108 protein-coding genes, 1 tRNA gene, 4 pseudogenes and 1 riboswitch (1 of these 114 running past the window's edge) are annotated in these 113225 nt (G+C 60.2%); of the genes and pseudogenes, 69 read left to right on the forward strand and 44 right to left on the reverse strand.

Annotation, left to right across the window (positions count from 1 at the left end):
• Positions 1 to 117: 117 nt before the first annotated feature.
• Positions 118 to 2097, reverse strand: coding sequence for a DNA topoisomerase IV subunit B (gene parE, locus LG371_RS07380; protein ID WP_067593713.1), 1980 nt, complete (start codon positions 2095 to 2097; stop codon positions 118 to 120).
• 260 nt (positions 2098 to 2357) lie between these two features.
• Positions 2358 to 3194 (reverse strand): 23S rRNA (adenine(2030)-N(6))-methyltransferase RlmJ, encoded by an 837-nt coding sequence (locus tag LG371_RS07385; RefSeq protein WP_067593716.1) that lies wholly within the window; start codon positions 3192 to 3194, stop codon positions 2358 to 2360.
• Between the two features lie 485 nt (positions 3195 to 3679).
• Between LG371_RS07385 and LG371_RS07390 the strand changes: the two genes are divergently transcribed.
• Both LG371_RS07390 and erpA read left to right on the forward strand, forming a co-directional pair.
• Positions 3680 to 5173, forward strand: coding sequence for a sel1 repeat family protein (locus LG371_RS07390; protein ID WP_225748168.1), 1494 nt, complete (start codon positions 3680 to 3682; stop codon positions 5171 to 5173).
• Between the two features lie 275 nt (positions 5174 to 5448).
• On the forward strand, positions 5449 to 5796 hold the full coding sequence (gene erpA / locus LG371_RS07395; protein ID WP_067593722.1) for an iron-sulfur cluster insertion protein ErpA: 348 nt from the start codon (positions 5449 to 5451) through the stop codon (positions 5794 to 5796).
• A gap of 196 nt (positions 5797 to 5992) precedes the next feature.
• On the opposite strand, the gene ribD is transcribed toward erpA, so the two are convergent.
• The 5 genes and pseudogenes from ribD to fabI all read right to left on the reverse strand — a co-directional run bounded on the left by ribD (position 5993) and on the right by fabI (position 11543).
• On the reverse strand, positions 5993 to 7087 hold the full coding sequence (gene ribD, locus LG371_RS07400) for a bifunctional diaminohydroxyphosphoribosylaminopyrimidine deaminase/5-amino-6-(5-phosphoribosylamino)uracil reductase RibD (RefSeq protein WP_225748169.1): 1095 nt from the start codon (positions 7085 to 7087) through the stop codon (positions 5993 to 5995).
• A gap of 114 nt (positions 7088 to 7201) precedes the next feature.
• Positions 7202 to 8231, reverse strand: a pseudogene (ruvB, locus tag LG371_RS07405) (Holliday junction branch migration DNA helicase RuvB).
• A gap of 192 nt (positions 8232 to 8423) precedes the next feature.
• Positions 8424 to 8816, reverse strand: a complete 393-nt coding sequence (locus tag LG371_RS07410; protein WP_225748170.1) for a GCN5 family acetyltransferase — start codon at positions 8814 to 8816, stop codon at positions 8424 to 8426.
• Between the two features lie 97 nt (positions 8817 to 8913).
• Positions 8914 to 10587 (reverse strand): YdgA family protein, encoded by a 1674-nt coding sequence (locus tag LG371_RS07415; protein WP_225748171.1) that lies wholly within the window; start codon positions 10585 to 10587, stop codon positions 8914 to 8916.
• A gap of 167 nt (positions 10588 to 10754) precedes the next feature.
• Positions 10755 to 11543: an enoyl-ACP reductase FabI gene (gene fabI / locus LG371_RS07420; protein ID WP_067593737.1), complete on the reverse strand. Its 789-nt coding sequence runs from the start codon at positions 11541 to 11543 to the stop codon at positions 10755 to 10757.
• 491 nt (positions 11544 to 12034) lie between these two features.
• Here fabI and tldD point away from each other — a divergent pair, with 491 nt between their 5' ends.
• The 3 genes from tldD to thiD all read left to right on the forward strand — a co-directional run bounded on the left by tldD (position 12035) and on the right by thiD (position 15662).
• Positions 12035 to 13498, forward strand: coding sequence for a metalloprotease TldD (gene tldD / locus LG371_RS07425; RefSeq protein WP_067594309.1), 1464 nt, complete (start codon positions 12035 to 12037; stop codon positions 13496 to 13498).
• A gap of 250 nt (positions 13499 to 13748) precedes the next feature.
• Positions 13749 to 13842: riboswitch (TPP riboswitch) on the forward strand.
• A gap of 180 nt (positions 13843 to 14022) precedes the next feature.
• Positions 14023 to 14823, forward strand: a complete 801-nt coding sequence (gene thiM, locus LG371_RS07430) for a hydroxyethylthiazole kinase (RefSeq protein WP_067593740.1) — start codon at positions 14023 to 14025, stop codon at positions 14821 to 14823.
• Positions 14824 to 14846: 23 nt separating this feature from the next.
• Positions 14847 to 15662, forward strand: a complete 816-nt coding sequence (thiD, locus tag LG371_RS07435; protein WP_370632672.1) for a bifunctional hydroxymethylpyrimidine kinase/phosphomethylpyrimidine kinase — start codon at positions 14847 to 14849, stop codon at positions 15660 to 15662.
• 109 nt (positions 15663 to 15771) lie between these two features.
• Here the strand turns inward: thiD and LG371_RS07440 are convergent, their stop codons facing one another.
• Positions 15772 to 16275: an SMI1/KNR4 family protein gene (locus LG371_RS07440; RefSeq protein WP_067593746.1), complete on the reverse strand. Its 504-nt coding sequence runs from the start codon at positions 16273 to 16275 to the stop codon at positions 15772 to 15774.
• 193 nt (positions 16276 to 16468) lie between these two features.
• On the opposite strand from LG371_RS07440, the gene LG371_RS07445 reads away from it, so the two are divergent.
• The 14 genes from LG371_RS07445 (at position 16469) to LG371_RS07510 (ending at position 30974) form a co-directional block, all read left to right on the forward strand.
• The gene (locus LG371_RS07445) at positions 16469 to 17425 is read left to right on the forward strand and encodes an RDD family protein (protein WP_225748172.1); all 957 of its coding nucleotides are present in this window, start codon (positions 16469 to 16471) and stop codon (positions 17423 to 17425) included.
• Positions 17422 to 18402 carry a stage II sporulation protein M gene (locus LG371_RS07450; RefSeq protein ID WP_067593749.1) on the forward strand — a complete coding sequence of 327 codons (981 nt, stop codon included), beginning with the start codon at positions 17422 to 17424 and terminating at the stop codon, positions 18400 to 18402. Before LG371_RS07445 ends, LG371_RS07450 begins: the two co-directional genes overlap by 4 nt.
• Positions 18399 to 19952 (forward strand): DUF4129 domain-containing protein, encoded by a 1554-nt coding sequence (locus LG371_RS07455; RefSeq protein ID WP_225748173.1) that lies wholly within the window; start codon positions 18399 to 18401, stop codon positions 19950 to 19952. The genes LG371_RS07450 and LG371_RS07455 overlap by 4 nt, the downstream gene beginning before the upstream one ends.
• On the forward strand, positions 19949 to 21304 hold the full coding sequence (locus LG371_RS07460) for a DUF4350 domain-containing protein (protein WP_225748174.1): 1356 nt from the start codon (positions 19949 to 19951) through the stop codon (positions 21302 to 21304). Before LG371_RS07455 ends, LG371_RS07460 begins: the two co-directional genes overlap by 4 nt.
• Positions 21305 to 21428: 124 nt before the next feature.
• A complete protein-coding gene (locus LG371_RS07465) occupies positions 21429 to 22433 on the forward strand; it encodes a MoxR family ATPase (RefSeq protein ID WP_067593758.1) in 1005 nt (334 codons plus the stop codon).
• A gap of 9 nt (positions 22434 to 22442) precedes the next feature.
• Positions 22443 to 23786 (forward strand): DUF58 domain-containing protein, encoded by a 1344-nt coding sequence (locus tag LG371_RS07470; protein WP_067593761.1) that lies wholly within the window; start codon positions 22443 to 22445, stop codon positions 23784 to 23786.
• Between the two features lie 454 nt (positions 23787 to 24240).
• A complete protein-coding gene (locus LG371_RS07475) occupies positions 24241 to 25326 on the forward strand; it encodes a 3-deoxy-7-phosphoheptulonate synthase (protein ID WP_305054842.1) in 1086 nt (361 codons plus the stop codon).
• A 183-nt stretch (positions 25327 to 25509) separates the two neighbouring features.
• On the forward strand, positions 25510 to 26064 hold the full coding sequence (locus tag LG371_RS07480) for an RDD family protein (protein WP_225748175.1): 555 nt from the start codon (positions 25510 to 25512) through the stop codon (positions 26062 to 26064).
• A 255-nt stretch (positions 26065 to 26319) separates the two neighbouring features.
• Positions 26320 to 27012, forward strand: a complete 693-nt coding sequence (locus LG371_RS07485; protein ID WP_225748176.1) for a GAF domain-containing protein — start codon at positions 26320 to 26322, stop codon at positions 27010 to 27012.
• Positions 27013 to 27150: 138 nt separating this feature from the next.
• Complete coding sequence (gene ribA, locus LG371_RS07490) at positions 27151 to 27741, forward strand: GTP cyclohydrolase II (RefSeq protein ID WP_225748177.1); 591 nt, start codon at positions 27151 to 27153, stop codon at positions 27739 to 27741.
• Between the two features lie 209 nt (positions 27742 to 27950).
• On the forward strand, positions 27951 to 28436 hold the full coding sequence (gene ispF, locus LG371_RS07495; protein ID WP_067593775.1) for a 2-C-methyl-D-erythritol 2,4-cyclodiphosphate synthase: 486 nt from the start codon (positions 27951 to 27953) through the stop codon (positions 28434 to 28436).
• A gap of 66 nt (positions 28437 to 28502) precedes the next feature.
• The gene (locus tag LG371_RS07500) at positions 28503 to 29135 is read left to right on the forward strand and encodes a hypothetical protein (protein ID WP_225748178.1); all 633 of its coding nucleotides are present in this window, start codon (positions 28503 to 28505) and stop codon (positions 29133 to 29135) included.
• A 117-nt stretch (positions 29136 to 29252) separates the two neighbouring features.
• Positions 29253 to 29921, forward strand: coding sequence for a ribose-5-phosphate isomerase RpiA (gene rpiA / locus LG371_RS07505; RefSeq protein ID WP_067593781.1), 669 nt, complete (start codon positions 29253 to 29255; stop codon positions 29919 to 29921).
• 333 nt (positions 29922 to 30254) lie between these two features.
• Positions 30255 to 30974 (forward strand): SDR family oxidoreductase, encoded by a 720-nt coding sequence (locus LG371_RS07510; protein ID WP_067593784.1) that lies wholly within the window; start codon positions 30255 to 30257, stop codon positions 30972 to 30974.
• Between the two features lie 55 nt (positions 30975 to 31029).
• On the opposite strand, the gene LG371_RS07515 is transcribed toward LG371_RS07510, so the two are convergent.
• From LG371_RS07515 to queA, 3 genes are all read right to left on the reverse strand, one after another.
• Positions 31030 to 31281 (reverse strand): hypothetical protein, encoded by a 252-nt coding sequence (locus LG371_RS07515; protein ID WP_225748179.1) that lies wholly within the window; start codon positions 31279 to 31281, stop codon positions 31030 to 31032.
• Between the two features lie 172 nt (positions 31282 to 31453).
• Positions 31454 to 32662 carry a tryptophan synthase subunit beta gene (gene trpB / locus LG371_RS07520; protein ID WP_067593787.1) on the reverse strand — a complete coding sequence of 403 codons (1209 nt, stop codon included), beginning with the start codon at positions 32660 to 32662 and terminating at the stop codon, positions 31454 to 31456.
• 157 nt (positions 32663 to 32819) lie between these two features.
• Complete coding sequence (gene queA / locus LG371_RS07525; protein ID WP_067593790.1) at positions 32820 to 33863, reverse strand: tRNA preQ1(34) S-adenosylmethionine ribosyltransferase-isomerase QueA; 1044 nt, start codon at positions 33861 to 33863, stop codon at positions 32820 to 32822.
• 341 nt (positions 33864 to 34204) lie between these two features.
• On the opposite strand from queA, the gene LG371_RS07535 reads away from it, so the two are divergent.
• From LG371_RS07535 to LG371_RS07575, 9 genes are all read left to right on the forward strand, one after another.
• Positions 34205 to 36352 carry an AsmA family protein gene (locus LG371_RS07535; RefSeq protein ID WP_067593793.1) on the forward strand — a complete coding sequence of 716 codons (2148 nt, stop codon included), beginning with the start codon at positions 34205 to 34207 and terminating at the stop codon, positions 36350 to 36352.
• A complete protein-coding gene (mnmC, locus tag LG371_RS07540; RefSeq protein WP_225748180.1) occupies positions 36349 to 37902 on the forward strand; it encodes an FAD-dependent 5-carboxymethylaminomethyl-2-thiouridine(34) oxidoreductase MnmC in 1554 nt (517 codons plus the stop codon). The genes LG371_RS07535 and mnmC overlap by 4 nt, the downstream gene beginning before the upstream one ends.
• 8 nt (positions 37903 to 37910) lie before the next feature.
• Positions 37911 to 39380, forward strand: a complete 1470-nt coding sequence (locus LG371_RS07545; RefSeq protein ID WP_225748181.1) for a phosphatidylserine/phosphatidylglycerophosphate/cardiolipin synthase family protein — start codon at positions 37911 to 37913, stop codon at positions 39378 to 39380.
• Positions 39381 to 39765: 385 nt separating this feature from the next.
• Complete coding sequence (locus LG371_RS07550; RefSeq protein WP_067593801.1) at positions 39766 to 40647, forward strand: metal ABC transporter substrate-binding protein; 882 nt, start codon at positions 39766 to 39768, stop codon at positions 40645 to 40647.
• Positions 40647 to 41594, forward strand: coding sequence for an ATP-binding cassette domain-containing protein (locus LG371_RS07555; RefSeq protein WP_067593804.1), 948 nt, complete (start codon positions 40647 to 40649; stop codon positions 41592 to 41594). The genes LG371_RS07550 and LG371_RS07555 overlap by 1 nt, the downstream gene beginning before the upstream one ends.
• Positions 41588 to 42463 (forward strand): metal ABC transporter permease, encoded by an 876-nt coding sequence (locus LG371_RS07560; protein ID WP_225748182.1) that lies wholly within the window; start codon positions 41588 to 41590, stop codon positions 42461 to 42463. The genes LG371_RS07555 and LG371_RS07560 overlap by 7 nt, the downstream gene beginning before the upstream one ends.
• Complete coding sequence (locus LG371_RS07565; RefSeq protein ID WP_067593810.1) at positions 42456 to 43310, forward strand: metal ABC transporter permease; 855 nt, start codon at positions 42456 to 42458, stop codon at positions 43308 to 43310. Before LG371_RS07560 ends, LG371_RS07565 begins: the two co-directional genes overlap by 8 nt.
• 66 nt (positions 43311 to 43376) lie before the next feature.
• The gene (locus LG371_RS07570; protein WP_067593813.1) at positions 43377 to 43820 is read left to right on the forward strand and encodes a hypothetical protein; all 444 of its coding nucleotides are present in this window, start codon (positions 43377 to 43379) and stop codon (positions 43818 to 43820) included.
• Positions 43821 to 43939: 119 nt separating this feature from the next.
• On the forward strand, positions 43940 to 44260 hold the full coding sequence (locus LG371_RS07575) for a hypothetical protein (protein WP_225748183.1): 321 nt from the start codon (positions 43940 to 43942) through the stop codon (positions 44258 to 44260).
• A 199-nt stretch (positions 44261 to 44459) separates the two neighbouring features.
• Here the strand turns inward: LG371_RS07575 and LG371_RS07580 are convergent, their stop codons facing one another.
• A complete protein-coding gene (locus LG371_RS07580; RefSeq protein ID WP_225748184.1) occupies positions 44460 to 45842 on the reverse strand; it encodes a nucleobase:cation symporter-2 family protein in 1383 nt (460 codons plus the stop codon).
• Positions 45843 to 46314: 472 nt separating this feature from the next.
• Here LG371_RS07580 and LG371_RS07585 point away from each other — a divergent pair, with 472 nt between their 5' ends.
• Entirely contained in the window at positions 46315 to 46659 is a 345-nt protein-coding gene (locus LG371_RS07585) for a hypothetical protein (protein ID WP_218916367.1), read from the forward strand.
• A 90-nt stretch (positions 46660 to 46749) separates the two neighbouring features.
• On the opposite strand, the gene LG371_RS07590 is transcribed toward LG371_RS07585, so the two are convergent.
• The gene (locus tag LG371_RS07590) at positions 46750 to 47784 is read right to left on the reverse strand and encodes a TIGR03571 family LLM class oxidoreductase (RefSeq protein ID WP_225748185.1); all 1035 of its coding nucleotides are present in this window, start codon (positions 47782 to 47784) and stop codon (positions 46750 to 46752) included.
• Positions 47785 to 47922: 138 nt separating this feature from the next.
• Complete coding sequence (locus LG371_RS07595; RefSeq protein WP_225748186.1) at positions 47923 to 48918, reverse strand: zinc-dependent alcohol dehydrogenase family protein; 996 nt, start codon at positions 48916 to 48918, stop codon at positions 47923 to 47925.
• Between the two features lie 127 nt (positions 48919 to 49045).
• Between LG371_RS07595 and LG371_RS07600 the strand changes: the two genes are divergently transcribed.
• Together LG371_RS07600 and LG371_RS07605 are read left to right on the forward strand one after the other, a co-directional pair.
• Positions 49046 to 49951: a LysR family transcriptional regulator gene (locus LG371_RS07600; protein WP_225748187.1), complete on the forward strand. Its 906-nt coding sequence runs from the start codon at positions 49046 to 49048 to the stop codon at positions 49949 to 49951.
• Between the two features lie 235 nt (positions 49952 to 50186).
• A complete protein-coding gene (locus tag LG371_RS07605) occupies positions 50187 to 50933 on the forward strand; it encodes a hypothetical protein (protein ID WP_225748188.1) in 747 nt (248 codons plus the stop codon).
• Positions 50934 to 51120: 187 nt separating this feature from the next.
• On the opposite strand, the gene LG371_RS07610 is transcribed toward LG371_RS07605, so the two are convergent.
• Positions 51121 to 51567 (reverse strand): RpiB/LacA/LacB family sugar-phosphate isomerase, encoded by a 447-nt coding sequence (locus LG371_RS07610; protein ID WP_067593825.1) that lies wholly within the window; start codon positions 51565 to 51567, stop codon positions 51121 to 51123.
• A gap of 256 nt (positions 51568 to 51823) precedes the next feature.
• Between LG371_RS07610 and LG371_RS07615 the strand changes: the two genes are divergently transcribed.
• Complete coding sequence (locus tag LG371_RS07615; RefSeq protein ID WP_067593828.1) at positions 51824 to 52504, forward strand: MOSC domain-containing protein; 681 nt, start codon at positions 51824 to 51826, stop codon at positions 52502 to 52504.
• Between the two features lie 148 nt (positions 52505 to 52652).
• Here LG371_RS07615 and LG371_RS07620 read toward each other — a convergent pair whose 3' ends face one another.
• Positions 52653 to 53027 carry a YkvA family protein gene (locus LG371_RS07620; RefSeq protein ID WP_067593831.1) on the reverse strand — a complete coding sequence of 125 codons (375 nt, stop codon included), beginning with the start codon at positions 53025 to 53027 and terminating at the stop codon, positions 52653 to 52655.
• Between the two features lie 66 nt (positions 53028 to 53093).
• Entirely contained in the window at positions 53094 to 53570 is a 477-nt protein-coding gene (locus LG371_RS07625) for a histidine phosphatase family protein (RefSeq protein WP_225748189.1), read from the reverse strand.
• A 136-nt stretch (positions 53571 to 53706) separates the two neighbouring features.
• Here LG371_RS07625 and LG371_RS07630 point away from each other — a divergent pair, with 136 nt between their 5' ends.
• On the forward strand, positions 53707 to 54996 hold the full coding sequence (locus LG371_RS07630; protein WP_225748190.1) for a PA14 domain-containing protein: 1290 nt from the start codon (positions 53707 to 53709) through the stop codon (positions 54994 to 54996).
• Between the two features lie 99 nt (positions 54997 to 55095).
• Here the strand turns inward: LG371_RS07630 and LG371_RS07635 are convergent, their stop codons facing one another.
• From LG371_RS07635 to LG371_RS07645, 3 genes are all read right to left on the reverse strand, one after another.
• A complete protein-coding gene (locus LG371_RS07635; protein ID WP_225748191.1) occupies positions 55096 to 55740 on the reverse strand; it encodes an NAD(P)H-hydrate epimerase in 645 nt (214 codons plus the stop codon).
• Positions 55741 to 55866: 126 nt separating this feature from the next.
• Positions 55867 to 56607 (reverse strand): tetratricopeptide repeat protein, encoded by a 741-nt coding sequence (locus LG371_RS07640; protein WP_225748192.1) that lies wholly within the window; start codon positions 56605 to 56607, stop codon positions 55867 to 55869.
• A gap of 102 nt (positions 56608 to 56709) precedes the next feature.
• The gene (locus tag LG371_RS07645) at positions 56710 to 59172 is read right to left on the reverse strand and encodes a heavy metal translocating P-type ATPase (protein WP_225748193.1); all 2463 of its coding nucleotides are present in this window, start codon (positions 59170 to 59172) and stop codon (positions 56710 to 56712) included.
• Positions 59173 to 59595: 423 nt separating this feature from the next.
• Here LG371_RS07645 and LG371_RS07650 point away from each other — a divergent pair, with 423 nt between their 5' ends.
• The 6 genes and pseudogenes from LG371_RS07650 to LG371_RS07675 all read left to right on the forward strand — a co-directional run bounded on the left by LG371_RS07650 (position 59596) and on the right by LG371_RS07675 (position 67767).
• Positions 59596 to 60354 carry a hypothetical protein gene (locus LG371_RS07650; RefSeq protein WP_225748194.1) on the forward strand — a complete coding sequence of 253 codons (759 nt, stop codon included), beginning with the start codon at positions 59596 to 59598 and terminating at the stop codon, positions 60352 to 60354.
• The gene (locus tag LG371_RS07655) at positions 60264 to 61019 is read left to right on the forward strand and encodes a TatD family hydrolase (RefSeq protein WP_067593852.1); all 756 of its coding nucleotides are present in this window, start codon (positions 60264 to 60266) and stop codon (positions 61017 to 61019) included. Before LG371_RS07650 ends, LG371_RS07655 begins: the two co-directional genes overlap by 91 nt.
• A gap of 294 nt (positions 61020 to 61313) precedes the next feature.
• Positions 61314 to 62651 carry an NADP-specific glutamate dehydrogenase gene (gdhA, locus tag LG371_RS07660; RefSeq protein WP_067593854.1) on the forward strand — a complete coding sequence of 446 codons (1338 nt, stop codon included), beginning with the start codon at positions 61314 to 61316 and terminating at the stop codon, positions 62649 to 62651.
• Between the two features lie 380 nt (positions 62652 to 63031).
• Positions 63032 to 65311, forward strand: coding sequence for a class 1a ribonucleoside-diphosphate reductase subunit alpha (nrdA, locus tag LG371_RS07665; RefSeq protein ID WP_225748195.1), 2280 nt, complete (start codon positions 63032 to 63034; stop codon positions 65309 to 65311).
• A gap of 115 nt (positions 65312 to 65426) precedes the next feature.
• The gene (gene nrdB / locus LG371_RS07670; protein WP_067593860.1) at positions 65427 to 66560 is read left to right on the forward strand and encodes a class Ia ribonucleoside-diphosphate reductase subunit beta; all 1134 of its coding nucleotides are present in this window, start codon (positions 65427 to 65429) and stop codon (positions 66558 to 66560) included.
• A gap of 351 nt (positions 66561 to 66911) precedes the next feature.
• Positions 66912 to 67767 (forward strand): annotated as a pseudogene (locus LG371_RS07675) (RnfABCDGE type electron transport complex subunit B).
• Positions 67768 to 67975: 208 nt separating this feature from the next.
• Here LG371_RS07675 and LG371_RS07680 read toward each other — a convergent pair.
• Both LG371_RS07680 and LG371_RS07685 read right to left on the reverse strand, forming a co-directional pair.
• A complete protein-coding gene (locus tag LG371_RS07680; protein WP_067593866.1) occupies positions 67976 to 68728 on the reverse strand; it encodes a DUF4336 domain-containing protein in 753 nt (250 codons plus the stop codon).
• Between the two features lie 237 nt (positions 68729 to 68965).
• A complete protein-coding gene (locus LG371_RS07685; protein WP_225748196.1) occupies positions 68966 to 69625 on the reverse strand; it encodes an NAD(P)H-dependent oxidoreductase in 660 nt (219 codons plus the stop codon).
• Between the two features lie 51 nt (positions 69626 to 69676).
• Between LG371_RS07685 and LG371_RS07690 the strand changes: the two are divergent.
• Positions 69677 to 69796: pseudogene (locus LG371_RS07690) on the forward strand (IS5/IS1182 family transposase); the annotation flags it as partial.
• Between the two features lie 54 nt (positions 69797 to 69850).
• Here the strand turns inward: LG371_RS07690 and LG371_RS07695 are convergent.
• From LG371_RS07695 to grxB, 5 genes are all read right to left on the reverse strand, one after another.
• A complete protein-coding gene (locus tag LG371_RS07695; protein ID WP_370632673.1) occupies positions 69851 to 70735 on the reverse strand; it encodes an alpha/beta fold hydrolase in 885 nt (294 codons plus the stop codon).
• A 104-nt stretch (positions 70736 to 70839) separates the two neighbouring features.
• Positions 70840 to 71175: a hypothetical protein gene (locus LG371_RS07700; RefSeq protein ID WP_067593872.1), complete on the reverse strand. Its 336-nt coding sequence runs from the start codon at positions 71173 to 71175 to the stop codon at positions 70840 to 70842.
• 106 nt (positions 71176 to 71281) lie between these two features.
• Positions 71282 to 71869, reverse strand: a complete 588-nt coding sequence (locus LG371_RS07705; protein WP_225748197.1) for an SUKH-4 family immunity protein — start codon at positions 71867 to 71869, stop codon at positions 71282 to 71284.
• 52 nt (positions 71870 to 71921) lie between these two features.
• Positions 71922 to 73247: a DUF445 domain-containing protein gene (locus LG371_RS07710; RefSeq protein ID WP_225748198.1), complete on the reverse strand. Its 1326-nt coding sequence runs from the start codon at positions 73245 to 73247 to the stop codon at positions 71922 to 71924.
• 3 nt (positions 73248 to 73250) lie between these two features.
• Complete coding sequence (gene grxB, locus LG371_RS07715; protein WP_067593893.1) at positions 73251 to 73904, reverse strand: glutaredoxin 2; 654 nt, start codon at positions 73902 to 73904, stop codon at positions 73251 to 73253.
• A 166-nt stretch (positions 73905 to 74070) separates the two neighbouring features.
• Here grxB and LG371_RS07720 point away from each other — a divergent pair, with 166 nt between their 5' ends.
• The 7 genes from LG371_RS07720 (at position 74071) to yfaE (ending at position 79418) form a co-directional block, all read left to right on the forward strand.
• Positions 74071 to 74799: a YebC/PmpR family DNA-binding transcriptional regulator gene (locus LG371_RS07720; protein ID WP_067593896.1), complete on the forward strand. Its 729-nt coding sequence runs from the start codon at positions 74071 to 74073 to the stop codon at positions 74797 to 74799.
• Between the two features lie 345 nt (positions 74800 to 75144).
• Positions 75145 to 76590, forward strand: a complete 1446-nt coding sequence (locus LG371_RS07725; RefSeq protein ID WP_067593898.1) for an NAD-dependent succinate-semialdehyde dehydrogenase — start codon at positions 75145 to 75147, stop codon at positions 76588 to 76590.
• A gap of 19 nt (positions 76591 to 76609) precedes the next feature.
• A complete protein-coding gene (locus tag LG371_RS07730; protein WP_156503562.1) occupies positions 76610 to 76801 on the forward strand; it encodes a hypothetical protein in 192 nt (63 codons plus the stop codon).
• A gap of 62 nt (positions 76802 to 76863) precedes the next feature.
• On the forward strand, positions 76864 to 78006 hold the full coding sequence (gene obgE, locus LG371_RS07735; RefSeq protein WP_067593901.1) for a GTPase ObgE: 1143 nt from the start codon (positions 76864 to 76866) through the stop codon (positions 78004 to 78006).
• Positions 78007 to 78042: 36 nt separating this feature from the next.
• The gene (locus LG371_RS07740; protein ID WP_067593904.1) at positions 78043 to 78372 is read left to right on the forward strand and encodes a hypothetical protein; all 330 of its coding nucleotides are present in this window, start codon (positions 78043 to 78045) and stop codon (positions 78370 to 78372) included.
• A gap of 28 nt (positions 78373 to 78400) precedes the next feature.
• Positions 78401 to 78880: a copper resistance protein NlpE gene (locus LG371_RS07745; RefSeq protein ID WP_067593909.1), complete on the forward strand. Its 480-nt coding sequence runs from the start codon at positions 78401 to 78403 to the stop codon at positions 78878 to 78880.
• A gap of 229 nt (positions 78881 to 79109) precedes the next feature.
• Positions 79110 to 79418, forward strand: coding sequence for a class I ribonucleotide reductase maintenance protein YfaE (gene yfaE, locus LG371_RS07750; protein WP_067593912.1), 309 nt, complete (start codon positions 79110 to 79112; stop codon positions 79416 to 79418).
• A gap of 110 nt (positions 79419 to 79528) precedes the next feature.
• Here yfaE and LG371_RS07755 read toward each other — a convergent pair whose 3' ends face one another.
• Both LG371_RS07755 and LG371_RS07760 read right to left on the reverse strand, forming a co-directional pair.
• A complete protein-coding gene (locus tag LG371_RS07755; RefSeq protein ID WP_225748199.1) occupies positions 79529 to 79939 on the reverse strand; it encodes a hypothetical protein in 411 nt (136 codons plus the stop codon).
• Positions 79932 to 81236, reverse strand: a complete 1305-nt coding sequence (locus LG371_RS07760) for a homoserine dehydrogenase (protein ID WP_225748200.1) — start codon at positions 81234 to 81236, stop codon at positions 79932 to 79934. The genes LG371_RS07755 and LG371_RS07760 overlap by 8 nt, the downstream gene beginning before the upstream one ends.
• A gap of 208 nt (positions 81237 to 81444) precedes the next feature.
• On the opposite strand from LG371_RS07760, the gene LG371_RS07765 reads away from it, so the two are divergent.
• Positions 81445 to 81807 carry an Mth938-like domain-containing protein gene (locus LG371_RS07765; protein WP_067593922.1) on the forward strand — a complete coding sequence of 121 codons (363 nt, stop codon included), beginning with the start codon at positions 81445 to 81447 and terminating at the stop codon, positions 81805 to 81807.
• 335 nt (positions 81808 to 82142) lie between these two features.
• Here the strand turns inward: LG371_RS07765 and radC are convergent, their stop codons facing one another.
• Together radC and LG371_RS07775 are read right to left on the reverse strand one after the other, a co-directional pair.
• Complete coding sequence (gene radC, locus LG371_RS07770) at positions 82143 to 82832, reverse strand: DNA repair protein RadC (protein WP_225748201.1); 690 nt, start codon at positions 82830 to 82832, stop codon at positions 82143 to 82145.
• A gap of 53 nt (positions 82833 to 82885) precedes the next feature.
• Positions 82886 to 83179: a hypothetical protein gene (locus LG371_RS07775; RefSeq protein ID WP_179945911.1), complete on the reverse strand. Its 294-nt coding sequence runs from the start codon at positions 83177 to 83179 to the stop codon at positions 82886 to 82888.
• Between LG371_RS07775 and hfq the strand changes: the two genes are divergently transcribed.
• From hfq to hemE, 4 genes are all read left to right on the forward strand, one after another.
• Positions 83120 to 83380 (forward strand): RNA chaperone Hfq, encoded by a 261-nt coding sequence (gene hfq, locus LG371_RS07780; RefSeq protein ID WP_064090710.1) that lies wholly within the window; start codon positions 83120 to 83122, stop codon positions 83378 to 83380. The two genes, LG371_RS07775 and hfq, sit on opposite strands and share 60 nt — an antisense overlap.
• A gap of 115 nt (positions 83381 to 83495) precedes the next feature.
• Positions 83496 to 84194 (forward strand): 5'-methylthioadenosine/adenosylhomocysteine nucleosidase, encoded by a 699-nt coding sequence (locus LG371_RS07785; RefSeq protein WP_067593928.1) that lies wholly within the window; start codon positions 83496 to 83498, stop codon positions 84192 to 84194.
• Between the two features lie 414 nt (positions 84195 to 84608).
• Positions 84609 to 86327, forward strand: coding sequence for an arginine--tRNA ligase (argS, locus tag LG371_RS07790; RefSeq protein WP_225748202.1), 1719 nt, complete (start codon positions 84609 to 84611; stop codon positions 86325 to 86327).
• A gap of 210 nt (positions 86328 to 86537) precedes the next feature.
• Positions 86538 to 87599, forward strand: coding sequence for a uroporphyrinogen decarboxylase (gene hemE / locus LG371_RS07795; protein ID WP_225748236.1), 1062 nt, complete (start codon positions 86538 to 86540; stop codon positions 87597 to 87599).
• Positions 87600 to 87833: 234 nt separating this feature from the next.
• Here hemE and LG371_RS07800 read toward each other — a convergent pair whose 3' ends face one another.
• The 7 genes from LG371_RS07800 to recD form a co-directional block, all read right to left on the reverse strand.
• The gene (locus LG371_RS07800) at positions 87834 to 88130 is read right to left on the reverse strand and encodes a YciI family protein (RefSeq protein WP_067593937.1); all 297 of its coding nucleotides are present in this window, start codon (positions 88128 to 88130) and stop codon (positions 87834 to 87836) included.
• Between the two features lie 86 nt (positions 88131 to 88216).
• The gene (locus tag LG371_RS07805) at positions 88217 to 88777 is read right to left on the reverse strand and encodes an NAD(P)H-dependent oxidoreductase (protein ID WP_067593940.1); all 561 of its coding nucleotides are present in this window, start codon (positions 88775 to 88777) and stop codon (positions 88217 to 88219) included.
• A gap of 184 nt (positions 88778 to 88961) precedes the next feature.
• Positions 88962 to 90011, reverse strand: coding sequence for an NAD(P)-dependent alcohol dehydrogenase (locus LG371_RS07810; RefSeq protein WP_225748203.1), 1050 nt, complete (start codon positions 90009 to 90011; stop codon positions 88962 to 88964).
• Between the two features lie 374 nt (positions 90012 to 90385).
• The gene (locus LG371_RS07815) at positions 90386 to 91087 is read right to left on the reverse strand and encodes a putative quinol monooxygenase (protein WP_067593946.1); all 702 of its coding nucleotides are present in this window, start codon (positions 91085 to 91087) and stop codon (positions 90386 to 90388) included.
• A 152-nt stretch (positions 91088 to 91239) separates the two neighbouring features.
• Positions 91240 to 92076: an aldo/keto reductase gene (locus tag LG371_RS07820; RefSeq protein WP_225748204.1), complete on the reverse strand. Its 837-nt coding sequence runs from the start codon at positions 92074 to 92076 to the stop codon at positions 91240 to 91242.
• Positions 92077 to 92079: 3 nt separating this feature from the next.
• Entirely contained in the window at positions 92080 to 92430 is a 351-nt protein-coding gene (locus LG371_RS07825) for a hypothetical protein (protein WP_225748205.1), read from the reverse strand.
• A gap of 11 nt (positions 92431 to 92441) precedes the next feature.
• Entirely contained in the window at positions 92442 to 94151 is a 1710-nt protein-coding gene (gene recD / locus LG371_RS07830; protein WP_225748206.1) for an exodeoxyribonuclease V subunit alpha, read from the reverse strand.
• Positions 94152 to 94349: 198 nt separating this feature from the next.
• Here recD and leuC point away from each other — a divergent pair, with 198 nt between their 5' ends.
• The 12 genes from leuC (at position 94350) to LG371_RS07890 (ending at position 103195) form a co-directional block, all read left to right on the forward strand.
• A complete protein-coding gene (gene leuC, locus LG371_RS07835; RefSeq protein WP_225748207.1) occupies positions 94350 to 95759 on the forward strand; it encodes a 3-isopropylmalate dehydratase large subunit in 1410 nt (469 codons plus the stop codon).
• Positions 95760 to 95848: 89 nt separating this feature from the next.
• A complete protein-coding gene (locus LG371_RS07840) occupies positions 95849 to 96253 on the forward strand; it encodes a hypothetical protein (protein WP_225748208.1) in 405 nt (134 codons plus the stop codon).
• 188 nt (positions 96254 to 96441) lie between these two features.
• A complete protein-coding gene (locus tag LG371_RS07845; protein WP_067593962.1) occupies positions 96442 to 96630 on the forward strand; it encodes a hypothetical protein in 189 nt (62 codons plus the stop codon).
• A 139-nt stretch (positions 96631 to 96769) separates the two neighbouring features.
• A complete protein-coding gene (gene leuD, locus LG371_RS07850) occupies positions 96770 to 97411 on the forward strand; it encodes a 3-isopropylmalate dehydratase small subunit (RefSeq protein WP_067593964.1) in 642 nt (213 codons plus the stop codon).
• Positions 97412 to 97548: 137 nt separating this feature from the next.
• The gene (locus LG371_RS07855; RefSeq protein ID WP_067593967.1) at positions 97549 to 97878 is read left to right on the forward strand and encodes a hypothetical protein; all 330 of its coding nucleotides are present in this window, start codon (positions 97549 to 97551) and stop codon (positions 97876 to 97878) included.
• 105 nt (positions 97879 to 97983) lie between these two features.
• Complete coding sequence (locus LG371_RS07860; protein ID WP_067593971.1) at positions 97984 to 98352, forward strand: TIGR02328 family protein; 369 nt, start codon at positions 97984 to 97986, stop codon at positions 98350 to 98352.
• A 3-nt stretch (positions 98353 to 98355) separates the two neighbouring features.
• Positions 98356 to 99327: a nitroreductase family protein gene (locus LG371_RS07865; protein WP_225748209.1), complete on the forward strand. Its 972-nt coding sequence runs from the start codon at positions 98356 to 98358 to the stop codon at positions 99325 to 99327.
• 23 nt (positions 99328 to 99350) lie between these two features.
• The gene (locus LG371_RS07870) at positions 99351 to 100016 is read left to right on the forward strand and encodes a DUF2625 domain-containing protein (protein ID WP_225748210.1); all 666 of its coding nucleotides are present in this window, start codon (positions 99351 to 99353) and stop codon (positions 100014 to 100016) included.
• Between the two features lie 157 nt (positions 100017 to 100173).
• A complete protein-coding gene (locus LG371_RS07875) occupies positions 100174 to 100644 on the forward strand; it encodes a YhcH/YjgK/YiaL family protein (RefSeq protein WP_067593978.1) in 471 nt (156 codons plus the stop codon).
• Between the two features lie 59 nt (positions 100645 to 100703).
• A complete protein-coding gene (locus LG371_RS07880; protein WP_225748211.1) occupies positions 100704 to 101549 on the forward strand; it encodes a DUF1444 domain-containing protein in 846 nt (281 codons plus the stop codon).
• A 67-nt stretch (positions 101550 to 101616) separates the two neighbouring features.
• Positions 101617 to 102687 (forward strand): 3-isopropylmalate dehydrogenase, encoded by a 1071-nt coding sequence (leuB, locus tag LG371_RS07885; protein WP_225748212.1) that lies wholly within the window; start codon positions 101617 to 101619, stop codon positions 102685 to 102687.
• Between the two features lie 166 nt (positions 102688 to 102853).
• Positions 102854 to 103195, forward strand: a complete 342-nt coding sequence (locus tag LG371_RS07890; protein ID WP_067593986.1) for a zinc ribbon domain-containing protein YjdM — start codon at positions 102854 to 102856, stop codon at positions 103193 to 103195.
• 278 nt (positions 103196 to 103473) lie between these two features.
• Here the strand turns inward: LG371_RS07890 and LG371_RS07895 are convergent, their stop codons facing one another.
• The 3 genes from LG371_RS07895 to LG371_RS07905 form a co-directional block, all read right to left on the reverse strand.
• The gene (locus LG371_RS07895) at positions 103474 to 104628 is read right to left on the reverse strand and encodes a PLP-dependent aspartate aminotransferase family protein (RefSeq protein ID WP_067593989.1); all 1155 of its coding nucleotides are present in this window, start codon (positions 104626 to 104628) and stop codon (positions 103474 to 103476) included.
• Positions 104629 to 104885: 257 nt separating this feature from the next.
• Positions 104886 to 104976 (reverse strand) — tRNA-Ser (locus tag LG371_RS07900).
• Positions 104977 to 105044: 68 nt separating this feature from the next.
• Positions 105045 to 105740 carry a class I SAM-dependent methyltransferase gene (locus tag LG371_RS07905; RefSeq protein ID WP_156503563.1) on the reverse strand — a complete coding sequence of 232 codons (696 nt, stop codon included), beginning with the start codon at positions 105738 to 105740 and terminating at the stop codon, positions 105045 to 105047.
• A gap of 462 nt (positions 105741 to 106202) precedes the next feature.
• On the opposite strand from LG371_RS07905, the pseudogene LG371_RS07910 reads away from it, so the two are divergent.
• The 3 genes and pseudogenes from LG371_RS07910 to nth form a co-directional block, all read left to right on the forward strand.
• A pseudogene (locus LG371_RS07910) lies at positions 106203 to 107768 on the forward strand (transglycosylase SLT domain-containing protein); the annotation flags it as partial.
• A 142-nt stretch (positions 107769 to 107910) separates the two neighbouring features.
• Complete coding sequence (locus LG371_RS07915) at positions 107911 to 108126, forward strand: LysM peptidoglycan-binding domain-containing protein (RefSeq protein ID WP_225748237.1); 216 nt, start codon at positions 107911 to 107913, stop codon at positions 108124 to 108126.
• A 96-nt stretch (positions 108127 to 108222) separates the two neighbouring features.
• The gene (gene nth, locus LG371_RS07920) at positions 108223 to 108858 is read left to right on the forward strand and encodes an endonuclease III (RefSeq protein ID WP_225748238.1); all 636 of its coding nucleotides are present in this window, start codon (positions 108223 to 108225) and stop codon (positions 108856 to 108858) included.
• A gap of 267 nt (positions 108859 to 109125) precedes the next feature.
• On the opposite strand, the gene LG371_RS07925 is transcribed toward nth, so the two are convergent.
• Positions 109126 to 110016, reverse strand: a complete 891-nt coding sequence (locus LG371_RS07925; protein WP_067594000.1) for a DUF535 family protein — start codon at positions 110014 to 110016, stop codon at positions 109126 to 109128.
• A gap of 64 nt (positions 110017 to 110080) precedes the next feature.
• Between LG371_RS07925 and LG371_RS12410 the strand changes: the two genes are divergently transcribed.
• Complete coding sequence (locus tag LG371_RS12410) at positions 110081 to 110371, forward strand: hypothetical protein (RefSeq protein ID WP_342667770.1); 291 nt, start codon at positions 110081 to 110083, stop codon at positions 110369 to 110371.
• Between the two features lie 29 nt (positions 110372 to 110400).
• Here the strand turns inward: LG371_RS12410 and uppS are convergent, their stop codons facing one another.
• Both uppS and adk read right to left on the reverse strand, forming a co-directional pair.
• Complete coding sequence (uppS, locus tag LG371_RS07935; protein ID WP_067594003.1) at positions 110401 to 111147, reverse strand: polyprenyl diphosphate synthase; 747 nt, start codon at positions 111145 to 111147, stop codon at positions 110401 to 110403.
• A gap of 144 nt (positions 111148 to 111291) precedes the next feature.
• Entirely contained in the window at positions 111292 to 111939 is a 648-nt protein-coding gene (gene adk / locus LG371_RS07940; RefSeq protein ID WP_225748213.1) for an adenylate kinase, read from the reverse strand.
• 243 nt (positions 111940 to 112182) lie between these two features.
• On the opposite strand from adk, the gene LG371_RS07945 reads away from it, so the two are divergent.
• On the forward strand, positions 112183 to 113225 hold the 5' portion of the coding sequence (locus tag LG371_RS07945; protein ID WP_067594008.1) for a M14-type cytosolic carboxypeptidase. The gene runs 106 nt beyond the window's last position; the window shows 1043 of its 1149 coding nt (coding positions 1–1043); it begins with the start codon at positions 112183 to 112185; its stop codon lies beyond the right edge, outside the window.

The raw sequence follows: 113225 nt of genomic DNA on the forward strand, positions 1-113225 counted from the left end.
GCGGAGGGAAACGGGGGCATGGGTGTGTTTGCGTGAGTTTTTTGTTTGGGCGAATTTCTGCGCGGCTAAACGGAGTATGGCATCGTTCTTGCCACTCCAAACTTTTGGCGAAGCGGGCTAAATATCCAGCTCGGCTTTGTCGCCCTCGGCTTCCATCCAGCTGCGGCGCTGGGCGGATTCGCCTTTGCCCATCAGTTTCACGAATACGTCGTAGGTAGGGCGGTCGCTGCCGTCGGGAATGTGTACGCGCAGCAGGCGGCGGGTGTCGGGGTGCATGGTGGTGTCTTTGAGCTGGTCGGGGTTCATTTCGCCCAAGCCTTTGAAGCGGCTGATGGAATAGTGGTTTTCGCGCAGGCCTTCCTTGCGCAGTTTTTCCAAAATGCCGTCGAGCTCGGCTTGGTCGAGGGCGTAGAATTTGCGGGCGGGCTTTTTCTTGCCCTGCGCGGCCACGTCCACGCGGAACAGGGGCGGCTGCGCCACATAAATGTGCCCGCGCCGCACCAGCTCGGGGAAGTGGCGGTAGAACAGGGTGAGCAGCAGCACTTGGATGTGCGAGCCGTCCACGTCGGCATCGGAGAGGATGGCGATTTTGCCGTAGCGCAGGCCGGAGAGGTTCGGCTCGTCTTCCGGGCCGTGGGGATCGACGCCGATGGCCACGGAAATATCGTGGATTTCGGTGTTGGCGAAGAGCTGGTCGCGGTGCACTTCGAAGCTGTTGAGCACTTTGCCGCGCAGGGGCAGGATGGCTTGGGTGTTGCGGTCGCGGGCGAGCTTGGCGGAGCCGCCGGCGGAATCGCCTTCCACCAGGAAAAGCTCGTTTTCGCGGATGTCTTCGCTTTCGCAGTCGGTGAGCTTGCCAGGCAGCACGGAAATGCCGCTGCCTTTTTTCTTTTCGATTTTCTTCACCGAGCGCATGCGCTCCTGCGCCTGCCGGATGGCGAGCTCGGCGATTTTTTTGCCGGCTTCGAGGTTTTGGTTGAGCCACAGCTCCACCGGGTCGCCGGCCATGGCGGCCACCAGTTTGAGCGCGTCGCGGTTGGTGAGCTTGTCTTTGGTTTGGCCTTGGAACTGCGGGTCGAGCATGCGCACGGATAGCACGAAAGATACGCGGTTGAACACGTCGTCGCTTTGGATTTTCACGCCGCGCGGCAGGAGGTTGTGGTGGGTGATGAAGTTGGATACGGCGTTGAACAGGGCCTGCTTGAGGCCAGCTTCGTGGGTACCGCCGGCGGGGGTGGGGATGAGGTTTACATAGCTTTCGGTGCTGATGCGGCCTTCTTCCAGCCAGGTGAGGGCGCAGGATACGCCTTCGCCGTGGGCAAAATCGCCGTGGTGGCTGCCGGAAACGTGGTTTTGCAGGGTGAGCAGGGGCAGGGTGGTTTCCTGTTCGGCGAGCAGGGTTTTCAGGTAGCCTTCGAGGCCGTCGGGGTAGTGCCAGGATTGGGTGGATTTTTCAGGTAGCCCAGCCTGCGCTCGGGTGAGGGAAACGCTCACGCCGGGCAGCAGCACGGCTTTGGCGCGCAGCAGGCGTTCGATTTCGGCGATGTCGTAGTGCGGGCTTTCGAAATATTTGGCGTCGGGCCAGATGCGCAGGGTGGTGCCGCTTTCTTTGGCGGGGCATTTGCCGGTTTCGGCCAGCGGCTCGACCACGTCGCCGCCGGCAAATACGATGCGGTACACTTTGCCTTCGCGCCGCACGGTCACTTCCAAACGGGTGGAGAGCGCGTTGGTCACGGACACGCCCACGCCGTGCAGACCGCCGGAGAAGGCGTAGGCGCCGTCGCCGCTGGTTTTGTCGAATTTGCCGCCGGCGTGCAGGCGGGTGAACACGAGCTCGACCACGGGGATGCCTTCTTCGGGGTGCAGGCCCACGGGGATGCCGCGCCCGTTGTCGGACACGGAAAGGGAGCCGTCGTCGTGGATTTCCACGCTGATGCGGCTGGCGAAGCCGCCCAGCGCTTCGTCGGCGGCGTTGTCGATGGCTTCTTGGCAGATGTGGGTGGGGCTGTCGGTGCGGGTGTACATGCCGGGGCGTTCTTTCACCGGCTCGAGCCCTTTGAGGACTTTGATGCTGCTTTCGGAATATGGCTTGGTCATGGTGTGTTTGCGAACTTGGAACTTGTTTATTTTAACATATCGGGGCGCGGCTGCTTGGGGGAAGGCTACCTGAAAAATGGGGCGGGGTTGTTGGCTGTGCGGAAACTGGCTTTGCTGGTTTTAACTTCGTTGAAGCTTCGCTTTCAGGTAGCCTCAGCCAGCCGCGGAGGCTACCTGAAAAATAGCCAGCCACTGTTTACTCAAGTAAAGACTACCTGAAAATGGGTACAGCAGAGTTTCTGCGAAACCAAAATATCTGCTTACCCGCCGTGCTGTTCCAGCACGAAATGCGCGCTGCTGTCTTGCGCCAAGAGTTCGGCTAGGGCGGGCAGGTTGGCGGCAAGCTGTTCGGCCAGCACGTAGGGCGGGTTGATGAGGAACATGCCGCTGCCGTGCATGCCGAAACCGTCGGCACGGGGGGCGTGGGCGTGCAGCTCGGCTTGCAGCCAATGTGCGGCGGGCAGTTTGCGCAATTCGGCGGGCAGGCTGCGGCTTTCTTCGCGCGAAAGGCAGGGATACCAGAGGGCGTAGCAGCCGGTGGCGAAGCGGCTGAGGGCGGCGCCTAGTGTTTGTACGGCTTGGCGGTATTCCTGCTTTTGTTCATAGGGCGGGTCGATGAGGATGACGGCTCGGCGCGGCGGGGGCGGCAGGAGGGAGATCAGGCTTTGGTAGCCGTCGGCTTGTTTGGCGATGATGCGGCGGTCGGCGGCGGTGTTTTGCCGGAGAAGGGGAAAGTCGGCGGGATGCAGCTCGAACAGGCGCAGTTTGTCGTTGGGGCGCAGCAAGCTTTGGGCGAGGAGGGGGGAGCCGCAGTAGAGCTGGGGCTGGGGCAGGAGGTTTTGCAGGTGTTGGCGGAATTGTTCGAGCTCGGCGGGCAGGGTTTGGGCGGCAAGCAGGCGGGCGATGCCTTGGCGGTATTCGCCGGTTTTTTGCGCTTGGTCTTCTTCTAAGTGGTAAAGGCCGGCGCCGCTGTGGGTGTCGATATACCAATAGGGCTTGTCTTTGCGGTTGAAATAGCTGAGGATGAGGAATAAAACGAAATGTTTGAACACGTCGGCATGGTTGCCGGCGTGGAAGGCGTGGCGGTAGCTGAGCATGGGGTGTTTGTAGCAGGGAAAAATTGTATTCTAACCGAGCCGCACGCAAATCGCAGACAAAAAAAGGTGTGGCACAAGCCACACCTAAACACACACACATCAAGAGGAAAATGAATCCAGTGTTACAAGAAACAGGTTACTTCGCTATTTCTCCGACCGGCTTGGAAACCCGTCGGAACTAAATCCTTTCAACTTGAGAGCGATTATAGGGAGATTGCCCGGGCGGGACATTGACCAAAATCAAATGAACGGTAATTGTGAGCATGCTAACGCGCAATTTTTGTGCGCAGGCTGCCTTTCAGGTAGGCCTAAATAGCCAACGCGGGCTGCCACAGATTAGGGCAGACATGCTAAAATGTCTGCATATTAACAACATGCTGCCGCCCGTTTGGCAGCAAAAACCGGCAAGCCGGCAAGGGAGGAGCGGCTGTTTTGCGCCAAAGGCCGAAGCAGGCGTTGTTTTAAAGAATTCACGGTTGGAACGAATGATTAAATTTGCACTCAAACGCAAATCGGGCAAATCAGCCAAGGCCGAGCCAGGCAGCCTGCCCGATGCCGAATCGTATTACCGTCGCGCCCAAGAGCTCGTGGAAGCGGAAGACACGCGGGAAAACGCCCTGGCCGACATGCGCCAGTCCGCCGAAATGGGATACCAGCAGGCGCAATACGAATTGGGCGAATGGTACCGCCAAGGCAAATATACCGCGCAAGATTACGCCACCGCACTCTACTGGCTGGAACGCGCAGCTGCCTCGGGCTACCTGAACGCCGCCTACAGCCTGGCCATGATGCAGGCCAACGGCGAAGGCATACAGCAAGACGTATTGGCCGCCAGCCAAGTGATGCAACATTTGGCCGCGCAGAAATTCCCACAGGCCATCGTGTGGCTGATGGAAAATGCCGCCGCCCACGGCCAGCACCAAAAAGCCTTCGCCTGGGCCTCCCGCGCCGCCGCATTGGGCGAACCGCAGGCGCAATACCACATGGCCTACGCCCTGCTGCACGGCCTGGGCACTAAAACCGACGTGCGCCAAGGCATCAGCTGGCTCAAGCACGCCGCCGAACACGACTACGGCGACGCCCAAGGGCAGCTCGCCCGCCTCTACGAAACCGGCCGCTTCGGCGGCATGGACAAAGCCAAAGCCCTGCATTGGTACGAACGCGTGGCCGCCAAAGGCGTGGTGGCCGCACAAAGCAAGGCCGGCCACATGCGCCTCAACGGCATCGGCTGCGCCGCCGACCCCAAACTCGCCGTGCAATGGATTATCCAAGCCGCCAACGCCAACGATTCCGAAGCGCTCAACCTCCTCGCCCGCCAGCTGCTCACCGGGCAGGGCATCCAACAAAACTTCGAAGCCGCCATCCGCTGCCTCGAGCAGGCCGTGCGCCTCGGCAACGCCGACGCCATGTATCAGATGGGCGACGTATACCGCTACGGCCTCGGCGTATCCAAAGACGACAAACTCGCCCGCCAATGGTACGAACAAGCCGTGCTTAACGGGCACGAAGAAGCCAAAGAAAAGCTGGCCGAGCCCGTGAAGCCCCAGCGCCGCGCCTCCGACCCCGTCTGCCACCTGCCCGACAAAGAAGAACAGCTGGCCGAAGAACACTACCGCCAAGCCTTCGCCTGCCATTTCGGCCTCGGAGTGAACCAAGATATCGGCCAAGCCTTCTCGCTGTATAAAGCCGCCGCCGAATACGGCCTGCCGCGCGCCCAAACCAATCTCGGCATGATGTTTTTCCAAGGCGAATTCGTGGGCAAAGATTTCGAGAAAGCCGCCGCCTGGTTTAAAAAAGCCGCCCTCCGCCACGACCCCGTGGCGCACTACAACCTCGCCTGCCTCTACTACCACGGCTGGGGCGTGCGCGCCAACGCCGGCGAAGCCATTTCCCACCTGAAAGCCGCCATCGCCCACGGCCATAAAAACGACGGCGAATGGCAGAAGCTCCTAGCGCAATGGCAAGAAGAGCTGGCCTAGGGCTACCTGAAAAAAGCTACCCGAAAAAGAAAGGCTACCTGAAAACGAAGCTTCCGAAGGAAGCGGAGTTTCTGCAAAGCTAAAACCGGATTACATTTTCAGGTAGCCTTCCCATGCAGTGATGGTTAAACGCCACGCCCGTTTGCCCGCCCACTTTAAATCCGCCGCCCCGCCCCTATCTGTCGCTTAAGATTTACCCGCGACCGACTTGCCCGCAAACCCCGCTTTACGCCACAATAAGCCCGTTTCGCATAACACAGAAAAAGGAATGAATCATGTCCGATATTGACGAAAACAACCCCATCATCTTCACCGAAAGCTGCTGCAGCAAAGTGGCCGAGCTGATTGCCGAAGAAGACAACCCCGATTTGAAACTGCGCGTGTTTGTGAACGGTGGCGGCTGCTCCGGCTTCCAATACGGCTTCACCTTCGACGACATCGTAAACGACGACGATTTCCAAATCGAAAAAAACGGCCTCACTTTTTTAGTAGACCCCATGAGCTACCAATACCTCGTCGGCGCCGAAATCGACTACACCGAAAGCCTGCAAGGCTCGCAGTTCGTTATCCGCAACCCCAACGCCGCCACCACCTGCGGCTGCGGCTCTTCCTTCTCGGTTTGAGTTTGGCAACACGCCCAAAGGCTATCTGAAAAATAAAGCAGCGCAGACGCTTTGCTGCGCAGCATTTCAGGTAGCCTCTTGCTTTAAATGTACCCACAAAAGAGTCATCAGCCATCCAGGCTACCTGAAAAATTTTCGCCATTACCGAAAACAAAATACCGGCCCAAGCAGCCGGTATTTTGTTTGCCCGCACGCTTCATCCGCGCCGCCGTTGCAGCACCCATTTGATGTCGTCGCCGAGCTGCTCCACGCTCACGGTTTGCCAGTCGGGCGCGCGGCTGAGGGCGGACGGATTTTCAGGTAGCCCGAACAGGGTGGGCGATTGCGCACCGCCGAGCAGTTTGGGCGCTTGGTAGCACACGATTTCGTCCACCCAATCCTGCGCTAGAAACGTACTGGCCAGGGTGGCGCCGGCTTCCAGCATCAGCTCGCCGATGCCGCGTGCGGCCAAGTCGAACAGCACGGCGGACAAATCAAGGCGGCCTTGGGCATCGGGGCTCAGGCGGCAGATTTCGGCTTCTCCGGCGGGAGCGGGGCGCTCGGACAGGGTGTAGATGAGCGTGGGGGCGCTGCCGTCGAGCAGGTGGCTGCCGGCACTCAGGCGCAGGCGGCTGTCGAGCAGCACGCGCAGTGGCGGGCGCAGGGTGGGGAAGCTGCGCACGGTGAGGCGCGGGTTATCGGCCAGGGCGGTGCCGATGCCGGTGAGCACGGCACAGCTTTCGGCGCGCTGGATTTGCACATCGTGCCGCGCCGCTTCGCCGGTAATCCATTGGCTTTGGCCGTTTGACAGCGCGGTTTTGCCGTCGAGGCTGGCGGCGGTTTTGAGCTTCACGAAGGGGCGGCCGCGTTCGATGCGCGAGAGGAAGCCGCGGTTGAGCTGCCGTGCTTCATGTTCCAGCAGGCCTGAGGCCACCTGAATGCCGGCGGCTTCGAGCATGGCCAGCCCTTTGCCGGCCACCAAGGGGTTCGGGTCTTGCATGGCGGCCACCACGCGGGCCACGCCGGCGCGAATAAGGGCTTCGGCGCAGGGCGGGGTGCGGCCGTGGTGGGCGCAGGGCTCGAGGGTAACGTAGGCGGTGGCGCCTTGCGCGGCGCTGCCGGCTTGGTGCAGGGCGTGCACTTCGGCATGCGGCTCGCCGGCCTTGAGGTGGAAGCCTTGCCCGACAATCTGGCTGCCGTGCGCAATGATGCAGCCCACGCGGGGGTTGGGCGTGGTGGAAAAACGGCCTTGCCAGGCGAGGGTGAGGGCTTGCTGCATCAGGGCGTGGTCGCTGGGGGAGAATTGGGGCATGGCGGGTATGGGATGGATGGGGTGGGATTTAGCCGGAGCAGATTTTTCAGGTAGCCTCTAAGTTGGGGGAAAGGCTACCTGAAAAAAGCTGGTAGGATTTCAGGTAGCCTGCTTTCAAGGCTGCAACGGCATGCCGAAGTGGCGGTAGCTGCGTTCGGTGGCGACGCGGCCGCGCGGGGTGCGTTGGAGGAAGCCTTGTTGGATGAGGTAGGGCTCGATGACGTCTTCGATGGTGTCGGTGCTCTCGCCGATGGCGGCGGCGATGTTGTCGAGCCCGACGGGGCCGCCGGCGAATTTGTGCAGCACGGCTTCGAGGAATTTGCGATCCATCATGTCGAGGCCTTCGTTGTCTACGTCGAGCATGCGCAGGGCGGCGTCGGCGAGCTGGGCGTCCACTTGGCCGTTGCTTTTCACTTCGGCGTAGTCGCGCACGCGGCGCAAGAGGCGGTTGGCGATGCGGGGGGTGCCGCGGCTGCGGCGGGCGATTTCGAGGGCGCCGGTGTCGTCGAGGCTCATTTGCAGCAGGCCGGCGGAGCGGGAAACGATGGTGGCGAGGTCGGCGGCGGTGTAGAACTCGAGGCGGAGACGATGCCAAAGCGGTCGCGCAGGGGGTGGTGAGCATGCCGGCGCGGGTGGTGGCGCCGACGAGGGTGAAGTGGGGGAGGTCGATGTTGACGCTGCGGGCGGCGGGGCCTTCGCCGATCATGATGTCGAGCTGGTAATCTTCGAGGGCGGGGTAGAGGATTTCTTCCACTACGGGGCTGAGGCGGTGGATTTCGTCGATGAAGAGGACGTCATGCGGCTCGAGGTTGGTGAGCAGGGCGGCGAGGTCGCCGGCGCGTTCGAGCACGGGGCCGCTGGTTTGCCTCAGGTTCACGCCGAGCTCTTTGGCGATGATGTGGGCGAGGGTGGTTTTGCCCAGGCCGGGCGGACCGAAGAGGAGGGTGTGGTCGAGGGCTTCGCCGCGCTGTTTGGCGGCGGCGATGAAGATGCCGAGCTGCTCTTTGGTTTTGGCTTGGCCGATGTAGTCGGCGAGAGTTTTGGGGCGCAGGGCGCGTTCGAGCTGCTCTTCTTGGTTGGAAATCTGGCGGGCGGTGATGAGGCGCTCGGGTTCGGCGGCGGTGAGGGTGTCGGTTTGGAGCATGGCGGATGGTGTCGGCTGGATTTGGGGTGGGATGTTTGCTTGGGCTGGGAGGCTACCTGAAAAATGTTTGGTGTGGTGTGGCGGAACTGGCGGGCTTAGAAAACCTTGGTTTAACGTTGTTGAAGCTCTGTTTTCTGTTTTAGCTTCGCAGAAACTCGCTACGCTCGTTTTAACTACGTTGAAGCTTCGCTTTCAGGTAGCCTGATTGGGTTTGGTTTTGTGTTGGGCGAGGAAGGCTTCTATCGAGCCGGGGCGGCGTTGGCTGTTTTCCAGCCATTCGGGCAGCCATTCGGTGAGGCGTTCGCCGCTTTTGCGGACAAAGGTGCCGGGGCTGGGTTCGTCAATATATTCTTGCTGGCGGACGAACACGAGCGGGGCTTCGCTGCCGGGCTGCTTTTGGGAAAAGGCGAGGGCGGCGAAGGCGTGGAAATAGTCGCTGCCTTGGTGTACGTCGGGTGCGCCGCGCTCGGGGTGGCACCATACGCGGTATTCGAGCACTTGGTCGTAGAAATAGCCGCCGCCGGAATGGGTGCGGGCAGGATAGGTGCCGACTTTTTCGGGATGGACGGCGCTCGGATAGGGCATGGTGTTGCTCGGTTGCTGGAAATAGAGTGGATTACAAAACCGCTACGGCATTGGCTCACCTTACCCCGATTTTTTTAATCCACTTATAGTTAGAAGGCTACCTGAAAAACGGCAGCCTTCTTGCTGGGTTTAGGGGCGGATGCGCCTTTGGGCGGGGCGGAGGCGGCAGCGGGGTGGCTCGCTTGGGCGGGCGCGGAGGCCGGGGCGGAAGCGGCGGGGGCGCTGCTGTCGGCGGGCAGGAGCTGTCGGGCAGCAGGTCTTGGTCGGCCTGTGATTCGATGCGTTTGCCGTTCATGCTGAGGGCTTGGTCGCGAATCACGATGTGGGTGCTGACGATTTGGTTGCCGTCGATTTTCAGGTAGCCTTGGCTGGCCATGCCGGTGAGGATGTTGTCGAGCCAGAGGCGCACGGCTTCTTGGATTTCTTTGTCGGCATTAGGCAGGGAGGGATCGACGCTGATGTAGTTTTTGGCCTGGGAGGCGGTGAGCTGCTCGATCAGTTTCTGCGGGATGGCGATGTGGAAGTCGGCATCTGTTTTGGCCATCATGCTGTTGATGTCGTTTAGGTCGGCGGCGGTGAGGCCGCTGAATTTGAGCTCGCCGCTGCTGCTGATCATGCCTTGCGGGGTGGTGAGGTCGAACTGCTTGAGGCGGATTACGGGGTCGTTGGTGAAGAGGCCGGCGGCTTCGCGGCGCAGGGTGGCGAGCAGGGCTTCGCGCATCTGGCCGTCGTCGAGGCGCTGGGTAACGAGCTGGTCGCGGCGGGTTTTGAGGGCGGCGAGGCTTTCGGCGTCGAGGTGTTCGGCGCTGGCGATAATGGCGAGCGGGCCGTAGCTGTCGCTGCCGTAGTTGAGCTTGGCGAAGCCGAACTTGCCTTCGGTGTTCACCCATTGGCCGTCTTCCGCCATGCTGGTTTCGATGTGCAAATCGGTGAGGCTGATTTTGGACGGGGGCACTTGGCCATAGGGGTTGATGAAGCTGCCGATTTGCAGGTCGGACACCATATTGAGCACGTCGTTGAGGCGGATGTCGTAGCTGATGTTGTCTTTCCATTCCAGCTGCACTTGGCCGAGAGTGAGCTTGCTGCTGCCTAGGGCGAGGTTGTGCTGGCCGTCGCGGGTTTCGGTGTGCAGCTTGAGGTTTTGGTAGGCGACGCTGCCTTTGTCGGCCAGGGTGATGGTGAGGCCGGGGTTTTCCAGGTCGGTTTGGTAGGAGGTGAAGTATTTGGCGTAGTCGGTTTCGCCTTTGAGGCCCTGCCAATCGATGGCGATGCCGGAAAGTTCTTGATATTTAAAGGCGGGCACTTGCCAAGACAGATGGCCGCTGCCGTCGAGATTGATCACGTTGCGTAGGCTGGCGGGGGGCTGGCTGCCGAAGAAGCGCTGCAGGATTTCGCGGCTTTCTGGCTCGAAGTTGAATTGGGTTTCCACCACGGCGCGCACGGGCATGATGCCGTTGGCAAACAGGTTGTGGTTCACACGGCTTTCCAGCGTGATGGGCTGGTTGAGGATGGTTTTGAGGTTGTCGGGCAGTTTGTCTTGCAGCTGCGCGAGGAAGGTGGGCTTGAAGCGCACCACGGTGGTTTCGGTTGAGGAAAACCAACCGCGCTCGTAGCGGCGGGATTCAACTTGCAGGAAGGAGGTGTCGGCCAGGATTTCGTGCTGCTTGGCAAGGCTTTCTTCGGCCTTGATGCCGAGGTAGTAGGGCGCGCCGAAGACCAGCGCGGCCAGCAGCAGGATGAGGCCGGAAACCAGCCGGAGGAGTTTTTTCATGCGGCAACCAAAAACGGGGTAATCAGAAAGGCGCAAGGATAACACCAAAATGCGGCACTGTCTTGCTGCTACCTAGGCAAGAGGCTACCTGAAAACAGATTTTTACTTTCGTTAAAACTGTTTTCAGGTAGCCTCTATCCTATCGGGGCAGGGCAGCCGCGGCGGAATTAAGATGCGGTGTCGTTCAGCGCGTTAATGCTGTAGCCGCCGTCCACATAGGTGATTTCGCCGGTGATGCCGGAGGCTAGGTCGGAGAGCAGGAAGGCGGCGGTGTTGCCCACTTCTTCGATGGTCACGTTGCGGCGCAGCGGGTTGTGCGAGGCCACGTGGCTGAGCAGGCGGCTGAAATCGGCAATGCCGGCGGCGGCCAGGGTTTTGATCGGGCCGGCAGACACGCCGTTGCAGCGGATGCCTTCGGGGCCGACGCAGGCGGCGGTGAAGCGGATGGCGGCTTCCAGGCTGGCTTTGGCCATGCCCATCACGTTGTAGTTGGGGATGGCGCGCACGGCGCCGAGGTAGGAGAGGGCAACGATGGCGCTGTGGCGGCCGCGCATCATCGGGCGGGCGGCTTTGGCCAGTGCGGGCAGGCTGTAGGCGGAAACATCGTGCGAAATTTCAAATGCTTCGCGGCTGATGCTGTCTAAGAAGTCGCCGCTGAGCGCTTCTTTGGGCGAAAAGGCGATGGCGTGCACCAGGCCGTCGAGACCGTCCCATTTTTTGCCCAAATCGGCAAACACCTGCTCAATTTCGGCGTCGCTCTGCACGTCGCAGCGGAACACCAAATCAGAGCCGAATTCGGCCGCCATTTTGCGCACGCGCTCTTCGAGTTTGTCCACCACATAGGTGAATGCCAGCTCGGCGCCCTGCTCGCGGCAGGCTTTGGCGATGCCGTAGGCAATCGAACGTTCGGAAATCATGCCGGTAATCAGGATTTTTTTACCTTGCAAAAAGCCCATTTTCTGAATCCTTGAAGTAGTATATAGTTGTGCCGGCTAGCGGCGGCGCAGTGCCGCAGGAATTTTCAGGTAGCCGTGTGGAAAAGCGGCGCATTATAGCGTAAATCGCGCAAATCAAATATAGCCGCATCGGCAAGACGGGTTGGGGCGCAGGCTCGGCAAACGCAAAAAAGCCGAAACCCGCTGTTTGGGGCAGCAGGCTTCGGCTTTCGGTTTTGAGTATTGGGATGTAGAGGAAACGGTTCGCTAGGCGCACTCCTGTGGGAATTTGAGAGAAGACGGATTGCCCAGCCGAGTTTGGCTGAAGCATGTTGGTATTATACATAAACGATAATTGTTATCAATATTTATCTGGAAAATATTTTTATCGAACCATATGGAGGCCATTTATTTTTTCAATATTTAGGGCGGTTGCAGGCTAGGCGCATCGGCATGGTGCGCTCCGTTATATAATGCCGCTTTTCTTTCCACACGCTTTCCTTGTCGCACACATGAACACCATCCAGCAAACCGTTTCCAGCCAACTCCTGCATGCCAACCAGCTCGGCAGTGCCGAACTGAGCCGCGCCCTGTCCGCCATTTCCGCGCACCATGTGGACTACGCCGACATCTATTGCCAGCGCACAGCCTATGAAAGCTGGCATTTGGAGGAGGGCATGGTGAAATCCGGCAGCTTCCATATCGACCAGGGCGTGGGCGTGCGCGCGGTGTCGGGCGAGAAAACCGCGTTTGCCTATGCCGACAGCCTCAATCCGGCGGTGTTGCGGCAGGCGGCGGAAGCAGTGCGCACCATCGGCGCGGCGGGGCAGGAGCGGCAGATTAAGCTGGACGGCTCCGGCAGTTTTTCAGGTAGCCGCACGCAACCCGCGCTGTATGCTGCCGACAACCCGATTCTCGGGCTCGATTCGGCGGCCAAAGTGGCGCTGCTCAACCGCGTGGAACAGCTCGCCAAGGCGGCCGACCCGCGCATTGTGCAGGTGATGGCCGGGCTTACCTGCGAATACGATTTGGTGTATCTGGCGCGGCTCGACGGCCGCACCGCCGCCGACATCCGCCCGCTGGTGCGCCTGAGCGTGAGCGTGGTGGCCAAGCAGGGCGAACGGCGCGAGATGGGCAGCTTCGGCGGCGGCGGCCGGCACGGGCTGGACTATTTCTCCGAAGAGCGGCTGCGCGAATATGTGAACGCTGCCGTGGCGCAGGCTTTGGTCAACCTGGAATCGCGCCCCGCGCCCGCCGGCAGCATGACCGTGGTGCTCGGTAGCGGCTGGCCGGGTGTGCTGCTGCACGAAGCGGTGGGGCACGGGCTGGAGGGCGATTTCAACCGCAAGGGCACCAGCGCCTTTGCCGGTCGGCTGGGCGAGCGCGTGGCCGCCGAGGGCGTGACCGTGGTGGACCAGGGCGACATCGCCCGGCGGCGCGGTTCGCTCAATCTGGACGACGAAGGCAACGAAACCCGCCAAACCGTGCTGATTGAAGACGGCATCCTCACCGGCTACCTGCAAGACGAAACCAACGCCCGCCTGATGGGCATGGCGGTTACCGGCAACGGCCGGCGCGAAAGCTACACCGCCGTGCCCATGCCGCGCATGACCAACACCTTCATGCAAAACGGCAGCCGCGAGCCGGAAGAAATCATCGCCTCCATCGACAAAGGCCTGTATGCCGTGAACTTCGGCGGCGGGCAGGTGGACATCACCAGCGGCAAATTCGTGTTCAGCGCTTCGGAAGCCTGGTGGGTGGAAGGCGGCAAACTGCAATATCCGGTGAAGGGCGCCACCATCATCGGCAGCGGCCCGGAAGTGCTCAAACACGTGAGCATGATCGGCAACGATATGGCGCTCGACAGCGGCATCGGCGTGTGCGGCAAAGAAGGGCAGAGCGTGCCCGTGGGCGTGGGGCAGCCCACGCTGCGCATCGATGCCGGGCTGACGGTGGGCGGCAGCGAGGCCGGTTGAATGCTTTGGCCGTGCATGGCTTAAAGGCTACCTGAAAAATAAAGGGCTACCTGAAAACGGCAATGGGGGTTTTCAGGTAGCCTTTGCCTTTGGCAACACAGCGTAGCAGCGGCCGTGGGACAGGGTTTATGTTTGATTCTTCGCAGAAACTCGCTACGCTCGTTTTAACTTCGTTGAAGCTTTGCTTTCAGGTAACCTTCCCCCCCCCCGCCGCAGTTTCAAAAAAGCCGGGCGCAGGCTATAATCCGCCCGCGATTAGTCGGGGTGCCGCCGGCGCGGCTGAGAAAATACCCGTTGTACCTGATACAGTTAATACTGGCGTAGGAAACTATCCGAGCAGCCTTAAGCTTGATGGAGGCTACCTGAAAACGATGTCTTGCGCAGCAAGGCTGAGTTTCTGCGAAGCTAAAGCGCAGCGTTCCCGCGCAGCCGAAGCCGGCACACTGTCTCGTACACACCCACACGCCCGACCCGCAGCGGGCGTTTTTCTTGCCCGCACCTGCCAAGCCGAAGGAGCAAACAACATGCAAATCAAATATCTGGATCAAGTTCGCGCCCGCAACCCGCTGGTGCACAACATCACCAACATCGTATCCGCCAACTTCTCCGCCAACGGCCTGCTCGCCATCGGCGCCTCGCCGATTATGGCCGACAGCGTGGACGAAATGGACGAACTCGCCGCCGCCAGCTCGGCTGTGGTGCTCAATATCGGCACGCTGAACGTGCACAAAGTGGAAGCCATGCTCGCCGCCGGCAAATCCGCCAACCGCGCCGGCGTGCCGGTGGTGCTCGATCCGGTGGGCGCAGGCTTCACGGCGCTGCGGCGCGACACCACGGCGCGGCTGCTGCGCGAAATCCGCTTCGCCGCCGTGCGCGGCAATGCCGGCGAAATGGCGCACATTGCCGGCGTGGCATGGCAGGCCAAAGGCGTGGACGCGGGCAGCGGCTCGGCCGATTTGCAAGAAATCGCCCAACGCATCGCGCAGCAACACGGCTGCATCGCCGCCATCAGCGGCGAAACCGACTACGTTTCCGACGGCAGCCGCACCGCCAAGCTGAATAACGGCACGCCGCTGTTTCCGAAAGTTACCGCTTCCGGCTGCCTGCTCAGCACCGTGGTGGGCGCCTTTGCCGCCGTGGCCGCGCCGGGCGATATGCTGCACGCCGTGGCCGAAGCCTGCACCGTATATGCCGTGGCCGGCGAGCTGGCGGCGCAAGGCTTGCAGGACACGCAGAGCGGCTCGTTTGCCGTGTCGCTCATCGACCATCTCGGTTCGATTAGCGCGCGGCAAGCTGCCGATCGGGCACGCGTGGAATGGATTTAACCAATTGAATGAGGAGGGTAATCATGGCAACAATCGCACAGGCGCTCACCATCGCCGGCTCCGACAGCGGCGGCGGCGCGGGCATTCAGGCCGATTTGAAAAGCTTCCAAATGCGCGGCGTGTTCGGCATGAGCGTGCTCACCGCCGTTACCGCGCAAAACACGCTGGGCGTGCAGGCCATCCACGGAGTGCCGCTGGATATTATCCGCGCGCAAATCGATTCCATCGCCGCCGACTTTCAGGTAGCCGCCTGCAAAATCGGCATGCTGGGCACAGCGGAAACCATTGAATGCGTGGCCGAAAAGCTGGCGGGCAAACCGTTTGGCCGGCTGGTGGTCGATCCCGTGATGGTGGCCAAGGGCGGCGCGCCGCTGTTGCAGCAAAACGCCGTCTCCGCGCTCAAACGCCATCTGCTGCCGCTCGCCGACGTGCTCACGCCCAACCTGCCCGAAGCCGAAGCGCTCACCAGCATCGCCATCCAAAGCGATGCCGATGCCGAACGCGCCGCCCGCCTGTTGCAGGAAGCCGGCGTGCACACCGTGGTGATCAAAGGCGGGCACAGCGGCGGCTCGCAAAGCGAAATCTGCCGCGACTGGGTGTTTATGCCCGACACGCAGTTCACGCTGGAAAGCCCGCGCTTCCCCACGCCGCACACCCACGGCACCGGCTGCACCTTCTCCGCCTGCCTCACCGCCGAGCTGGCCAAAGGCGCAAGCGTGGAGGCCGCCGTGCACACCGCCAAGCAGTGCATCACCGCCGCCATCTCCCACCCGCTCAACATCGGCCACGGCCACGGCCCGGTAAACCATTGGGCGTTTCGGGCAGAGCCGGAAATTTAATTTCTGCGGCACGTGATGCGCATCAGGCTACCCGAATTTTTCAGGTAGCCTGTTTTGATTGGAGGCTACCTGAAAAATCGGCATGACGTTCATCTTCCTAACTGAATGTCTAATAACCCAATTTCTTAGCTAACACTTCGGCAAGCGTATTGCCTGCCCAAATGATTTCATCAACGGTTTCGCCAAGGTTGCCCGAATCGTTCATCACCACGGGCGGCGGATGGCCGCTTGCGGCTTGGTGCGGCCGGAAATCGTAGCAATAGAATATGCCGCCGCCGTCAAACGCAATCGGCATCAGGTTGGGCGCGTAGTGCCAAAATTGGTAGGCAAAATAAAACGACACCACTTCTGCGGGCAAAAAATAGCCGAAATCCTGCCCGTTGCCCACTATCCCGCCGCTCACCGAATACTGCCAAAGCTGCGCCAGTTCTTTGGGAATAGAAAAATGGGGAGGCAGGCAAAATGCGGTGGCATCCAGCTGCGCGGCGTAGGCTTCCAAGCAGCGCAATGCGTCGGCACGCTCGGCTTCGGGCAAGGGCGCGCGGAATGCGGCCATATCGCCGGCAGCGGCGGGATGTTGTTTGTCGTAAAACTCAAAGGATTGATACCACATGGTTTTGTCCTTTCGGTGAGGGGCTGGGCAATCTGTGTTCCATCGCTGTGATTGAGTTTCGCAGAAATTCGGCTTCGGCGCAGCTAACTATTTTGGCTTGGCTGGCATCTGCTTTTCTGCGGAAGCCTCTTTTCAGCTAGCCTAACCATTTTCAGGTAGCCTCTGTGGCGGCACATTATTCGGCGCACACTCAATGCTGCAAACTTTTCAGGTAGCCTGCATGCAGACAGGCTACCTGAAAACCGGCTACCTGAAAAATCCCCGCCACACTCTCCGCCCCTCTTCCCGCCGAAAACTTGCCAAACGCCCGCCTTTCGGGCAAAGTTCGCCCATTTTGGCGGCGGCCGCACCGCCCCGTTTGCACACACCTTTCCCTATGTCCGAAACCTTCTCCTCACGGCTGGATACCCTGCTCAAAGTAGAAACGCCGGAAGCCATTGATATTTATCTGCGTCCGGCTTCGGTGTTCGCCCGCTCGCGCGCCTGGTTTGTCGATTTCATCATCCGCATGGTTTGGATAACGGTCTCCACCATGCTGCTCACTTTCGTTTTTCAAGATGCTTTGAGTTACTCCGGCAACGATTTTGGCAAAGGCCTGTTTTTCTTCCTGCTGTTTGTAAACGGCTTCTTCACCGTGTGGCTGTATTTCGTGGTATTTGAAGTGTGGTGGCACGGGCAAACGCCGGGCAAGAAAATCTTCGGCCTGCGCGTGGTCAACGACAACGGCACGCACATCACTTGGTCGGCCTCGCTCTTGCGCAACCTGTTGCGCGTGTTCGACGCCATGCCGATGTTTTACGGCGTGGGGCTGGTTACCGGCCTGTGCAACCCCTACGGCCGCCGCCTGGGCGATATTCTGGCTTCCACCGTGGTGGTATATGTCGACAAAACCCGCGGCCAGGCGCAGCGCATGGATTTGGGCGGCGTACAGGCCGTTATCCCGCCGGTGGCGCTCACCCGCGAAGAGCAGCAGGCGATTTTGAGCTTTGTGGAGCGCCGCCGCCACCTGAGCGCGGCTCGTACTGCCGAGCTGGCGCAGATGATGGCCGGCGCCATCTTCGGCCGGCAGGAAAACGAACGCGCCGCCGAGCAGCTGATTTTGGGCTTGGGCAAATACTACGCGGGCGAACAGAGGGGGGCAGCCGAATGAGGCAGTTGTTTTTCGAAGAGCAGCATCAGGCGTTTTGGCGCGCGTTCGAGCAGGATTTGCAAAAGCTGGAAGCGCGGCGCGGCAGCCTGCCCGCCAAGCAGATTACCCTGTTTGTGCAAGACTACCGCACCGTGTGCCACCACCTTGCAGTGGCCACCGACCGCTGCTATTCCGGCGGCCTCACCGACTATCTGCAATACCTGTGCGAGCGGGCGCACCAGCTTTTGTATGTGGGGCAGCAAGTGTCGCTGTGGGTGCGCTTCCGCGATTTTGTGCGGCACGGCTTCCCGCAGCTGGTGCGGTGCGAGAAAAAACTGGTGTGGCTGGCACACGCGCTGTTTTACCTGCCGTTTGCCGTGGCCTTCCTGCTCACGGCTTTCGTGCCGGAGAGCGTGGACAAAATCGCCGGCCTGGGTCAGGGCCCGGAATTGGCCGATTCCTACAAGGAAATGATGGAGCAATACGCCGCCGGCAGCAACCGCGAGGCTTGGCAAAACTTCACCATGGCCGGCTTCTATATTTTCAACAACATCACCATCGCATTTCAAAGTTTCGTCAGCGGCATCCTGTTCGGTTTGGGTACGGTGTATGTAACCGTGAGCAACGGCTGGATCATCGGCGGGGCGATGGGCTATATGGTGAAAGACCCGGCCGGGCCGGCCTTTTTCTCCTTCGTGGGCGCGCACGGCGCGTTCGAGCTCACCGGCATTGTACTGGCGGCGGCGGGCGGCCTGCGTTTGGGTTTGGCGCTGCTCAACCCGCAGGGCTTGTCGCGCCGCGATGCGCTGCGCATCCAGGGCAAACAGGCGGTGGGCTTGATGAACGGCGGCTTTCTGTTGCTGTTTATCGCTGCGTTTATTGAGGGCTTTTGGTCGCCGATTACCAGCATTCCGATGATGTTTAAATATATGGTTTCCGTGGTGATGTGGCTGTTGGTGTATGCCTATCTGCTGTATGCGGGAAGGAGGGCGGCATGAATATTTGGGAAACCCGCCTCAATTTCCGCCCGCGCAGCGGCTGGGAAGCGCTGGATTTGGGCGCGCGCCTGTTTCAGGAGCGGCCTTGGTTGTATATGGGCGTGTGGGCAAGCTTGTCGCTGCCGGTGTATGCCTTGGTGTTGCTGCTGTGCTGGCAGCGGCCGCAGTGGGCGGGGCTGCTGATTTGGTGGCTCAAGCCGCTGTTTGAGGCGCCGGTGTTGTGGCTGATGTCGCAGCAGGTGTTTGAGCCGCTGCCGCCATACCGGCAATGCGTGCGCGCGGCTTTGGGGCAGATGTGGCGGCCGCGCCTGATTGGCGATTTAACCTGGCGGCGCTTCAGCTTCCGCCGCAGTTTGGTGCTGCCGGTAACGCTGCTGGAGCGTTTGTCGGGCCAAAACCACCAGCGCCGCTGCAACGAGCTTTCGCGCCAGAGCGGCGGCGGGGCGGTGTGGCTCACCTTTTTCGGCATCCATCTGGAGATGATTCTGAGCCTCGGCCTGCTCAGCCTGTTGTTTTGGCTGTGGGTGGGCGATCCTGCGCAAAATATCGTGGGCAACCCCTTCAGCGGGATGCGTTCCACCCAGGCGCTGACGCAAATCGGCGCATTGATTGATGCCGGGGAAGGGCGCGTGTTTGAGTATCTCACAGACGTGCTGTATATGATTTTGCTGTGTTTCTGGGGGCCTTTGTATGTGGCTTGCGGCTTCATGCTGTATCTGAACGCGCGCACCCGCGCCGAGGGCTGGGACATCCGCTTGGCCGCCCGCAAAATCCAAGACCGCCTGCTGGGGCAGAGCAGCACGCTGTGGGCGCTGCTGCTGGCTGTGTTTATCGGCTTCGGTTTTTCAGGTAGCCTGCATGCCGAACCGCTGCCCAACCAAGGCCGTATCGAGCAGGTGCGCCAAGAGACCTTGGAAAAACCGCCGTTCCGGCAGCTGAAAACCGACACCGAATACTGCTGGCGCAGCTGCAACAAACAGCAGCAGAGCCGCCACCCCAACATACCGCTGCCCGATAACATCCCCACGCCGCCCCGCCCGTGGTTTAACGCGCTGATGTATGCCCTGATCGGCATCCTGCTCGGGCTGGTATTGTGGCTGCTATACCGCTGGTATCAGGCCAACGGCGGCTTCGGCCTGAACGAAGGCAAAGAAGTGCCGGAAACCCTGTTCGGCATGAAGATTACCCCCGAAAGCCTGCCGGGCGACGTGGCCGCCGCCGTGCTGGCCGAATACGAGCGCGACCCTCGCGCCGCCATGAGCCTGTTGTACCGCGGCAGCCTCTCGCAAATCAGCCGCCGCCACGGTCTGCCCCTGCGCAGCAGCGACACCGAAGGCCAAGTGCTCAAACGCGTGCGCCAGCGCCAGCCGCAGCTCCTGGATTATTGGCAGCCGCTCACCGATTCCTGGGTCGCCCTGGCCTATGCCCACCGCCTGCCCGAGCGCGAAACCGTACACCGCCTGTGCCGCGAATACCGCCGCGTGTTTGCCGAAAGCGGCGCGCCGGAATTTTCAGGTAGCCTTTCCCGGGCAGGGGAGGGCGCGGCATGAAAAACATGAAAGCCCTGCTCATCGGCCTGTTGGCGGTATTGCTCGTTGGCGGGCTGGTTGTGGCCGCCAACCTCGACAAACGGCAAACCCAAAGCTGGCAGACGCTCGACGCGCAGCAGCAAATCCGCGAAGGCCGGCTTTTCTCGCTCAAACAGCTGCTCGAGCGCGCTGGCACCGCCCGCGTGGAAAGCAAGCGCAGCCTGTACGGCCTCAACGGCATCAACGAATACGCCGACAAGCAGCTGATGATTGTGGCCGATCACCGCCTCGACAGCAGCGAAGACGCCGAACGGCTGCTCGGCTGGGTGGGGCGCGGCAACCACCTCGTGCTGCCCCTGCCCAGCTATGCCAGCGACAACCCGGCCGGCAGCAGCAGCGGCAGCGGCGGAGCAGACGACTTCCGCGCCACCATGCTGCGCCGCCTGCAAATCCACACCGCCAAAGCCACCGAAATCGACGACAAAAACCTGCCCAACTTGCCCAATCTGCCCGCCTGCGTGAAAACCGCCGAGCGCATCCGGCAAGCACAGCAGCAAATCGGCGAAGCCGAGCCGCTACAAGTGAGCGAACGCTGCAACGCCGCCCTCAGCAGCGTGAGGCTACCTGAAAAAGCCACGCTCAACATCCTCGGCAGCAGCTATTATCAAGACAATGCCGTGTGGGTGCCGCAGCCCAACGCCGCCGTGCTGTTTCAAGGCAAAAACGCCTACGGGGTGCAAATCATCCGCGTGGCCTACGGCGACGGCAGCGTGCTGCTCACCTTCGACGAAAGCTGGCTTACCAACCCCGGCCGCCCCGACTCCTGGGACAACAGCCTCGCCCTCTACGACCACGCCTACCTCGCCGCTTATCTGGCGCAGGGAAAAGAACGCGTTATCCTGGTGGACAAACTTTATCAAGCCGGCTACGGCAGCAGCACACCCATGCTGTGGAAAATGATCAAGGCCCAGCCCGTATTGTGGGCGCTGGCCTTCGCCGCCGCACTCGTGCTCTTGTGGCGCATCATCGTGCGCGTGGGCGTGGTGCAGCAGCTGCCGCCCGCCCCCGAACGCTACCTGAAACAGCACCTGTTCGCCCAAGGCCAGTTCCTCACCCGCCACCTGAGCCGCCGCGCCATCTTGAACGATATGCAGCGCCGCCTGCTCGAAGCCCTGCAACAGCGCCACCCCGCCTGGAAGCAGATGGGCAGCCGCAAGCAGCTCGAATTCCTCAGCGCCCAAACTAAGCTGCCGCCCTCCGTGGTCGAGCCCTGGCTCAAACCGCTGCCGGACAACATCAACTTGGTGCAGTGGCTGCAAATGCTCGCCTCGCATCAACGGATTATGCGCAAGATATACCGCTCGTGGTATTAGCCGGCGGCTGAAGGCTACCTGAAAAATATGCCCGCCAGGTTTTCAGGTAGCCTCAAGCCAGCCGCAGGCTACCTGAAACCCCACTCCGATTAATCAACAAACCCCCAACCCAAAGGATGATTCGATGACGGACATCAACTTCCCCCAGCCCGGCCAGCACACCGCCAACCCCGCCATGCAGCAGGGCGTGCGCGCCATCCAGGTGCTGCGCGCGCGGCTCAACGAAGTGCTCATCGGCCAGCAGCAGGTGGTGGACGAAGTGCTCACCGTATTCCTCGCCGGCGGCCATGTGCTGCTCGAAGGCGTGCCCGGCACAGGCAAAACCCTGCTCGTGCGCTCTCTGGCGCAAACCTTTGCCGGCGAGTTCCACCGCATCCAGTTCACGCCCGACTTGATGCCCTCCGACGTTACCGGCCACTACCGCTACGATGCGCACAACAGCCGCTTCGAGCTGCGTCAAGGCCCGGTGTTCACCCACCTCCTGCTCGCCGACGAAATCAACCGCGCCCCGGCCAAAACCCAATCCGCCCTGCTCGAAGTGATGCAGGAGCGCAGCGTAACGCTCGACGGCCACACCCACCACCTGCCCAGCCCCTTCATGGTATTGGCCACGCAAAACCCAATCGAGCAGGAAGGCACCTATCCGCTGCCCGAAGCCCAGCTCGACCGCTTTATGTTCAAGGTGATGATTGGCTATCCCGCCCCCGCCGACGAAGCGCGCATGGTGAGCGCCGTCATCAACAGCAACAACAACGACTTGCTCAGCAGCAGCCAGCCTGCCCATGTGTTTCAGCCGCAGCAGATCGAGCAGCTGAAGAAACTGGTGGCGCAGGTGGGCGTCGATCCGCAGATTATCGACTACACCGTGCGCCTGGTGGCCGCCACCCGCGATTGGCCGGCACTTTCCGTGGGCGCCGGGCCGCGTGCCGGCATCGCGCTCATCAGCTGCGCCCGCGCCTACGCGCTCCTGGCCGGCCGCGATTTCGTTACCCCCGACGACATCAAAGCCATCTGGCTGCCCGCCATGCGCCACCGCGTGCGCCTCTCCACCCAGATGGAGATGGAAGGCGTGCAGGTGGAGCAGGTGCTGAATGAACTGGCCGCTTCCGTGCCCGCGCCGCGCTTGTAAGGCCTGCCCATGAGACCGTCCAGACTGCTGGTGCTGCTGTTTGCCGCCCTGCTTGCCGTGTGCATAGCCGGCTGGCTGGCTGGCTACCTGAACGCAAACGTTGGCAACATCATCCAATATGTTGCCGGCGGCATCGCGCTGCTGCTTGCGCTTGCCGCGCTGGCGGACGCCCGCTGGCAGCGCCATCCGCCCGCGCCGAAATGGGAGCGCAACCTGCCGCACCAGTTTATCCAAGGCCGGCCGCACAGTGTGGAACTCACGCTCACCCCGCCCGCCCAAGGCCGCTGGCGGCAGGCGCAAACCCTGCTGGTGGCCGACCTCTTCCCACCCAACTGGCACACCAACACGCCGCACCTGCTCATCGACACGCAGCCCGGCCGCCTCTCCACCATCCGCTATCAAGTCACCCCCCGCCTGCGCGGCCGCGCCCGATTCGCCGGCATCGAATACTGGCTCGCCAGCCCGCTCGGCCTGTGGCAGCGGCGGCACCAGCAGGAGCTGGCCGACAAAGTGGACGTATTGCCCGATTTCAGCCGCATCCTCGGCGCCGATCTCATCGGCCTGCAACGCTGGCTTAACCTAGTGGGCGTGAAAAAACTGCCGCGCCTCGGCCTAGGGCAGGATTTCCACCAATTGCGCGACTACCAAGACGGCGACGACATCCGCAACATCGATTGGAAAGCCACCTCCCGCATGAGCCGCCCCATCGTGCGCACCTATCAAGACGAGCAAGACCAGCAGCTCATCTTCCTGCTCGACTGCGGCCGCAACATGCGCCTGCAAATGGAAGGCAAAAGCCACTTCGACCACGCCCTGCAAGCCATGCTGCTGCTTTCCTACACCGCACTCAAACACGGCGACGCCATCGGCATGCTCACCTTCGCCCATCCCGAAGCCCGCTTCGTGCCGCCGCACAAAGGCATGGAGCAGCTTGGCCGCCTCGTGCAGGGCGTGTTCGACATCGAGCCCTCGCAACAGGCCGCCGACTTTGAAAGCGCCGTCAACCTCTTGCTGCAAAAGCAGAAGCGCCGCGCCCTCGTCGTCGTGCTCTCCCACCTGAACCACGAAGACAGCCGCCACCTGCTGCAATACATCCAGCGCCTGCGCAAACACCACATGGTTCTGTTCGGCGGCCTGCGCCCCCTCGCCCCTGAAGAAGTGCGCCAACAGCCCGTGCGCAAAGAAGAAGACGCCCAAGCCTACCTCGGCGCCCTGCAATACGAAAGCCACGTGGCAGAAGCCATCCGCCACTTCGACGCCGCCCGCATCCACGCCATCAACGTGCTGCCCAACCAACTGAGCACCGAGCTCATCAACCGCTACCTCCAGCTCAAACGCCGCCAGGCCTGGTAGGGCAGGGCTGCCTGAAACCAGACAAGCGCAGCAAAGGCTACCTGAAAAATCGGCAAACTTTTCAGGTAGCCTTATGTAGCCTAAAAACATCAAACAGTATGTTTACTATTCATGTGCAGTGCTGTGCCGCCCCTGCTGGCGCAGCCGAACGGAGCGCGGTTTTTCGGGAAACAAGGGCTTGCATGTTCGAAGCGGCGAAGCCGCAAGTTGCGAGCTCGCCCGAAAAACCGTGCGGAGTGAGGGAAGTTTGCGCAGCAAACCTGTGCCCGCAGTCGCCTTTCTTTGCTTCCTTTCTTTGGCGAAGCAAAGAAAGGAAGTGCCCGCGCCGGCATGAGGCGCAAGAGTGAACAAAGCGCATCATAATGATGAAGTTGCCTGAAATTTGTTATTTGCCAGAAAATCCACCTCCTCTCCCGCGATAGAGGATTAGAAAGAGAGTCGGCAAACCAAAACTTTGCTTCCGCTCAAAGGCTACCTGAAAGCACAAGCCTCAACGCAGTTAAAACGAAGTTTCCGCAGGAAGCTGAGTTTCTGCGAAGCTAAAACCGCCAAGCGCCCAAACCCAAAATTTTCAGGTAGCCTCAAACAGAAAGAAGCCGCCGAGCTCGTGGAAAACACCCGCCGCCAAATCGCCGACCTCGTGCACGGCCGAGACAACTGCCTGCTCGTTATCATCGGCCCCTGTTCCATCCACGATCCCAAAGCCGCCCTCGAATACGCCCGCCGCCTGCTCCCCCTTCGCAAAAAATACGAACGCGAGCTGCTCATCGTGATGCGCGTTTATTTCGAAAAACCCCGCACCACAGTCGGCTGGAAAGGCCTCATCAACGACCCCCACCTCGACGGCACCTTCGACATCAATTTCGGCCTGCGCCAAGCCCGCCGCCTGCTGCTCGACCTCAACAACCTCGGCATGCCCGCCTCAACCGAATTCCTCGACATGATCACGCCGCAATATTATGCCGACCTCATCTCCTGGGGCGCCATCGGCGCGCGCACCACCGAAAGCCAAGTGCACCGCGAGCTCGCCAGCGGCCTCTCCAGCCCCGTCGGCTTCAAAAACGGTACCGACGGCAACCTCAAAATCGCCATCGATGCCATCGGCGCCGCCTCCCACCCGCACCACTTCCTCTCCGTTACCAAAGCCGGCCACTCCGCCATCGTCCACACCGCCGGCAACCCCGACTGCCACGTTATCCTGCGCGGCGGCAAAGAGCCCAACTACAGCAGCGAACACGTGAAAACCGCCGTCGCGCAGCTCGCCAAAGCCGGCGTTACGCCCAAACTGATGGTTGATTTCAGTCACGCCAACAGCCGCAAAGACTATACCCGCCAAATGGAAGTGGCCCGAGACGTGGCCGCCCAGCTCCAAAACGGCGAGCAAAACATCATGGGCATCATGGTGGAAAGCCACCTCGTGGAAGGCCGCCAAGACAAACCCGAAACCTACGGCCAAAGCATCACCGACGCCTGCATCGGCTGGGACACCACCGAAGAGCTGCTCGCCCTGATGGCCGAAGCCAACCGTGGTAGGGTGTGAACGAGGCTACCTGAAAAGCGAAGTTAAAAACGATAATATTTACAAATTCCCGCAAACTGTTAAAATCCACGCTCCCTCAACAACGTCTATTTAACAGCAGGGCAAAACAAAAATCAGGCAAACGATCCGGCTTTCCCGCCGCCGTTTGCCTCATTTTCATACACCGCCCGATGGAGAACACTCATGCAAGATTTCCGTGGAAACCCAAACGAAGACTTCCGCCAAGCCTACGCAGCCACCGCATTGGAACACGATGCCGATGAAATGGAAGTGGAGCTCGCTTCCCCTTGGCAACGGATAGGCGCCAGAATTGTGGATGTTTTACCCTTTGTCTGCATCCTTGTATTGGCTAGCATTTTGTTGCCGTTGCTGGCAGCGTCCGGGGTGGGCAAAGGGGGAGTGATAGCTTTGGCCGTCATTGCTATCGGGGCCTTCTTCGGCCTGTTGATTTACAACTTGGTCATCATGATGCGCGACGGCCAAAGCATCGGCAAAAAACTCGTGGGCATCCGAGTGATCACCGAAGACGGCGACAATCCCGGCTTCGTAAAATACGTGCTCGTACGCGAATTTGCCTACAATATGATTTTCACCATCATCGGCCTATTCAGCGAAAACTTGGGCAATCTATTAACACTCGTTGCCACCATCGTCTGCATCGTCATGCTCTTCATGGAAAGCCGCAACCGCCAAACCCTGCAAGACTTGCTGGCCAAAACCCTGGTCATCAAAAACTAAGCCGCGTCAGCCAAGCCAAAGGCTGAAAGGCTACCTGAAAACCCCGGCTTTATCGCGGACGGATTTTCAGGTAGTCTCAATCATATTTTCGATTCGCAGAAACTCAGCCTTGCTTCGCAAGACATCGGTCCACTTCGTTGAAGCTTGCGCTTTTAGGTAGCCTTTAGCCAAACCGCAGGGCAGGGCGGCCATAGCCCGCCGCGCAAGTTAAGTTCACCCGCTATAAATTGTCATTTCCCCGCCCCGGCAGTATCATTGCCCACTTTCCCCACCGCCATCCCGCCAAAGAAAACCATGAGCGCCGAACTGATTCAAGACTACCTGCAAACCCAAGGCCTGAAACTGCCGCTCGAAGCCGTGCAAATCGCTATGCTCACCGCCGGCAGCGTGATGGCCGGGGGCAGGGCGGAAATCGAGCCCGAAATCTTGTGGTATCGCGACACAGAAGCCGCCCTGGCCGACCATCTGCCGCGTACCGAAGCGCGCCACGCCCTACTGCGCCAAATCTTTATGGCGCTCGATTCCGCTTATAGCGCCAGCCCCTGCCGCAGTGCCGCCGTGTATCTGCTGCCCGCGCCCGGCAAACTCGTCCAGCTCACCGCCCAAGGCGAGCCGCTGGAAAAGCTGCTTCCCGCAGAGCAGGATTTGGAAGCCGTGCAGATTGCCCACCTGGCCGCCCGCAGCGCCCAAACCGGCTGGCTCAACCAGATCCACAACGTTGCCCAATGGCTGCAAAACGGCGATCTCGCCGGCAGCCGCCACCGCCCCGGCAGCCAGCTTGCCGTGCCCGTGTGCGCGCCAAACGGCCGCGTGCTCGGCGTGGTATATTTGGAGCACGGGCAAACCGATGCCTTCGACGAATCCGCCCAAAGCCGTTGGATCGGCCTCGCCCTTGCTTTGGCCGAACCGCTGGCCGCCCTGTTGCAAGAAGAGAGCGAAACCAGCTAAAGGCTACCTAAAAGCGCAAGCTTCAACGAAGTGAACCGATGTCTTGCAAAGCAAGGCTGCGTTTCTGCGAAGCCAAAGCGCAAGCTTCCACAAAATGAAAACCATCCCCACAAACCACCGCACACACCAAGCCAAACCATGACCCCGCTCAAATACATTGCCTCCTGCCGCCTGCCCACCGAATATGGCGTTTTCACCATGCACGGTTTCGAGCAGCCCAACGGCCAAGAACACACCGCCCTGAGTATGGGCGACATCGCCAACGGCGAGCCCGTGCTCTCCCGCATCCACTCCGAATGCCTCACTGGCGACGCCCTGTTTTCGCAAAAATGCGACTGCGGCCCCCAGCTGCAAGCCGCCATGCAGGCCGTGCAGCGCGAAGGCCGCGGGCTGATTGTTTATCTGCGCCAGGAAGGGCGCGGCATCGGCCTCATCAACAAAATCCGCGCCTACGCCCTGCAAGACCAAGGCCTCGACACCGTAGAAGCCAACCTCGCCCTCGGCCTGCCCATCGACGCCCGCGACTTCACCCTCGCCCAAGCCATCTACCAGCACCTCGGCGTAGAGTCCATCCGCCTGCTCACCAACAACCCTAATAAAATCAGCATCATGGAGCAAAGCGGCATCCATATCGTCGAACGCGTCCCCCTACAAGTCGGCCGCAACCGCGAAAACACAGGCTACCTGAAAACCAAAGCCGCCAAACTCGGCCACCTCATCGACAACTGATTTTCAGGCAGCCCATCCGCACGCAGGGCAGGGCGCATGCTCCGCCGCTTGGCCGCCATCATTTTTCAGGTAGCCTCCCGCCCGCGCCCAAAGGCTACCTGAAAAATAGCAGCCACTGAAAAATCATCCGCTTATTAAAGAGAGCAGGGCAGCACAAACGCCACGCTTCTCACAGCCCAACCCCATATCACCCACCCAAAGGCACCCAAATGACCCCATTCCGCATCGGCCAAGGCTACGACGTCCACCAGCTCGTCCCCGGCCGCCCCCTCATCCTCGGCGGCGTAACCATCCCCTTCGAAAAAGGCCTGCTCGGCCATTCCGACGCAGACGCCCTGCTGCACGCCGTCACCGACGCCCTGCTCGGCGCCGCCGCCCTCGGCGACATCGGCACCCATTTCCCCGACACCGCCGCCGAACACAAAGACGCAGACAGCCGCGCCCTCCTGCGCCAAGCCTATGCCGCCGTACAAGCCCAAGGCTGGCGCGCCGTAAACATCGACAGCACCATCATCGCCCAGCAGCCCAAACTGCGCCCCTATATCGACGCTATGCGCGCCAACCTCGCCACCGACCTCGGGCTACCTGAAAACCACATCAACATCAAAGCCAAAACCAACGAAAAACTCGGCTACCTCGGCCGCATGGAAGGCATCGAAGCCCAAGCCGTCGTATTGCTGGAAAAGGCTACCTGAAACCCAAACTGGTAGTCATTCCGTCCGGTTTTCAGGTAGCCGCATCACTCAAAGAAGCAAGTGATCATGAAATTTACCAACCTCCACCAAAATTTCATCCTCCTCTCCCCGCTCGCCATCAGGCAACATTTCGACAATCACGCCTTTTGGCCCGCCTTCATTGCCGAGCTCACCCCCTTCACCAGTAAAATCAAAGGCACACCCCGCATCGCCGCCAGCCAGTTCGACAATGGGCAAGAGCTCAAACTTGGCCGTTTATCATGGCGCGAAGAAAGCCTGCAAAAACTTGCCAACCACTACTACTGCAGCGCCAAGCCGGATACATTCTATTTCAGCTTCCTGCAAGCCTTTTTCCCCAGCCCCGTTACCTGCACAAAGCAAAACATGACACCTGGGATCAGCCTGATATGGCAACATAACTATGGCCGCCCTCACAGCGGCCTGCTGCTCAGCTTCCGTCAAGATTATTTCAACGAAATAGGCGTAACCGCCGTGCAAGTATCGCTTAGCCGCCTCAGCATACTGCTGCAAGCTGATTTACGCCTGCAAAAACAAACACAATATGCCTACCCAAGCGAGGCAGGCTTTCCTGGCGCATGGCAAGGCTGTATCATGGATTTACTTCCCGCCGATGCCGCAGAACTCACCGAAAGCGGCTGGAAGATCAACGAAGCCTTTGCCGATTGGGCAAAGTTTTGAATCACATCCATCCCAGTAAAAGGGCAGGGCGCCTGCTTACCTAAATCCCCGCCCCATAGTAGAATAAGGTTACCTGAAACCCAACAACCCGCCCGATTCCAGCCCAAGGAGAAACCCATGTCCGCCCAAGACCAACTCAAACGCATCGCCGCCGAAAAAGCCCTCGAATTCGTGCCCGAAAACGCCTACATCGGCATCGGCACCGGCAGCACCGTAAACTTCTTCATCGAAGCCCTGGCCGAGAGCGGCATCCGCATCAAAGGCGCCGTCTCCACCTCCAAAACCACCAGCAACCTATTGAAACAATACGGCATCCCGGAAGTTGCGCTCAACGAAGTAGACGAATTGCCCGTGTATATCGACGGCGCCGACGAAGTCAACCACAGCCTGCAAATGATCAAAGGCGGCGGCGGTGCGCTTTTGGCCGAAAAAATCGTTGCCAGCGCCGCCGACAAATTCGTCTGCATCGTAGATGAAAGCAAATACGTATCCCGCCTCGGCAAATTCCCCCTGCCCGTGGAAATCATCCCCGCCGCCCGCTCCCTCGTATCGCGCAAACTGCTCAAATTCGGCGGCACTCCCCAGCTGCGTATCGGTTTCACCACCGACAGCAACCACAAAATCGTCGATGTGCACGACATGCCCATCAACGAGCCGCTCAAACTCGAAGATGAAATCAACCGCATCCCCGGCGTGGTGGAAAACGGCCTCTTCGCCAGTCAGCCAGCCCACGTGCTGATCATCGGCCGCCCAAACGGCGCCGAAGTGATCAAAATCGGCGGCTGATTGCCCGGCATATCCCGCCAAACAGCAGGCTACCTGAAACCGGGGCAGGGCGGCGCACCACCCGTTGCCGCCCGCTTCCGAGCAAGAAAATAGGCATAGGGTAGGGCGCATGCCCATACCGCTATGCCGCTTCTATTCCGCAAAACCGTTTTTCAGGTAGCCTCAAGCAGCCAAAAGGCTGAAGGCTTGGCAAAATATCATTCATTCGGTTATAAAGGATTTCGCCAAGGCATCAGGCTACCTGAAAACGATGTTTCCGAAGGAAACAGAGTTTCTGCGAAGCTAAAACCCCAAGCCCGAACGCATCACCCAACGCATCAACAGAAAGCCCACATGAACAAACTGCAAGACCGAGTCATCCTCATCACCGGCGCCTCCCAAGGCATCGGCGCCGAAGCCGCCCGCGCCTGCGCCGAAGCCGGCGCCACCGTCGTATTGGTGGCCAGGCATCAGAAAAAACTAGAAAAAATCTACGATTCCATCGTTTCCGCCGGCTGCCCCGAGCCCTTTGCCGTCGTGTTCGACCTGCTCGCCGCCGAAGAAAAAGAATACGAACGCCTCGCCCAAGCCGTGGCCGAAGCCACCGGCGGCCGCCTCAACGGCATCATCCACAGCGCCGCCTATTTCTACGCCTTATCCCCGCTCGAATTCCAAACCGTGGCCGAATGGGTAAACCAATACCGCATCAACACCGTCGCCCCCATGGCGCTCACCCGCGCCTGCCTGCCCCTGCTGCAAGCCGCGCCCGACGCCTCCGTCGCCTTCATCGGCGAAAGCCACGGTGAAACCCCGCAAGCCTACTGGGGCGGCTTCGGCGCTTCCAAAGCCGCCTTAAACTACCTCTGCAAAGTTGCCGCCGACGAATGGGCGCGTTTCCCCAACCTGCGCGCCAACGTGCTCGTGCCCGGCGCCGTCAACTCCCCCCAGCGCATGAAAACCCACCCCGGCGAATCCCGCAGCGCCCGCCGCGAACCCAGCGAGCTCGCCCCCGATTTCGTGTATTGGATGAGCGAAGACAGCAAAGGCCGCAGCGGCGAGATTGTGTATCTCTAAGCACACCTGCCGATAATCAGCGCAAAAATTTTCAGGTAGCCTCAAGCGCACGAGGCTACCTGAAAATTTTTGTTTCCCGAAAGCTTGGTAACTGTTTGATGATCCAGCGGCAAGTTTCATATCCGCCGTTTGCTTGGTTTGATGAACAAACACCATTGCATCTGAGAATCGCAAACTTGCCAGCCAATATCTCCTCAAAGGCTACCTGAAAAATATCCATGCCATCTTCAAAGCCATCCCGCCCAGCAACCATACAGCAAAAATCCCACAAACCTTGCCAACTTTTCAGCCTGATATAAAAATACACCTTTACTAATATAAAACGAATGATACAAAAGTTCGCATAATGTATATTATGTGAAATTATGTGTTAGATGTTCGTAAACAGAAAAGCCGTCAAACTAGTTTCCTGGTTTGACGGCTTTGCTTTGTGTGGATTCAGCAGCGGTTAAGATGCCGCTGTCCTGCTTACGGCCGGATTATTCCAGGCCGAGTTTTTCCAGCGCGAAATCGATATCTTTGTCACCGCGGCCGGAGAGATTGACCAGCAGGCGTTTGCTACTGTCGAGCTCGGAGGCGCGGCGCAAGGCGTAAGCCACGGCGTGGGCGGATTCGAGCGCGGGGATGATGCCTTCTTCGCGCGACAAGGTGAGGAAGGCGGCGAGGCATTCGGCGTCGGTGGCGGTTTCGTAGCGGCCGCGGCCAATGTCTTTCAGGTGGCAGTGCTGTGGGCCGACGCCGGGGTAATCGAGCCCAGAGGCGATGGAATGCACGGCGGCGGGCGTGCCATCTTCGTTTTGCAGGTAGTAGCAGTTGAAGCCTTGGATGTTGCCGAATTGGCCTTTGCTCATGGTGGCGGCGTGGCGGCCGGGCTTGTCGAGGCCTTCGCCGGCGGGCTCGACGCCGACCAGGGCAACTTGTTTATCGTCAATGAAGGCGTTGAACAGGCCGATGGCGTTGGAGCCGCCGCCCACGCAGGCGATGACTTCGTCGGGCAAACCGCCCTGCTCCCGCTGGAATTGTTCGCGCGCTTCGTGGCCGACGATGCTTTGGAAATAGGCCACCATTTCGGGATACGGCGCGGGGCCGACCACGGAACCGATGGCAAACATGCTGCTGTCGATTTGCTCGAGATAGGCGGCAAACGCGCTGTCTACGGCTTCTTTGAGCGTGCCGGCACCGGCGGATACGGGCACGAGCTTGGCGCCGAGGATTTTCATGCGCGATACGTTGGGATGCTCTTTGGCGATATCGACCACGCCCATGTGGATTTCGCATTCGAGGCCGAGCAAAGCGGCGGCGGTGGCGAGGGCGACGCCGTGCTGGCCGGCGCCGGTTTCGGCGATGACTTTTTGCTTGCCGAGCTTTTTGGCCAGCAGGACTTCGCCGATGCAGTGGTTGATTTTGTGGGCGCCGGTGTGGTTGAGGTCTTCGCGTTTGAGGAAAATTTGGGCGCCGCGCCGGGAGAGGGTGCGGGCGTGGTAGATGGGGCTGGGGCGGCCGACGTAGGTGGCTTGCAGGCGTTTCATTTCGTTGATGAAATCGGCATCGCGGATGATGCTGTGGAAGCCGGCTTCGAGCTCGGCGAGGGCTTGCGCGAGGGCGGGATGGCCGATGCGGCCGCCGTGTTGGCCGAAGTTGCCTTGGGTGTCGGGGAGGACGAGGGGGTTGAGGTGTTCTTGGGGCATGGTTTTCTCCTTGTGGGGATGGACTGGATGAGAATGAAGCGATTTTCAGGTAGCCTTTTATTTCAGGTAGCCTGATGGTGTGCTACTTGCTTTTTCAGGTAGCCTTTTGTGCGGCTTGAGGCTACCTGAAAAATAATTCGGGAACACGGAAGTGTTTTCAGCCAATCTTTTCAACGCCTTCGGCACGGGTGAGCAGCATGGCGTCGCCGTAGCTGAAGAAGCGGTATTGCTGCCCGATGGCGTGGCGGTAGGCGGCGCGGATGTGTTCGACGCCGGAAAAGGCGCTCACGAGCATCAGCAGGGTGGATTTGGGCAGGTGGAAGTTGGTAATCAGGCCGTCGGCTACCTGAAAACGGTAGCCGGGGGTGATGAAGATGTCGGTGTCGCCGGCGCCGGCTTGCAAGCGGCCGCTTTGGGCGGCGGCTTCGAGGCTGCGCATGGAGGTGGTGCCGACTGCCCACACGCGTTTGCCGCTCGCTTTGGTTTCTGCTATGGCTTCAACGGTTTGGGTGGGGATGTTGTACCATTCTTTGTGCATTTTGTGTTCGGCAATTTTTTCGCTGCGCACGGGCTGGAAGGTGCCGGCACCCACGTGGAGGGTAACTTCGGCGTGGCGGATGCCTTTTTCTTGCAAGGCGGCGAGCAGCTCGGGGGTGAAGTGCAGGCCGGCGGTGGGGGCGGCTACGGCGCCTTGGTGTTTGGCGTAGATGGTTTGGTAGCGTTCGTCGTCGGCGGCGTTGGCGGCGCGTTCGATGTAGGGCGGCAGGGGCAGGCGACCGGTTTGCTCGAGGATTTGGTACACATTGAGGCTACCTGAAAATTGCAGGCGGAAGAGTTCGCCGGCGCGCTCCTGCATTTGGGCTTGGATGCCGCCGTCAAACTGCAAAATGCTGCCGGGCTTGGGGGATTTGGAAGAGCGGATGTGCGCCAGGGCGGTGTGCTCGCCTTCCACGCGCTCAATCAGGGCTTCGATGCGGCCGCCGCTGGCTTTGTGCCCGAAAAGGCGGGCTTTCATGACTTTGGTGTTGTTGAACACGAGCAGGTCGCCTGCTTCGAGCAGGCCGGGCAGCTCGCCAAACTGCCTGTCTTGCAGGGGGCGGCCGGGGCGGGCGTCGAGCAGGCGGCTGCTGCCGCGCGTGGCGGGGGGCTGCTGGGCGATGAGGTGTTCGGGCAGGTGGAAATCGAAATCGGCAAGCTGCATGGTGCGCTCGGGCTGGGGGAAAAGGCGGCATTATATAACCATTCGGCGGGCTGTATCCCGATTTGGCTGAGGCTACCTGAAAATTTTGGGGTGGTGATTTTCAGGTAGCCTTAGTTATAGTGGATAAAATTTAAATCAGGACAAGGCGACGAAGCCGCAGACAGTACAGGTAGTACGGCAAGGCGAGGCAACGCAGTCCTGGTTTAAATTTCATCCACTATATTGCGCCGCCCTGCCCTGCCCGTTTTGCCCGCCTGTTCTGCAAAAATCGGCTAAAACCCTTGCCAGACGGGCTTAAAGCGGCTACCTTTCGGCTGGTTTGGATTCCTCCGCGCGGCTCAATGATGATTACACGGCTCTACTCCGGCAAATTCTGGCTGAAAACCCTGTTTTTCGGCCTGCTTGTGCCGTTGTTGGTGTGTTTGGGCGCGCATTTCGGGCTGCGGCACCTGTTTAGCGAGGCACATATCCGCCAAGCCGCCGATGCTGCGCTCTCGGGCAGCGGGCGCCAATTCGTGTTTCACGGCGGGCAAATCGAGCGCGGCTGGTTTCCCTACCCCCATGTGGTGCTGCACCAAGTGGGCCTCACCCGCCCGCAAAACCAAGGGCCGGCGCTGAATGCCGAATCGATGCAGATTTCGTTTGGCTGGTCGGCATTATGGGGCAGCACCGACATCCACAGCCTGAGCCTGAACGGCGCCACCGTATATATCCAGCAGCTGGAAAACGGGCGCTGGGAAGTGGCCGGCTTCACCGCTGACAGCTCAGGCAACCACGCCCTGCCCCAGCGCATCGAGCTCGACAACAGCAGCCTGCGCATCCAGTACGGCGAGCAAAAACAATCCCTGCGCCAGGTATCCGGCTTTATCGACCGCGGTAGCGGCAGCTTCGACCTCACAGCCAGCCTCTTCACCCCCCAAGAATACCGCCTGCAAGCCGCCGGCAGCTACGACGGCAGCCATATCGAGCAGCTCCAAGCCAGCCTCGCCGGCTACCTGCCCGGCGGCCAGCCCTTCACCGCCTCCTGGCAAGGCAACGCCGACTACACCGCCGAACAAAGCCGCCTCAACACCCAAGAAGGCCGGCTCAGCATGCAGATTCCCGGCTGGGCGCTCAGCTTCACCGGCAACACCCGCAACTGGCAGATTTCCCCCGCCGGCATCGTCCTGCCCGAAACCCACATCGTCTTCACCAGCGAGCCCGAATCCGGCCAAGACAGCGCCGCCCCGCTCCACTCCGGCAGCGGCAGCATCAACAAAGCCGCCTACCATTACCCCAGCCGCACCCTCGAAATCGGCGGTTTCCAAATCAACGGCACCTTCGAGCAAAGCGGCGCCAGCAGCAGCTACAGCGCCAACGGCCAATTCCAAACCCTGCCCGATGGCGGCTTCCAAGCCGACAACCTCTTCCTCAACACCCGCCACACCGCCACCCCCCGCAGCATGCCCTCCTGGGTAGGCCAATGGCGCGGCAGCATCGCCGGCAAAGCAGACGGCTGGCAGGCACAGCTGCAAGGCAGCCTCGACAACAACGAAGGCTACCTGAAAATCTCCGGCCGCCCCGGCGAAGAGAACTACACCATCGACGCCGAAGCTCGCCTGGCCAAACTCTCCCTCAACGGCTACCTCCCCGACAGCGGCAACCCCGAAGACACCGCCGAGCCCCTCTGGCTCAAATACTGGCCGCAAGCCCTGCGCCGCCGCCAAATCCGGCTCACCCTCGACGTCGGCACCCTCGAAAGCGCCGGCCTGCAAATCCAAAACTTCCACTCTGCCCTACAGCTCGACGCCCAACAACTGCGCGCCGAATCCATCCGCATGCAGCTCTACGAGGGCCAAGCCACCGGCAGCGCCACCCTCCATTCCGGCAGCCGCCCCAAATGGGAAGCCGCCCTCCACTTCAGCAACATCCAAATCAAACCCCTGCTGCAAGACGCCTTCCGCTTCAACCACCTCAGCGGCCGCGGCAACGCCACCTTCCAAATCGGCGCCGAAGGTCTCAACCGCAGCGAATGGCACACCACCCTCGCCGGCCAAGGCCAAATCATGCTCGACAACGGCGCCTGGCAGGGCATCAACCTTGGCAAACTCCTCAACCAGCCCGCCAACCTCCCCGCCCAAAGCCTCATCCGCTACAACGCCGAAAGCAGCACCCCCTTCCGCCACTTCAACATCGAAGCCAGCGTAGAAAACAGCATCGGCACCACCCCCCGCCTCAGCCTCAGCAGCGACAGCCTCAACCTCAGCGGCCAAGGCAACTTCGACATCCGCAACAACACCCTCAACTACGCCATCCTCGCCAGTGCCGGCCACGGCCTGTGGCTGCCCCTCAAAATCAACGGCAGCATCAGCCGCCCCAGCTTCGCCCTCGACTACCAACGCATCACCGGCAACCTGCAAACCCCCGAGCAAAAACAGCGCGCCCTGCAAGACGTGCTGCAACAGCAGTGGCAATGGATACAAAAACTCCCCGAAAACACCCAACCATGACCCCAGCCCTCATCTGGCAAAGCATCCCCGCCGAGCAGGAACTTGCCGCCGCCCTCCTTCGCTATCCCCAAGCTGCCTGCATTTTTCTCAGCGACGATTTTTCAGGTAGCCTCCAGCAGCCCGGAAAAGGCTACCTGAAAACCTGCGCCGCCCCCGCCGCCAACTTCATCCCCGCCCACACCAATCCGCTGCAACGCGACCTCTACCTGCTGCCCGCCTCCGCCGCCGAAACCTTGCAACAATACGGCTTCGGCACACTGCTCTGGCAAAACCGCCCGCCCGCGCCACAGCAACCGTGCCAAAATAAACCCTGGCAAATCGCCCCGCCGCCCCTGCCGATCGAGCGCGTGCTGATTATCGGCGGCGGCATCGCCGGAGCCACCACCGCCCACGCCCTCGCCCGCCGCGGCATCGAAAGCCTGATCCTCGAACAAGAAGCGCAGCCCGCCCGCGCCGGCTCCGGCAACCGCCAAGGCCTGCTCTACGCCAAAATCTCCGCCCACCCCACCCTGCAAACCCGCCTCCTGCTCGGCAGCTACGGCTACAGCCGCCGCCTGCTCGAACACGTCCTGCCCGCCAGCCCAGATTGGCAGCCCTGCGGCGTATTGCACCTCAACCACAACGAAGGCGAAACCCGCCGCAACCGCCAGCTGGCCGCAAAAAGCGCCAACCGCCATCTGTATCACGCCGTGAGCGCCGCAGAAGCCGCCGCCCTGGCCGGCATCCCGCTGGCCGGGCAAGACGGCCTGTTTTGGCCGCAAGGCGCGTGGCTCAACCCGCCCGCCTTCGCCGCCGCCCTGCTCGAATCTCCCCGCATCCGCCTGCTCACCCGACACCGCCTCACCGGTCTGCAACGCCACGGTAAGGAATGGCGGCTGGCCGTCAACACCCCGCAAGGCGAGCAAATTTTTTCAGGTAGCCACATCATCTTCTGCTGCGGTGCCGAGCAATTGGCCGATATTTTGCCCGAAGCCCTGCCGCTGCAATTTATCCGCGGCCAAACCAGCCTGGCCGGCGCCTCGCCCTTCAGCCGACGCCTGCGCTGCGCCCTGAGCGCCGACGGCTACATCTCGCCCGAATACCTCGGCCAACACTGCTTCGGCGCCAGCTTCGTGCCCAACAGCCGCAGCAGCGCCATCGTTTCCGCCGAAGATGATGCCAACCACGCCAAACTCGCCCGCCTCTCGCCCGAGCTGGCCGCCGCCCTGCCTAACTACCAAGCCGGCCACGCCGCCGTGCGCGCCGACTGCTACGACCACCTGCCCGCCGTGGGCGCACTGGGCGACTGGGCGGCCATGCGCCTGCAATACGCCAAGCTCGCGCACGACAAAAACTACCCCCTGCCCGAGCAGCCCTGCCCCCATCTGCCCGGCCTGTTTGCCAACAGCGGCCACGGCAGCCGCGGCCTGGCCACCGCCCCGCTGTGCGGCGAGCTGGTGGCGGCGCAAATGCTCGGCCAGCCGCTGCCCGCCGAGCCGAAAGTGGCCGCCGCGCTTGCGCCCAACCGCCTGCTCATCCGCCAAATCATCCATCATCAAACCGCTTTGTAATCAAACTTATGCCGCACAACCAACAAAATTTCTTCGCCCAGCCGCACCCGCTGCTGGAGCAGCTCCGCGCCCGTTCCGGCAGCAGCGAAATGCAGGCCGGCAATTCGGTGGTGCTGCTGAAAGACAGCGGCGAAAACTTCCCCGCCTGGCTGGAAGCGATTGAGGCGTCGGAAGAATATGTGCTGATTGAAATGTATATTTTTGCCGCCGACGGTTTCGGCCGCCGCCTGCGCGATTTGCTGATAGAAAAATGCCGGCAGGGCGTGCGCGTGGTGTTGGTGTACGACTGGCTGGGCAGCCTGTGGCCGGTGTTACGCTGCTTTTTTGCGCCGCTCAAGCAGGCGGGTGCAGACGTGGTGGCCTACAACCCGCTCGGTTTCGCCAGCGGCTTCGGCCTGTTTTCGCGCGATCACCGCAAATCGATTGTGATCGACGGGCACACGGCTTTCGTGGGCGGGCTGTGCGTGTCGTCGGCGTGGGAGGGCAACCCGGCCGAGGGCGTGGCGCCGTGGCGCGACACGGGCTTGAAGCTGCAAGGGCCGGCGGTGGGCGAAGTGATTCAGGCTTTGTCCGACACCTTGCGCTCGCAGGGCAGAAGGCTACCTGAAAATATCCGCCGCCGCGGCCGCGAGCATGCCGGCACGGTGCGCGCGGGCGTGATTGCCACCACGCCGAGCAACAATAACATGATGCGGCTGGATTTAAACGCGCTGGCGCTGGCCAACCGCAACCTGTGGCTCACCGACGCCTATTTCATGCCCACCCGCCTCTACACCCAGGCGCTCATCAACGCCGCCAACGACGGCGTGGACGTGCGCATCCTGGTGCCGCGCACTTCCGACATCCGCTGGATCGGCCGCGTGTCGCGCACGCGCTACCGCAGCCTGCTCGAAGCCGGCGTGCGCGTGTTTGAGTGGAACGGGCCGATGATTCACGCCAAAAGCGCCATCGCCGACGGCCAGTGGGCGCGAGTGGGCTCCACCAATCTGAACTTCGCCAGCTGGCACATCAACCGCGAATTAGACGTGGTAATCGAAGACCCGGTAGTGGTGCGGCAGTTGGAGCAGATGTTTTTGGAAGACCTCAGCAACGCCACCGAAATCGTGCTCAACGAAAGCGAACGACGCGCCGCCATCCAGCGTCGCCACCTGATGCTCTCGCGCCGCCGCATCACCAACCGCCAGCAGGCGCAGGCCGCCGCGCGCCAGCTCTTGCAGCTCTCCAGCGTGTTTCGCGGCAATTTCTACGGCACGCGCACGGTAGACGAAAACGAAGCCAAGTCTTACCTGAGCTTGGGCATTGCCATGCTGGCGGTGGTGGCGCTGCTGTGGTTTGCGCCCTATATCTTGGTGGCGCCGGTGATGTTTCTGCTGCTGGCCAGCGGCCTTTCCACCACCATCCACGCCGTGCGCCAGCTCCTACGGTTCCGCCGGCAGAAAAAATCTGCCGATACGGCAAACAAGCCGCCGCCCGCCTAAGCAGGCAAGAGGCTACCTGAAAAAATAAATTCAGCGTATTCGCTAAACTAAGCCTGCGTTGCCCTTCCTTATCCTGATTCATACTGAATCCGATATCAGTTTGCTTTGCGCTTTATTTTTCAGGTAGCCCTACCGATTTTCAGGTAGCCTCTAAACATTTAAATCGGCAAAGCCGCCATAGCCCTTAGCTATGATTACTGGAAATGTTGGGCGGAATCGGCATAAAATAGCCCTACATTAAATATGGCTATTGATTTCTATCAGAGTGATAGATTCTTTCTTTCTATTATTGATAGAAATTCCTATTTGATATACTATACGGCGCAGGCTGATGCCTATACCGAAGCAATATCGTTCAAGCGAAATTTAAGTTTAGGAGAAAACAATGCGTCGATTTTTATCCGTGCTGTGCGTGTTGGCCGCCATGGGCGCCGCCGCGCCGGCCTATGCCAAATTCAAAGTGGTCACCACCTTCACCGTCATCCAAGACATCGCGCAAAACGTGGCGGGTGATGCGGCCACGGTGGAATCGATTACCAAGCCCGGCGCGGAAATCCACGACTACCAGCCCACCCCGCAAGACATCGCCAAAGCCCAATCCGCCGACTTGGTGTTGTGGAACGGGCTGAACCTGGAGCGCTGGTTTGAGCGCTTCTTCCAAAACGTGCGCAACAAGCCGGCAGTGGTGGTTACCCAAGGCATCACGCCGATGTCGATCCACGAAGGCCCCTACCGCGGCACGCCCAATCCGCATGCCTGGATGTCTACGCGCAATGCTTTAACTTATGTTGAAAACATTAAAAACGCGTTAATCAAACACGACCCGCGCAACGCCGCCACCTACACCCGCAACGCCGCCGCCTACGCCCAGCGCATCCGCAACTTAGATCGCCCGCTGCGCGAAAAACTGGCGCGCGTGCCGCAAAACCAGCGCTTTTTGGTAACCAGTGAAGGCGCCTTCAGCTATCTGGCGCGCGATTACGGCTTCAAAGAAGTGTATCTGTGGCCGATCAACGCCGAGCAGCAGGGCACGCCGCAGCAGGTGCGCCGCGTGATCAATACCGTGCGGCAAAACCATATCCCGGTGGTGTTCAGCGAGAGCACCGTGTCGCCGCGCCCGATGCGCCAAGTGTCGCGCGAAACCGGCGCCAAATACGGCGGCGTGCTGTATGTGGATTCGCTTTCCGCCAAAAACGGCCCGGTGCCCACTTATCTCGACCTGCTCAACACCACGGTTTCCACCATTGTTAGAGGATTCGGAAAATAATGCCAAACCAACCCGCTGCCTCCATCCGCGTTGAATCGGTAACGGTTCGCTACAGCAACGGCCACACCGCCATCCGCGACGTGTCTTTCTCTCTGGAAGGCGGCACCACCTGCGCCTTAGTGGGCGTGAACGGCAGCGGGAAATCCACCCTGTTTAAAAGCCTGATGGGGCAAATCAAGCCGCGCGAGGGCGAAATCCGCCTGTGCGGCTTGCCCGTGTTGCAGGCACTCAAGCACAACCTGGTGGCCTATGTGCCGCAGAGCGAGGAAGTGGATTGGCAATTTCCGGTGTCGGTGTACGACGTGGTGATGCAGGGGCGTTATGGCTACCTGAATTTTCTGCGCCTGCCCAAAGCGGAAGACAAACGCAAGGTGCAGGAAGCGATGGAGCGGGTGAACATCGCACACTTGGCGCACCGGCAAATCGGCGAGCTTTCCGGCGGGCAAAAGAAACGCGTGTTTCTGGCGCGCGCGCTGGCGCAGCAGAGCAAAATCATCCTGCTGGATGAGCCCTTCACCGGCGTGGACGTGAAAACCGAAGACGCGATTGTGGAGCTGCTCGGCCAGCTGCGCGCACAGGGGCACCTGATTTTGGTGTCCACCCACAACCTCGGCATGGTGCCCGATTTCTGCGACCAAGTGGTGATGATCAACCGCACTGTATTGGCCGCCGGCAGCACCGAAAGCACTTTCAACCAGCACAACCTCGAGCTGGCCTTCGGCGGCGTGCTGCGCCACTTCCGACTCTCCGGCAGCCACCTGCACGACGACGAAGACCAGCGCGTGGTTACCGTGCTCACCGACGACGAACGCCCCGCCGTGTTCTACGGCCAAACCAAAAACGACCCGCCTGCCGTGCCCTGCTGCAACGGCGCCAAGGCCGGCTGTGCGGAGCAGTCCGCTGAAAATGCGGATAAAAATGAAAACGCGGGAGAAGGCTCATGCTAGAAATGCTGCTGGAGCCGTTTGCCTACGAATACATGGTGAAGGCCATCGTGCTGAGCGCGGCGGTGGGCGGAATTTGCGCGTTTTTGTCGGCTTATCTGATGCTTAAGGGCTGGTCGCTGATTGGCGATGCGCTGTCGCACTCGGTGGTGCCCGGCGTGGCGGTCACTTATGCGCTCGGTCTGCCCTATTCCGCCGGCGCGTTTGTGTCAGGCATTTTGGCGGCGCTGTCGATTTTGTGGATTAAGGTACTGACCCACCTGAAAGAAGACGCCATTATCGGCTTTATTTTCACCACCTTCTTCGCGGTCGGGCTGTTTATCGTGTCGGTGAACCCGACTTCGGTAAACGTGCAGGAAATCGTGCTCGGCAATATTTTGGGCATTGCCGACGAAGATATTTTTCAGGTAGCCATCATCATCGGCGTGTGCCTGCTGTTTTTGCTGCTCACCTGGAAAAACCTGCTCCTGGTGTTTTTTGATGAAACGCAGGCGGTGGCGGTGGGGCTGTCGCCGCTGCGCTATAAGATTTTGTTTTTCTGCCTGCTCAGCGCCTGCGTGGTGGCCGCGCTGCAAACCGTGGGCGCGATTTTGGTGATTGCTATGGTGATCACGCCCGGCGCCACCGCCTACCTGCTCACCGACCGCTTCGGCAAGCTGGCGCTGATTGCCGTGGCGCTGGGCATCGGCACGTGCGCCGTTGGCGCCTACATCAGCTTTTTCCTCGACGGCGCCACCGGCGGCGTAATTGTGTGCCTGCAAACCCTACTGTTTTTGCTGGCTTTTGTGTTTGCGCCCAAATACGGCCTGCTGCGGCAGAAGTTCGGCGCCATGCCGCCCATCGAAGAAGAAACGGAGGCCGGCCGTGTCTGAAATCATCAATTGGTTTGCCGAGCCGCTGGCCTTCCCCTTTATGCAAAATGCGCTGCTCACCGCGCTGATTGTGTCCATCACCTGCGGGCTGCTCTCCTGCTATCTGGTGCTCAAAGGCTGGTCGCTGATGGGCGACGCGGTGTCGCATGCTGTGCTGCCCGGCATCGTGGTGGCATTTGTGCTCGGTATTCCGCTGGCCGCGGGCGCATTTGCTTCCGGGCTCTTGTGTTCGGTGGGCGTGGGCTACCTGAAAAACAACAGCCGCCTAAAGGAAGATACGGTGATGGGCATCGTGTTTTCCGGCATGTTTGCGCTTGGTATCGTGTTATTTACCAAAGTGGAAACCGACCAACACCTCACCCATATCCTGTTTGGCAACGTGCTGGGCGTGAGCCGCGAAGAGCTGCTGCAAACCTTCGCCATCTGCGCCGCCGTGGCGCTGCTTATCCTGCTGAAACGGCGCGATTTCCTGCTCTACTGCTTCGACCCCACGCAAACCCGCATCGCCGGCCTGCACCCGCAGCTCTTGCACTACGGCCTGCTCACCCTGCTCGCCCTCACCATCATCACCGCCATGCAGGTGGCCGGCGTGGTGCTGGTGGTGGCCATGCTCATCTCCCCCGGCATCACCGCCTTCCTGCTCACCAAACGCTTCGACCGCATGATGATCATCGTCGTGTTCGCCTCCGTGTTCACCAGCCTGGCCGGCACCCTGCTCAGCTACCACCTCAATTCTGCCACCGGCCCCAGCATCGTCATCTTGCAGGCCATCTTATTCGTGCTCGCGCTGGGCTGGGCCAAACTGCGGCAGGCGTTTGACAAAAAAGAAGAAACCGCTGCCGAATGAATAGAGGCTACCTGAAATTTTTCAGGTAGCCTATTTCCAATTTCTTCTCATCCATAGGTTAGCTTAATGAAGCATCTATCCTGCCTGCTTTCTGCCATAGTGTTATCTGGCGCAGTAAATGCACAAACCTACTTCAGCACCAAGGAATTGCCGTATGAAGGCAGTTCCAACATCATGTCCTTCGAACCCGCATGCGGAAATATCCAATACAGGCAAACAGGGCTTACCGTTCCCCAATGGTTTTTACAGCAGGCAAAACCGCTGGATATGCCCTACCCTCCTAATACCCAATTACGCCCCATTGCTGAGCCACAAATTTTGCTGCGACAATCCCATCTGACCGGCACACAGATCCCCTGCCAGCATAATGCCGAGGCATACCTGCAATCATTGGATGAAGCCGTGGAAGAAAACAGGCGTCATCAAGGTGAAGCGGGTTACATTCCTTACGATACAACGAGTTTTATTCAAGAGAAACATAAACAGCTGATGCTAATTAAAACAAATTGATTTTCACAGCCCAGAAATACAATAAATTGCTATCCAGCCTGCCAATCCGGTTCACTCAAACATAGGCTACCTGAAAACCTTTTCCCTTTTCAGGTAGCCTTTCCACCCAGAAACCCATCATGAGCAACACCAACTACGTCTGCTTCCGCTGCCCCCAGTGCGGCGGGCGCACCGTCGAGCTCTCCTACAAAATCCCACTACTCCCGAAAAGCAAAATCAAATCCTGGCAAACCCTGCATCAGCAGCTCCTCAGCGAACGCGAGCAATACCAAGCCGACCTCGCCTACCGCCTCACCCGATACAAACACGAGCTGGAACGCGAAATCGACGCCATCCAACAAAAACTGGCCGAAGGCAAGCTACACCCGCAGCACAGCAAAAAACTGCGCGCCACCCTCAAGCAAAAAGAAAACCAATACAAAAATTGCAGCTTTGGCTAAACCCGCCACCCAATAAAAAGGCTACCTGAAACGCACAAACCGTCTTCAGGTAGCCTTTTCCCCAAGCGGTATCGCCATACCGCCGCCCGGAAGCAAACGCCTGTCGCCCAATTTTTTCAGGTAGCCCCTCCACCGGAAAGGCTACCTGAAAGTGAGTAAAGTGAATTTCGTTAAAACGTCATGCAGCTAAGAATCCTGATTATTCAGCATCCTGCAACTGCACCGACCGATCCTGCTCATCGCGCGGCAGAATCAGGTTCAGCACCACCGCCATAATCCCGCCCGCCGCAATCGCATTGCGGAACACCTCCGGCAGCGCCTTAAACACCTCCGGCTCAAAAGCCACGCCCAAGCCGATGCCCACCGAAGTGGCCGCAATCACCGCTTCGCGGCGGTTGATGCCGTGCGTCATAATGATGCGCACGCCCGCGATGGCAATCAGGCCGAACATCAGCACCATCGCCCCGCCCAGCACCGGGCTCGGAATCGTGGTAAACGCGCGGCCCACCACCGGAAACAGCCCCGCCAGCACCAAAATCGCCGCAATATAGCGCCCCACATGGCGCGAAGCCACGCCCGTCATCTGAATCACACCGTTGTTTTGCGCAAACGTGGTCAGCGGCAGCGAGCCCAGCGCCGTGACAATCACCGACACCAAGCCGTCGGCAAACACCCCGCCGCGCAGGCGCTGCTGAAACTCGTCGCCCTCATACGGCTGGCCAGACACCATCGCCGTGGCCGTGAGGTCGCCCACCGCCTCAAACACGCTCAAAAGATAAATCGTGCCCGCCACCAAAAACGCGCTCCAATCAAAGGCAAAGCCATATTTAAACGGCACCGGCAGCGTGAACAGCGGCGCATTTTGCAGCGGGGTGAAATCCACAATCCCCATCACCAACGCCGCCGCATAGCCCGCCACCAAGCCCACCGCAATGCCGCTCATGCGCAGCAGCGGATTGCGCATGCAGTTGAACAGCAACACAATCACCAGCACAAAGCCCGCCAGCCCGATATTCTGCACCGAGCCGAACGCCTCCGTGCCCTTCGCGCCGAAACCGCCGCCAAAATCCGTAATCCCGATATCAATCAAGCTCAAACCGATCAGCAACACCACCACGCCGCTCACTGTGGGCGTGATCACCCGTTTCAGATAAGGCAGCGCCCAAGCCGAAGCGCAAATCAAAAACGCGCCGGCAAACGACACCCCGAGCAGCGTGGAGAGCATTACATCCGTGCTCAGGCCTTCTTTCTGGTAGCCCAGGCCCAGCGAAATCATCACGCCCACAAAAGAAAAGTTCACCGACTGAATCGACAGCATGCCCGAGCCCACCGGCCCGAAGCGGCTCACCTGCAAAAACGTGCCGATGCCGGAAGCCACCATCGCCATCGACACCAGATAAGCCGTGGTTTCCACAGGCAGGTTCAACGCCCCGCCCACAATCAGCGCCGGCGTTACCATCGGCACGAAAATTGCCAGCAAATGCGTGATCGCGCTCAACAGCGCATTGGCAAAAGGCGGCTTGTCTTCCAGTTTGTACACCAAATCCGCTTCGGCGGCGGCTCGCATATTGGCATCAGCCATGATGATTCCTTGTTTGAAATACAGAAAACGCAGCCACACCGCTGCGGCCGCAGAAAATAAATGGGCGCGATTGTACCGCCGTTTGCCGATGGCGGGAAAGCCTGCGCGATTGCCCTTCCGGTTTTCACTGCGCGGCAATGTGGCTTTTTGCGGAAACTTATTTGCCTTTTCAGGTAGCCTCCTGCGGGTAAGGAGGCTACCTGAAAATCCATTTCCCATTTTCCCAAATACATAGGGCTGATTCATTGCCGGTATCTCAAGCAGGCAGACGGCGCCAATTAACAACAGCAAACCGAGTAAAGCGGCATATCATTGATATTTATCAAACTAATCTGCTCATCAGGCTCTCCTAGCTGCTATACTGCAAAGGCCAAGGGGCAATCAAGCCAACATCGGCCAACTCACTACGGAGAACGTCATTATGCTGAAAAAAATATGGATTTTAGGTTTGTTCTGTTTGCCTGCCGCTGCTATGGCCGATTCATTTTGGCTGCACAACGGTTCGGTTATGCGCCTGCAGGCCGAAGGCAATGCGCGCGTTTTTAGCTATGAAAACCCCACCGCACGCATGCGTGGCGCCGGAGTGAAGTCTGGCACCGTATTGTTTGAAGGCCAGCGGCGCGGCAACCGCTACACAGGCCAGGCAAGGGTTTTCTCGAGCAATTGCGGGGAGTTGGTCTACAACGTTAGCGGCAATGTGGTAACCGAGCGGCGCGTGGTATTAACCGGCACGCGCGAGCAATACAACGCCAGCTGCCAGCCCACCGGCCGCTTCGTGACCGACCGCCTGGTCTTCACTTACCAATACTCCGAATAGCCGCCGCCCGAATCCCAACAGGCTACCTGAAGAATTCAGCCGCACAGCAGAGTGTTGTGCGGCTGAATTCTTCAGGTAGCCTCTTTTTCATTACAGCTTCGCCAGCGCGTTTTCCGCCAAATCCTGCAAGGTTTCGGCAACGGGGCGGCGGTTGGGTTTGAGGTTGATGGTGGTGTGTGCTAAGCCCTGTTCTTTTTGCTGCTGCCAAAATTCCAAAAGCCCTTTGCTGCCGCCGCGCAGGTAGATGTTGTTGTAGAGTTTTGCCGGTTCGTCGGGGTTTTCCGAAAGCTCGACCCAGTTGGCGTAGCCGAACGGACGCCAATGCCCGTCTTGGTTCAACTCTTTTAACGTATTGACGATTTTTGCCGTGTCTTTGGGGTTTACACCGTGCCAAATCCACGCGTCGGCGGTGTTGGCAAGCCAGCCCAATTCCTGTCTGGCGCGTCCGATGGCGACCATCGGCAGGCGGTGCGGGATTTTGGGGATGAAACCGATGTTGCCGTTCAGGCTGCCGTAGTGCGTGCCGTCAAACTTGGGAAAATCCTGCGTGGTCAGCGTGCGTATCATGTCCCAGCTTTCGCGGAAGCGTTCGGCGCGGTTGTCGAAATCGGCTTTAAAGGCGGGATATTCCACGGGGCGGTCGCCGCTGGACAAACCCAAAATAAAGCGTCCGCCGGTCAGAACCTCCGCACTGGCGGCGGCTTTGGCGATGTGGATGGGTTCACGCAGCGGCGACACCAAACCCGCCGTGCCGATGGCGATGTTTTGCGTTTTTGCCGCCAGATAGCCGAGTGCGACAAACGGGTCAAGCCCCTGCCCCACGTCGCCGAAATTGGGGTCGTAAAACGGCACATCACGCAGCCACAGGGCGGCAAAGCCGAGCTTTTCCGCCAGTGCGGCGGTTTCGCCCAAGTCTTCGATGTTTGGGAAAGGCGAGTCGGGATAGCCTTTAAACGGTGCAATCAGCCCGACGGTGAGTCTGTCTTTTTGGAATACCTGCGAAAAGGCTTTGTGCGACGCCAATTCAGGCAAAAGCCGGCGGTTTTCAGACGACGTTTCCGCCGCGTTTTCAAACAGGCGGCTGTTGTCCTGACCGAGTATGGAAAAATTGGGGATGTTGTTCATGATGGTTTCTCCGCTTGATGAGGTTTGCTTGTGTTTATTATATTCTTTTTGATTTAAATGATAATATGGGGAAAACTGGAAACAGTTTTGTGTTTCAGACGACCTTTATTCCGTTATCAAACGGCACAAAGGCATTTGTTACGGCACGGATACCACCACTTTCCCGATTTGCGCGTTGCTTTCCATGTATTCATGTGCTTTGCGGATGTCTGCAAAGTCAAATATACGGTCAATTTCCGGTTTCAGGCTGCCTTGTGCCAATCCTTTGCCGACATATTCTTTGGCACGCGCCAGTTTTTCAGGAATGGTGGTGATTTCAAACAATTCATATCCGCGCAGGGTCAGGTGTTTGGCGAGAATATCAAATACCGGCACGGCAATATCGTCATGGCTTAATGCGCCGTAAATGAAATAGCGTCCGTCATGCGCCATGGCTTTGAAAATATCCGCCGCTTCTTTGCCGCCGACCGGGTCGAACACCAAATTTACACCCTTGCCGCCCGTGATTTCATTCAAGCGGGCAGTAATATCGTCTTCTTGGGTCGCCAGCACAAAATCCGCCCCTTTTTCCAAAAGCACATCGCCTTTGGCATGAGTACGGGACAATGCGACCACGGTCGCACCCTGCATTTTGGCAATTTGGATGGCTGCCAGACCGACGCTGCTGGTTGCCGCACCAAGCACCACGACCTCACCTGCTTTCAGGCTGCCCAGTTCGATTAACGCGCCGTAAGCAGTAACGAACATCATCCAGCTTGCCGCCGCCTGCTCAAAACTCAAGTTTTCGGGATGTTTGACGACAGCGTGCGCCGGCAGGTTGGCAATTTCGGCATAAGTCCCGTATTCGGTAAACATAAACGACGGAATAATGCTCACTTTGTCGCCTACGGACACACCTTTTACATCTGCACCCACTGCCGTAACGACACCTGCACCTTCATAGCCGAGTTTGGCAGGGAAAACAGGATCGATAACGTATTTTCCTGTACGGTACATGATTTCGGCGCGATTCAATCCCAGTGCGTGCATACGGATTTGTACTTCTCCTGCTTGCGGTGCGGAAACGGCAATATCGCGGATTTCTAAAACATCGGCATTGCCGACGCGGTCAAATTGGATTTGGCGGCTCATCATGAATACTCCTGTCAAAAAATTAAGTAGAGATATTATATTCTTTTTGATTTAAATGATAATATGGGGAAAACTGGAAACAGCTTTGCGTTTTATGCAATAAAAGGTCGTCTGAAACAAAGGATAATTTATGGACTACTTCTCCGCCCTCGCCATTTTCCACCACACCGCCGAAACAGGCAGTTTTACCGCTACCGCCAAAGCCTTGGGCGTTGCCGTTTCGTCCGTAACCCGCCAGATAGACCGGCTGGAAGCGGATTTGGGGCTGCCGCTGTTTGCCCGTTCCACCCGCAGGCTGTCGCTGACCCGCGCAGGCAAGCTTTATCTGGAAAAGACCCGTGCCGTTTTGGACGATTTGGCGCGTGCCAACCAGTCGCTTAAAGACGAAATTTTAGAGCCGTCGGGCAAACTCCGGCTCACCTTTCCCACCGATTACGGCGCGTGCAGACTTGCCCCGCTGCTGTCCGATTTCGCCCGCCGCTATCCCAAAATCGAGCTGGAACTGTACGCCGCCGACCACTTTGTCGATTTGTTCGCCGAACCTGTGGATTTGGCGGTGCGGCTGGGGCGGGTGGAAGACACGCGGCTGGTGGCGCGTAAAATCGCCCCGCAGGTGCGGATTTTGGTTGCTTCGCCCGACTATCTCGCCCTGTACGGCGAGCCGCAAACCCCGCAGGATTTGACGCGGCACAACTGCCTGCCCTATGTCTATCGCGGCTACGCGCCCAAATGGTTTTTCCGCCGAGACGGCAAAATCCAAAGCGTCCCGATACGCGGCAACCTGTCGGGCAACAGCGCATCCATACTGCTTGCCGCCACGCTGGACGGACAGGGCATCAGCCACCTGCCCGACTGGCTGGTGTCGCCGCACCTGCAAAAAGGCAGCCTGAAAACCGTCTTGACCGACTGGCAAATCACGCCCACGCCCACCGACGAAGCCGACGGCGTGTATCTGGTTTACCCGCCAAACAGCAGGAACACGGCGAAGATTGACGCGTTGGCGGGGTTTTTGCTGGAACGGTTGGGCGCGGCCTAAACCGCAAACAATCCGACCAAATGTTTTTCAGGTAGCCTCCATCCCGCAGCAGGCTACCTGAAAAAACATTCAATTAGATTTTAGCTTCGCAGAACTCCGCTTCCTGCGAAAGCTCCGTTTTAACTGCGCTGAAGCTCACGCTTTCAGGTAGCCTCCCGCACGCCCACGCTTTGCCACCGCCCGCCATTTAAGCGACAATCCACTCCTCCGCAGCCCTAAAGCCTTCCTCCCGCCCATGTTCCCCACATCCATCCTCGAAGCCATCCCCCACGCCGGCCTGCCTGAATGGCAATACCGCCAACACCGCGCCGCCATCAACCGCTTCCACGCACTCGGCGGCGTGCTCGACTTCCAGCAATTCGCCTACACTACCGCCGCACCCAACGAAACCGAACGCCGCGCATACCACCTCGCCACCGCCCAGCACACCCTCGCCGCCGTGATTGCCGAGCACAACGAACAATCAGCCCGCCGCCTCAAGCGCCTGCAAGCGCAATACCTGCTGCCCGAGCAAAGCCCCCTGCCAATCAGCCAACATTTCAGCCTGCAAAGCAGCATGGGGCAGAAAATCAGCGCCGAGCAGTTCTACGGCAACCAGCTCGACCTCGCGCAAAGCCGCCTCATCGTGCGCGATTGGAACAAGCAAAGCCGCCACTTCGGCCAGCACTTCCACCACGACAGCCAAACCAGCGCCGAACCCGCCCTCGCCCGCAACCCGCCCGGCAGCGCCTTCTGCCACGCCTTCCTCAACCCGCCCTACCCGCCCCAGTTCGGCGACTCCCCGCGCGAAGTGGGCGAATACTTCCTCCAATTCTGCCGCCAGCTCTTCGGCAGCCTGAGCAACATCGAAGCCTACGCATGGGATACCGACTGCTCCAACTATTTCGACGACGGCCGCGAATGGTGGGGCGCCTACTTCTGGACGGTATACAGCCCCGCCAACGGCCGCTACACCGGCATCATGGGTTCCGCCACCGATTAAGCCGCCATTAAGCCCGAGCCGCGCAAAAATTTTCAGGTAGCCTCTGCCGCACAGCAGGCTACCTGAAAATATTCCGGCCTTAGTTTAGATAAATAAGCCATCCCGTTTTCAGGTAACCCACTCAAAGGCTACCTGAAAATTTCCGCCAGAGAACGACTTTCCTCAAAGCCCAATACAGCTTCAAGCCTCAACCCTCCCCGCGCTCAAACGCCGCAATCTCCCCCACCTTCGGCGCATAGCTGCTGCCCGTGTCGTGGCGCAAATCCAGCCAAATATCCACCAGCGCCCAGGCCGCCGGCGCGGCAATCACGTTCTGCCCCATGCACAGCACCTGCGCGTCGTAGTTTTCCACCGAGCCGCGCAGCGTGAGCAGGTCGTGCGCCGTGGCCGCGCGGATGCCGCGCACCTTGTTGGCCGCAATCGCCGTGCCCACGCCCGTGCCGCAAATCAGGATGGCGCGGTCGGCGCGGCCGGCAGCCACTTCCTGCGCGGCGGCAAAGGAAAGCTGCGGATACGTGCCCTCTGGCGCCGACAAATCCAGCAGGCTCTGCACGCGCGCATCGGCCTGCAAATGCGCCTTGAGCGCGTTTTTCAGTTCCACGCCGTTGGCCGGCGCGGCAATCACCAGTCGCATGGTTTTCTCCTTGTAATCCAATGGGAAACCTGAGTATGCCCCTGCCGCGCCGCCGTTTCAAGCTTTGCCGCCGGTCATATTGCTTCCAAATATAGTGGATTAAAATAAGAATGGGACAAGGCGGCGAGCCGCAGACAGTACAGATAGTACGGCAAGGCGAGCCAACGCAGTAGCGTTCTTAATTTTAATCCACTATAGCCTTCTGCCGCTGCCGCAAAGCGATATAATCAGGCAAACCCTCTGCAAGGAGCACCCCATGAGCGAAATCATCGCCACCGTGCGCGAAATCCGCGTCGGCCGGCCCAAAGCCTTTGCGCGCAACCAAGTGAGCGGCATCGACAAACAGCCCGTGCCCGGCATCATCGCCGTCGGCCCCACCGGCCTCGAAGGCGACGGCGTGGGCGACCCGCGCTACCACGGCGGCGCCGATAAAGCCCTGCACTGCTACGCCCAAGCCCACTACGCCTACTGGCAGCGGCAGTTCCCCGCCAACCCGCATTTCCGCGCCGGCGGCTTCGGCGAAAACCTGTGTATAGAAGGCACCGACGAATGGCAGGTGTGCCTCGGCGACCAATGGCAAATCGGCACGGCGCGCTTTGAAGTGAGCCAGGGGCGGCAGCCCTGCTGGAAGCTGAACGAACGCTTCGAGATAGCCGACATGGCCGAGCGGGTGCAGCACAACCTGCGCTGCGGCTGGTATCTGCGCGTGCTGCAAACGGGCGGCATCCAAGCCGGCGACAGCGTTGCCCTGCTCTCGCGCCCCTTCCCCGATTGGCCGCTGGTGCGCATTCTGGCGCTTATCGACAGCCGTAGCTGCGATGAAACCGCCCTGCGCGAAGTGTTGGCGCTGCCGCTGCCCGCATCGTGGCGGCAGATGTTTGAGCGCAGGCTGGAAACGGGCGTGTGCGAAGATTGGCAGCGACGGCTCTACGGCTAAAATCAAGCGGCGCAGACACTCAAGTTTTCAGGTAGCCCCAGATGCAAAAGGCTACCTGAAAAACAAAATCTTCAGGTAGCCTGCTTCTATTGCACAATTTTTCAGGTAGCCTTCCAAGCGATGAGAGGCTACCTGAAAATTCCCCGCTCTATTTCCGCACAAGCCTATCCGCTGCCGCCCGTGCGCGGATTTTCATTTCCTCAGTCAGATAATCCTTCACCTGAGCATACACCAGCGTGATTACCGCGATGTCGTCGCTGAAGCCCAAGGGGCCGAGCAGGTCGGGGATGCTGTCGATGGGGCTCACGAAATACACCAGCGCGCCCACGATAATCAGCTTGGCGCGTTTGGGCACGGCGGGCGACTGAAACAGGAAATACAGCGCATACAGCTGCTCCACCACCGGCCGCCCCAGCCGCAGCGCGAAACGGCGCAGCTTGAGCAAAAAGCCGTCCGGCTCAAAACGGCGCCGGCGGAATTCGGGCACGAAATCTTCGGGGCGGGTGGGATTCTCTTCTCTCATGGCACACTCCTTGCGTGGTGATGCCGCCCAAATGGGCACGCTCGCGCAGGTTTCAAGCCGGTCGGCTTAATCATCGGGCAACAGCAGCTGCGGCGTCATTGCCGCCTTCAGCTTGGCATAGAGCCGCCCGTCGGCCGCACTTTTCACGCCAAACCACCAAATGCCCGATTTCTTCACCGTCCAATACGAGCCCGCCAGCCAGCCGCCGTTGAGCAGATAGCTACAAAGCTGCCCCAGCCAAGGCTGGTGCCCCACCAATATCAGATAATCCGCCCCTTTGTGCGCGGCAATCAGCGCGGGCAGCGCTTCCACATCATTAATCGGATTGAGCTCGGGCTTCACGGCATAGGGCAGGCCGAGCGCCTCGGCGGTTTGCCGGCTGCGCCGCGCCTGCGACGCCCACACTTCGGTGCGGCCGTTTAAATACGGGCGCAGCCATTCCGCGCTGGCGGCAGCCTGCTGCAAACCTTTGGCAGTGAGCTCGCGTTCCAAATCGGGCGAGCCGTCTTCCGCTTCGGCGTGGCGCCACAAAATAAGATTCATGTTTGCACTCCGGTTCTTTGATATAATCCGCATCTTACTGCTTTTCCAGCCTTTCAGGCTACCTGAAAGCTGGTTTTAGCCGCGCAGAAATTCGCCTTCCTTCGGGAACCTCGTTTTCAGGTAGCCTTCCCGCACTATGCCAGATAACCGCAAGCCATCCGCCCTCCAAGTCCTGCTGCCAATGCTGATTTTTGCCGCAGTCGGCATCGGCTTGTGGTTTCTGTTTCCGAATTTGCGCACGTCAAACGATACTGTCGGGAAACAACTAGAGCAGGAAACCATCCCGCCGATTGTTGTTTCCGAAGCGGCTTACACGCCACCGCGAACCCTTCCCGCCGAGCCGCGCGAAGAAACTAGGCCGTCTGCCCCGCCGCAGGCCGAAAGCACGCTGCTCACCTACCCCATCGTTTCCCCCACCTGGGGCGACAAATTCAACCCCCAGCGCGCTATCCCGCCGCAAGGTTATTCCGCCTGGTATTTCAACACCAATTTCCCCAACCGGGTCGTGGCCCGCGAAACGGTGAGCAGCATCGCCATCAATTATGCCTATAATGAATTCCACGGCATTCCCTCGCCCACTTTCGGCGCCTATTGGGCAGGCCGGCTGCACATTCCGCAGCGCGGCAAATACCGCATTGCCACCAACCTCAGCCATGCCGAACTGCGCGTATTGCTCAACCGGCATTTGGTTATGCAGGCAGGCGACCAAAGCAGCGACACCACCATCCTGCTCGAGCCCGGCGACTACCTGCTGGAAGTGGAATACGCCAACCGCTGGCACACCACCGGCTTCCAGCTCACCGTTGCCCCCGCCGTGAAAGAAATAGACGACGATGCCCTGGCAGCCGCCATCGCCGCGCAGCGTCTGCCCGCCGGCACCGTGGCCTATGCCATCGGCGTATCCAGCAGCACCAGCCGCGACAACCGCATCATCCTGCAAGGCCCGCGCAACAGCACGCCCTATGTGCTCATCCTCTCCAGCCACAAAGCCGTGCGCTGGGAAGTGCACGGGCGGCAGCCGCAACTGGTGGTGCACACCGGCAGCCGGCAAGGCAGCAGCGTGCACACCGATGGCAACGTGCCACAAATCGCCTGGAGCGGCCATGTGCCCGACAACCTTACCGACACCAGGCCGCCGACCTGTCATTGCATGCCCACTGGCGGTCTCTACTGCGGAAACCGCTCTTCCGACCTGCGCGATTTCACCGAAATCATCCAGCGCCGCACCGGCCTGCCCTTGCGCGGCGTGAGTACCCAGCACAACGCCTCCCTGCTCCCCATCCCCCAAACCATTATCAACCCAACCGCCTTGGCCGCCAGCGACCAGCGGCAGCAGGAGCTGGCCAAAGCCCGCCGCGCCTGCCTATCCAGCCCAAACAGCCGCCAATCCGAATCCAATCAGCCCATCCGCATGTATGCGCCCTAAAAAAGGCTACCTGAATTTTTCAGGTAGCCTTTCGCCATGCTATCACTAAGGCCGATAAGCTTTGCCGATTGCTTTTCAGGTAGCCTTCCTGCATTCCACCTAATCGATCCCGATATCCAAGCACACTATCTCGCCGCACCACTGCTGCGCGGCGGGGCTGGCGTGCGCCGGTTTGTAGGCGGCGAAGGCGTAGGTGAGATTGGCGTGGAAGGTGTCGGCGGTGGCTTCGGCGGTGTCGCCGTTGAGGCCGGTGGGGATGTCGAGCGCCACTTTATAAGCGGCGGTTTGGTTGAGCAGGCGGCAGCACTCGGCGGCCTGTGGCGGCAGGCTACCTGAAAAACCGGTGCCGAAAATGCCGTCTATAATCAAATCGTAACCCTGCCCCAGCGCGGCAGGCAAGGCTTGCGGCGGCAGGAAGCGGATGCCCGCCAAGCCATGAAGGCGGCGGCGGTTGGTTTCGGCCAATTCAGACAGCGCCTCGCCCAGCAACAGCACGATATCCGCCTGCCAGCCGCGCTGCTGCAACACGCGGGCGATCACCAGCGCGTCGCCGCCGTTGTTGCCCTTGCCGCACACCAAAAGCGCGCGGCCGGGCTCGGGCAGGCGGCGCAGCAAATCAGCCGCCGCGGCCTGGCCGGCGTTTTCCATCAGCTGCAAAAAACTGCTGCCGGCCGCCACGGCGGCCTGTTCGCGTTCGCGCATTTGGGCGGCGGTGTAGATTTTGGCATCGGCGGGCAGGGTCATAGCGCTTCTCCTGTGGTGGGTTTGGCGAAATTCTATGCCCTTCTCGGGCAAGAGGCTACCTGAAAATTTTAGCTGCGCAGAAATTCGCGAAGCTCGTTTTCAGGTAGCCTGTGTTTTATGTGCGGCTTAACGCGCGTGCTGTTTGGGCTGGCGGCGCAGGCGGCTGGGGTATGATGTGTGCGTTTCCACGCTGCCGTGTTCTACGGCGTTGAGGATGGCTTGCCCTCTTGGGTCTTGCGGGAAGCGGCGGGCGTATTCGCGCAGCAGGGGCAGGGCTTCGCTGCGTTTGTTTTGCGTCAAGAGGGCGGTGGCCAAATCGAGGCCGCGTTCTTTATGCCCGGCCTGATAGGCGGCGCGCAGCAGGGGGATGGCGCGTTCCGTGCGGGCGCTGGAGGCGAAGAAGGCGCCGAATTCGCCTTGGATGGCGGGTTTGGCGGCGGCGGGGGCGAGGGTGAGCAGCCGGTTGTAGTCGGCTTCGGCGCGGTAGGCATAGCCGGGCTGGTCGAGGTTGTGCCCCATCCAATTGAGGCGGGCGCGCATTTGCAGGAGGGAGAGGTAGTCGCTGTGGGGCACGGTGCCTGGGCGCGGGGTATTGTTTTCGATGAGGCTGTCGAGCAGCACGCCGATGGGGCGCAAATCGGCGATGGCGCGGCGGCGGTCGGCGTCGTTGTCGAAGTGTATGGGGTAGCTTCCCGCGTGGACGGCGAGGTTGTCAAACGCGTGCCGCAAGGCGGGCAGGTTTACGGTGATGGGCGGGTGTTCGGGGCTGCCGCTCACCAAGCTTTCCGGGTTCAGCGGCGGATAGGGCACTGCCAGGGCGGCAGCGGAATATACGGCAAGCAATACGGCTGTTAGATAGTTTTTCATGATGTTTCCATTCTCTGTTTGGGTTAAACAATCTGCCAAAGGCTACCTGAAAATCCTGCATCCCGTTTTAACTGCGTTGAAGCTCACGCTTTCAGGTAGCCTTTATTTTGCCCGCCGCAGCAGGCGCAAGGCGTTGGCCGACACCAGGAGCGAGCTCAGGCTCATCCCCAGCGCCGCCAGCCAAGGGGTAACGAAACCGGCCGCCGCCAGCGGCACCATAATCAGGTTGTAGCCCGCCGCCCACCACAGGTTTTCGCGCACAATCCACGCGGTGCGCCGGGCTTGGGCGGTGAGGTAGGGCAACGTGCGCATATTGCCGTTGAGCAGCAGCACGTCCGCCCCTTCGCGCGCCACGTCCGCGCCTTCGGCCACCGCCACCGACACATCCGCCTGCGCCAGCACCGGCGCGTCGTTGATGCCGTCGCCCACCATCAGCACTTTGTGCCCTTTCGCCTGCAAATCCTGCACATAGGCCAGCTTGTCTTCCGGCGTGGCTTCAGCGCGCACCGCATCCAGCGGCAAACCGGCCGCCACGGCATTGGCCGCCGCCTGCCTGTCGCCGCTGAGCAGGTGCAGGCTCAAGCCCTGCCGTTTCCATTCCGCCAACATGGCGGGCACTTCCGGCTTGGCTTGGTCTTGCAGCAGAAACACGGCGGCAAAGCCTTCATGACTGCCCAAATACACCGCGCCACCCGCGTGCTCCGCCTGCAAGTTTTCAGGTAGCCTGCCCGAAAGCTCGGCCACATAATCCAAACGGCCGATGCGCCATTGCGCCAACTGCCCATCCCGCCGCACTTGCGCGCCGATGCCGTGCCCGGCGCGGTTCACATAGTTTTCCGCTTCCAGCCTGATGGGACTGGGCGGGAGCGCGGCAATGGCGCGGGCGGCGGGGTGTTCGCTCTGCCGCTCCAAAAGCTGCGCCAGCGCCACGGCCAAATCCCGGCTCACGCCCTCGGCAGTGCGGATGGCGCACACGGAAAGGCAGCCGGTGGTGAGCGTACCGGTTTTGTCCAGCACCACGGTGTCCACCCGCGCCAGGGTTTCCAGGCTGTGCCCGCGGCTGATGAGCACGCCCTCGCCCGCCAGATGGCCGGTGGAGGCCGCCAAAGCCGCCGGCGTGGCCAGCGACAAGGCGCACGGGCAGGTGGCCACCAAGAGCGACACGGTAATCCACAGCGCGGTTTGCGCATCGGCATACCAGGCCCAGCCGGCAAACACCAATGCGCTCAGCAGCAGCAGCGCGCCCACAAACCAAGCCGCATAGCGGTCGGCCAGCTCCACCATGCGCGGCTTTTCCGCCAGCGCCCTATCCAGCAGGCGCACAATGTGCGACAGCCGCGTTTGGCTGCCCGCCTGCTCCACGCGGATAACAAGCGGGCTGCCGCCGTTGAGCGTGCCCGCGGTAACCGCATCGTCCGCCGCTTTGGGCACGGGCAAACTCTCGCCGCTGAGCATGGCCTCGTTCAGCTCGCTCTCGCCTTCCAGCACCACGCCGTCGGTCGGCACCACCTCGCCCGGCTTCACCAGCAGCACTTCGCCCGCCGCCAGCTTGGCCACCACCGCCTCTTCCGCGCGCGCCGTGTCCGGATAATCCGGCAGCCGGTGGCAAAACGCCGGCACCAGCTTCACCAGCCGCTCCGAAGCATCGCCCGCCTTGCGCCGCGCCAACTGCTCCAAATAGCGCCCGCCCAACAGTAGGAACACAAACATCGACACCGAATCGAAATAAATCCCGTCTTCCCGCCCCTGCAACAGCGCCAGCAGGCTGGCCGCAAACGCCGCCGCAATCGAAACCGCCACCGGCGTATCCATGCCCGCGCGGCGGTTTTTCCAATCGCGCCACGCCCCTTTGAAAAACGGCACCGCCGAATAAAACAACACCGGCAGCGTGAGCAGCATGCTCGCCCAATGCAGCATCCACAAAAAGCGCGGCTCGATTTCGCCCGCATAAAGATAAGTGGGCACCACATACATCATCACCTGCATCATCGCCAGCCCCGCCACCCACAAGCGCGTGAGCGCCTGCTTGCGCTCCGCCGCCGCCTGCGTTTCCATGCGTTCCGCATCATAAGGCGAGGCCTCGTAGCCGCTCTGGCGCACGCGCAGCAGAATATCCGACAGCGCCGCTTGCGAATTATCCCAAGCCACCCGCGCGCGCAGCGTGCTGTAGTTGATTTCCGCGCGCAGCACGCCCGGGAGCCGCAAAAGCTGCTGCTCAATCAGCCACACGCAGGCCGCGCAGGTTACCCCGCCCAGCATCAGCACCGCCTCGCGCTCGTTCCCCTCCTTCACTTCCACAAACTCCGCCTGCACATCCGGCAGGTCGTACAGCTTGAGCTGCTCCAGCACTTCCGGCGGCGGCAGCACCGCCCGTTCCGCCTCGGCCGTGCGGCGGTGGTAGTAGCTGCCCAGCCCGGCGGCAATGATGCTCTGCGCCACCGCCTGGCAGCCCGCGCAGCAGGCCGGATGGACGGCGCCTTCAAACTCAATCGGCATATCCAGCCCATCAGGCACGGGCAGGCCGCAGTGGAAACAGGTGTTGACTTGGGGTTCGGTGTGGCTCATGGTGTGTGTTCGCTTATAGAATGGCGCGGATTATAGGCTACCTGAAAGCGAAGCTCCAAGGCAGTTCAAACACAGCGCGGCCTTTTTTCAGGTAGCCCCAAGCCCCGGAGCAGAGGCTACCTGAAAGCGTGAGCTTCAACGCAGTTAAAACGGGCGAAGCGAGTTTCTGCAAAGCTAAAACCGAAAACCCTGTACCATATAGCCTGCCGCCGAAATTTTTTCAGGTAGCCTTTGAGAGAGACGGAGACACGCCAAAAGGCTACCTGAAAAATGACACTTAGCGAAATCAAAACGAACACCACGCATAACAACAAGGTTTGCAATCAGAAAGCGCCTTTCCAAACATACTGAAATCTTTTCAGGTAGCCTCACAAGTCACCCAATTTAAAACACAGCCAAATTACTTAAAGGACACCATACCCCATGTTCACCTCACGCGATCTCGGCCGATTCCTCTACTCCCTATTCAATGTATTGGAAATTCTCGGCATCGTGTTTGCCATCGTGATGGCGATTGCCGCCTCTTGGCTGTTTTACTACCTCAAACCGCAATGGGTAAAGAAGCAGATTTGGCTGATGCCCATTCCCGGGCTGCTTGTTGCGGTGGTGTTTTTCGTTATCCCGTATTTTCAGCAGAAAGAGCAGGATGAGCAGCGGCAGCGGGCATTGCAACAGGCCCGAGCCGAACGGGCGGCATGGCGCAAGCAATACTACGAGCCCGCCAAAGCCCGCTTCGACCAACTGTGCCGAAACGCCGGCGAGAAGATCTACCGCACCGCAGAGAATGTGGACGGCATCCTGCTGCTGAAAGTGCGCGGGGATGACGAGAAATATCAAGACAGCTTCTACAATCCGCTGAAAGACCAGATGTGGGAGGATGCGGCGGTGGAGAGTGAGTCAAAACGAGAGAAATATATTGAGAAATTTCTTCTTTATTCTAATCTTAGCTTTCCAAGGTATATCTATGCTGATGTTTTACAAAATTCAGGTAGCCCCTCTGCCCGCTGGAGGCTACCGAAAAACTTGAGCAAACCAATCCCCCAGTTTCCGCAAAACCAAAAACCTCCCCCTTTTGCGCTATACTCCCCGCCATGCTCACCGACAGCCACTGCCACCTCGCCGACCCCGCCCTCGCCCGCAGGCTGCCTGAAATCCTCAGCACCGCCCGCACCCAAGGCGTAACCCGCTTTATCGTGCCCGCCGCACAGGCAGGCGATTTCGAGGCCGTCTGCCGCCTGCACCAACCGCCCGAATGCTACGGCGCAGTCGGCCTGCACCCCTGGTTTGCCGGGCAATTCTCCCCCGAGCTGCTCGCGCAAACCGCCGCCCTGCTGCAAGCCCGCCCCAAGCTGCTGGTGGGCGAAATCGGGCTGGATTACCACGGCGAACGCAAGCAAACCCGCCCCGCGCAGCAAACCGCCCTGCTCGCCCAGCTCGACCTCGCCCGGCAATACCGCCGCCCTGTCATCCTGCACCACGTGCGCGCCGCCGCCGATACCGTGGCCGCACTCAAGCAAACCGCCTTCCGCTGCGGCGGCATCGCCCACGGTTTTTCAGGTAGCCTCGAAGAAGCCCGCGCCCTCATCGGCTACGGCCTGCTCATCGGCATCGGCACACTGGCGCTCAACCCGAACGCCCGCAAAGTGCGCACCGCCGCCGCAGAGCTGCCGCTGGAACACCTGGCGCTGGAAACCGACAGCCCCTTTATGCTCCCCGCCGGCGAAGCGGAAAACACCCCTGCCAACGTGCGGCGCGTGGCCGAAACCGTGGCCGCATTGCGCGGCATCGCCTGGCAGAAAGTGGCCGCCGCCACCGAGCGCAATATCGGCCGTTTGTTGGCATTCTGAATCGGCAGCAACCCGCGAATAGATTTCTGCGCCGTTTGCCGCATGATGTGCAGCCATGCCTGCCCAATCTGTTGTTTCCCCAATTGTTTCATTATTATCCGAAGCGCGGCACCTGCTTCCCAAGCCGATTCATTCACTTGCACCGTCCTACCGAAAACAGGGCAAATGGGGTAGAATGCCGCGCACGCAGGCGGCTTTTCATAATGATTATCCGTTTCTGCGCGGGCTCGAAAACCTGCCCGAATGTGATCCAGCCTTCCCCGTCTGTTTTAACCCAACATCAAGGAGTGCCCCATGAGCAACCTGAATACCCTGTTCCAACAAATCAAACAGCGTGATCCCGAACAAGCCACTTTCCATCAAGCCGTAGAAGAAGTTTTCGGCAGCCTTGCCCCGTTCCTCTCCAAAAATCCCCAATACACCAAACACAACCTGCTCGGCCGCCTGGTTGAGCCCGAGCGCGTAATCCTGTTCCGCATTTCCTGGGTAGACGACCAAGGCCAGGTGCAGGTAAACCGCGGCTACCGCGTGCAGATGAACTCCGCCATCGGCCCCTACAAAGGCGGCTTGCGCTTCCACCCCACCGTAAACCTGGGCGTGCTCAAATTCCTGGCCTTCGAGCAAGTATTTAAAAACGGCCTCACCACCCTGCCCATGGGCGGCGGCAAAGGCGGCTCCGACTTCGACCCCAAAGGCAAGAGCGACGGCGAAGTGATGCGTTTCTGCCAAGCCTTTATGACCGAGCTCGCCCGCCACATCGGCGCCGATTTAGACGTGCCCGCCGGCGACATCGGCGTGGGCGCGCGCGAAATCGGCTACCTCTACGGCCAATACAAACGCGTGCGCAACGAATTCGCCTCCGTGCTCACCGGCAAAGGCCTCAGCTACGGCGGCAGCCTGATCCGTCCCGAAGCCACCGGCTACGGCACCGTGTATTTTACCGAAAACATGCTGAAAACCCGCAACGACAGCATCAAAGGCAAACGCGTGGTCATCTCCGGCTCCGGCAACGTGGCCCAATACGCCGCCCAAAAAGCCCTGCAACTGGGCGCCAAAGTGCAAACCGTGTCCGATTCCGGCGGCTTCGTGAAATTTGCCGACAGCGGCATGACCGAAGCCCAATGGCAGGCTTTGAGCGAGCTGAAAAACGTACGCCGCGAACGCCTCTCCGTGTATGCCAAAGAGCAAGGCTTGGAATACCACGAAGGCAAACGCCCGTGGCACGTGCCCTGCGATGTGGCCCTGCCCTGCGCCACCCAAAACGAGCTCAACGGCGAAGAAGCCCAAGCCCTGCTGAAAAACGGCTGCATCTGCGTGGCCGAAGGCGCCAACATGCCCTCCACCCTGGATGCGGTTAAAGCCTTCACCGACGCGAAAATCCTCTACGCCCCGGGTAAAGCCAGCAACGCCGGCGGCGTGGCCACTTCCGGCCTCGAAATGAGCCAGAACGCCATCCGCCTCTCCTGGAGCAGCGAAGAAGTGGACAGCCGCCTGTTCGACATCATGGGCAACATCCACGAAAACTGCGTGGCCAACGGCACGGAAAACGGCTACACCAACTACGTGAACGGCGCCAACATCGCCGGCTTCAAGAAAGTGGCCGACGCCATGCTGGCACAAGGCGTGGTGTAAGCCCGTCTGCGGCAGGACTTCCCGCCGCCAAACGCAACGCTGCTCCCGCTCGGAGGCAGCGTTGTTTTATCGCCAGCCAGAGGCTACCTGAAAAAGGCTACATGAAAACTGCGCTGCCATTTTCAGGTAGCCTTTTTTAGGTAGCCTCCCCGCACCGTTGCATCCTCCACTCAAGCAATCACTCCAGCAGTTTCAATAGAAATTATTTTTGTTTGGCATAAGTGATTGGTTTAGAAATCCATACGCCAGCCCATACACCGCCCCGCCACAAAGCCTTACATTCCGCAATCTTTTTTTTGCCGCCAAAATACATTATATTGTGTGAGTTTAACTCACCGAACACATTATCTTGTGTTGTCACTCGAAATCAGGATGGGAAAATGAACGATACCGTTAATCTCAAAGTCACCAAGCGCGACGGCCGCTTGGAACCGATCAATCTGGATAAAATCCACCGCGTGGTTACCTGGGCCGCCCAAGGGCTGAAAAACGTTTCCGTATCGCAGGTTGAGCTCAAATCGCACATCCAGTTTTACAACGGCATCCGCACCGACGACATCCACGAAACCATCATCAAGGCGGCTGCCGACCTGATTTCGCAGGATACGCCCGACTATCAATATCTCGCCGCGCGTCTGGCGATTTTCCATCTGCGCAAAATCGCTTACGGCGAGTTCGAACCGCCGCATCTCTTCGACCACGTTAAAAAACTCACCGAAGCGGGCAAATACGACCGCCACATCATCGAAGATTATAGCCGTGAAGAGTTTGACGAACTGAACGCCTATATCGACCACAGCCGCGACATGACCTTCTCGTATGCCGCCGTGAAGCAGCTCGAAGGCAAATATCTGGTACAGAACCGCGTTACCCGCCAGATTTATGAAACGCCGCAGTTCTTATACATTTTGGTGGCGATGTGCCTCTTCAGCAAATACCCGAAAGAGACGCGCTTGGATTACGTCAAACGTTTTTACGACGCCGTTTCTACGTTTAAAGTATCGCTGCCGACCCCGATTATGAGCGGCGTGCGCACGCCTACGCGCCAGTTCTCAAGCTGCGTATTGATTGAATGCGACGACAGTCTGGATTCCATCAACGCCACCACCAGCGCAATCGTGAAATACGTTTCCCAGCGCGCGGGCATCGGCATCAATGCTGGACGTATCCGCGGTTTGGGCAGTGAAATCCGCGGCGGCGAAGCGCAACACACCGGCTGCATCCCGTTTTTCAAAATGTTCCAAGCGGCGGTTAAATCCTGCTCGCAAGGCGGCGTGCGCGGCGGCGCGGCAACCTTGTTCTACCCCTTGTGGCACATTGAAGCCGAAAGCCTGTTGGTATTGAAAAACAACCGTGGCGTGGAAGACAACCGCATCCGCCAGCTGGATTACGGCGTGCAAATCAACCGCCTGCTGTACACCCGCCTGATTAAAGGCGGCAACATCACACTGTTTTCGCCCAACGAAGTCCCCGGCCTATACGACGCATTCTTTGCCGATCAAGACGAATTCGAGCGTCTCTACACGAAATACGAGCAAGACCCGAACATCCGCAAGCGCACCTTGTCGGCTACCGATTTGTTCTCCACGCTGATGCAGGAGCGTGCCGGAACGGGACGCATCTACATCCAAAACGTTGACCACTGCAACACGCACAGCCCGTTTGACCCGCGCGTCGCGCCCGTGCACCAGTCTAACCTGTGCATGGAAATCGCCCTGCCGACCAAACCGCTGGACAACATCAACGACCCGAACGGCGAAATCGCCCTGTGTACCCTATCTGCCTTCAACTTGGGCGCATTAAACAGCTTGGACGAGCTGGAAGGGCTTGCCGATTTGACCGTGCGCGCACTCGACGCCTTGCTGGATTATCAAGATTATCCGGTCGAAGCCGCACGCACCGCAACCATGAACCGCCGCACGCTCGGCATCGGCGTCATCAACTACGCCTACTATCTGGCGAAAAACGGTGTCCGTTACAGCGACGATTCCGCGCTCGGCCTGACCCACCGCACCTTTGAAGCCATGCAGTATTACCTGCTCAAAGCATCGGTGAACCTTGCCAAAGAATACGGCGCATGCCCGCTGTTCAACCAAACCGTTTATTCGCAAGGCAAACTGCCCATCGACACTTACAAAAAAGACTTGGATGCCGTGTGCAGCGAACCGCTGTTGTGCGACTGGGAAAGCCTGCGTGCCGACATCGTCAAATACGGCCTGCGCAATTCCACCCTGACCGCACTCATGCCGTCTGAAACCAGCTCGCAAATCGCCAACGCCACCAACGGCATCGAACCGCCGCGCGGACTGGTAACGGTCAAAGCATCAAAAGACGGCATTCTGAAACAAGTCGTGCCGGAATTTGAAACCCTGAAAGACGCCTACGAAACCCTGTGGCAGCTTCCTGGCAACGAAGGCTACCTGAAACTTGTCGGCGTGATGCAGAAATTCGTCGATCAGGCGATTTCCGCCAACACCGCCTACGACCCGGGCAAATTCGAAGGCAATAAAGTTTCCATGAAACAAATGCTCAAAGACCTGCTGACCGCCTACAAATACGGCGTCAAAACCCTGTACTACCATAACACCCGCGACGGCGCGGACGATACGCAGACCGATATTCAGGATGACGGCTGCGCAGGCGGGGCTTGTAAGATTTAGCCGCCAATGAAAAGGCTACCGGAAAAAGGAAACAGTTTTTCAGGTAGCCTGTTGCCTTATATCCTTCACCATCACATTGCAAAAGAGAGCCGCCATGTCCTGCGAACACCTAGTCATGTCCTACAGCACCTTTTCCAAAACCCAAAACGACGCGCTCAAAGAGCCGATGTTTTTCGGCCAGCCGGTAAACGTTGCCCGCTACGACCAGCAGAAATACGAAGTCTTCGAAAAGCTGATTGAAAAACAACTGTCATTTTTCTGGCGCCCCGAAGAAATCGACGTGTCGCGCGACCGCATCGACTATGCCAATCTGCCCGAACACGAAAAGCATATTTTCATCAGCAACTTAAAATACCAAACCTTGCTCGATTCCATCCAAGGCCGCAGCCCCAACGTTGCCCTGCTGCCCTTGGTGTCGATTCCCGAGCTGGAAACTTGGATTGAAACTTGGAGCTTCAGCGAAACCATCCACTCGCGCAGCTACACCCACATCATCCGCAATATCGTGAACGACCCATCGGTCGTGTTCGACGACATCGTGCAAAACGAATACATCATCGCCCGCGCCGAAGACATCGCCTGCTACTACGACGACTTAATCGAATACACCCAGTATTACAACCTCTTAGGCGAAGGCGAACACCGCGTAAACGGCAAAACCATCGTGGTAAACCTGCGCGAGCTCAAGAAAAAGCTCTACCTCTGCCTGATGTGCGTAAACGTGCTCGAAGCCATCCGCTTCTATGTTTCCTTCGCCTGCTCCTTCGCCTTTGCCGAGCGCGAACTGATGGAAGGCAACGCCAAAATCATCAAGCTCATCGCCCGCGACGAAGCCCTGCACCTCACCAGCACCCAGCACATGCTCAACCTGATGCGCGCCGGCGCCGACGACCCCGAAATGGCCGAAATCGCCGAAGAGCTGGAACAAGCCTGCTTCGATCTGTTTAAAAAAGCCGCTGACCAAGAAAAAGAATGGGCCGAATACCTGTTTAAAGACGGCTCCATGATCGGCCTAAACAAAGACATCCTGTGCCAATACGTTGAATACATTACTAACCTGCGCATGCAGGCCGTCGGCTTGCAGCCCGCCTTCCCCGCCTCCGCGCAAAACCCGATCCCCTGGATCAACGCCTGGCTCTCCTCCGACAACGTGCAGGTTGCCCCGCAGGAAGTGGAAATCTCCTCCTACCTCATCGGCCAAATCGACGCCGAAGTCAATGCCGAAGACTTAGGCGATTTCGAGCTGTAATCCCGCCGGACATTGAGGCTACCTGAAAAATCAGGCCGAACTTTTCAGGTAGTCTCAAATGCCGGCTGCAAACCCATCCCTCTCCTGCCGGAGAAGGCGGCAAGCCATAGGCCAACTTCAGTTTCAAAGCCACCCATTTTTCAGGTAGCCTCCAAGGCTACCTGAAGCCTATTCCCAAATATAGAGGAATAATCAAACCTTTTTCCCTTCCCACCACCCGCCCCAAAACTTTTCAGCTAGCCCCAACCCAGTTAAAGCAAGCACGGCCAGCGCCTACCAAGCCGCACCCAAACCGCATCCCGCCCCACCCGCATGCTAAAATCCCGCCCTTTCCCTCCTCCCCGCCACGCCATGCCCACCGCCAGCCAAATCGAAGACCTGCTGCCGCAAACCCAATGCCAACAATGCGGCTACGAAGGCTGCGCCCCCTACGCCCAAGCCCTCGCCCGAGGCCAAGCCCCCATCAACCTCTGCCCGCCCGGCGGCGACACCGTGATACACGAGCTCGCCGCCCTCATGCACACCCCGCCCCTGCCCCTCGCCCAGCCCAAAAGCCGCCGCAAAAGCCCTCGCCCATATCGACGAAGCCGCCTGCATCGGCTGCACCGCCTGCATCAAAGCCTGCCCTGTTGACGCCATCCTCGGCGCTTCCAAGCTCATGCACACCGTGCTCGAAAACGAATGCACCGGCTGCGGCCTCTGCCTGCCGCCCTGCCCCGTCGATTGCATCGACATGCGCCCCGTGGCCGACCCCTTCTTGCCTCGCGCCGGCGCCGCCCTCCCCGCCGAAAACAGCCGCCGCGCCGCCGCCCGCCACGCCAAACAACGCCATCAGCAGCGCATCCAACGCCAACAGCGCCTCGCCGCCGAACGCCAAGTCCACCTCGCCGCACGCGCCGCCCAAGCCGCCGCAAACAGCGCTGCCACACAGGCCGCCGCACCAAGCCCGGCCCCGGTCAAACCCGCCTTCAACCCCGCCGACCTCATCGCCCGCGCCATGGCCAGCGCCCAAGCCCAACAAAGCCAACGCGCCGTGCCCGCCAACCGCGCAGACTTCCGCCGCCAAGAAATCGCCGCCGCCCAGCAGCAAGCCGCCCACCGCCGTGCCCTGAAAAACCTCCGCTACGGCAACGAAGCCGAAAAAGCCGCCGCCCACGACTACCTGCGCCAGCGCAAAGCCGAAGAAGAAGCCCAATCCCAAGGCTAAGCCACAAGCAAATCCGCCGCCACGCAATCAAGCATGCCGCCCAAGCTTCAGGCTACCTGAAAACCATCGGTTTCCATCCCGTTCAACACATCCCAACAAAACCAAAGCTCCGCCATTTAAGCCGGAGCTTTGTTGTGTTTGTTCAAGCCTGTTTGCGGTTTTCAGGCAGCCTGCCAACGATTTTGCCTTTGGCTCCGCCCGATAGGCGCTAACCCAGCCAGCCAAACGCGCGGCGCAGCTCTGCCGTGCCGTCGGCTTCGCAGCAGCGGCCGTGGGCGAGGATAATTTTTTCGGGCTGCCAGGCCAGCATTCGGGCGAGGCATTGGCGGGCGGCGGCGCGGTCGGTGAAGGTGGCGCACCAGTCGGGCGGGGTTGTGCCCTTGGGCGCAGCGATGCCGGCGAGTTTCATCACTCCTGCCCAGAAGCGGCTGGGGAATCGGTCTGCTTCGAAGTTTTCGATGAGGTCGGCCAGAATGAGCGTGCGGCTGGCGCGGTGGAAGAAAACGGTTTCGGTCATGGCGCGGCTGCCTAGGAAGGGCAGCTGCGCGATGTCATTTGCCCATTGCGGCGGGGCGGCGCTGCCTAGGTCGGCATCGAAGGAGACGGCGATGTGCTGGGATTTTGCCCGTTCGAGCACGCCGAGGCTGGCCCAAGCGGCGGCTTGCGGGTAGTGCGTTTTCCAGGCGGCGATGTGGGCATAGTGGATGCGGTTGGGCGACACGAGGTGGCGCACTTCGCCCAGCGCGTTGATTTGCGCCAAAAGTTCAGGCGCAGGCTCGATGGGCGAGTGGCACCACAGGCCGCCGTCGGCCAGGCGCACCACGGTCATGCGTGTGCTGAAGGGGATGCGCACGCCGAGCGGGAAGGCCATGCGGACGATGCCGCCGTCGGCAATCCAGATGTTTTCGCCGAAGGGCTTGAGGGTGTGCAGCGGGTGGTAGAGGTGGATGGGGGCGCGCATGGTTTGTCCTTGCTGGCGGTAGGCGGTTTTCGTGTGCCGGAAGCCGGTGGTTTCAGCTAGCCTTGGGCGTATGCGCTGAGGCTACCTGAAAATTTTTGCCGAATGTAATCTGTAGTTTGGATTTAGCGGTCGGGTAGCGCCGGAAACGGCGGAGCGGATTTTTCAGGTGGCCTTCCGGCGCATTGAGGCTACCTGAAAACGGGTGCGGCGGGCTTCGGCGGAGCCTGCACACCCGCCCTATTCCGCCCACACCACGGTTTCGGCGGCATCGCGGCGCGGTTTGGGCTGGATGTCGCGGACGCGGTAGCCGAAGGTGGCGGCCACGGATACGCCGTATTCGGCGGGGTCGAGCAGCCCGGCTTGGACGAGGATGTGCTCCACGGCGGCGTAGTCCATGCCCTCCACGGCGCAGGAGTCAATGCCGAGCATGGCGGCGCCGGTGAGCATATTGGCCAGGGCGATGTAGCTTTGTTTGCTCGCCCAGTCGAACAGGGCGCGTTCGTTGTCGGCGATGGCGATGTCGTGGGTTTGGAAGCTGCAGTAGCGCTCGAGGGCGGCGGCGCGCTGCTCGGGCGTGAAGCCGCGCCGGCTCATCAGCTCGCTGAAAAAGGGGCTGTCGTAGCGGGCGTGTTTTTTCGCCAGCAGGATCACGAGGTGGCTGGCTTCGGCAATGGCGCCCTGCATGCCCCAGGCCACGGGCTTGATTTTTTCGCGCAGCCCTTGGTTTTGTATCACCAGAAACTTCCACGGCTCGGCGCCGACGGAGCTGGGCGAAAGGCGGCCGAAATCGAGGATGGCGGCAAAGTCTTCGGCGCTGATTTTGCGCGCGGGGTCGTAGTGGCGGGTGGATACGCGGCGACGGAAAATATCGAGGGCTTGTTCTCGGGAGAGGATCATGGTGCTTCCTTTCTGTGAAGTGGCTTGCTGATGGGTGTGAGCAGCGCAGAAACTCGCTCCGTGTATAGTGGACTAAATTTAAATCAGGACAAGGCGACGAAGCCGCAGACAGTACAAACAGTACGGCAAGGCGAGGCAACGCAGTCCTGGTTTAAAGTTAATCCACTACATTTTTCAGGTAGCCTCAATGTGCCGAAAGGCTACCTGAAAATACGGACAACGCGTTTACAGGCGGTAAAACGCTTTGGCTGCCGCCCACAGGATTTGGGGCTGCTCTTTCATGACTTCGTGCTGCGCAAAGGGCACATTCATCAGGTGCGCTTCGGGCAGTGCGGTGCGCAAGTCGGCCAAATCGTTGAGCGACAGCAGGAAATCGCCCTCGCCGCGCACGGCCAGCACGGGCGCTTGGATTCGGGCCACGGCTTCGTTCGGATAGCCCGTGGGCGAAGTGTCCAGCCACAGCCGTTTCAAGGCGGCGGCGAGCGCGGGCAGGTCGGGCTGCGGATTGAGCTTTTCGTAGGCAGCCACTTGCGCGGCCATGTTTTCGCGGAAAAATTCGGGCGTGAGGCCGGCAAACATCTCGCGCACAGGCTCGAGCTGGCGGCTGTGCCACGACGCGCCCACGGTGAGCACGGACTGCACCCGCGCATCGGCGGCGGCCAAGCGGTAGGCCGCCGTACCGCCGTCGCTGAAGCCAAACAGGTGGTAGGCGCGCAAACCGAGCGCGTCGGCCAAATAGCGGGCATCGTCGGCAATCTGGGCGTAGGTGAGCGGGGCGCTGCCGAGAGTGGAACGGCCGTGGCCGCGCGTGTCGGTTTCGATGGTAAAAAAGTGCCGTTGCAATTCGGGCAGGAGGGCGGCGAAATCTTCGGCCGAGCCCAAGCCGCCGTGCAGCAGCAGGAGTGCGGGCGCACCGGGGCGGTCGCCGGTGCGGTAAAACAAGTCGGCGCCGAGATGGGGGATGGTGTTCATGGCGGGTTTCCTTTCGTGGGCGGGATGTTGGGGCTTGTCCGCCCTGCCCGGGCGGGGCGTGCGTGCGGATACGGCGGGGGCGCAGGCGGCCAGGATGGCGACTGCGGCGCTTTGGAGGAAGGTGCGGCGGGAAAGCATGATGGCTGGCTCGGGTTAGCTTGGGCAGAAGCTCGTTTCTTTTTTTCAGGTAGCCTTCCGGTGCATTGAGGCTACCTGAAAAATATTTGGCTTGCTCGGGCAGATTACGGGATTTCGGGATAGGCGAGCAAGGGGCTGAAATCGGTTTTCCAAATATCCAGGCTGTGCAGCCGGCCGTTGCTGCGGGCGTAGAGGGTGGCCAGCACGGGGGTGCCGTCTTGGTCTGGAAACGGGTATTCGGCGATGGCGAGGGTGGGCAAATGGCTTGGCGTCTCTTCCGGGTAAACAAAGGAGAAGCTGCCCATGCCGCCGTCTTCAAGCGGGATAACGCGCTCGGGAAAGGTGATGGGGAGCGTGGCGTATTGGGGGCGGATGCGCCGGAGCAGGAGACGCAGCAGGCGGGTTTCGCCGGGGCTGAGGGGTCGGGGCTGGGGTGTCATGGTTGGCCGGTTGGGTGATGTGGTTTTAGCTTCGCAGAAACTTTGCTTCCTGCGGAAACATCGTTTTAGCTTCGCAGAAACTCTGCTTCCTGCGGAAACATCGTTTTCAGGTAGCCTGGTTTTCCTGATAGCGGTGTTCGGGAATGCCGATTTGTCGGGGCACGGGGTTGTGTGCCAGCGGGAAGAAGCCTTCTTCGATTTCATAGAGCGGAGTGGGCCAGAAGGCGGCGGCGGCGGGGTCGGCTTGGGTGAGCCAGCTTTGCAGTGGGGCGGCGAGGGCTGCGCCTTGCGCGCCGCGATGGGCGAAATCGGCTTTGAGCTGAAATACGGCGGCCATCAGGCGGCAATAGCTTTGCACAAACAAGGCCAGGCTGCTGTTGGCCAACACCCATTGCCGCTCCCAGGTATTCTCGGCCTGCGGCGAATACAGCCACACGCTGCCATCGGCAAGCTGCACGAAATAGCTGCCGCCGTAGCCGTATTTGCCGAAGCAGCGTGCTTCGCCGCGCGGGGTGCGGATGGCAAGGGTATCGTCGGGAAAGCGGACGAAGTGGAAACGGGCGGGCGGGTAGTCGGCAAGGTAGGCGATGCCGTCTTGGAAGAGGGTGTCGAGGCTTTGCGGCGCACCGGCGGCATAAGCGGCGGGGCGGAGGACGGGGATGCGGTCGGCGGCGAGGGCGCGGGCTAGGTTCATGGCGGCTCTGAATGAATGCGGTTGAAACGGATAAAGGCTACCTGAAAACAGCTTAGAGCGCGGGCAGCCAGCGGCTGACGGCATAAATCAGCAGGCCGACGAGGCCGCCGACCAGGGTGCCGTTGATGCGGATAAACTGCAAATCGCGGCCGATGGAGAGCTCGAGCTTGTCGCTCATCTGGCGGCTGTCCCAGCTTTTCACTTTGTCGGCCACAAATTCAGCGGCGCGGCGGCGATAGCGGCGCACCAGGCTGCGGGCGAGCAGGGCGAGGCGGGCATTGAGGTGGCGCTGCTGGCGCACTGTGGCGGCATGGCGTTGCAGCAGGCCGGTAAGCAGGCTGTCGAGGCGGCGGAGGGTGGCGGAATCGGGGCTTTGCACGTCGTCGGCTAGGCGTTGGGCAAGGCTTTGCCACAAGTCGGCAAGGCTGCTTTGCAGCTCGGGGGAATTGGCAAGCTGGCGTTTGGCGAGGGCGAGTTTGCGGTGCCAGGCTTCGGATTGGGCAAGCTCGAGTGCGAAGCGGCGGTATTGGCGGCGGAAGGCGGCGCGCATTTCGTGCTGCGGGTCGGCCAGGGCGGCGGCGGTGTAGTTGTCAGCCCAATCGAGGGCTTTTTGCGCCACCCAGCCGTCGATCTGCCCCACCAGCCGGCCGCGCAGCTGGGCTTTGAGTTTGTCCCAAGTATCGGGGCGGGCGCTTTCGATTTGCTCTGCCCAGGCGCGCAGGTTTTCTTCGAGCAGCACGCGGGTGCGGGGCTGGCGCAGCCAGTGGCGGATTTGGCCGAGCAAGGCAGTGTGCAGGTTTTCAGGTAGCCCTTGGCTTTCCAGCAAGAGGAGGGTTTGCGAGAGGACGCCGCCGATTTGCCTGCCGCTGCCGTGTTGGGCGAGAAAGGCGGCGCCGAGGCGGGCGGCTTCTTGGGGCGAGATGCTTTGCAGGGCGGCGGGGAGTTTTTGCGCGAGGGGCAGCAGCCATTCGCGGCGGTTTTCGGCGCGGGCGAGCCAGCGCAGGAGTTTGCCGACTGGGCGCAGGCGGTAGATGCGGATGGCGATGGGGCGCTCGGGCAGGAAGTTGGTTTCGATGAAGCGGCCAAGCTCGTCGGCAATGCGGCTTTGGTTGCGTGGGAGGATGGCGGTGTGGGGGATTTTAAGGCCGAGCGGATGGCGGAATAAGGCGGTTACGGCAAACCAGTCGGCCAGCGCGCCCACCATGGCGGCTTCGGCGAAGGCTTTCAGGTAGCCTATGGCGGGGTGGCGCTGGAGAAACAGAGATGAGGCGGCAAACAGCAACACGGCGGCCACCAGCAAGCCGCCCGCCCAGCGCCGGCTGTGTTGCAAACGGGCGCGGGCGGCGGCTTCGCGGGCTTGGTCGGCCAGAATATTCATGGCTTAGAGAGCCCGCTCGGCATAGGTGGGCACTTTGCTGGCGGCGGCCATGCGCCCGATATAGTTTTGCAGCTTGGCGGGGAAAACGAGGCCTTTCACCAGCGTGAGGTTGCGCAACACGGGATAGAGGATGATGTCTTCCATGCCGGGCTCGGCGCCGTTGAAATAGGGCTCGGGCAAGAGCGCGGCGAGCTCGGCCAGGTCGGCATGGATGCGCTCAAGGTAGGCCGGGGTGTCGGCCAGGTTTTGCTCGAAGCTGCCGATGTTTTGTTCTTTTTTGTGCACGAAGTAATCGATGGCGGCCTGGGTGGCGAATTCGGGCAGCGGCGGATCGAGGCGCACTTCGCGCGGCATCACCAGGCGGTTGTAGTATTTGCCCACCTTGTCAAACCAGGCCTGCGCTTCGGGGCGGACGGTTTCGCTCAGGCGCGCCTGGCCGGCGTATTCGTCGATAAAACGCACGATGTCGAGGCTCTCGCCCATGTGGCTACCGTCCGGTTTTTGCAGGATGGGCACTTGCTTGGCGCCAATCAGGCCGATGGGCGTGGCTTCGTCGTCGTTGAGCAATGCGATTTCCTCCACCGGCACGCCGCGCAGGCCGAAAATCATGCGGGCGCGCACGCAGAAGGGGCAGTGGTCGTAAACATAGAGTTTCATAGCGGTTTCCTTGGTGGTTGGGCTGGCGGGAAGATTGTAGCACAGCGCGGGAGGCTACCTGAAAGCGGCATTCCGGCTGCACACAAAACATAGTTTCCGCCACGCCAAAATGCTAAAATCAGCCCCTCTTGATTTTTATTTTTACCCTATTCACAAAGGAAACATCATGGCCGGCCACAGCAAATGGGCAAACATCCAACACAAAAAAGCCCGCGTCGATGCCAAACGCGGCAAAATCTTCACCAAACTCATCAAAGAAATCACCGTAGCCGCCCGCCTCGGCGGCGGCGACCCCGCCTCCAACCCCCGCCTGCGCCTGGCCATGGACAAAGCCTGGGACGCCAACATGCCCAAAGACAACGTGCAGCGCGCCATCGACAAAGGCACAGGCAACCTCGAAGGCGTGGAATACATCGAGCTGCGCTACGAAGGCTACGGCATCGGTGGCGCCGCCCTGATGGTAGACTGCCTCACCGACAACAAAACCCGCACCGTGGCCGACGTGCGCCACGCCTTCAGCAAACACGGCGGCAACCTCGGCACCGACGGCTGCGTCGCCTTCAATTTCAAACACCAAGGCTACCTCCTCTTCGGCCCCGACACCGAAGAAGATGCCCTGATGGAAGCCGCCCTCGAAGCCGGCGCCGAAGACATCGTTTCCCACGACGACGGCTCGTTTGAAGTCATCACCCCGCCCAACGACTGGGCAGCCATCAAAGCCGCGCTCGAAGCGGCCGGCTTCAAAGCCGAAGACGGCGACGTAACCATGCGCGCCCAAAACGAAGCCGTGCTCACCGGCGAAGACGCCGCCAAAATGCAGCGCCTTATCGACGCCCTCGAAGAGCTCGACGACGTGCAGGATGTGTACACCTCCGCCGTGCTCGAGCTGGAATAGGCAAACAAAGGCTACCTGAAAATTCAGCTTGGCAAATACTCCGCCTTGCCCCGTTTCAGCCGCGTTGCAGCCAATGTTTTCAGGTAGCCTTTGCAGGATTAGCCGCAGCCCGGGCACGGACGCTTATCCCCGCTTACCCACATTTTCAGGTAGCCTTCCAAGCATGAGCAGGATTTGTGCGGAACGCACGCCTTGTTTGAAATTCCACATCCGCGTGCGAGGCTGCGCCGCATACCCTTGTATATTGAAACCAATGTACCATAGCAACCAAACAGGTTATCTGCCTCTGAACGCACCCTACCAACCTGCCAAATTTTTTCAGCTAGCCTTCCGAGAGCCCGCCCCATGACCCAGCCCCATCCCCTCCTGCGCACCCAGTGCTACATCAACGGCCAATGGCTCAATGCCGGCAGCGGCCGCACCCTCGCCGTTAGCAATCCCGCCACCGGCCAAACCATCGGCAGCGTGCCCGATATGGGCGCGGCGGAAGCCGAACGCGCCATTGCAGCTGCCCAAGCCGCCCTGCCCTCCTGGCGCGCCCTCAGCGCCAAACAGCGCAGCCAAATCCTGCGCCGCTGGTTTGATTTGATGATGCAGGAGCAGGAAAACCTCGCCACCCTGCTTACGCTCGAGCAGGGCAAGCCGCTGGCCGAAGCGCGCGGCGAAATCGCCTACGGCGCCTCCTATGTCGAATGGTATGCCGAAGAGGCCAAACGCGTGTATGGCGACACCATCCCCGGCCCCGCACCCGACAAGCGCATCCTGGTGCTCAAGCAGCCCGTGGGCGTGTGCGCCGCCATCACGCCGTGGAACTTCCCCAACGCCATGATCACGCGCAAAGCCGCGCCCGCGCTGGCCGCCGGCTGCACCTTCATCGTGCGCCCCGCCTCGCAAACGCCGTTTTCCGCGCTGGCCATCGCCGAGCTGGCCGAGCGCGCCGGCATTCCCGCAGGCGTGTTCAATGTGCTCACCGGCTCTTCGCGCGAAATCGGCCGCGTGCTCACCGAAAGCGATGCCGTGCGCAAATTCAGCTTCACCGGCTCCACCGCCGTGGGCCGCACCCTGCAAGCGCAATGCGCCGCCACCATCAAGAAAACCTCAATGGAGCTCGGCGGCAACGCGCCTTTTATCGTGTTTGACGACGCCGACATCGACGCCGCCGTGGCCGGCGCTATCACCTGCAAATTCCGCAACGCCGGGCAAACCTGCGTGTGCGCCAACCGCTTCTATGTGCAAAGCGGCGTGTATGATGAATTTGTGCGCAAATTCGCCCAAGCCGCAGGCTACCTGAAAACCGGCAACGGCCTGGAAGCCGGCACGGATTGCGGCCCGCTCATCGACGAAGCCGCGCTGGCCAAAGTGGAAGAACACCTGGCCGACGCCCTCGCCCACGGCGGCGAAGTGGCCGCAGGCGGCGCGCGCCACCCCGCCGGCCGCCTATTCTTCCAGCCCACCGTGATTCGCCATGCCAATGCCACAATGAAAGTGGCGCGCGAAGAAACCTTCGGCCCGCTCGCCCCCGTGTTCCGCTTCAAGAGCGAAGAGGAAGTGTTGCAGCAGGCTAACGCCACCGAATACGGCCTCGCCGCCTACTGCTACACCCGCAACATCGGCACCGCCACCCGCATGATGGAAGGCTTGGAATACGGCATGGTGGGCATCAACAGCAGCGTGATTTCCAACGAAGCCGCCCCCTTCGGCGGCGTGAAGCAGTCGGGCATCGGCCGCGAAGGCGGCAAATACGGGCTGGAAGAATATTTGGAAACCAAATACGTGCTGCTGGCCGTGTGAGCGGCAGGCTACCTGAAAATTGGCGCAACGCCGCTTCCAACAAAGCCAAAGCCGCCGCACAAATTTTCAGGTAGCCTTTCCGGCAGTCATTTATAATGCGCACATTCCGGCTAAGCGGCAGCCCTTCCCCAACCATGCCGCCCAAGCATTCCATCTGAATAACGAACGATATTTTTCAGGTAGCCTCCAAGCCGGTTTAAAGGCTACCTGAAAGCAAGGTTTTGGCACAGCCAAGGCCGAGCTTCTGCGAAGCAACAAACAGAAAGCACACCCATGAAATTCATCGACGAAGCCAAAATCGAAGTGGCCGCTGGGCGCGGCGGCAACGGCGCAGTCAGCTTCCGCCGCGAAAAATACGTACCGCGCGGCGGCCCCGACGGCGGCGACGGCGGGCGCGGCGGCAGCGTGTTTGCCGTGGCCAGCGAAAACGTCAACACCCTGGTGGAATACCGTTTTGTGAAACGCTATCAGGCCAAAAACGGCGAAAAAGGCCACGGCTCCGACCGCTACGGCGCCGGCGCCGACGACATCGAGCTGCAAATGCCCGTGGGCACCCTCATCCGCGACGCCGACACCGGCGAAACCGTGGCCGACCTCACGCGGCACGGCCAGCGCGTGTGCCTCGCCCGCGGCGGCAAAGGCGGCCTGGGCAATATCCATTTCAAATCTTCGGTAAACCGCGCGCCCAAGCAGGCCACCCCCGGCGAGCCCGGCGAAGCGCGCCGCCTCAATCTGGAGCTGAAAGTGCTGGCCGACGTGGGCCTGCTCGGTATGCCCAATGCCGGCAAGTCCACCCTCATCCGCGCCGTATCTGCCGCCCGCCCCAAAGTGGCCGACTATCCCTTCACCACGCTGCACCCCAATCTGGGCGTGGTGCGCGTGAGCGAAAGCCAGAGCTTCGTGATGGCCGACATCCCCGGCCTGATTGAAGGTGCGGCCGAAGGCGCCGGCTTGGGGCACCGCTTTTTGAAACACCTCTCGCGCACCGGCCTCCTGCTGCACGTGGTTGATTTGGCGCCCTTCGACGAAGCCGTCAACCCCGCCGCCGAAGCGCTGGCCATCATCAACGAGCTGCGCAAATACGACGACGAGCTGTTCGACAAACCGCGCTGGCTGGTGCTGAACAAACTGGATATGCTCAGCCCCGAAGAAGCTGCCGAGCGCAAAGCCGCCTTCCTCGCCGCCATCGGTTGGGCACACCCCGCCCCCGGCGAGCCCGGCTTCGGCTGGCAAACCCCGCGCCTGTTTGAAATCAGCGCGCTCACCCATCAGGGCACGCAGGAGCTGGTGCAGCAAATCGGGCAGTATCTGGCCGAGAAAAAACGGCAGGCAGCCGAAGCCGAAGCAGCCGCCGAAGCCGACACCCCGCCGGAAACCGCCATCACCACCGACACCTCTGTTTTTCAAGCAGAATAGGCCAATCAACCCACTTTCATTTAGGGAGACATCACTATGGACATCGGAAAACTCGTCAGCTGGCTCATCGCCGGCGCCATCGCCTACGGCGGCTATAACTACCTGAGCACCGGCGACGTTACCTTCATCGCCCCCTCGCAGCAAACCGTGCTCAAACTGGCCACCGAAGCCAACCGCAACCTACCCCGAGGCAGCCACCTGGCCACCGGCAAATCCTGCGTGCGCACCGGCGGCGGCAAATTCAAACGCGGCATCTACAGCTGCGAAATCAAAGTATTCACCGGCATGTCTTCCTACGAAGATTCCAAAAACAGCTACAACATCCTCGTTACCAAACGCAACGGCCAATGGCAGATTACCCGCTAGCCCTGGCCCAGCGCACCGCGAAAGCATCATGATGAAACCCACCGCCGCCCTCCCCCTCCTGCTGTTGCTGGCCGCCTGCGCCCCGCAGGAAAACGCCGCGCCCGCCGCATCGGCAGCCTCCGAGCCTGCCGCAGCAGCCGCTTCCCTACCCGAAGCCGCCATCGCTTCCGGCGCTTCCGCAGCCGCAACTGAATCCGGCCACGCCTGGGCCGGCCGCTATCACGGCGTGCTGCCCTGCGCCTCCTGCGAAGGCATCGACACCACCTTGGTGTTGAAAGAAGACGGCAGCTACACCCTCAGCGAAACCTACCAACAACGCCACCCGCTCACCGAAGAAGCCTCTGGCCGCTTCACCTGGCGCAGCGAAGGCCAAATCCTCCAGCTCGACCAAGCCGGCAGCGAACGCCTCTACCAAATCGGCCACGGCCAAATTTGGGCGCTAGACATGGACGGCAAACAAATCGAAGGTGAGCTGGCCGGCCTCTACATCCTGAAGCAAACCCAATAAGCCCGCCCTGCCATGTATAGCGGATAAAAATAAGCATGGGGCAAGGCAGCGAGCCAAGGCCATAGCATGCTTATTTTGATTCACTAAATTTTCAGGTAGACTCATCTGCACGACAGGCTACCTGAAAGCGCAAGCTTCAACGTAGTTAAAACGATGTCTTGCGAAGCAAGGCGGAGTTTCAGCGAAGCTAAAAACTTCGCCGCACACCAAACCGCCGCAGCACACACCCATGCCCCAAATCACCACCCGCAGCACCCAATTCACCCTGCAAGCAGGCGAAACCCTGCTCGAAGCCCTAGAGCGCACCGGCCACGAAGTCGAATACCAATGCCGCAGCGGCTACTGCGGCTCCTGCCGCGTGAAACTGCTCGCCGGCAGCGTTTCCTACCGCGAACACCCCCTGGCCTTCCTCCTGCCCGGCGAAATCCTGCCCTGCTGCTGCACCGTAGCCGAAGACATCCAAATCGACTGCCGCCAAAGCCAAAGCGAGCCCGACCTGTTCGAGCCAGACCTCTTCGCCGACAACAGCGGCAAATAAAGCGCCTTCTTCATCCACACACAGCAAAAGGCTACCTGAAAACCGTTCGCACAATTTTCAGGTAGCCTTTATAGTCTTACAACAACAGCGTTTTAACCAGCCAAAACGGCTCAACGCCCCGCCTGCGCGGCCAAGCATTGCGCCTGCCGCTGTTCAAACGCCGCGCTGCCGCCGAGTTTGCCCAGCTGCTCTTGCGGCGAAAGGCGCGGCAGGCTGCGCAAATCATCTGCGCTCAGCCGCTTAATCGGCTCTTCCCACAGGCAGCGGCAATACGGCTCCAGCACCCGTTCGCCCTGCCCGGCCAGGCCGTGTTTGGCCAAATCGGCCTGCCACTGCGGCACGGCGGGCATATTCTGCACGCAGGCCTCGACTATGCGGCGGCTGATGTCGTCGGGGTCGGGCGAATACAGGCGAGGCAACAGGGCAAAGCCGAGCACCAGCGCGGCGGTTACCGCCAGCCAGCCGATTAAGGTGCGGCGGCGTTTGCGGCGGGCGGCCTCGTCGGTGCGCGCCTCAGCCATGCAGGCTTTCCATGCGCAACACCACCACCGGCTCAAACACGTTTTCCAGCGCCTCGATTTGCGTGATGGCAGCACGGATGTGTTTCTCTTTGGCCTGATGGGTGAGGATGACGATTTCGGCGGTTTCGTGGTTGATCACGCCTTTTTGCAGCAGGGCTTCAATCGACACACCCTGCGCGGCCAGGGTGCGGCAGATGTCGGCCATCACGCCGGGCTTGTCTTGTGCGGAAACGCGCAGGTAGTAGCTGCTGGTGATTTCGTCGATGGGCAGCACCGGCAGCGCTTCGTTGCTGCGGAAGGCCAGGGGCGGCACGCGCTGCTCGGGGTTGGAATCAATCAGGCGGGCGATGTCGATGATATCGGCCACCACGGCGCTGGCGGTGGGCGAGGCACCGGCGCCGGCGCCGTAATACAGGGTTTCGCCCACCATGTTCGACTGCACCAGCACGGCGTTCATCACGCCTTCCACCTGCGCCAGCAGGCGGCATTCGGGCACCAAGGTGGGGTGTACGCGCAATTCGACGCCCGCTTCGGTTTTGCGGGTGATGCCCAAAAGCTTGATGCGGTAGCCGAGCTCTTCGGCGTAGCGGATGTCTTGGCTTTCCAGCTTGCTGATGCCTTCCAGATAGCAGTGCTCGAAGTTGATGGGTGTGCCGAAGGCGAGGGCGGACATGATGCTCAGCTTGTGCGCCGCGTCGTGGCCTTCGATATCGAAAGTGGGGTCGGCTTCGGCGTAGCCCAGCTCCTGCGCCTGCTTGAGCACGGAGGCGAAGCTGCTGCCGTGGGCGCGCATATTGCTGAGGATGAAGTTGCTGGTGCCGTTGATGATGCCGGCCACGGATTTGATGCGGTTGGCAGCCAGGCCTTCGCGCAGCGCCTTGATAATCGGGATGCCGCCGGCCACCGCCGCTTCAAACATCACCATCACGTTATGCTTGGCCGCCAGCGCGAAGATTTCGTTGCCATGTTCGGCCAGCAGCTTTTTGTTGGCGGTAACCACGTGTTTGCCGTTTTCAATCGCGCACAGCACTGCCTCGCGCGCCGTATCCGTGCCGCCAATCAGTTCCACCACAATATCCACATCCGCGCTGCGGGCTACCTGAAAAACATCATCCGCCACCACGGTATCGCTCGGGCACAGCTTGCGGATGCGCTCGCTGTTGCGGCTGGCCGCCATCACGATGCGCACTTCCCTACCCAGGCGGCGCGTGATTTCCGCCGCGTTTTCAGACAACAGTTTAACGGTACCGCCGCCGACGGTGCCCATCCCCAAGATGCCGATTCTGATTGGTTGCATGCTGACTCCTTGTTTATAATGACTTGCCAGACCGGAAAAATTACAAAAATAAACGAAAGGCCGCTATATTAGCCGAAAACCCCGCCCTTTACACCTTTTAAAGCAAAGCCTCCAGTTTTCCGGGCGGATTTCAGACAAATTGTCTCGGCGGCAAACTTTTTCAGGTAGCCTCCCCTGCCCACCCCAACCCGTTCAATCCAAACAAAACATGCTCATCCAAGAACACCAGCCCAACCATCCCTGCCATATCGAGCACTACCAGCCCGGCGAGCTGCACATCAACGGCCAAATCCACCGCCAAGCCGTGCTGCTCGACGGCAGCGGCAGCGTGCAGCCCCTATCCCTCGCCTCTCCCGCCGAACTGCAAGCCGCCGACCTCGCCCGCGCCGCCCAATCCCAGCCCGAAGTCATCCTCATCGGCACCGGCGAGCGCCAGCAGTTTATCCACCCGCGCATCATGGCCGCCGCAGCCGGCATCGGCGTGGAATGCATGCACACCGCCGCCGCCGTGTGCACTTATCTGCTGCTGCAAAGCGAAGGCCGCCGCGTGTGGGCGTGGCTGTGGGTGTAGCGCGCGTTCAGAACGCAAGCTTCAGCCCGCCCCTTTACCCGACGTTCCCGCCTGCCCTCAAGCAAAAGGCTACCTGAAAACGATGTCTTGCGAAGCAAGGCTGAGTTTCTGCGAAGCTAAAGCGAAGCTTCAACGAAGTTAAAATTGAGCTTTGCCAATCTCTGCAAACTCAATTTTCAGGTAGCTTCATAGCACGATATCTTCATGGCGCAAACAGCCTGCCTGCAAGCCAATCATCAATCCGGTTAAACTCTTTTCGGCGAAAGCAAAAATTTTCAGGTAACCTCCCCTCCGCCAAGGCTACCTGAAACCGGCCACTATTTTTCAGGTAGCCTTCACACCCCCGCCTCCGGCAGCCACCCGTTTGCCGCAAACGACACCGCCCGGTTGCCCGCCACGATGAAATGGTCCAGCAGACGCACGTCCAGCAGCGCGAGCGCCTGCTGCAAACGCCGCGTAAACGCCAAATCCGCCGCCGAAGGCTCGGCCGAGCCGCCCGGGTGGTTGTGCGCGATAATCAGCGCCGCCGCGTGGTGCTGCAAAGCCAGCTGCGCCACCTCGCGAACATACACCGTATTCTCCGCCACCGTGCCGCGCGACAGCTCCTGCAAGGCAATCAGCCGGTGGCTGCTGTTGAGCAAAAGCGCCACGCTCACCTCCACCGGCTCGTGCCCCAGCTGCAACACCAAATAATCCGCCACCGCTTCGGGCGAAGTAAACGCCGGCGTTTCGCGCATTTCCTCCGCCAAAAGCCGTCGCCAGATTTCGCGCACCACGGCAAACTGGCAAAACGCCGCCTCGCCCATGCCCTTGTGCCGCGTGAGCTCCTTAGCCGGCGCGGAAAACAGCCGGTTGAGCGAGCCGAATTCCTGCAACAGATAGCGCGCCAAATCCACCGCGCTCATGCCCTGCGTGCCCACCCGCAGCAAAATCGCCAGCAGCTCCGCATCGCTCAGTGCGCCCGCGCCACGTTGCAGCAGTTTCTCGCGCGGCCGCTCGTTTTCCGGCCAATGTTTGATGCCCACAATCACTCCTCCCGCATAAAAATCAAATTGTTGCCCAATCGTTTAAAACCAAATTATACAGGCCGCCCGCCCGTCTGCGGCAAATGCCCCGCCTGCCCGACGCGCCGCCCGGCAAATTTAACATTGCCCGCACCCTTCACAAATTTGACCTGAATCATAAAAAAATTTTTGCCTATCCATAGCTTACGTAAAAAGATTGGAAAAAGCCGCCGCAAAGGGCTACAATCTGCCACCTTTTTTCGTTTTATAAAAAAGTCCTCAACAAAAATAATTGGAGTTAGAAAACTATGGCAACCAAAGGACAAATGCTGCAGGATCCCTTTTTGAACGCCCTGCGCAAAGAACATGTGCCGGTATCCATCTACTTGGTAAACGGCATCAAGCTACAAGGACAGGTAGAATCGTTTGACCAATACGTGGTTCTGCTGCGCAACACCTCGGTTACCCAAATGGTGTACAAACACGCGATTTCCACCATCGTTCCCGCCCGCGCCGTGAGCCTCCAGCCGCCGGCCGAGCAGAAACCCGCTGCCGAAGCCGAACAATAAACAGGCACACCCGCGCGCACTGTCTGAGCCCAGCCAGTGCGTTTTTTCGTAGCGGCGCGGCAGCGGGGCAACACGCCTCCCGCCCGCCGCCATGTTATCGAAGAGAACACACCAGATGCCCCAAACCGTCGCCCTGATCGGCGCCATGCCGCCCGAAATCGCCCTGCTCAAAGACAGCCTGCACAACCTGCGCAGCGAGCAGGCGGCCGATTTCGATATTTACTGCGGCGAATACGCCGGCAAAAATGTCGTGCTGGCCTTGAGCGGCATCGGCAAAGTCAACGCCGCGCTCAGCACCGCGTTGGTACTGCAACGGCACCAGCCCGATTTCGTCATCAACACCGGCAGCGCCGGCGGCTTGGGCGGCGGGCTGAAAGTGGGCGACGTGGTGATCGGCACGCAAACCGCGCATCACGACGTGGACGTTACCGCCTTCGGCTATGCCATTGGCCACGTGCCGCGCATGCCCGCCCGCTTCGAATCCGACCCCGCCCTGTGCGCCGCCGCCGAGCAAGCGGCATCCGCCTTCGACCATGCCGCCGTGCACCGCGGCTTAATCGTGAGCGGCGACCAATTCGTGCACAGCAGCGAATCCGTGGCCGAAGTGCGCCGCCATTTTGCCGACGTGCAGGCGGTGGAAATGGAAGCCGCCGCCATCGCGCAGAGCTGCCACCGCTTCGGCGTGCCCTTTGTGGTGATCCGCGCCATCTCCGATTTGGCCGACGAAGAAGCCGAAAGCAGCTTTGAAACCTTTTTGAAAACCGCCTCCGTACATTCGGCCAAAATGGTGCTGCAACTGATTGAAGCGCTCTGAGGCTACCTGAAAGCGAAACTTCAACGCAGTTAAAACGGGCAAGGCAGAATTTCTGTGCAGCCAAGGCACAGTTTCAACACCATGAAAACCCTCTGCCAACTTCCGCGCGTGCAATCTGGCCGCGCCACCGCGAAAGCATTAAAATCCGGCCTAGCCGGCAGTTAGGGAACACAAGGGATGCTGTCCGAACCAAAGGCTACCTGAAAAAATGCTTGAGCACAGCCAAGGCAAAATTCCTGTAAAACAAAAAGCCCAACCCCATTTTCAGGTAGCCTTTCACCGCCGTCAGGCTACCTGAAAATTTCCACGCACCGAACACACCATGAGCACCCCGTTCTACAGCCAAGCCGCGCACTGGCTGCTTCAGAAATAAAATCAGAATCTTATTGTTTACCTACCCAAGTTGAAAACATCATGAACCTATCCCACATCCTCAACCGCGAAGCCGAACAGGCCTTTGCCGCCGCCGGCATCGAAGGCGCGCCGGTGGTGTTGCAGCCGGCCAAAAACCCCGAATTCGGCGATTTCCAAATCAACGGCGTGATGGGCGCCGCCAAACAGCGCAAGCAAAACCCGCGCGAGCTGGCGCAGAAAGTGGCCGACGCGCTCGCCGGCAGCAGCGTGCTCGCCTCCGCCGAAGTGGCCGGCCCCGGCTTCATCAACCTGCGCCTGAGCCCGCAATTTCTGGCCGATCAGGTGCACGGCGCCCTGCAAAGCAGCCGCCTGAACGTGGCGCAGGCCGCCGCACCGCAAACCGTGGTCATCGACTATTCCTCGCCCAATCTGGCCAAAGAAATGCACGTCGGCCACCTGCGCTCCAGCATCATCGGCGACAGCATCGCCCGCGTGTTGCGCCACTTGGGCCACACCGTGATCGCGCAAAACCATGTGGGCGACTGGGGCACCCAGTTCGGCATGTTGGTGGCCTATCTGGTGGAGCAGCAGGCGCAAAACGAGCATTTCGAGCTGGCCGATTTGGAGCAGTTCTACCGCAACGCCAAAGTGCGTTTCGACGAAGACCCTGCCTTTGCCGACACCGCGCGCGAATACGTGGTGAAACTGCAAGGTGGCGACGAAGCCGTACTCGCCCTGTGGCGGCAGTTTGTGGCCATGTCGCTCAAACACGCGCAAAACGTGTACGACCGCCTGGGCGTGCTGCTCAAGCCTGAAGACGTGGCCGGCGAGTCCAAATACAACAACGACTTGCAGCCCGTGGTGGACGAGCTCCTCGCCAGCGGCCTGGCCGTGGACGACGGCGGCACCAAAGTGGTGTTCCTCGACGAATTCAAAAACAAAGACGGCGACCCCACCGCCTTCATCATCCAAAAACAAGGCGGCGGCTTCCTTTATGCCACCACCGACCTGGCTTGCGTCCGCTACCGCGTGCGCCAGCTTAAAGCAGACCGCATCATCTACGTGGTCGATACCCGCCAAAGCCTGCACTTCGCCCAGCTTTTTGCCGCCTCGCGCAAAGCCGGCTGGCTACCTGAAAACGTGCAGGCCGAATTCATCGGCTTCGGCACCATGATGGGCAAAGACGGCAAGCCCTTTAAAACCCGCAGCGGCGACACCGTGAAGCTGGTTGAGCTGCTCGACGAAGCCGTGGAGCGCGCCACCGCCCTGGTGCAAGAGAAAAACCCCGAGCTAGACGGCCAAACCGCCGCCCGAATCGCCCGCGCCGTGGGCATCGGCGCCGTGAAATATGCCGACCTGAGCAAAAACCGCACCAGCGACTACATCTTCGACTGGGACAACATGCTCTCCTTCGAAGGCAACACCGCCCCCTACCTGCAATACGCCTACACCCGCGTGCAGAGCGTGCTGAAAAAAGCCGGCCAGTGGGACGCCGCCGCCCAGCCTGTGCTCACCGAGCCCCTCGAATGCCAGCTCGCCGCCGAGCTTTTGAAGTTTGAAGACGTGCTGCAAACCGTGGCCGACAGCGCCTACCCGCACTACCTCGCCGCCTACCTCTACCAGGTGGCCAGCCTCTTCTCCCGCTTCTATGAAGCCTGCCCCATCCTCAAAGCCGAAGGCAGCGCCCGCAACACCCGCCTGCAGCTCGCCGCCCTCACCGGCCAAACCCTGCAAACCGGCCTCGGCCTCCTGGGCATCGACACGCTGGAAGTGATGTAACCACTCCTCCGGCAAGCAAAAAGGCTACCTGAAAACCGATTTCCCGTTTTCAGGTAGCCTGTTTCTTTGTACCGCCTTTTTCAGGTAGCCTCCCGCCACACACAAAGGCTACCTGAAAATATGCCCACGCTCCCCGCCCCGCCAAACCACATCCTCCGCCCCGCCTGTGCTATGATTCGCCCCCTCATCCACACACACCCCTCCCCCGCCATGACCACCCTGCAAAACGACACCTTCCTGCGCGCCCTCGCCAAACAGCCCGTTGCCCACACCCCCGTGTGGCTCATGCGCCAAGCCGGGCGCTACCTGCCCGAATACCGCGCCGTGCGCGCCCGAGCCGGCGGCTTTCTCGATTTGTGCAAAAACACCGAGCTCGCTACCGAAGTCACCCTCCAGCCCATCGACCGCTTCGGCCTCGACGCCGCCATCCTCTTTTCCGACATCCTCACCATCCCCGACGCCATGGGCCTCGGCCTCTACTTTGCCGAAGGCGAAGGCCCCAAATTCACCCGCCCGCTGCAAAGCGAAGCCGACATTGCCGCCCTGGAAGTGCCCGACATGGCCAAACTGCGCTACGTGTTCGACGCCGTTGCCTCCATCCGCCGCGCGCTCAACGGCCGCGTGCCCCTCATCGGCTTTTCCGGCAGCCCCTTCACCCTCGCCTGCTACATGGTGGAAGGCAGCGGCAGCAAAGAATTCCGCCAAATCAAAACCCTGCTCTACCGCCGCCCCGAGCTGCTGCACCGCATCCTCAGCACCACCGCCCGCGCCGTAACCGCCTACCTCAATGAACAAATCGCCGCCGGCGCGCAAGCCGTGCAGATTTTCGACACCTGGGGCGGCCTGCTTTCCGATGCCGCCTTCGCCGAATTCAGCCTTGCCTACATGCGCCAAATCATCGGCGGCCTCACCCGCGAAAGCCAAGGCCGGCGCGTGCCCGTGATCGTGTTCACCAAAGGCGGCGGCCAGTGGCTCGAGCTTTTGGCCGACAGCGGCGCCGACGCGCTCGGCTTGGATTGGACGGCAAACATCGGCCAAGCGCGCCAACGCGTGGGGCACAAAGTGGCGCTGCAAGGCAACCTCGACCCCGCCGCCCTGTTCGGCACGCCCGACTCCATCCGCGCCGAAGTGCGCCGCATCCTGCAAAGCTACGGCGCGGGCAGCGGCCACGTGTTCAACCTCGGCCACGGCATCAGCCAGCACACCGACCCGGAAAACGTGCAAGCCCTGGTGGCCGCCGTGCACGAATTTTCCGCGCAACAGGCGGGCTGATTTTTCAGGTAGCCTCTCCGCAGCAAAAGGCTACCTGAAAACTTTTCCGCCAAAGCAAACGGCCTGAAACCCATGCAACGGGTTTTCAGGCCGTATCTTTTTCAGGTAGCCTCCCCGTGCTGCAGGCTACCTGAAAACAGGCTGGCCGAAAGCGAAACTTCAGCGCCGGATAAAATAGCGAACAGCCGAACCCATCGCACGGATTCGGCTGTTTCTTTTTCAGCTAGCCTGCTGCTATTTCCCTGCAAACTCGGGCAGTTTGGCGGCAATCAGCTTTGGCGCAAATTCGCGGATTTCGTATTGAGCGAAATCGGGGTAGTAGCAGTCTTCTTCCAAAATCGCCTGCAATTCTGCGCGGCTGTCGGTGTGGGCGAAAATCACGCCGGCGTTTTCGGCATCGGTGTAGGGGCCGAGCATGAGGAATTTGCCGGCTTGGAAGTGTTTTTTGAACCACTCGGCGTGTTCGGCGAACATTGTTTCATGCTTCTCGGCGGGCAGGCCGGCATTGACGGTGATGTTGATGATGTACATGGTTTTTCCTTTTGAATAAACGGGTTTCGGTAAAAAAGTTTCCTGGGAGGGCTACCTGAAAAGTTTTCAGGTAGCCTGTTGCCGTATTAGGTGGCGATTTCTTTGATTTTGGCGATTAGGCGCTCGGCGTGTTGGCGGGCTTCCTGCTTTTGGGCGTTCACGGCTGCTTCGTTATCACGCGAAATGTAGCCGATGCCGCAGGTGTAGATGGCGCCTTGGTAGTTGAGATTGCACAGGGCGGCGGTGGTTTCAAACTGGGGCAGGTAGTCTTCCACGGTGTGTTGGAAGAAGCCGTCGCGCTGATACGCCGCGGCCGGGGCGCCGGTGGTGAAGGAGACAATCAGCTTTTTGCCGGCCAGCTTGGCGCCTTCCCCGTGGGCGAAGCCGAATACGAACACTTCGTCTATCCACAGCTTCATCAGGCCGGGCACGGAATACCAGGAGAAGGGGAATTGCAGCACAATCACGTCGGCCTGAAGCAGCGCGGACTGTTCGGCTTCGATGTTGAAACGGCGCTCGGGATACAGCGCGTCGAGCTTGCGGATTTCGGCATTGGGCAGGGCTTTGGCCGCTTCAGCCAAAATTTCGGCGTTAGCAATGGAATTTTGCAAATCGGGATGACCGGATACGATAAGAATGTTTTGCATGGTTATGATTTCCTTGTGTTGTGAAACGGGATGGGCGAATGATAGGGCTTGGGCAGCCATCAGGGAAATCGTGATTTGGTATGGGCAATATCACGCTTGTTGATAATGCTCGCAGCAAACAGCCACGAAAAAGGCTACCTGAAAACCGGCGGGCGGTTTCAGGCAGCCTTTTTTCAGGTAGCCGCTACAGCGTGGCGATGTCGATGACGAAGCGATACTTCACGTCGCTTTTCAGCATCCGCTCGTAGGCGGTGTTGATATCGGCCATGTTGATCATTTCCACGTCGGCGGTGATGTTGTGCTCGCCGCAGAAGTCCAGCAGTTCCTGCGTTTCCTTGATGCCGCCGATGACGGAACCGGCGACGGCGCGGCGGCCGAGGATCATCGGCACGGTGTTGAGCGGCGGGGTGACTTCGCCGAGCAGGCCGTCGTACACCAGGGTGCCGTCGAGTTTCAGCGTCGGCATGTAGGGGTTGACGTCGTGCGCGTAGGGCACGGTGTCGATGATGAGGTCAAACTGGTTCGCCACGCTTTTCATCTGCGCGTCGTCGGTGGAGATGACGACGTTGTGCGCGCCGAGGCGTTTGGCGTCTGCCGTTTTGCCCGGGCTGCGCGAGAAGAGGGTAACGTCCGCGCCGAGGGCGTGCGCGAGTTTGATCGCCATGTGGCCGAGGCCGCCGAGGCCGATGACGGCGACTTTGCTGCCTTTGCCGGCTTTCCAGTGGCGCAGCGGCGACCAGGTGGTGATGCCGGCGCAGAGGATGGGCGGCACGGCTTTGGCGTCGAGGTTTTCCGGCACTTTCAGCACGAAGGCGTCGCTGACGGTGATGGTTTTGGCGTAGCCGCCGTAGGTGGGCTGGCCATCGTGTTTGTCGATGCCGTTGTAGGTGCCGACGAAGCCGTTTTCGCAGTATTGTTCGAGGTCGTGTTTGCAGGGTTCGCAGTGGCGGCAGGAATCGACAAGGCAGCCGACGCCGACGAGGTCGCCCGCTTTGTATTTGCTGACGTTCGCGCCGACGCTGCGCACACGGCCGACGATTTCGTGGCCGGGGACGACGGGATAAATCGTGCCGCCCCAGTCGTTGCGGGCGGTGTGCAGGTCGCTGTGGCAGACGCTGGTGTAGAGGATGTCGATGACAACGTCATCGGCGCGCGGGGCACGGTATTCAAAGGTGAAGGGCACGAGCGGGCTGGTGGCGCTGTGGGCGGCGTAGGCCTTGATGGTTTCGGTCATGATGGGTCTCCTGTTTGAGAGGTGGAACGGATTAGCAGGAATGGCGGCAAGAAAGGCTATAGCTGACTCACTATCAATCGATACAAGGCAGCAAGCCGCAGATAGTACAAGTAGTACAGCAAGGCGAGCTAACGCTGTAGCGATTTAAAAGGGAGTTAGCTATACCTGAAAAGTATGCCGCCAGAAGGGGAATGCCATGCCGCATTGACCGCCCTGCCCACTTCTGATTACCCCCTGTTTGCCGCATGGCCTGGTGAACGGGATTCATCAATTGGCAGCGGGCGCGGCGGGATGGTTTTTCAGGTAGCCTTTCGGGCTTCATTACAGGCTACCTGAAAAATGTTTGGCTGCGACAAAGTTCACATGGTTTTACTTCACGGCTGCTCAAACCGCAGCCCGCCCTTGTTCATCAGCAGTGCGGGCGTGATGGCGACGGCTTCCTTGTTGGCCGCCATATCCGCCGTGCGCGTCAGATAATCCTGGAAATGCGGGGTTTGGCGGTGGGCTTGGTAGGCGGCTTCGCTTTCGTAAATCTCGTAGAAATACCAGCGGCTTGGGTTGCCCTGCTCGGTGGCGGCATACATTGCCAGCACGCCGCGCTCGACTTTGAGCGACTGTGCCATTTCCGGCAGGACGATGTTTTTGAAGGCGTGGGCGTGTTCGGGTTTTACGTCCACGATAACCAAGTTGTTGATGGTGCGGGCGGTTTGTCGCACGCGTTTGTCGCCGAGAAACTGCGGCTCGACGCTGATTTTGCGTTTGTGGTCGGTCAGGATTTCAGGGGATTTTTGCAGAAAGTTTTTGTATTGCGGCGATTGGGTGTGGACTTGGTAGGCGGCTTCGTCGGCATAAATTTCAATCATATACGCGATTTCGGGGTTGTCCGCGCGTTTGGCGGAATACATGGCGAGCGTGCCTTTTTCGCCGCGTATGGAGGTGGTGATGTTGTTTCTGCCCACTTCGTCATAGGCGGCGGTTTGCCCGTTTTGTATGCCGAGCTCAAAAATATTGAAGACGGGGGCGGCTTGGGCGGACAGGGACAGGGCGGCCACGGCGGCGGCGAGATATTTTTTCATGATGCGTTTCCTTGGTTCGGCGCGTTGGATGAACGGTTTCAGGCTGCCTGAAAAACGGCAGGTCGGGCATTGATGCCTGACGTTTGCGGTTGCTATCGGTATTTTCAGGCAGCCTGAAACGGGGTTAAAGGCTACCTGAAAAATATACGCGCCTATGCCTGCCCTTCCCAGCTGCCGCGTGTATCCACGCCGGTTTCTTGTGCCAAGCGTTCGAGTTCGGCGACTTGTTCGGCGGTCAGTACGATTTTGGCGGCTGCGGCGGCATCGCTGACGTGGTGGGGTTTGGTTGCGCCAATCAGCGGCAGCGTGCCTTTGGCAATCGCCCATGCAATCGCCACTTGTGCGGCGGATGCACCCAGCGGTTTGCCGATTTGTGCCATCGCGTCGGTCAGTTTTTGCAATTGCGGCAACACTTTATTGTAGGCTTCGGCGCGGCGGCTGCCTTCGGGCAGCGGGTTTTGTGCGTTGTAGCGGCCGCTTAATGCACCCTGTTCCAGCACCATGTAGGCGAAAAAGTCGATGCCGTGTTCGCGGCAGTAGTCCAGCGTGCCGTCGTCTATGGAATTGCGGTAGAGCAGGCTGAAATGGTTTTGCACCGCACTCAGTTTCAAGCCTTCTGCGGCAAGGATTTCCACCACGCGTTTGATTTGGTCGAGGTTGTGGTTGGATACGCCGACGGCTTTGACTTTGCCGCTTTTGAGCGCAGGGATGAGGTACGGTGTCCAGCGTTCCACGTCCAGCGAATTGTGTATCCAGTAGAGATCGATTTCATCAACGCCCAAGCGTTGCAGGCTGCCTTCCAGCATGGATGTGAACGGGTCGGCGGCGTTTTCGTCGGCAAGGTTGGGGGTGAATTTGGTGGACAGAATCACGCTGCCTTTGGGCTGACTGCGGACGAATTTGCCCAGCTCTTTTTCAGAATCACCCAAGCCGTAAGCATAGGCGGTGTCCCACAGATTCAGCCCCGCTTGCATGGCGGTATCGAACACTTCTTACATCTGCGCTTCGGTGAGCGTCTGTCCGAACACGGCATCGCCGCCGAATGTGCGACGCCCCAAGACCAGGTGCCGAGTGCGATTTTGGGATAGTTTTTCATGGTGTAACTCCTTGTTATCTTGTTGGGGAAAGGAATGGGCTGCGGCTGTTTCCTGCTTCGCCAAAACCGATGCTTCGGCCAGCCCGAGAAGATGACAGGCATAATACGGCGGCGGCCATAATAAGAGAAATGACGATTTGATATAGCAGGTATCACGCGGCGTGATAATAAAGAGGCTACCTGAAAACAAGCTTGCGAATTTCTGCAAAGCTAAAATTTTCAGGTAGCCTTTTTCAGGTAGCCCCATCCTTGCCCGGGCTATTCTCCGGCGCGCGCCAAAGCTTCGCCCAGCCCGGTGTGCCGGCTGTTTTTGCGCCGCACGGCCTCTTCCAGCGCAGCCGTGCCGCCGGCATAGCCGAAGCGCTCGCGGGCGCGGGTGACGGCGGTGTAGAGCAGCGTGCGGTCGAACAGGGCCGATTCGCCCGCATCGCCCAATAGCCACACTTCTTCATATTCCGAGCCCTGGCTTTTGTGCACCGTCATGGCGAAGGCAGTGTCGTGTGCGGGCAGGCGGCTCAGCGCCACGGCACGGAAACCGCCCGCGTCGGGGAAGAAGGCGGCCAGCCCGTCGCCCTGCGGCAGCACGATGCCGATGTCGCCGTTAAACACCTTCACCGCATAATCGTTTTCCGCCACCATCAGCACCTGCCCGGCAAACCAACCCTGCGCCGCCGCCCTGCCCTCGGCCGCCAGCAGGCGCAGGTATTCGCGGTTGAACTGCGCCGCCTGCTCGCGCCGCGCCGCCAGCACCACCAGCCGCTGCTGCTCGGCAAAGCAGGCCGCCGCATCGCCGCCCGCCACCGCCTGCCAATAATCGGCATGCCGCTTGGCAAACGCACGCGCCAAGTCGGCCGGATTTTCAGGTAGCCTCAGCAGCTCTGCGGGGAAACGTTCAAACGCCGCCACGGGGCCTTCGGCATTGCCCGCCACCACCGCCTGCGCCAATGCGCCCACGCCGCGCTGCGGGTCGAAGCGGTGGCTGCGCTCCAGCCGCACCACATTGCCGGCCAAGGGCGGCGGGCTGTCGTTTGCAGCGAAGGGCACGCTGCCACCGAGCCAATCGGCCAGCTGCGAGGCTTGGGCGGCAGTGAGCACGGTGGGCTGCGCCAGCACGGGCAGCACCGCGCCGATGCCCACCGGCGGCAGCTGGTTTTCGTCGCCCAGCAGAATCAGCCGGCCATGCTCCGGCACGGCGCACAATAATTGGTGCAGCAGCGGCAAATCCAGCATCGAGGCTTCGTCGGCCACGATGATGTCGAAGGGCAGCGGCTGTTCGCGGTTAAACTGCGGACGGCCGTTGCTGCCGCCCAGGCGCAGCAGGCGGTGGACAGTTTGTCCTTCCAGCGCAGCAAGGTGCTGCGCCACGGCTTCGTTGCCCGTTTCAAACGACCTCAGGGCGCGGTGTAGCGAGCGGGTGAGGTGCGCGGCGGCCTTGCCGGTGGGCGCAGTGAGTGCGATGCGCGGCAAATGCTCGGCATCGTGACACAACAGGGCTAAGAGCCGCGCCACGGTGGTGGTTTTGCCCGTGCCCGGCCCGCCGTTTACCAGCATCAGCGGCTGCAACACCGCCAGCGCAGCCGCCAGCCGCTGCCCGTCGTAGCCCGCATCGGGAAACCAGTCCTGCAAGCGCTGCCGCAGCCAGGCGTTTTCAGGTAGCCCCACCTGTCCGCGGGCAATGCGTTTGAGCTCGGCAGCCACATCCTGCTCCAGCGCAAACAGCCGCCCGCTAAACAGCTTGCGCCCGCGCAACACCAGCGGCGTGAAGCCCTCGCCATCGCCCACAATCGGCGCGGCTTGGCGCAGCTCGGCTGCCTGCTGCGGCGTGAGCGTGATGTAGCTGTGGCCGCCCTCTTGCGCGGCAAACAATTCGGCCAGCAGCGGCAATACGGGCGCGGCGGCCTGCGGCGCGAGGCGTTGCAATACTTCGGCAGCAGCCTGTGCGGCCAGAAACGGGGTTTCGGAGCTCATGTTTTCAGGTAGCCTTTTGGATTTGCTAGGGCGTTATTATATAAGCAGGAAATCGCAAATACACGCGCCGGCCTAATTTAGACAAAAAGTATAAATATTGTTAACTTAACTCTTTTAGCAACTTTTATTTCCTCCATCCTTGCAATTTTTAGACATTCTGTGCATAATGCGCAAAAAACAACCCATCGGAACGCAAACATGAGCGCACAAACCCTCTACGACAAACTCTGGAACAGCCATATTGTCCACGAAGAAGAAGACGGCACCGTCCTTCTCTATATCGACCGCCATCTGGTGCACGAAGTCACCAGCCCGCAGGCGTTTGAAGGCCTGAAAATGGCCGGCCGCAAGCTGTGGCGCATCGACAGCGTGGTCTCCACTGCCGACCACAACACGCCCACCGACCATTGGGACGAAGGCATCAAAGACCCGATTTCCAAGCTGCAAGTGGACACTTTGGACAAAAACATTAAAGAATTCGGCGCGCTGGCCTACTTCCCGTTTATGGACAAAGGCCAGGGCATTGTGCATGTGATGGGGCCCGAACAGGGGGTGACGCTGCCCGGCATGACCGTAGTTTGCGGCGACTCGCACACCAGCACCCACGGCGCGTTCGGCGCGCTGGCGCACGGCATCGGCACATCCGAAGTGGAGCACACCATGGCCACCCAGTGCATCACCGCCAAAAAGTCTAAATCTATGCTGATTGAAGTTTCAGGTAGCCTCAAACCGGGCGTAACCGCCAAAGACATCGCGCTGTATATCATCGGCCAAATCGGCACGGCGGGCGGCACGGGCTATGCCATCGAGTTCAGCGGCGAAACCATCCGCAGCCTGAGCATGGAAGGCCGCATGACCCTGTGCAACATGGCGATTGAAGCGGGTGCGCGCAGCGGCTTGGTGGCGGTGGACGACACCACAATCAACTACATCCAAAGCCGCCCGCTCGCCCCCAAAGGCAAAGATTGGGACAAAGCCGTGGCCTACTGGCGCACGCTGGTGTCCGACCAAGGCGCGAAATTCGACAAAACGTACACTTTCCGCGCCGAAGACATCGAGCCGCAGGTAACGTGGGGCACGTCGCCCGAAATGGTGCTGAGCGTGGACGGCAAAGTGCCGAACCCCGCCGACGAAGCCGACGCAGTGAAACGCGCGGGTATGGAACGCGCCTTGGAATACATGGGCTTGGCCGCCGGTACACCGCTGAACGAAATCCCCGTGGACGTGGTGTTCATCGGCTCGTGCACCAATAGCCGCATCGAAGATTTGCGCGAAGCCGCCGCCGTGGTCAAAGGCCGCAAAAAGGCCGACAACGTAAACCGCGTGCTGGTGGTGCCCGGCTCCGGCTTGGTGAAAGAGCAAGCGGAAAAAGAAGGCTTGGACAAAATCTTCACCGACGCAGGCTTTGAATGGCGCGAACCGGGCTGCTCAATGTGTCTGGCCATGAACGCCGACCGTCTCGCGCCGAAAGAACGCTGCGCCTCCACATCGAACCGCAATTTTGAAGGGCGGCAGGGCAACGGCGGCAGGACGCATCTGGTCAGCCCCGCCATGGCGGCAGCGGCGGCGGTGGCCGGGCATTTTGTGGACGTGCGGCAGCTGGCCTGATGGTTTTTCAGGTAGCCTCTACTCCGCCCCAAGGCTACCTGAAAAAGTTAAAATACCCACTCCAAGCAACCACACAACAGATTAAACCCATGAAACCCCTCAAAACCACCCTCCTCCTCGCCGCCCTCTGCCCCGCCCTGGCCGCCGCCGAACCCGTGGCCGCGCCCACGCCCGAGCAGTGCCGCACCGTGCTGAGCGAATTCGCCATGTTTGAAGCCTTCATCGCCGCCTGCCCGCGCATCGCCCGCGCCGAAATTGACACCCGCACCCGCCTGAACAACATCTACGAAGGCTTCGCCCGCTACGGCGAATGCGGCAAACAAATCGAAAGCGAGCCCGTGGCCTCCATGCTGCGCGAACACCCCGCCATCCGCCTACTCGGCCAAGACGGCAAACGCCGCCCCAGCCGCGCCGAAGCCGACGCCTTCTGCCGCCGCCACCGCTCCGACCTCCCCCGCATCGTGCGCAAATACAATCCCGGCCGCGACCGATAAGCCGATTCCCCATTTAAAGGCTACCTGAAAATCAGGCCGGGCAAAGCCCAAGCCGGTTTCAACAAAACAAAAGTAAAATCCGATAAATTCCGGTCAAACCAGCCGCCCGCGCCGCCGTTTTGGCCGATAATGCAGCCGCACGAGCCATCGTGCACATTTCAATTCTTAAACCCTAAGGAGCTGAAAACATGAAACAACTTATCATCCTCGCCATTGCCGCCATCGGCCTCTCCGCCTGTTCCAGCACTTGGCACGGCGTAAAAGCAGACACCGCCAACAACATCGACCACACCCGCGAAGCCGTGCGCAAAGGCAGCAACGCCGTCGGCCGCGGCATTTCCCACGTGGGCGAAAAAATCGAAAACGCCACCGAATAAACCAGCGCACACAGGCAGCTCCGCGCTGCCTGTTTTATCCGCCAGATTAAATACAACACATTGAAGATAAAAAGTTATACCCATTCCGCTGCCCACCCGTTTTTCAGGTAGCCTCCACCCCGCCACGAAACCCACCGCCATGAAATCCTTCACCCAGCTCACTGCCATCGTTGCCCCGCTCGACCGCGTAAACGTCGATACCGACGCCATCATCCCCAAACAGTTTTTAAAATCCATCAAACGCTCCGGCTTCGGCCCCAACGCCTTCGACGAATGGCGCTACCTCGACCACGGCGAGCCCGGCATGGATAACAGCAAACGCCCGCTCAACCCCGATTTCTCGCTCAACCAGCCGCGCTACCAAGGCGCGCAAATCCTGCTCACCCGCAAAAACTTCGGCTGCGGCTCATCGCGCGAACACGCCCCCTGGGCGCTCGACGACTACGGTTTCCGCGCCGTGATCGCCCCCAGCTTCGCCGACATCTTCTTCAACAACTGCTACAAAAACGGCCTCCTGCCCATCGTGCTGACCGAAGAACAGGTGGAGCAGCTCTTCCAAGAAACCTATGCCACCGAAGGCTACCGGTTAAACATTGATTTGGCGCAGCAAACCGTTACTACTCCCGGCGGCAGCGTGTTCAAATTCGACATCACCGAACACCGCAAACACTGCCTGCTCAACGGTTTGGACGAAATCGGCCTCACCCTGCAACACGCCGACGAAATCCACGCCTTCGAAGCCCAACGCCGCCAAAGCCAGCCCTGGCTGTTTCACAGCTAAAACCAAGGCTACCTGAAAACGATGTTTCCGTAGGAAGCTGAGTTTCTGCGAAGCTAAAAATGATTTCCGCCGCGCAGCAACTGGCATTTTCAGGTAGCCTCACATTCCCAAATTCCATACACCAAACACGGAAACCCATGAAACCCGCCCTCCTCCTCACCGCCCTGCTCCCCCTCCTCGCCCTGCCTGTCCAAGCCGACATCATCAGCAGCAAAGACCAGGCCGTCAAACGCGTGTCCGCCTCCGTTGCCCGCCACCGGCTCACCAGCCTCCAGCCCGAGTGCCTGCTGTTCATCACCACCGAAACCGCCAAAGGCTACACCGTAGACGTACACGAAGAACACAACGCCCGCTGCGGCGGCGACCCGCACACCGCCCCCCGCCTGTTTAGCTACGAAATCGATAAAGCCAGCGGCAATATGCGCGTGGACGACCCCGTGAGCGGCGAAACCCGCGCCATCGACTAAACCCTTGCAGGCTACCTGAAAGCGATGTCTTGCGGAGCAAGGCTGAGTTTCTGCGAAGCAAAAACCGCCTTCCGTTTTTCAGGTAGCCTTCATTTAGGAAACCCCATGCGCCTGTGGCACCAAACCCTCATCCCCCAGCTTCCCCGCGCCCAACTGCTCGGCCAACACCGCGAATGCGCCGCCCTGCGCGGCCACGGCTGGGGCAAACCGCACGCCACCGTAAACTACGTTTTCGCCCACAGCCCCTATCTGCTCTATGCCTACCACGTCCTTATCATGGACGAAATGCACCGGCGCGGCTACCGGCCCGATTCCGCATGGTGCGATAAAAACCATCGCGGCAAAACCTGCCCGCCCTATCCCGACCTCGCCGAAGAACCCGTTGCCAGCCCGATTTATCCCGAACACGACGATGCCTATCTGGCCGAATGTCTGGAAAATCTGCGCAGCAAGGGGATTGAAATATCAGGATAAAGCATGAACCGAGACCAACTGGAAACCTTAATTGATGCCGCCGTCCGCGCTCCTTCCGGCCACAACACCCAGCCTTGGCATTTTGCGCAGGAGGCGGACGAAATCGTCATTTCCCCCGATTTTTCCCGCGAACTGCCCGCCGTGGACGGCGACCGCCGCGAGCTCTTCATCAGCCTCGGCTGCGCCGCCGAAAACCTGTGTTTGCAGGTATCTGTTTTGGGTTATGCCGCCGAAGTCCTTCTCGATGGAGAAAATATCCGCATCCGCCTGCACGCAACCGGCATCGCTGCCGACCCGCTTGCCGCCTATATCCGCCAACGCCAAACCAACCGTTCGATGTACAACGGCAGCACGATTCCCGAAGGCTACCTGAAAACCGCGCTGTCCACTCTGCCCGACAACGGCATCCAAATCCACCTGTTCGACCGCCAAAGTGAGGCTTTCGAGCTGCTTGCCGAAGCCGTGATGCAGGGCAATGCCGCGCAAATGTGCGACCCCGCGTTCAAAGCCGAGCTGTTGTCGTGGATACGCTTCAACAAAAAACACGCCGAACGCACCCGCGACGGCGTGAGCTATGCCGCCCTCGGCGCGCCCAACCTGCCGCGCTGGCTCAGCGAGCCGATAGTCAGGCTGATGCTCAACGCCGCAACGCAAAACAAAACCGACCGCAAAAAAATCGCCGCATCGTCCCATTTGGCACTGGTTACCAGCCCTGCCGACAACCTTGCCGATCGGGTGTCAACCGGCCGCAGCCTGCAACGCTTCCTGCTCTCCCTCACACAGCAGGGCATCGCCCACGCCTATTTCAACCAGCCCTGCGAAGTTCCCGCGCTGCGTCAGCAGTTGCAAAACGGGCTGTTCCCCAACGGCGGCGAACAGCCGCAACTGCTGCTGCGCTTGGGCTATGCCGCACCGCTGCCGTATGCCGAACGCAGGCCGCTGAAGGAAGTTTTGTCTTCCACTATTCCCAGTTAGCCCAAATTTTCAGGTAGCCTCACATGAAAACATTATCCGACCTGATCAATACTGCCGACCCCGCCTGGCCGCTGATTCAAGAGTGGCTTGCCGAAGCCGCCAATCCGGTGGAAATCCTGCCATGCGACCGAGCCGCTGCAGAAGCCGAACTGGTAAAAACCCAAGTGTCCACCCGCTCCACCATGGGCGCCGTGGTGTATGAAACCGGCGGCATCCTCATCGACCACGGCTGGCTGCGCATCCTCGGCTCGGGCAGCCCCCGCCTGCCGCGCGGCCTCGGCAGCTGGAATCTCGGCCGCACCCAAAGCGCGCCCGCCGCCCCCGCGCCCTATTATCTGATTGCCGACGACGCCGCAGGCGGCTACTTCGCCCTCAACGGCGGCGGATTGGACGGCACCCCCGGCAACGTCTGCTATTTCGCGCCCGACACCCTCGAATGGGAAGACTGCGAACTGGGCTACACCGACTTCCTCAATTGGGCATTCAACGGCAATTTGGCCCTGTTCTACGAAAACGTGCGCTGGCCGGGCTGGCAGCAAGACGCCGCCGCGCTTGATGGCAACAGCGTCTATTCCTTCTTCCCGCCGCTGTGGTCGGCAGAAGGCGCCAATGCCAGCCAAACCACCCACCGCGCCGTGCCCATTGCCGAACACTACGCCGCCACGCTGGGCAGCCAGGCTTCCGTGTAAACCGCCCGCCGTTTTAGCCGCCCCGCCTTTTCAGGTAGCCCCACCCGCCATGCCCAAACTCCGCCAACGATTACAGCAGGAACTCGCCCAAATCGAGCTAACCCTCGCCGCAGGCTGCCTCAAGCAACACAACCTCATCATCCTCAAACAAACAGCCATGATCACCGACGCCATCGCCCACGCCGCCCGCTACGCCGCGCTGCACCCCGACTTCCCCGAAGCCATCCGCCTGCTGCAAACCCTCGATTTCGCCCGCCTGCCCGACGGCCAAATTCCCTGCGCCAACCCCAACATCCGCCTGTTTCTCCAAACCGAAATCCTGCGCGCCGCCGAAGCCGCCCGGCCCGAAGCCCACCGCCTGCACATCGACATCCAAGCCCCCGTCAGCGCCGCCGAAACCTACGGCTGGATCGACAGAGGCTACCTGAAAAACAGCTCGGGCTACCACCAAGAGCGCGACATCGAATTCTTCGATTGCCCGCCCCAAAGCTGGCTCACCCTCACGCCCGGCGAATTCGCCCTCTTCTTCCCCAACGACGGCCACGCACCCCTCGTCGGCCAGCCCGGCCAGCCCCTGCGCAAAGCCCTGTTTAAAATCCGCACCGAAGAATATAGAATCGCGGTTTAGCCGCATGGCAGGCTGAATTTTTAGGTAGCCTGAACCCTAAAAGGAGCATAATAATAGAGATGTCGTTTTTCAAAAAACTGTTTGGCGGCCGCCAAAAATTATTAAGTTGGGTTCAATTCACCGAACTATTCGCCCAGCGCATCCGCCAAGACTGCCATGAAGAAGTGGAAATCCAGTGGGGCAACAATTTGGAAGACACCACCGTGCTGGTTACCCGCAACAACGGCCAGCTCTACCTTGGCAACCACTACGCCAATTATCTCGACGACCCCGAAGAACTGGAAGCCATCCTCGCCGCTAACATCGCCACCGTAAGGCAAATGCTCGAGCCTACCCCGCCGCTTCGCGCCGAACAGATTTTTCCCGTAATCAAAGACGCACTTTGGCTGGAAAACATACGGCAGATGCACCAGGCAAACCATCCCGATACCGATTTGGACAACGCCGTCATTTGCTACCCCATTGCCGGCGACATCGTGCTTGCCTATGTGGCAGACAGCGGAGAAACCATGCGTTTCCTCAACCAGGAAGCCATCGGCATCAACGGCCATGAAATGCTGCATCAAACCGCCATAGACAACTTATGGCAGCACATGCAGGGCAAAATCGAAATCGCCCGCATAGAAAACAGCAGCCTCAGCCAAATCATGCTTGATACCGTTTACGACGCCTCCCTGAGCTTATTGTTAGGCAGCATCCTCCCGGAAGACCCCGTGCTATCCGACAACCCCATCTTCATCCTACCCAGGCGCAACACATTAATGCTGTGCAACCCCTCCGACAGCAAAGCCGTCAAAACCTTGAAAACCGCCGCACAGCAACTGGAAGAAGAAGGCCCCTACGCAATTTCCACCCAGCTTTACCAATACCACAACGGCAAAATCAGCCTTTTCCAACCCCATTAGATTTTCAGGTAGCCTCCCTGAAAGGCTACCTGAAAAACCATTCCCAACCTCCCACAAGGATTTATCCATGACCAAAAAACTAGCCATCCTCCGCGGCGACGGCATCGGCCCCGAAATCATCCACGAAACCGTGCGCGTGCTCGACAAACTCATCGCCCAAGGGCTAAACGTATCCTACGAATACGCCCCGCTCGGCGGCGAAGCCTACGACGCATACGGCAGCCCCTATCCCGAATTCACGCAAAACCTCTGCCGCCAAGCCGACGCCGTGCTGCTCGGCGCCGTCGGCTCGCCCCAATACGACAACCTCGAACGCCCGCTGCGCCCCGAACGCGGCCTGCTCGCCATCCGCAAAGATTTGAATTTATTCGCCAACCTGCGCCCCGCCATCCTCTACCCCGAGCTGGCCAACGCCTCCACCCTCAAGCCCGAAATCGTAGCCGGCCTCAACATCCTCATCGTGCGCGAACTCACCGGCGACATCTACTTCGGCGAACCGCGCGGCATCCGCGTGCTGGAAAACGGCGAGCGCGAAGGCTACAACACCATGAAATACAGCGAAAGCGAAATCTGCCGCATCGCCCACGTCGCCTTCCAATCCGCCCAAAAACGCAGCAAAAAAGTCTGCTCCGTGGGCAAAGCCAACGTATTGGAAACCACCGAACTGTGGCGCGAAATCTTCGAAGAAATCGGCAAACAATACCCCGACGTCGAGCTCTCCCACATGTATGTGGACAACGCCGCCATGCAGCTCGTGCGCGCGCCCAAACAATTCGACGTCATCGCCACCGGCAACATCTTCGGCGACATCCTCTCCGACGAAGCCTCCATGCTCACCGGCTCCATCGGCATGCTGCCCTCCGCCTCGCTCGACGAAAACGGCAAAGGCCTCTACGAACCCTCGCACGGCTCCGCCCCCGACATCGCCGGGCAAAACAAAGCCAACCCGCTGGCCACCATCCTCTCGCTCGCCATGCTGCTGCGTTACAGCCTGGGCGATGAAACCCGCGCGCAACAAGTTGAAAACGCCGTGCAAAAAGTGCTGCAACAAGGCCTGCGCACCGGCGACATCCACGAAGCAGGCACCACCCTCGTGTCCTGCTCCGGCATGGGCGACGCCGTGCTCGCCGCCCTATAAGCCGCCGCAAACAGGCTACCTGAAAACGATGTCTTGGCGAAGCCAAGGCTGAGTTTCTGCGAAGCTAAAACGCCAGCTTCAACGAAGTTAAAACATTTCCGCCCGGCCAAAAGCCGTTTCGCATTTTTCAGGTAGCCTCAACCCTTTCAAACCACAAGGAAAACTTATGTCCACCCTTCCGCCCTGCCCACAATGCCAATCCGAATACGTCTACCAAGACGGCGACAACCTCATCTGCCCCGAGTGCGCCCACGAATGGCCGGCGCAAGCCGCCGAAGCCGCTGAAGGCGAAGCCGGCTTGGCCGTTACCGACGCCCACGGCGCACCGCTCGCCAACGGCGACAGCGTGGTTCTGCTTAAAGACCTCAAAGTGAAAGGCAGCTCGCTGGTGGTGAAGCAAGGCACCAAAGTGAAAAACATCCGCCTGCAAGAAGGCGACCACGCCATCGCCTGCAAAGTAAACGGCACGGCATTGAATTTAAAAGCCGAGTTTGTGAAAAAGGCCTAAGTCTTCCGGCCACACAAAAGGCTACCTGAAAACGCAGCGCAGCAAAGTTTCTGCGAAGCTATAGTGGATTAAATTTAAAACGGGACAAGGCGGCGAGCCGCAGACAGTACAAGTAGTACGGCAAGGCGAGCCAACGCTGTAACGTTTTAAATTCAATTCACTATAAATTTTTCAGGTAGCCTCTTTGCCAAACTTCCAAGCCGTTCAAACCCAATAAAGGCTACCTGAAAACATCCAAACTGTTTTCAGGTAGCTTTTTGCTTGTTTCGGCGGAAGCCTTACAGCGTGGTATTCAAGGCCGTATCGATATCCTGCCAAATATCCTCGATATCTTCGATGCCCACGGAGAAGCGCAGCAGGCCTTCGCGGATGCCCAGCTTTTCCTTCACTTCGCGGCTCATGCCGCTGTGCGACTGGCTGAAAGAATGGTTCACCAGGCTTTCCACCCCGCCCAGGCTGGCGGCCATGTGCAAAAGTTTCAGATGGCGGATAACCGAATCGGCCGCCGCCTGGCTGTCGTTTTTCAGATATACCGACACCACGCCGCCGAAGCCGCGCATTTGGCGCCGGGCCAGCTCGTGGTGCTCATGGCTCGGCAGGCCGGGGTAGAACACTTTTTCCACCGCCGGATGCTGCTCCAAGCGGCGGGCGAGTTCGGCGGCGTTGGCCAGGTGCTGCTTCATGCGCACGGAAAGGGTTTTGATGCCGCGCAACACCAGCGCGCAATCCATCGGCCCGGCCACGCCGCCGGTGTTCACCAACGTGCTTTGCAATCGCTTGGCCATCGCCTCTTCCTTGGCCACCACGATGCCCATCAGCACGTCGGAATGGCCGCACAGGTATTTGGTGGCGGAATGGAACACGATGTCGCAGCCCATGTCGAGCGGGTTTTGCAGATAAGGCGTGGCGAAGGTGTTGTCGATGCCCACTACGGCGCCGGCGGCTTTGGCTTTCTGCGCCAGCAAGGGGATGTCCACCAGCCGCAGCAGCGGGTTGCTCGGGCTTTCCAGCCACACGAGCTTCACTTGGTGCGCGGCCAGGAGCGCGTCTAGGTTTTCAGGTAGCGTGAGGTCGGCAAACACTACGTTTACGCCCCATTGGCTGTACACTTCGGTGAGCAGGTCGTAGGCGCCGCCGTAGATGTCGGCCACGGCCACAACGGTGTCGCCCGGGCGCAATACGGTGCGGAACACGGCGTCGATGCCGGCCATGCCGCTGCCGAAGGCGAAACCGGCGCAGCCGTGCTCCAGCGCGGCCACGGTGTCTTCCAACACTTTGCGCGTGGGGTTGGCCAGGCGGGAATAGCGGTAGGGGATGTTTTCGCCGATTTGGTGCATGGCAAACATGCTGTTTTGGTAAATCGGCGGCATGATGGCGCGGTTGTGCTCATCCGAGTTGTAGCTGCTGTGGATGATTTCGGTGTCGAAACGCATGGGGTTCTCCTTGTTTAACTTCGTTGAAGCTCACGTTTTGGCTTCGCAGAAACTCAGCCTTGCTCCGCAAGACATCGCTCCACTCCGTTGAAGCTCACGCTTTAGCTTCGCAGAAACTCAGCCTTGGCTTCGCCAAGACATCGCTTTCAGGTAGCCTGTTTGACGGCTGCAATGCATACAAAAAAAACAGCCGAGCGCGGTGTGGCTGGCTGTTTTTCTTCTTAGCGGCAAAGCCCGAAGCTCTGCAAAATCAATTCTGGCGGAAAGGAAGGGATTCGAACCCTCGATACGCTATTCACGTATACACGCTTTCCAGGCGTGCGACTTCAACCACTCATCCACCTTTCCGAGGTAAGCGCGGATTATACTCAAGCCCTCCGCACAACACAACTGTTTTTACCATACGTTTTCGCCCCTCACCCCTGCCGGCAATTTCCCGGCAACAGCGAAAGCGCCTCCTCTTCCCGCCGCCTGCCCGACTTTTCCGCCAGCGGTGTGAGCGGATACACCGTTTTCACCGCCACCAAGCCGTAAGCCGCCGCCCCCGCCGGCCACCAGCGGTTGCCCGCCAGCTCCATAAACTGCCAGCGCCGCAGCGCCCGCTCACCCGCAAACGGCGGCACATAAGCCATAAAGCGCCCCAGCTCCGGCCGAAACCCCGTTTCATCCAGCAGCTTGCGCACCTGCGGCAGCGGCAGGGCATTCCTGCGCAAGCCCAAATCTTTTTCAGGTAGCCCCAAGCGCCACAGCGAATACGGGTTAAACCCGCTGAACACCAGCCGCCCATACGGTGCCAACACGCGAAAACACTCCAGCAGCAGCTCCCGCCGCTGCCCGCACAACTCCAAACCGTGTGGCAGCAGCAACACCTGCACACTGCCCGAAGCCAGCGGCAGCTGCGGCAGCGCGCACACCACATCCACCGCCCCCGCATGCCGCCCCAGCCGCAACACCTGCTCCGGCCAGCAGCTCCAGCCGCAAAACGAAGCTGCCACAATCAAGCCGTGCAAATCATTCAGCTGGCTGCTAAAAAACGCCTGCTCCAATTTTTTCAGGTAGCCTCCCGGTGCGGTTTCATCCAGCCAAGCGGCCAATCTAAATTCCTCTATCATGTTGCCCCCGTGCTATCATTCAGCTTTTGAGATGTAAATCAAGTGAAAACGTCCCGCCTGCGGCTTGACACCGCCGCAACCCAGCCCTTAATATCCAAAAAATTTTAGCTAATCATAACGTTAAATCAAGCAAACACGCCTGCCATGAGTAAATTAAAACTTCTTTCCCTCGCCGTATTAAGCCTAGGCCTCCCCACAGCTGCTTTCGCGCAAACCTACACCGCCGAGCAAATCGCCTCCGCCATCACCAACCTCAACGCCACCATCCTGCGCAACCCCTCCGCCAACCACAACAACCTCTGGGGCCGCATGCGGCAAGATTTCCGCTTAAGCGAAGTTAATCCCGAAATCGTGCGCCGCCACGAAACCTACTACAGCACCCGCAGCGCCTATTTCAACCGCACCGTGGAGCGCAGCCGCCCCTATCTTTACCACATTCTCTCCGAAGTGGAAAAGCGCAACATGCCCTCCGAAATCGCCCTGTTGCCATTTATCGAGAGCGCATTCGTCACCAAAGCCCGCTCCCACGTGGGCGCTTCCGGCCTGTGGCAGTTTATGCCCGCCACCGGCCGCCACTACGGCCTCGCGCAAAACAACATCTACGACGGCCGCCACGACATCTACGCCTCCACCGACGCCGCGCTGAACTATCTGCAATACCTGCACAACATGTTCGGCGACTGGTCGCTCGCGCTTGCCGCCTACAACTGGGGCGAAGGCAACGTGAGTCGCGCCGTAAACCGCACCCGCAACCAAGGCCTCGAGCCGATCTACGAAAACCTCAACATGCCGAACGAAACGCGCAACTACGTGCCCAAGCTCCTCGCCGTGCGCAACCTGGTAAACAACCCGCAGGTGTTCGGCCTGAACCTTTCCAACATCGAAAACAAGCCCTATTTCCAAGCCATCAACATCGAAAGCCCGATGGACATCAACGCCATCACCCGCCTGGCCAACATCAGCCAGGCCGAGTTTGAGGCGCTGAACCCCAGCTTCAAAGTGCCCGTGTTCCTGCCCGAAGGAGGCCAGCGCAAACTGCTGCTGCCCGTGGGCGCGGTCAACGCCTTCGAGCGCAACCTGCGCAGCACACCCAAAGAATCCCTGCTTTCCTACGACATCCTGCGATCCGACGGCGCCACCACCCTCAGCGACATCGCCGACCGCAGCGGCATCAGCGTGGGCGATTTGCGCCGCGCCAACGGCCTGAGCAGCAACACCATCCGCGCCGGTCTGCCCATCCTCGTGGCCAAAAACAGCCTGAACAACAGCCAGCTCGGCCGCGGCGTGCAGATGCTGGCCGACAACAAACCCGCCGACGACCCGCTGGGCCGCCTGATCCGCCAAAACAGCGGCACCGCCCAGCCCGAGCCCGCCCGCAGCAGCAATATTGCCCGCAACGAAGCGCAGCCTGCTCCTTATGTGGCCGCCGCCAAACCCGTTGCCGCACCCGAGCCCGCCCCCGTCCGCAGACAACCGCCCGTTCAGTTGGCACAAAACAATCCCGCTCCGGCTGTGAACACCCCTGCCGCCGCATCCCCCGCCGCCAGAACGCCGGCCGTACCCGTTCAGCTGGCCTCCGCACAACCCGCACCAGAGCAAGCCAAACCCGCCGTTGCCGCCGCCAAACCTGCCGACGGCATCCGCGAAAGCGAGCCCGCCCTGGCCGACAACGCTGCGATCCAGCCCGACCCGCTGATGGCTTTGGCCGCCAACACTTCCGACAGCGGCAACACCCCTTCCGATAGCGATGCCGACGCCGACATCGCCGAGCGCGCTGCCGCCTCCGTGCGCGCCTCGCTGGCGCAAAGCGAAGCCGCCGAAGCCCTCGCTCAAGCCCAAGCCGAAGCGCGCCGCCCGGCCAACAGCGGCTTTGCCCGCCTGGCCAGCAACACCGGTTCCGAGCAGCGCCGCGCCGCCCGCCAAGAACAGCAGGCCCAACGCCGCGCCAACCAAACCGTTACCCACAAAGTGCAGGCCGGTGAATCGCTCTACGGCATCGCCCGCCGCTACAACATGGACGTAGCCGAGCTCAGCCGCGCCAACAACATCCGCGGCAACAACATCCGCCCCGGCCAAGTGTTGCGCGTGAGCAGCAGTGCCACCAACCAAAGCGCCGCCCGCCACGCCGACAACCGCAGCAATAGCCGCGCCGACAGCCGCAACGAACGCCATGGCAACCGTGCCGACAACCGCAGCGAGCGCAACGAACGCGGCAACAGCCGCAACGCCCGCCAGCAAACCGTCTCCCACACGTGCGCAGCGGCGACCCCTGCAACCCATCGCCCGCCGCTACAACACCTCCGTGGCCGACATCAAACGCAGCAACAACCTCAGCGGCAGCATGCTGCGCCCCGGCCAAAGGCTGCGCGTATCTGGCGGCACCTGATTGCCGCTTGCACACCGCCGCCCAATTTTCAGGTAGCCTCCAAAGGCTACCTGAAAATATTTACGCCCCGCCCCACACATTCCCCCATCCCCAGCCATGAACGCACAAAAACGCCGCGAAATCTTCCAACGCCTGCGCGATGCCAACCCACACCCCACCACCGAGCTCGTTTTCCACAGCCCCTTCGAGCTCCTCATCGCCGTCCTCCTCTCCGCCCAAGCCACCGACAAAGGCGTCAACAAAGCCACCGCCAAGCTCTTCCCCGTGGCCAACACCCCGCAGACCATCCTCGATTTAGGCCTGGAACGCCTGATGGAATACACCCGCACCATCGGCCTCTACCAAACCAAATCCAAACACATCATCGCCACCTGCCGCCTGCTGCTGGAAAAACACCAAGGCCAAGTGCCGCACACCAGAGAAGAGCTCGAAGCGCTGCCCGGCGTCGGCCGCAAAACCGCCAACGTCGTGCTCAACACCGCCTTCGGCCAGCCCACCATGGCCGTGGACACCCACATCTTCCGCGTGGCCAACCGCATGAAGCTCGCTCCCGGCAAAAACGTGCGCGAAGTGGAAGACAAACTCATGCGCCTCGTGCCCAAAGAATTCCTGCTCAACGCCCACCACTGGCTCATCCTGCACGGCCGCTATACCTGCAAAGCGCAAAAACCGCTGTGCCACGAATGCATCGTGTACGACCTGTGCGAATACCAAGGCAAACCGTTTTTATAGCGAACCAACTTAACTTTCGCTACGGCGTTAGCTCGCCTTGCCGTACTTCTGTACTGTCTGCGGCTCGCTGCCTGGTATCGAAAGCCAATTTGATCCGCTATAGCCCCAACCCACGCAAACCAGCCCCGCATTTTTCAGGTAGCCTCTTGCCGCCAAGAAAGGCTACCTGAAAAATACGGGGCTTGATTGAGCATTCATTTTTTCAGGTAGCCCCTGCCAAACAGGAGGCTACCTGAAAACCAATAATCAGCCTATTCCACCAAACAATCAATCGCTTGCCGAACGGAAGAAACGGCGGATATCCTGCTCCAGCGTGTCCAGCATTTCATAACGCTTGCGGTACATCGAGCGTTTTTTACTTTGGATTTCTTCCAGCGGCGTGCGCTCGATTTGCGCGGGCAGGTGCCAATAGCCGTTGGCATCGAGCCGGCCTTGGTTTTCCTGCCAGAAGGCATCGTAGTTGAACAGCAGGCGGCTGGAGTCGTTCCAACGGAATTTGGCCTGGCTTTTGTGCGGGATGCCGTAGAGCTCGCAGCCCAGCTCGGCCGCCATCAGCTTGAATACGTTCACCATCATAAACATCGGCCGCACGCCGTGCAGCTGCTTGGTGGTGTGGCGGATAAGCTCGGGCGCATCTTCGCTGTGCGGGCCTTGGATGGAGGTAATCAGCAGGCCGTTGGGCGCAATAAAGCTGAACACGGCATCGTAAATGCGGCTGCGCTCAGTGCTTTGCAGGCTCACCAAAAAGAAGCCTTCCAACGGGTCTTTATGGTTGATATTCAAGCTGATGGAAAGCTCGGGCGCCGGATGGTTGAGCACCACCGTGCGCCGCGCCACCAGCTCCTGCCACTTCTCGGCAGAAGGCTTGGCCTCGGCCAGCGTGAAGTTCGCCAACACCGCCTGCAAACGCGCTTCCTTGCCGAAACGGTTGTCGGCATAAGTGTCGAGCACGGCGCGGGCGGCATAGGGATTGTGCTGAAACACGGGCGCCCACATCGGGTGTTGATTGATAAACTCCACAAATTGATCGCACTGCCGCCGCGCTAGGATGCGCTGGATTTTGTCGCGCAGATACACCACCGCATATTTGCGCAAGCCGCGTTCGCGCAGGGCGGGATATTGTTCGTCAAACGTGGGAAAGTGAAATAAATCAGACATAAACTTCGCTATTCGTGCGCAATGGCGGGCTGCCCGCCGGGCAAGCCGCTGGAAATATAGTGGATTGAATTTAAATCAGGACAAGGCGGCGAAACCGCAGACAGTGCAGGAGTACGGCAAGGCGAGACAACGCAGCCCTGGTTTAAAACGAGTTCACGATAAATTAGAAATCGGCAGGCAAACCGGCCTGCCAAAGGCGGCCAAGCTTACCCGATTTGCCTGCTGCCTTGCAAGGCAGGCTCCGGCGCCTTCCGCCCGCGCTTCAAACCAACATAAAACAGGCTACCTGAAAAAGTTTCCGCTTCGCAGAACGCTGCTGCGTTTGGTTTGCTTGGTTGAAGCTATTTTCAGGTAGCCTGTTCGGCATGTCGGCAAGCTGCTTGATTACGCCCGCTGCTGGTCTGCCGGCAATTGTTCGCTGGTGCGGCCGAAGCGGCGTTCGCGCACGCGGAAGGAGGCGATGGCTTTATCGAACTCGGCGGCGTCGAAATCGGGCCACAGGGCGGAGGTGAAATAAAATTCGGCGTAGGCCATTTGCCAGAGCATGAAGTTGCTGATGCGGGTTTCGCCGCCGGTGCGGATAAACAGGTCGGGCTCGGGGGCTTCGGCTAGGGAGAGGCGCTGCGAGAGGTCTTCTTCGCTGATTTCGCTTTTGCCTTCGGCAATCAGTTGGTTGGCGGCTTGCAGGATGTCCCAGCGGCCGCCGTAGTCGGCAGCCACGGTGAGGGTGAGGCCGGTGTTGGCGGCAGTAAGCTTCTCGGCGGCTTCGATGCCGGCCACGATGGCGGCGGGGAAGCGGCTGCGGTTGCCGATGATTTTGAGCCGCATGCTGTTTTCGTGCATTTTGGCCACTTTCACTTCGAGCGCCTGCAAGAAAAGTTTCATCAGGAAGGAGACTTCGTCTTCGGGGCGGCGCCAGTTTTCGGTGGAAAAGGCGAACACGGTGAGGTATTCCACGCCGAGCTCGATGCAGCGGGCGGCGAGGTTTTCTAATGCGGTTACGCCGCGTTTGTGCCCCATCACGCGGGGCAGCAGGCGTTTTTTGGCCCAGCGGCCGTTGCCGTCCATGATGACGCAAACGTGGCGCGGGATGTTGGTGCGCTCGGGGATGGTTTGGGTGCTGCTGCTCATGTTTGTCCTCGGGCGGGGAGCCGCCGGTGGGTTGCGGGTGTGGGTGTGGCTGGCAGAAGGCCGGATTTTTGGCTTTGCCGGTTTTTCAGGTAGCCTCAAGCGGATAAGGGGCTACCTGAAAATGTTTCCATCAAATAAAAAGCCTTATTTGCCCAGGGCAGACAATACGGCGGCTTTTACGCTCTCCACGGGCTGGGTGCCGTCGATTTTGATGTATTTGGGGGCGTCGCTGCCGGTGAGCCGGCTGTAGAAGCCGATGAGCACGGCGGTTTGTTTGTGGTACACATCCAGGCGGGTTTTCACGGGTTCTTCGCGGTCGTCGTCGCGCTGGATGAGGTCTTCGCCGGTGATGTCGTCTTTGCCTTCCACTTTGGGCGGATTGTGGCGGATGTGGTAGGTGCGGCCGGAGGGCAGGTGCACGCGGCGGCCGGCCATGCGCTCGAGGATGACGGCGTCGGGCACGTCGATTTCCACCACGGCATCCAGCAACACGCCGGCCTCTTGCATGGCTTCGGCCTGCGCCAGGGTGCGCGGGAAGCCGTCGAACAAAAAGCCGTTTTGGCAATCGGGCTGGGCGATGCGCTCTTTCACCATGCCGATGATGATGTCGTCGCGCACCAGGCCGCCTGCGTCCATAATCTTTTTGGCTTCCAAGCCCAGCGGGGTGCCCGCTTTGATGGCGGCGCGCAGCATGTCGCCGGTGGAAATCTGCGGGATGCCGAAGGCGGCGGTGATGAATTGAGCCTGGGTGCCTTTGCCGGCGCCGGGCGCGCCGAGTAGCAAGATTTTCATGGTTTCGTCCTTTATTTGATTGAAAAACAGGAAAAAGCAAAATTTTGAGGCTGCCTAAAAATCGCAAACCGCCAGCTTTTCGCGCAGTTTTGCGGCGTCGGCGCCCGTCCGCCGCGCAGTTTAGAGCCCCCGCCGCAAAAAATCCAGCTTTTGCCGCCGTTTCCCCTTCCGCGCCCAGCCTAGAAAGGCTACCTGAAAAGCATTACAATCCCCGCTCCACGTTCATTCCGCAACGAGACCGCCATGCCCAAGATCAGCAGCAACTTCGATGCCGGCGCCATCAGCGTCATCGACAGCGCCGACAGCCAAAACATCCGCCTCGCCCTGCGCGGCGACAATGCCGCCCCCTTCAGCCAATGGTTTTACTTCCGCCTGCAGGGTGCCGCCTACCAGCCCTGCCACATCCGCATCGAAAACGCCGGCGCCGCCAGCTACCCCGAAGGCTGGGAAGGCTACCAAGCCACCGCCTCCTACGACCGCAGCAACTGGTTCCGCGTGCCCACCCGATATGAAAACGGCGTGCTCACCATCGAGCACACCCCCCTGGCCGGCAGCGTGTACTACGCCTATTTCGAGCCCTATTCCCACGAACAGCACCTCAACCTCCTCGGCGATGCCCAAGGCAGCGGCCTGTGCCAAATCGACGACCTCGGCAGCACCCTGCAAGGCCGCGACCTCAACCTGCTCACCATCGGCCACCAAGCCGCCAGCGACCTTAAAATCTGGCTCACCGCCCGCCAGCACCCCGGCGAAAGCATGGCCGAATGGTTTATCGAAGGCTTCCTCTCCCGCCTGCTCGACCACCAAGACCCCACCGCCCGCGCCCTGCTCGACCGCGCCACCTTCTACGTCGTCCCCAATATGAATCCCGACGGCGCCAGCCTCGGCAACCAGCGCACCAACGCCGCCGGCGCCGACCTCAACCGCGAATGGCAAAACCCCAGCCCCGAGCGCAGCCCCGAAGTGTATGCCGTGCGCCAAAAAATGCACGAAACCGGCGTCGATCTCTTCCTCGACATCCACGGCGAAGAAACCCTGCCCTATGTGTTCGTATCCGGCGCCGAAGGCAACCCCTCCTACAGCCCCCGCATCGCCGCGCTCGAAGCCGCCTTCAAAACCGCCTTGCAGCAAGCCAGCCCCGACTTCCAAGACGAACACGGTTACCCCAAAGCCGCCCCCGGCCAAGCCAACCTCGCCATCGCCAAATCCTATGTAGGCGAAACCTTCGGCTGCCTCTCCTACACCCTCGAAATGCCCTTCAAAGACAACATCAACCTCCCCGACGA

Source organism: Eikenella sp. Marseille-P7795, from assembly GCF_916618725.1.
GTDB classification, from domain to species: Bacteria; Pseudomonadota; Gammaproteobacteria; order Burkholderiales; family Neisseriaceae; genus Eikenella; species Eikenella longinqua.

Coding starts and splice junctions, on each gene's coding strand:
- LG371_RS07480 (WP_225748175.1), top strand. CDS start 25,510: ATGCAAGATTTCCGTGGAAACCCAAACGAAGACTTCCGCCAAGCCTAC.
- LG371_RS07705 (WP_225748197.1), bottom strand. CDS start 71,869: ATGAACCTAGCCCGCGCCCTCGCCGCCGACCGCATCCCCGTCCTCCGC.
- LG371_RS07840 (WP_225748208.1), top strand. CDS start 95,849: ATGAAACCCCTCAAAACCACCCTCCTCCTCGCCGCCCTCTGCCCCGCC.
- adk (WP_225748213.1), bottom strand. CDS start 111,939: ATGAAAATCTTGCTACTCGGCGCGCCCGGCGCCGGCAAAGGCACCCAG.
- LG371_RS07865 (WP_225748209.1), top strand. CDS start 98,356: ATGAACCGAGACCAACTGGAAACCTTAATTGATGCCGCCGTCCGCGCT.
- fabI (WP_067593737.1), bottom strand. CDS start 11,543: ATGGGCTTTTTGCAAGGTAAAAAAATCCTGATTACCGGCATGATTTCC.
- erpA (WP_067593722.1), top strand. CDS start 5,449: ATGTCCGATATTGACGAAAACAACCCCATCATCTTCACCGAAAGCTGC.
- LG371_RS07450 (WP_067593749.1), top strand. CDS start 17,422: ATGAGGCAGTTGTTTTTCGAAGAGCAGCATCAGGCGTTTTGGCGCGCG.
- LG371_RS07925 (WP_067594000.1), bottom strand. CDS start 110,016: ATGTCTGATTTATTTCACTTTCCCACGTTTGACGAACAATATCCCGCC.
- LG371_RS07855 (WP_067593967.1), top strand. CDS start 97,549: ATGAAACCCGCCCTCCTCCTCACCGCCCTGCTCCCCCTCCTCGCCCTG.
- LG371_RS07700 (WP_067593872.1), bottom strand. CDS start 71,175: ATGACACCCCAGCCCCGACCCCTCAGCCCCGGCGAAACCCGCCTGCTG.
- LG371_RS07390 (WP_225748168.1), top strand. CDS start 3,680: ATGATTAAATTTGCACTCAAACGCAAATCGGGCAAATCAGCCAAGGCC.
- LG371_RS07600 (WP_225748187.1), top strand. CDS start 49,046: ATGGACTACTTCTCCGCCCTCGCCATTTTCCACCACACCGCCGAAACA.
- LG371_RS07535 (WP_067593793.1), top strand. CDS start 34,205: ATGATGATTACACGGCTCTACTCCGGCAAATTCTGGCTGAAAACCCTG.
- nth (WP_225748238.1), top strand. CDS start 108,223: ATGAACGCACAAAAACGCCGCGAAATCTTCCAACGCCTGCGCGATGCC.
- LG371_RS07465 (WP_067593758.1), top strand. CDS start 21,429: ATGACGGACATCAACTTCCCCCAGCCCGGCCAGCACACCGCCAACCCC.
- LG371_RS07825 (WP_225748205.1), bottom strand. CDS start 92,430: ATGGGGCTACCTGAAAAAGGCTACCTGAAAATTTTAGCTTTGCAGAAA.
- leuB (WP_225748212.1), top strand. CDS start 101,617: ATGACCAAAAAACTAGCCATCCTCCGCGGCGACGGCATCGGCCCCGAA.
- LG371_RS07805 (WP_067593940.1), bottom strand. CDS start 88,777: ATGCAAAACATTCTTATCGTATCCGGTCATCCCGATTTGCAAAATTCC.
- LG371_RS07620 (WP_067593831.1), bottom strand. CDS start 53,027: ATGAGAGAAGAGAATCCCACCCGCCCCGAAGATTTCGTGCCCGAATTC.
- ribD (WP_225748169.1), bottom strand. CDS start 7,087: ATGCCCCAATTCTCCCCCAGCGACCACGCCCTGATGCAGCAAGCCCTC.
- grxB (WP_067593893.1), bottom strand. CDS start 73,904: ATGAAACTCTATGTTTACGACCACTGCCCCTTCTGCGTGCGCGCCCGC.
- LG371_RS07575 (WP_225748183.1), top strand. CDS start 43,940: ATGAGCAACACCAACTACGTCTGCTTCCGCTGCCCCCAGTGCGGCGGG.
- LG371_RS07680 (WP_067593866.1), bottom strand. CDS start 68,728: ATGCGCGCCCCCATCCACCTCTACCACCCGCTGCACACCCTCAAGCCC.
- yfaE (WP_067593912.1), top strand. CDS start 79,110: ATGCCCCAAATCACCACCCGCAGCACCCAATTCACCCTGCAAGCAGGC.
- hemE (WP_225748236.1), top strand. CDS start 86,538: ATGACCACCCTGCAAAACGACACCTTCCTGCGCGCCCTCGCCAAACAG.
- mnmC (WP_225748180.1), top strand. CDS start 36,349: ATGACCCCAGCCCTCATCTGGCAAAGCATCCCCGCCGAGCAGGAACTT.
- LG371_RS07610 (WP_067593825.1), bottom strand. CDS start 51,567: ATGCGACTGGTGATTGCCGCGCCGGCCAACGGCGTGGAACTGAAAAAC.
- LG371_RS07775 (WP_179945911.1), bottom strand. CDS start 83,179: ATGTTCTTTGCGCAGGGCGTTCAAAAAGGGATCCTGCAGCATTTGTCC.
- LG371_RS07725 (WP_067593898.1), top strand. CDS start 75,145: ATGACCCAGCCCCATCCCCTCCTGCGCACCCAGTGCTACATCAACGGC.
- LG371_RS07860 (WP_067593971.1), top strand. CDS start 97,984: ATGCGCCTGTGGCACCAAACCCTCATCCCCCAGCTTCCCCGCGCCCAA.
- LG371_RS07845 (WP_067593962.1), top strand. CDS start 96,442: ATGAAACAACTTATCATCCTCGCCATTGCCGCCATCGGCCTCTCCGCC.
- LG371_RS07895 (WP_067593989.1), bottom strand. CDS start 104,628: ATGCGTTTCGACACCGAAATCATCCACAGCAGCTACAACTCGGATGAG.
- LG371_RS07510 (WP_067593784.1), top strand. CDS start 30,255: ATGAACAAACTGCAAGACCGAGTCATCCTCATCACCGGCGCCTCCCAA.
- LG371_RS07740 (WP_067593904.1), top strand. CDS start 78,043: ATGGACATCGGAAAACTCGTCAGCTGGCTCATCGCCGGCGCCATCGCC.
- nrdA (WP_225748195.1), top strand. CDS start 63,032: ATGAACGATACCGTTAATCTCAAAGTCACCAAGCGCGACGGCCGCTTG.
- LG371_RS07645 (WP_225748193.1), bottom strand. CDS start 59,172: ATGAGCCACACCGAACCCCAAGTCAACACCTGTTTCCACTGCGGCCTG.
- LG371_RS07760 (WP_225748200.1), bottom strand. CDS start 81,236: ATGCAACCAATCAGAATCGGCATCTTGGGGATGGGCACCGTCGGCGGC.
- LG371_RS07595 (WP_225748186.1), bottom strand. CDS start 48,918: ATGATGAGCCGCCAAATCCAATTTGACCGCGTCGGCAATGCCGATGTT.
- LG371_RS07605 (WP_225748188.1), top strand. CDS start 50,187: ATGTTCCCCACATCCATCCTCGAAGCCATCCCCCACGCCGGCCTGCCT.
- thiD (WP_370632672.1), top strand. CDS start 14,847: ATGGCAACAATCGCACAGGCGCTCACCATCGCCGGCTCCGACAGCGGC.
- LG371_RS07500 (WP_225748178.1), top strand. CDS start 28,503: ATGAAATTTACCAACCTCCACCAAAATTTCATCCTCCTCTCCCCGCTC.
- LG371_RS07570 (WP_067593813.1), top strand. CDS start 43,377: ATGAAGCATCTATCCTGCCTGCTTTCTGCCATAGTGTTATCTGGCGCA.
- queA (WP_067593790.1), bottom strand. CDS start 33,863: ATGCAGCTTGCCGATTTCGATTTCCACCTGCCCGAACACCTCATCGCC.
- LG371_RS07785 (WP_067593928.1), top strand. CDS start 83,496: ATGCCCCAAACCGTCGCCCTGATCGGCGCCATGCCGCCCGAAATCGCC.
- LG371_RS07695 (WP_370632673.1), bottom strand. CDS start 70,735: ATGCTTTCCCGCCGCACCTTCCTCCAAAGCGCCGCAGTCGCCATCCTG.
- LG371_RS07460 (WP_225748174.1), top strand. CDS start 19,949: ATGAAAAACATGAAAGCCCTGCTCATCGGCCTGTTGGCGGTATTGCTC.
- LG371_RS07870 (WP_225748210.1), top strand. CDS start 99,351: ATGAAAACATTATCCGACCTGATCAATACTGCCGACCCCGCCTGGCCG.
- uppS (WP_067594003.1), bottom strand. CDS start 111,147: ATGAGCAGCAGCACCCAAACCATCCCCGAGCGCACCAACATCCCGCGC.
- trpB (WP_067593787.1), bottom strand. CDS start 32,662: ATGCCCCAAGAACACCTCAACCCCCTCGTCCTCCCCGACACCCAAGGC.
- LG371_RS07470 (WP_067593761.1), top strand. CDS start 22,443: ATGAGACCGTCCAGACTGCTGGTGCTGCTGTTTGCCGCCCTGCTTGCC.
- LG371_RS07615 (WP_067593828.1), top strand. CDS start 51,824: ATGAGCGAAATCATCGCCACCGTGCGCGAAATCCGCGTCGGCCGGCCC.
- LG371_RS07625 (WP_225748189.1), bottom strand. CDS start 53,570: ATGAATCTTATTTTGTGGCGCCACGCCGAAGCGGAAGACGGCTCGCCC.
- argS (WP_225748202.1), top strand. CDS start 84,609: ATGAACCTATCCCACATCCTCAACCGCGAAGCCGAACAGGCCTTTGCC.
- LG371_RS07720 (WP_067593896.1), top strand. CDS start 74,071: ATGGCCGGCCACAGCAAATGGGCAAACATCCAACACAAAAAAGCCCGC.
- LG371_RS07445 (WP_225748172.1), top strand. CDS start 16,469: ATGCTGCAAACTTTTCAGGTAGCCTGCATGCAGACAGGCTACCTGAAA.
- LG371_RS07635 (WP_225748191.1), bottom strand. CDS start 55,740: ATGACCCTGCCCGCCGATGCCAAAATCTACACCGCCGCCCAAATGCGC.
- LG371_RS07585 (WP_218916367.1), top strand. CDS start 46,315: ATGGCCGATTCATTTTGGCTGCACAACGGTTCGGTTATGCGCCTGCAG.
- LG371_RS07630 (WP_225748190.1), top strand. CDS start 53,707: ATGCCAGATAACCGCAAGCCATCCGCCCTCCAAGTCCTGCTGCCAATG.
- thiM (WP_067593740.1), top strand. CDS start 14,023: ATGCAAATCAAATATCTGGATCAAGTTCGCGCCCGCAACCCGCTGGTG.
- recD (WP_225748206.1), bottom strand. CDS start 94,151: ATGAGCTCCGAAACCCCGTTTCTGGCCGCACAGGCTGCTGCCGAAGTA.
- rpiA (WP_067593781.1), top strand. CDS start 29,253: ATGTCCGCCCAAGACCAACTCAAACGCATCGCCGCCGAAAAAGCCCTC.
- LG371_RS07440 (WP_067593746.1), bottom strand. CDS start 16,275: ATGTGGTATCAATCCTTTGAGTTTTACGACAAACAACATCCCGCCGCT.
- LG371_RS07385 (WP_067593716.1), bottom strand. CDS start 3,194: ATGCTCAGCTACCGCCACGCCTTCCACGCCGGCAACCATGCCGACGTG.
- LG371_RS07415 (WP_225748171.1), bottom strand. CDS start 10,587: ATGAAAAAACTCCTCCGGCTGGTTTCCGGCCTCATCCTGCTGCTGGCC.
- LG371_RS07550 (WP_067593801.1), top strand. CDS start 39,766: ATGCGTCGATTTTTATCCGTGCTGTGCGTGTTGGCCGCCATGGGCGCC.
- LG371_RS07455 (WP_225748173.1), top strand. CDS start 18,399: ATGAATATTTGGGAAACCCGCCTCAATTTCCGCCCGCGCAGCGGCTGG.
- LG371_RS07905 (WP_156503563.1), bottom strand. CDS start 105,740: ATGATAGAGGAATTTAGATTGGCCGCTTGGCTGGATGAAACCGCACCG.
- ispF (WP_067593775.1), top strand. CDS start 27,951: ATGACCCCATTCCGCATCGGCCAAGGCTACGACGTCCACCAGCTCGTC.
- LG371_RS07890 (WP_067593986.1), top strand. CDS start 102,854: ATGTCCACCCTTCCGCCCTGCCCACAATGCCAATCCGAATACGTCTAC.
- LG371_RS07555 (WP_067593804.1), top strand. CDS start 40,647: ATGCCAAACCAACCCGCTGCCTCCATCCGCGTTGAATCGGTAACGGTT.
- LG371_RS07765 (WP_067593922.1), top strand. CDS start 81,445: ATGCTCATCCAAGAACACCAGCCCAACCATCCCTGCCATATCGAGCAC.
- nrdB (WP_067593860.1), top strand. CDS start 65,427: ATGTCCTACAGCACCTTTTCCAAAACCCAAAACGACGCGCTCAAAGAG.
- leuD (WP_067593964.1), top strand. CDS start 96,770: ATGAAATCCTTCACCCAGCTCACTGCCATCGTTGCCCCGCTCGACCGC.
- LG371_RS07880 (WP_225748211.1), top strand. CDS start 100,704: ATGTCGTTTTTCAAAAAACTGTTTGGCGGCCGCCAAAAATTATTAAGT.
- LG371_RS07810 (WP_225748203.1), bottom strand. CDS start 90,011: ATGACCGAAACCATCAAGGCCTACGCCGCCCACAGCGCCACCAGCCCG.
- LG371_RS07410 (WP_225748170.1), bottom strand. CDS start 8,816: ATGCCCTATCCGAGCGCCGTCCATCCCGAAAAAGTCGGCACCTATCCT.
- LG371_RS07590 (WP_225748185.1), bottom strand. CDS start 47,784: ATGAACAACATCCCCAATTTTTCCATACTCGGTCAGGACAACAGCCGC.
- hfq (WP_064090710.1), top strand. CDS start 83,120: ATGGCAACCAAAGGACAAATGCTGCAGGATCCCTTTTTGAACGCCCTG.
- LG371_RS07545 (WP_225748181.1), top strand. CDS start 37,911: ATGCCGCACAACCAACAAAATTTCTTCGCCCAGCCGCACCCGCTGCTG.
- tldD (WP_067594309.1), top strand. CDS start 12,035: ATGAACACCATCCAGCAAACCGTTTCCAGCCAACTCCTGCATGCCAAC.
- gdhA (WP_067593854.1), top strand. CDS start 61,314: ATGAGCAACCTGAATACCCTGTTCCAACAAATCAAACAGCGTGATCCC.
- LG371_RS07915 (WP_225748237.1), top strand. CDS start 107,911: ATGGCAACCGTGCCGACAACCGCAGCGAGCGCAACGAACGCGGCAACA.
- LG371_RS07710 (WP_225748198.1), bottom strand. CDS start 73,247: ATGAATATTCTGGCCGACCAAGCCCGCGAAGCCGCCGCCCGCGCCCGT.
- LG371_RS07745 (WP_067593909.1), top strand. CDS start 78,401: ATGATGAAACCCACCGCCGCCCTCCCCCTCCTGCTGTTGCTGGCCGCC.
- ribA (WP_225748177.1), top strand. CDS start 27,151: ATGACCCCGCTCAAATACATTGCCTCCTGCCGCCTGCCCACCGAATAT.
- LG371_RS07815 (WP_067593946.1), bottom strand. CDS start 91,087: ATGAAAAAATATCTCGCCGCCGCCGTGGCCGCCCTGTCCCTGTCCGCC.
- obgE (WP_067593901.1), top strand. CDS start 76,864: ATGAAATTCATCGACGAAGCCAAAATCGAAGTGGCCGCTGGGCGCGGC.
- LG371_RS07800 (WP_067593937.1), bottom strand. CDS start 88,130: ATGTACATCATCAACATCACCGTCAATGCCGGCCTGCCCGCCGAGAAG.
- LG371_RS07580 (WP_225748184.1), bottom strand. CDS start 45,842: ATGGCTGATGCCAATATGCGAGCCGCCGCCGAAGCGGATTTGGTGTAC.
- LG371_RS07685 (WP_225748196.1), bottom strand. CDS start 69,625: ATGATCCTCTCCCGAGAACAAGCCCTCGATATTTTCCGTCGCCGCGTA.
- LG371_RS07560 (WP_225748182.1), top strand. CDS start 41,588: ATGCTAGAAATGCTGCTGGAGCCGTTTGCCTACGAATACATGGTGAAG.
- LG371_RS07640 (WP_225748192.1), bottom strand. CDS start 56,607: ATGAAAAACTATCTAACAGCCGTATTGCTTGCCGTATATTCCGCTGCC.
- parE (WP_067593713.1), bottom strand. CDS start 2,097: ATGACCAAGCCATATTCCGAAAGCAGCATCAAAGTCCTCAAAGGGCTC.
- leuC (WP_225748207.1), top strand. CDS start 94,350: ATGAGCGCACAAACCCTCTACGACAAACTCTGGAACAGCCATATTGTC.
- LG371_RS07875 (WP_067593978.1), top strand. CDS start 100,174: ATGATCACCGACGCCATCGCCCACGCCGCCCGCTACGCCGCGCTGCAC.
- LG371_RS07755 (WP_225748199.1), bottom strand. CDS start 79,939: ATGGCTGAGGCGCGCACCGACGAGGCCGCCCGCCGCAAACGCCGCCGC.
- LG371_RS07655 (WP_067593852.1), top strand. CDS start 60,264: ATGCTCACCGACAGCCACTGCCACCTCGCCGACCCCGCCCTCGCCCGC.
- LG371_RS07650 (WP_225748194.1), top strand. CDS start 59,596: ATGTTCACCTCACGCGATCTCGGCCGATTCCTCTACTCCCTATTCAAT.